The sequence below is a fragment of the [Zimmermannella] faecalis ATCC 13722 genome, from assembly GCF_000381765.1.
Classification (GTDB): domain Bacteria; phylum Actinomycetota; class Actinomycetes; order Actinomycetales; family Microbacteriaceae; genus Gulosibacter; species Gulosibacter faecalis.
Map to the genome: position 1 here is coordinate 1 of NZ_KB907083.1, position 115343 is coordinate 115343.

The 115343-nt window shown below is 68.2% G+C and carries 107 protein-coding genes and 1 pseudogene (1 of these 108 running past the window's edge); 32 read left to right on the forward strand and 76 right to left on the reverse strand.

The window, feature by feature from the left end:
- Window positions 1–239, reverse strand: a 239-nt coding sequence (locus G328_RS16775) for a hypothetical protein (protein ID WP_235619885.1), incomplete at its 3' end; no start/stop codon positions are given.
- Here G328_RS16775 and G328_RS15255 point away from each other — a divergent pair.
- Entirely contained in the window at window positions 129–1037 is a 909-nt protein-coding gene (locus tag G328_RS15255; RefSeq protein ID WP_235619883.1) for an HNH endonuclease signature motif containing protein, read from the forward strand. The genes G328_RS16775 and G328_RS15255 overlap by 111 nt on opposite strands.
- A 193-nt stretch (window positions 1038–1230) precedes the next feature.
- On the opposite strand, the gene G328_RS0111510 is transcribed toward G328_RS15255, so the two are convergent.
- Window positions 1231–1431 (reverse strand): hypothetical protein, encoded by a 201-nt coding sequence (locus G328_RS0111510; RefSeq protein ID WP_154651573.1) that lies wholly within the window; start codon window positions 1429–1431, stop codon window positions 1231–1233.
- A gap of 97 nt (window positions 1432–1528) precedes the next feature.
- Between G328_RS0111510 and G328_RS16395 the strand changes: the two genes are divergently transcribed.
- Both G328_RS16395 and G328_RS0111520 read left to right on the forward strand, forming a co-directional pair.
- Window positions 1529–2092: a hypothetical protein gene (locus G328_RS16395; RefSeq protein ID WP_019619507.1), complete on the forward strand. Its 564-nt coding sequence runs from the start codon at window positions 1529–1531 to the stop codon at window positions 2090–2092.
- Complete coding sequence (locus G328_RS0111520) at window positions 2085–2468, forward strand: transcriptional regulator (RefSeq protein WP_019619508.1); 384 nt, start codon at window positions 2085–2087, stop codon at window positions 2466–2468. Before G328_RS16395 ends, G328_RS0111520 begins: the two co-directional genes overlap by 8 nt.
- 7 nt (window positions 2469–2475) lie before the next feature.
- Here G328_RS0111520 and G328_RS0111525 read toward each other — a convergent pair whose 3' ends face one another.
- Together G328_RS0111525 and map are read right to left on the reverse strand one after the other, a co-directional pair.
- A complete protein-coding gene (locus tag G328_RS0111525) occupies window positions 2476–2931 on the reverse strand; it encodes a DUF4232 domain-containing protein (protein ID WP_019619509.1) in 456 nt (151 codons plus the stop codon).
- A gap of 222 nt (window positions 2932–3153) precedes the next feature.
- Window positions 3154–3996 carry a type I methionyl aminopeptidase gene (gene map / locus G328_RS0111530; protein WP_019619510.1) on the reverse strand — a complete coding sequence of 281 codons (843 nt, stop codon included), beginning with the start codon at window positions 3994–3996 and terminating at the stop codon, window positions 3154–3156.
- A 100-nt stretch (window positions 3997–4096) separates the two neighbouring features.
- Between map and G328_RS0111535 the strand changes: the two genes are divergently transcribed.
- A complete protein-coding gene (locus tag G328_RS0111535) occupies window positions 4097–5551 on the forward strand; it encodes an APC family permease (protein WP_083919641.1) in 1455 nt (484 codons plus the stop codon).
- Here the strand turns inward: G328_RS0111535 and G328_RS0111540 are convergent.
- From G328_RS0111540 to G328_RS0111560, 5 genes are read right to left on the reverse strand one after another with little or no spacing between them, the layout of a single operon-like run.
- Window positions 5548–6276 (reverse strand): gamma-glutamyl-gamma-aminobutyrate hydrolase family protein, encoded by a 729-nt coding sequence (locus G328_RS0111540; protein ID WP_019619512.1) that lies wholly within the window; start codon window positions 6274–6276, stop codon window positions 5548–5550. The two genes, G328_RS0111535 and G328_RS0111540, sit on opposite strands and share 4 nt — an antisense overlap.
- On the reverse strand, window positions 6273–6992 hold the full coding sequence (locus G328_RS0111545; RefSeq protein WP_019619513.1) for a gamma-glutamyl-gamma-aminobutyrate hydrolase family protein: 720 nt from the start codon (window positions 6990–6992) through the stop codon (window positions 6273–6275). Before G328_RS0111545 ends, G328_RS0111540 begins: the two co-directional genes overlap by 4 nt.
- Complete coding sequence (locus G328_RS0111550; RefSeq protein WP_019619514.1) at window positions 6989–7708, reverse strand: ABC transporter substrate-binding protein; 720 nt, start codon at window positions 7706–7708, stop codon at window positions 6989–6991. Before G328_RS0111550 ends, G328_RS0111545 begins: the two co-directional genes overlap by 4 nt.
- Window positions 7708–9183 (reverse strand): glutamine synthetase family protein, encoded by a 1476-nt coding sequence (locus G328_RS0111555; protein WP_019619515.1) that lies wholly within the window; start codon window positions 9181–9183, stop codon window positions 7708–7710. Before G328_RS0111555 ends, G328_RS0111550 begins: the two co-directional genes overlap by 1 nt.
- Window positions 9184–9214: 31 nt before the next feature.
- A complete protein-coding gene (locus tag G328_RS0111560; protein WP_019619516.1) occupies window positions 9215–10423 on the reverse strand; it encodes a cytochrome P450 in 1209 nt (402 codons plus the stop codon).
- A 221-nt stretch (window positions 10424–10644) separates the two neighbouring features.
- Between G328_RS0111560 and G328_RS0111565 the strand changes: the two genes are divergently transcribed.
- From G328_RS0111565 to G328_RS15995, 4 genes are read left to right on the forward strand one after another with little or no spacing between them, the layout of a single operon-like run.
- The gene (locus G328_RS0111565) at window positions 10645–11934 is read left to right on the forward strand and encodes an FAD-dependent oxidoreductase (protein ID WP_019619517.1); all 1290 of its coding nucleotides are present in this window, start codon (window positions 10645–10647) and stop codon (window positions 11932–11934) included.
- An 8-nt stretch (window positions 11935–11942) separates the two neighbouring features.
- Window positions 11943–12398, forward strand: a complete 456-nt coding sequence (locus G328_RS0111570) for a flavodoxin domain-containing protein (RefSeq protein ID WP_019619518.1) — start codon at window positions 11943–11945, stop codon at window positions 12396–12398.
- Between the two features lie 20 nt (window positions 12399–12418).
- On the forward strand, window positions 12419–13180 hold the full coding sequence (locus tag G328_RS0111575; RefSeq protein WP_019619519.1) for a FadR/GntR family transcriptional regulator: 762 nt from the start codon (window positions 12419–12421) through the stop codon (window positions 13178–13180).
- Complete coding sequence (locus G328_RS15995) at window positions 13177–13884, forward strand: cache domain-containing protein (RefSeq protein ID WP_019619520.1); 708 nt, start codon at window positions 13177–13179, stop codon at window positions 13882–13884. The genes G328_RS0111575 and G328_RS15995 overlap by 4 nt, the downstream gene beginning before the upstream one ends.
- Before the next feature lie 23 nt (window positions 13885–13907).
- Here G328_RS15995 and G328_RS0111585 read toward each other — a convergent pair whose 3' ends face one another.
- Window positions 13908–15491 carry an APC family permease gene (locus G328_RS0111585; protein WP_019619521.1) on the reverse strand — a complete coding sequence of 528 codons (1584 nt, stop codon included), beginning with the start codon at window positions 15489–15491 and terminating at the stop codon, window positions 13908–13910.
- 372 nt (window positions 15492–15863) lie between these two features.
- Here G328_RS0111585 and G328_RS15265 point away from each other — a divergent pair, with 372 nt between their 5' ends.
- Complete coding sequence (locus G328_RS15265) at window positions 15864–17027, forward strand: CaiB/BaiF CoA transferase family protein (RefSeq protein WP_051082911.1); 1164 nt, start codon at window positions 15864–15866, stop codon at window positions 17025–17027.
- Between the two features lie 25 nt (window positions 17028–17052).
- Window positions 17053–18216 (forward strand): acyl-CoA dehydrogenase family protein, encoded by a 1164-nt coding sequence (locus G328_RS0111595; protein WP_019619523.1) that lies wholly within the window; start codon window positions 17053–17055, stop codon window positions 18214–18216.
- On the opposite strand, the gene G328_RS0111600 is transcribed toward G328_RS0111595, so the two are convergent.
- The 38 genes and pseudogenes from G328_RS0111600 to rpoB all read right to left on the reverse strand — a co-directional run bounded on the left by G328_RS0111600 (window position 18213) and on the right by rpoB (window position 53467).
- Window positions 18213–19421 carry a type III PLP-dependent enzyme domain-containing protein gene (locus tag G328_RS0111600; RefSeq protein WP_222828709.1) on the reverse strand — a complete coding sequence of 403 codons (1209 nt, stop codon included), beginning with the start codon at window positions 19419–19421 and terminating at the stop codon, window positions 18213–18215. The genes G328_RS0111595 and G328_RS0111600 overlap by 4 nt on opposite strands.
- Entirely contained in the window at window positions 19418–20053 is a 636-nt protein-coding gene (locus G328_RS0111605) for a sugar transferase (RefSeq protein ID WP_019619525.1), read from the reverse strand. The genes G328_RS0111600 and G328_RS0111605 overlap by 4 nt, the downstream gene beginning before the upstream one ends.
- Window positions 20031–21122, reverse strand: a complete 1092-nt coding sequence (locus G328_RS0111610; protein WP_019619526.1) for an ATP-grasp domain-containing protein — start codon at window positions 21120–21122, stop codon at window positions 20031–20033. The genes G328_RS0111605 and G328_RS0111610 overlap by 23 nt, the downstream gene beginning before the upstream one ends.
- A complete protein-coding gene (locus G328_RS0111615; RefSeq protein ID WP_019619527.1) occupies window positions 21115–22161 on the reverse strand; it encodes a GNAT family N-acetyltransferase in 1047 nt (348 codons plus the stop codon). Before G328_RS0111615 ends, G328_RS0111610 begins: the two co-directional genes overlap by 8 nt.
- A 77-nt stretch (window positions 22162–22238) precedes the next feature.
- Window positions 22239–23342 (reverse strand): GNAT family N-acetyltransferase, encoded by a 1104-nt coding sequence (locus G328_RS0111620; protein WP_019619528.1) that lies wholly within the window; start codon window positions 23340–23342, stop codon window positions 22239–22241.
- 156 nt (window positions 23343–23498) lie between these two features.
- A complete protein-coding gene (locus G328_RS0111630) occupies window positions 23499–24524 on the reverse strand; it encodes a GNAT family N-acetyltransferase (protein ID WP_019619529.1) in 1026 nt (341 codons plus the stop codon).
- A gap of 12 nt (window positions 24525–24536) precedes the next feature.
- Entirely contained in the window at window positions 24537–25130 is a 594-nt protein-coding gene (locus G328_RS0111635) for an adenylate kinase (protein ID WP_019619530.1), read from the reverse strand.
- Window positions 25127–26491 carry a preprotein translocase subunit SecY gene (secY, locus tag G328_RS0111640; protein ID WP_026339852.1) on the reverse strand — a complete coding sequence of 455 codons (1365 nt, stop codon included), beginning with the start codon at window positions 26489–26491 and terminating at the stop codon, window positions 25127–25129. Before secY ends, G328_RS0111635 begins: the two co-directional genes overlap by 4 nt.
- Before the next feature lie 73 nt (window positions 26492–26564).
- The gene (gene rplO, locus G328_RS0111645) at window positions 26565–27035 is read right to left on the reverse strand and encodes a 50S ribosomal protein L15 (RefSeq protein WP_019619532.1); all 471 of its coding nucleotides are present in this window, start codon (window positions 27033–27035) and stop codon (window positions 26565–26567) included.
- A complete protein-coding gene (rpmD, locus tag G328_RS0111650; RefSeq protein ID WP_019619533.1) occupies window positions 27035–27223 on the reverse strand; it encodes a 50S ribosomal protein L30 in 189 nt (62 codons plus the stop codon). Before rpmD ends, rplO begins: the two co-directional genes overlap by 1 nt.
- Window positions 27223–27951 (reverse strand): 30S ribosomal protein S5, encoded by a 729-nt coding sequence (gene rpsE / locus G328_RS0111655; RefSeq protein WP_019619534.1) that lies wholly within the window; start codon window positions 27949–27951, stop codon window positions 27223–27225. The genes rpmD and rpsE overlap by 1 nt, the downstream gene beginning before the upstream one ends.
- Window positions 27948–28307, reverse strand: coding sequence for a 50S ribosomal protein L18 (gene rplR / locus G328_RS0111660; protein WP_019619535.1), 360 nt, complete (start codon window positions 28305–28307; stop codon window positions 27948–27950). The genes rpsE and rplR overlap by 4 nt, the downstream gene beginning before the upstream one ends.
- A 2-nt stretch (window positions 28308–28309) precedes the next feature.
- The gene (gene rplF / locus G328_RS0111665) at window positions 28310–28846 is read right to left on the reverse strand and encodes a 50S ribosomal protein L6 (RefSeq protein ID WP_019619536.1); all 537 of its coding nucleotides are present in this window, start codon (window positions 28844–28846) and stop codon (window positions 28310–28312) included.
- Between the two features lie 6 nt (window positions 28847–28852).
- Window positions 28853–29251 (reverse strand): 30S ribosomal protein S8, encoded by a 399-nt coding sequence (gene rpsH, locus G328_RS0111670; RefSeq protein WP_026339854.1) that lies wholly within the window; start codon window positions 29249–29251, stop codon window positions 28853–28855.
- 106 nt (window positions 29252–29357) lie between these two features.
- The gene (gene rplE, locus G328_RS0111675; RefSeq protein WP_019619538.1) at window positions 29358–29939 is read right to left on the reverse strand and encodes a 50S ribosomal protein L5; all 582 of its coding nucleotides are present in this window, start codon (window positions 29937–29939) and stop codon (window positions 29358–29360) included.
- 66 nt (window positions 29940–30005) lie between these two features.
- Window positions 30006–30344: pseudogene (rplX, locus tag G328_RS0111680) on the reverse strand (50S ribosomal protein L24); the annotation flags it as partial.
- A gap of 3 nt (window positions 30345–30347) precedes the next feature.
- Window positions 30348–30716, reverse strand: a complete 369-nt coding sequence (gene rplN, locus G328_RS0111685; RefSeq protein ID WP_019619540.1) for a 50S ribosomal protein L14 — start codon at window positions 30714–30716, stop codon at window positions 30348–30350.
- A 42-nt stretch (window positions 30717–30758) separates the two neighbouring features.
- A complete protein-coding gene (gene rpsQ / locus G328_RS0111690; RefSeq protein WP_019619541.1) occupies window positions 30759–31067 on the reverse strand; it encodes a 30S ribosomal protein S17 in 309 nt (102 codons plus the stop codon).
- Complete coding sequence (rpmC, locus tag G328_RS16830) at window positions 31067–31366, reverse strand: 50S ribosomal protein L29 (protein WP_019619542.1); 300 nt, start codon at window positions 31364–31366, stop codon at window positions 31067–31069. Before rpmC ends, rpsQ begins: the two co-directional genes overlap by 1 nt.
- 2 nt (window positions 31367–31368) lie before the next feature.
- Window positions 31369–31785, reverse strand: a complete 417-nt coding sequence (rplP, locus tag G328_RS0111700) for a 50S ribosomal protein L16 (protein WP_019619543.1) — start codon at window positions 31783–31785, stop codon at window positions 31369–31371.
- A 3-nt stretch (window positions 31786–31788) separates the two neighbouring features.
- Complete coding sequence (gene rpsC, locus G328_RS0111705) at window positions 31789–32541, reverse strand: 30S ribosomal protein S3 (RefSeq protein ID WP_019619544.1); 753 nt, start codon at window positions 32539–32541, stop codon at window positions 31789–31791.
- A complete protein-coding gene (rplV, locus tag G328_RS0111710; protein WP_019619545.1) occupies window positions 32541–32918 on the reverse strand; it encodes a 50S ribosomal protein L22 in 378 nt (125 codons plus the stop codon). The genes rpsC and rplV overlap by 1 nt, the downstream gene beginning before the upstream one ends.
- A 23-nt stretch (window positions 32919–32941) precedes the next feature.
- A complete protein-coding gene (gene rpsS, locus G328_RS0111715; protein ID WP_019619546.1) occupies window positions 32942–33223 on the reverse strand; it encodes a 30S ribosomal protein S19 in 282 nt (93 codons plus the stop codon).
- A gap of 15 nt (window positions 33224–33238) precedes the next feature.
- On the reverse strand, window positions 33239–34078 hold the full coding sequence (rplB, locus tag G328_RS0111720; RefSeq protein ID WP_019619547.1) for a 50S ribosomal protein L2: 840 nt from the start codon (window positions 34076–34078) through the stop codon (window positions 33239–33241).
- A gap of 18 nt (window positions 34079–34096) precedes the next feature.
- Window positions 34097–34396, reverse strand: a complete 300-nt coding sequence (gene rplW, locus G328_RS0111725) for a 50S ribosomal protein L23 (protein WP_019619548.1) — start codon at window positions 34394–34396, stop codon at window positions 34097–34099.
- A 2-nt stretch (window positions 34397–34398) separates the two neighbouring features.
- Window positions 34399–35058 carry a 50S ribosomal protein L4 gene (rplD, locus tag G328_RS0111730; RefSeq protein ID WP_019619549.1) on the reverse strand — a complete coding sequence of 220 codons (660 nt, stop codon included), beginning with the start codon at window positions 35056–35058 and terminating at the stop codon, window positions 34399–34401.
- Between the two features lie 4 nt (window positions 35059–35062).
- Complete coding sequence (rplC, locus tag G328_RS0111735; protein ID WP_026339856.1) at window positions 35063–35716, reverse strand: 50S ribosomal protein L3; 654 nt, start codon at window positions 35714–35716, stop codon at window positions 35063–35065.
- Window positions 35717–35724: 8 nt separating this feature from the next.
- Window positions 35725–36033 (reverse strand): 30S ribosomal protein S10, encoded by a 309-nt coding sequence (rpsJ, locus tag G328_RS0111740; RefSeq protein WP_019619551.1) that lies wholly within the window; start codon window positions 36031–36033, stop codon window positions 35725–35727.
- Between the two features lie 470 nt (window positions 36034–36503).
- The gene (locus G328_RS0111745; protein ID WP_019619552.1) at window positions 36504–37544 is read right to left on the reverse strand and encodes a hypothetical protein; all 1041 of its coding nucleotides are present in this window, start codon (window positions 37542–37544) and stop codon (window positions 36504–36506) included.
- A gap of 277 nt (window positions 37545–37821) precedes the next feature.
- Complete coding sequence (locus G328_RS0111750) at window positions 37822–39477, reverse strand: hypothetical protein (protein ID WP_019619553.1); 1656 nt, start codon at window positions 39475–39477, stop codon at window positions 37822–37824.
- 180 nt (window positions 39478–39657) lie between these two features.
- Window positions 39658–40848, reverse strand: a complete 1191-nt coding sequence (gene tuf, locus G328_RS0111755) for an elongation factor Tu (RefSeq protein WP_019619554.1) — start codon at window positions 40846–40848, stop codon at window positions 39658–39660.
- A 134-nt stretch (window positions 40849–40982) separates the two neighbouring features.
- Complete coding sequence (gene fusA, locus G328_RS0111760) at window positions 40983–43097, reverse strand: elongation factor G (RefSeq protein ID WP_019619555.1); 2115 nt, start codon at window positions 43095–43097, stop codon at window positions 40983–40985.
- Window positions 43098–43206: 109 nt separating this feature from the next.
- Window positions 43207–43677 carry a 30S ribosomal protein S7 gene (gene rpsG, locus G328_RS0111765; protein WP_019619556.1) on the reverse strand — a complete coding sequence of 157 codons (471 nt, stop codon included), beginning with the start codon at window positions 43675–43677 and terminating at the stop codon, window positions 43207–43209.
- Window positions 43677–44048 (reverse strand): 30S ribosomal protein S12, encoded by a 372-nt coding sequence (gene rpsL / locus G328_RS0111770; RefSeq protein WP_019619557.1) that lies wholly within the window; start codon window positions 44046–44048, stop codon window positions 43677–43679. The genes rpsG and rpsL overlap by 1 nt, the downstream gene beginning before the upstream one ends.
- 234 nt (window positions 44049–44282) lie before the next feature.
- Window positions 44283–44738, reverse strand: a complete 456-nt coding sequence (locus tag G328_RS0111775) for a hypothetical protein (RefSeq protein ID WP_019619558.1) — start codon at window positions 44736–44738, stop codon at window positions 44283–44285.
- 4 nt (window positions 44739–44742) lie between these two features.
- The gene (locus tag G328_RS0111780) at window positions 44743–45924 is read right to left on the reverse strand and encodes a hypothetical protein (RefSeq protein ID WP_026339857.1); all 1182 of its coding nucleotides are present in this window, start codon (window positions 45922–45924) and stop codon (window positions 44743–44745) included.
- A 117-nt stretch (window positions 45925–46041) separates the two neighbouring features.
- Entirely contained in the window at window positions 46042–49923 is a 3882-nt protein-coding gene (rpoC, locus tag G328_RS0111785) for a DNA-directed RNA polymerase subunit beta' (protein WP_019619559.1), read from the reverse strand.
- 46 nt (window positions 49924–49969) lie between these two features.
- Window positions 49970–53467, reverse strand: a complete 3498-nt coding sequence (gene rpoB / locus G328_RS0111790) for a DNA-directed RNA polymerase subunit beta (protein WP_019619560.1) — start codon at window positions 53465–53467, stop codon at window positions 49970–49972.
- A 320-nt stretch (window positions 53468–53787) separates the two neighbouring features.
- Between rpoB and G328_RS15270 the strand changes: the two genes are divergently transcribed.
- Window positions 53788–54501: an MBL fold metallo-hydrolase gene (locus G328_RS15270; RefSeq protein ID WP_019619561.1), complete on the forward strand. Its 714-nt coding sequence runs from the start codon at window positions 53788–53790 to the stop codon at window positions 54499–54501.
- A 114-nt stretch (window positions 54502–54615) separates the two neighbouring features.
- Here the strand turns inward: G328_RS15270 and G328_RS0111800 are convergent, their stop codons facing one another.
- Complete coding sequence (locus G328_RS0111800) at window positions 54616–56115, reverse strand: catalase (protein ID WP_110463864.1); 1500 nt, start codon at window positions 56113–56115, stop codon at window positions 54616–54618.
- 67 nt (window positions 56116–56182) lie between these two features.
- Window positions 56183–56659: a Fur family transcriptional regulator gene (locus tag G328_RS0111805; protein WP_019619563.1), complete on the reverse strand. Its 477-nt coding sequence runs from the start codon at window positions 56657–56659 to the stop codon at window positions 56183–56185.
- Window positions 56660–56776: 117 nt separating this feature from the next.
- Here G328_RS0111805 and G328_RS0111810 point away from each other — a divergent pair, with 117 nt between their 5' ends.
- The 6 genes from G328_RS0111810 to G328_RS15275 all read left to right on the forward strand — a co-directional run bounded on the left by G328_RS0111810 (window position 56777) and on the right by G328_RS15275 (window position 61611).
- Window positions 56777–57631 (forward strand): spermidine synthase, encoded by an 855-nt coding sequence (locus G328_RS0111810; RefSeq protein ID WP_019619564.1) that lies wholly within the window; start codon window positions 56777–56779, stop codon window positions 57629–57631.
- 96 nt (window positions 57632–57727) lie between these two features.
- Window positions 57728–58297, forward strand: coding sequence for a tetratricopeptide repeat protein (locus G328_RS0111815; RefSeq protein ID WP_019619565.1), 570 nt, complete (start codon window positions 57728–57730; stop codon window positions 58295–58297).
- A 121-nt stretch (window positions 58298–58418) separates the two neighbouring features.
- Window positions 58419–58892: a SprT-like domain-containing protein gene (locus G328_RS0111820; RefSeq protein ID WP_019619566.1), complete on the forward strand. Its 474-nt coding sequence runs from the start codon at window positions 58419–58421 to the stop codon at window positions 58890–58892.
- Window positions 58893–58942: 50 nt separating this feature from the next.
- Window positions 58943–59983 carry a beta-eliminating lyase-related protein gene (locus tag G328_RS0111825; protein WP_019619567.1) on the forward strand — a complete coding sequence of 347 codons (1041 nt, stop codon included), beginning with the start codon at window positions 58943–58945 and terminating at the stop codon, window positions 59981–59983.
- A gap of 124 nt (window positions 59984–60107) precedes the next feature.
- Window positions 60108–61061, forward strand: coding sequence for an ornithine cyclodeaminase family protein (locus G328_RS0111830; protein ID WP_019619568.1), 954 nt, complete (start codon window positions 60108–60110; stop codon window positions 61059–61061).
- A gap of 7 nt (window positions 61062–61068) precedes the next feature.
- Complete coding sequence (locus G328_RS15275; RefSeq protein ID WP_019619569.1) at window positions 61069–61611, forward strand: EVE domain-containing protein; 543 nt, start codon at window positions 61069–61071, stop codon at window positions 61609–61611.
- An 11-nt stretch (window positions 61612–61622) separates the two neighbouring features.
- Here the strand turns inward: G328_RS15275 and G328_RS16000 are convergent, their stop codons facing one another.
- Window positions 61623–61979: a hypothetical protein gene (locus tag G328_RS16000; RefSeq protein WP_019619570.1), complete on the reverse strand. Its 357-nt coding sequence runs from the start codon at window positions 61977–61979 to the stop codon at window positions 61623–61625.
- Between the two features lie 127 nt (window positions 61980–62106).
- Window positions 62107–62643: a DUF4916 domain-containing protein gene (locus G328_RS0111845; protein WP_019619571.1), complete on the reverse strand. Its 537-nt coding sequence runs from the start codon at window positions 62641–62643 to the stop codon at window positions 62107–62109.
- 80 nt (window positions 62644–62723) lie between these two features.
- On the opposite strand from G328_RS0111845, the gene G328_RS0111850 reads away from it, so the two are divergent.
- The 3 genes from G328_RS0111850 to G328_RS0111860 all read left to right on the forward strand — a co-directional run bounded on the left by G328_RS0111850 (window position 62724) and on the right by G328_RS0111860 (window position 69095).
- Window positions 62724–67574: an ATP-dependent helicase gene (locus tag G328_RS0111850; RefSeq protein ID WP_019619572.1), complete on the forward strand. Its 4851-nt coding sequence runs from the start codon at window positions 62724–62726 to the stop codon at window positions 67572–67574.
- Window positions 67558–68448, forward strand: coding sequence for a DNA-formamidopyrimidine glycosylase family protein (locus G328_RS0111855; protein ID WP_019619573.1), 891 nt, complete (start codon window positions 67558–67560; stop codon window positions 68446–68448). The genes G328_RS0111850 and G328_RS0111855 overlap by 17 nt, the downstream gene beginning before the upstream one ends.
- 89 nt (window positions 68449–68537) lie before the next feature.
- Window positions 68538–69095 (forward strand): Uma2 family endonuclease, encoded by a 558-nt coding sequence (locus G328_RS0111860; RefSeq protein ID WP_019619574.1) that lies wholly within the window; start codon window positions 68538–68540, stop codon window positions 69093–69095.
- A gap of 14 nt (window positions 69096–69109) precedes the next feature.
- Here the strand turns inward: G328_RS0111860 and G328_RS0111865 are convergent, their stop codons facing one another.
- Entirely contained in the window at window positions 69110–70540 is a 1431-nt protein-coding gene (locus G328_RS0111865; protein ID WP_019619575.1) for a phosphomannomutase/phosphoglucomutase, read from the reverse strand.
- A gap of 123 nt (window positions 70541–70663) precedes the next feature.
- Here G328_RS0111865 and G328_RS0111870 point away from each other — a divergent pair, with 123 nt between their 5' ends.
- Window positions 70664–71350, forward strand: a complete 687-nt coding sequence (locus tag G328_RS0111870) for an NAD(P)H-binding protein (RefSeq protein ID WP_019619576.1) — start codon at window positions 70664–70666, stop codon at window positions 71348–71350.
- Window positions 71351–71629: 279 nt separating this feature from the next.
- Here G328_RS0111870 and G328_RS0111875 read toward each other — a convergent pair whose 3' ends face one another.
- Window positions 71630–71839: a DUF3499 family protein gene (locus G328_RS0111875; protein WP_026339861.1), complete on the reverse strand. Its 210-nt coding sequence runs from the start codon at window positions 71837–71839 to the stop codon at window positions 71630–71632.
- A gap of 49 nt (window positions 71840–71888) precedes the next feature.
- On the opposite strand from G328_RS0111875, the gene G328_RS15285 reads away from it, so the two are divergent.
- Window positions 71889–72347 carry a hypothetical protein gene (locus tag G328_RS15285; RefSeq protein WP_019619578.1) on the forward strand — a complete coding sequence of 153 codons (459 nt, stop codon included), beginning with the start codon at window positions 71889–71891 and terminating at the stop codon, window positions 72345–72347.
- Between the two features lie 51 nt (window positions 72348–72398).
- On the opposite strand, the gene G328_RS0111885 is transcribed toward G328_RS15285, so the two are convergent.
- The 4 genes from G328_RS0111885 to manA all read right to left on the reverse strand — a co-directional run bounded on the left by G328_RS0111885 (window position 72399) and on the right by manA (window position 79305).
- Window positions 72399–74306: a DUF5719 family protein gene (locus G328_RS0111885; RefSeq protein ID WP_019619579.1), complete on the reverse strand. Its 1908-nt coding sequence runs from the start codon at window positions 74304–74306 to the stop codon at window positions 72399–72401.
- Complete coding sequence (locus tag G328_RS15290; protein ID WP_083919644.1) at window positions 74299–77292, reverse strand: glycosyltransferase; 2994 nt, start codon at window positions 77290–77292, stop codon at window positions 74299–74301. The genes G328_RS0111885 and G328_RS15290 overlap by 8 nt, the downstream gene beginning before the upstream one ends.
- 137 nt (window positions 77293–77429) lie before the next feature.
- Window positions 77430–77741, reverse strand: coding sequence for a WhiB family transcriptional regulator (locus tag G328_RS0111895; RefSeq protein ID WP_019619581.1), 312 nt, complete (start codon window positions 77739–77741; stop codon window positions 77430–77432).
- Between the two features lie 208 nt (window positions 77742–77949).
- On the reverse strand, window positions 77950–79305 hold the full coding sequence (manA, locus tag G328_RS15295; RefSeq protein ID WP_019619582.1) for a mannose-6-phosphate isomerase, class I: 1356 nt from the start codon (window positions 79303–79305) through the stop codon (window positions 77950–77952).
- A gap of 103 nt (window positions 79306–79408) precedes the next feature.
- Here manA and G328_RS15300 point away from each other — a divergent pair, with 103 nt between their 5' ends.
- Window positions 79409–80890, forward strand: coding sequence for an O-antigen ligase family protein (locus G328_RS15300; RefSeq protein ID WP_019619583.1), 1482 nt, complete (start codon window positions 79409–79411; stop codon window positions 80888–80890).
- 182 nt (window positions 80891–81072) lie between these two features.
- Here G328_RS15300 and G328_RS16400 read toward each other — a convergent pair whose 3' ends face one another.
- The 5 genes from G328_RS16400 to G328_RS0111930 all read right to left on the reverse strand — a co-directional run bounded on the left by G328_RS16400 (window position 81073) and on the right by G328_RS0111930 (window position 87260).
- On the reverse strand, window positions 81073–83406 hold the full coding sequence (locus G328_RS16400; protein ID WP_019619584.1) for a hypothetical protein: 2334 nt from the start codon (window positions 83404–83406) through the stop codon (window positions 81073–81075).
- Entirely contained in the window at window positions 83406–83942 is a 537-nt protein-coding gene (locus G328_RS0111915) for a hypothetical protein (RefSeq protein ID WP_154651574.1), read from the reverse strand. Before G328_RS0111915 ends, G328_RS16400 begins: the two co-directional genes overlap by 1 nt.
- 207 nt (window positions 83943–84149) lie before the next feature.
- Window positions 84150–86186 carry a glycoside hydrolase family 99-like domain-containing protein gene (locus G328_RS0111920; protein ID WP_019619586.1) on the reverse strand — a complete coding sequence of 679 codons (2037 nt, stop codon included), beginning with the start codon at window positions 86184–86186 and terminating at the stop codon, window positions 84150–84152.
- 34 nt (window positions 86187–86220) lie between these two features.
- Window positions 86221–87030, reverse strand: a complete 810-nt coding sequence (locus tag G328_RS15315; RefSeq protein WP_019619587.1) for a rhamnan synthesis F family protein — start codon at window positions 87028–87030, stop codon at window positions 86221–86223.
- A 5-nt stretch (window positions 87031–87035) separates the two neighbouring features.
- Window positions 87036–87260: a hypothetical protein gene (locus tag G328_RS0111930; protein WP_019619588.1), complete on the reverse strand. Its 225-nt coding sequence runs from the start codon at window positions 87258–87260 to the stop codon at window positions 87036–87038.
- A gap of 114 nt (window positions 87261–87374) precedes the next feature.
- Here G328_RS0111930 and G328_RS0111935 point away from each other — a divergent pair, with 114 nt between their 5' ends.
- The 4 genes from G328_RS0111935 (at window position 87375) to G328_RS15325 (ending at window position 93140) form a co-directional block, all read left to right on the forward strand.
- Window positions 87375–88337 carry an ABC transporter permease gene (locus G328_RS0111935; RefSeq protein WP_019619589.1) on the forward strand — a complete coding sequence of 321 codons (963 nt, stop codon included), beginning with the start codon at window positions 87375–87377 and terminating at the stop codon, window positions 88335–88337.
- Complete coding sequence (locus tag G328_RS0111940) at window positions 88337–89566, forward strand: ABC transporter ATP-binding protein (protein ID WP_019619590.1); 1230 nt, start codon at window positions 88337–88339, stop codon at window positions 89564–89566. Before G328_RS0111935 ends, G328_RS0111940 begins: the two co-directional genes overlap by 1 nt.
- 10 nt (window positions 89567–89576) lie before the next feature.
- Window positions 89577–90881 (forward strand): glycosyltransferase family 2 protein, encoded by a 1305-nt coding sequence (locus G328_RS16005; RefSeq protein WP_019619591.1) that lies wholly within the window; start codon window positions 89577–89579, stop codon window positions 90879–90881.
- A 159-nt stretch (window positions 90882–91040) separates the two neighbouring features.
- On the forward strand, window positions 91041–93140 hold the full coding sequence (locus G328_RS15325) for an acyltransferase family protein (protein WP_019619592.1): 2100 nt from the start codon (window positions 91041–91043) through the stop codon (window positions 93138–93140).
- Window positions 93141–93227: 87 nt separating this feature from the next.
- On the opposite strand, the gene rfbA is transcribed toward G328_RS15325, so the two are convergent.
- The 9 genes from rfbA to G328_RS0111995 all read right to left on the reverse strand — a co-directional run bounded on the left by rfbA (window position 93228) and on the right by G328_RS0111995 (window position 103753).
- A complete protein-coding gene (rfbA, locus tag G328_RS0111955; RefSeq protein WP_019619593.1) occupies window positions 93228–94103 on the reverse strand; it encodes a glucose-1-phosphate thymidylyltransferase RfbA in 876 nt (291 codons plus the stop codon).
- Window positions 94103–94723 (reverse strand): dTDP-4-dehydrorhamnose 3,5-epimerase family protein, encoded by a 621-nt coding sequence (locus tag G328_RS0111960; RefSeq protein WP_019619594.1) that lies wholly within the window; start codon window positions 94721–94723, stop codon window positions 94103–94105. Before G328_RS0111960 ends, rfbA begins: the two co-directional genes overlap by 1 nt.
- Before the next feature lie 41 nt (window positions 94724–94764).
- Window positions 94765–96321: a DUF2142 domain-containing protein gene (locus tag G328_RS0111965; protein WP_019619595.1), complete on the reverse strand. Its 1557-nt coding sequence runs from the start codon at window positions 96319–96321 to the stop codon at window positions 94765–94767.
- Between the two features lie 4 nt (window positions 96322–96325).
- Complete coding sequence (locus tag G328_RS0111970) at window positions 96326–97786, reverse strand: hypothetical protein (protein ID WP_154651575.1); 1461 nt, start codon at window positions 97784–97786, stop codon at window positions 96326–96328.
- Window positions 97787–97790: 4 nt separating this feature from the next.
- Complete coding sequence (locus G328_RS0111975) at window positions 97791–99023, reverse strand: polysaccharide pyruvyl transferase family protein (RefSeq protein ID WP_019619597.1); 1233 nt, start codon at window positions 99021–99023, stop codon at window positions 97791–97793.
- Window positions 99020–99952 (reverse strand): lysylphosphatidylglycerol synthase domain-containing protein, encoded by a 933-nt coding sequence (locus G328_RS0111980; protein WP_019619598.1) that lies wholly within the window; start codon window positions 99950–99952, stop codon window positions 99020–99022. The genes G328_RS0111975 and G328_RS0111980 overlap by 4 nt, the downstream gene beginning before the upstream one ends.
- A gap of 3 nt (window positions 99953–99955) precedes the next feature.
- Window positions 99956–101089 carry a nitroreductase family protein gene (locus G328_RS0111985; protein WP_019619599.1) on the reverse strand — a complete coding sequence of 378 codons (1134 nt, stop codon included), beginning with the start codon at window positions 101087–101089 and terminating at the stop codon, window positions 99956–99958.
- Window positions 101090–101179: 90 nt separating this feature from the next.
- Window positions 101180–102529, reverse strand: a complete 1350-nt coding sequence (locus tag G328_RS0111990; RefSeq protein WP_040905721.1) for a UDP-glucose dehydrogenase family protein — start codon at window positions 102527–102529, stop codon at window positions 101180–101182.
- A 108-nt stretch (window positions 102530–102637) separates the two neighbouring features.
- A complete protein-coding gene (locus G328_RS0111995; protein WP_019619601.1) occupies window positions 102638–103753 on the reverse strand; it encodes a glycosyltransferase family 2 protein in 1116 nt (371 codons plus the stop codon).
- A gap of 182 nt (window positions 103754–103935) precedes the next feature.
- On the opposite strand from G328_RS0111995, the gene G328_RS0112000 reads away from it, so the two are divergent.
- Together G328_RS0112000 and G328_RS0112005 are read left to right on the forward strand one after the other, a co-directional pair.
- On the forward strand, window positions 103936–104889 hold the full coding sequence (locus G328_RS0112000) for a glycosyltransferase (protein WP_019619602.1): 954 nt from the start codon (window positions 103936–103938) through the stop codon (window positions 104887–104889).
- A gap of 56 nt (window positions 104890–104945) precedes the next feature.
- Entirely contained in the window at window positions 104946–106898 is a 1953-nt protein-coding gene (locus G328_RS0112005) for an acyltransferase family protein (protein ID WP_026339864.1), read from the forward strand.
- Window positions 106899–106927: 29 nt separating this feature from the next.
- Here the strand turns inward: G328_RS0112005 and G328_RS0112010 are convergent, their stop codons facing one another.
- From G328_RS0112010 to G328_RS16240, 3 genes are all read right to left on the reverse strand, one after another.
- Window positions 106928–107458: a cysteine hydrolase family protein gene (locus G328_RS0112010; RefSeq protein ID WP_019619603.1), complete on the reverse strand. Its 531-nt coding sequence runs from the start codon at window positions 107456–107458 to the stop codon at window positions 106928–106930.
- Complete coding sequence (locus tag G328_RS0112015; protein WP_019619604.1) at window positions 107455–108912, reverse strand: purine-cytosine permease family protein; 1458 nt, start codon at window positions 108910–108912, stop codon at window positions 107455–107457. The genes G328_RS0112010 and G328_RS0112015 overlap by 4 nt, the downstream gene beginning before the upstream one ends.
- Window positions 108913–108993: 81 nt before the next feature.
- Entirely contained in the window at window positions 108994–111051 is a 2058-nt protein-coding gene (locus tag G328_RS16240; RefSeq protein WP_019619605.1) for a glycosyltransferase, read from the reverse strand.
- A gap of 121 nt (window positions 111052–111172) precedes the next feature.
- Between G328_RS16240 and rfbB the strand changes: the two genes are divergently transcribed.
- The 3 genes from rfbB to G328_RS0112035 are packed head-to-tail and all read left to right on the forward strand — an operon-like array spanning window position 111173 to window position 114155.
- Window positions 111173–112168 (forward strand): dTDP-glucose 4,6-dehydratase, encoded by a 996-nt coding sequence (gene rfbB / locus G328_RS0112025; protein ID WP_019619606.1) that lies wholly within the window; start codon window positions 111173–111175, stop codon window positions 112166–112168.
- Window positions 112165–113022: a dTDP-4-dehydrorhamnose reductase gene (gene rfbD / locus G328_RS0112030; RefSeq protein ID WP_019619607.1), complete on the forward strand. Its 858-nt coding sequence runs from the start codon at window positions 112165–112167 to the stop codon at window positions 113020–113022. Before rfbB ends, rfbD begins: the two co-directional genes overlap by 4 nt.
- Window positions 113016–114155, forward strand: a complete 1140-nt coding sequence (locus tag G328_RS0112035) for a glycosyltransferase family 4 protein (RefSeq protein WP_019619608.1) — start codon at window positions 113016–113018, stop codon at window positions 114153–114155. The genes rfbD and G328_RS0112035 overlap by 7 nt, the downstream gene beginning before the upstream one ends.
- Before the next feature lie 128 nt (window positions 114156–114283).
- Here the strand turns inward: G328_RS0112035 and G328_RS0112040 are convergent, their stop codons facing one another.
- Window positions 114284–115343, reverse strand: partial view of an acetyl/propionyl/methylcrotonyl-CoA carboxylase subunit alpha gene (locus tag G328_RS0112040; RefSeq protein ID WP_019619609.1) — the 3' portion only. It continues 671 nt past the right edge of the window; the window shows 1060 of its 1731 coding nt (coding positions 672–1731); its start codon lies off the right edge, out of view; it ends in the stop codon at window positions 114284–114286.

Consider the following 115343-nt stretch of genomic DNA (forward strand, 5'->3'; position numbering starts at 1 on the left):
ACGCGCTCTCCGAAGCTGCGGTGCAGGTCGGGCACGTCAACGCGATACTCCGCCAACACGCACCCGTCGCGGAGCGCAACTACGACCGGTACGGCAAGGAAGTCCTCCGGTACGCGAAGACCCACACCGTGCCGCAAACCGAGTCGTTCGCGAAACAACTCGCCGCGAAACTCGCGCGCGAAGACTTCGAACGCGCCCACAAAGCCGCGTTCGCACAACGACGCGTCCTCGTCGACCAAGACGACTACGGCATGACCTACCTCACCGCGTACCTCCCCGCGGCGACCGCAGCAGCGATCCACGAACGACTGTCACGTGACGCGCAGGCGATGGCCGAGGTCGCGAAAGCCGAAGCAGTTGAGCGCCGCGGGGAGGACGGGCTCGAAGCCGACGCCCGCACCCTCGACCAACACCGCGCCGACATCTTTGCGGACACCCTGCTGACCGCGACCGCGCAAACCATCCTCGACAGCCCCGCCGCCGGCGCCGCGCGGGTGAAGGCGGTCATCAGTATCGTCACGCCGGTCATGGCGTTGCGCGATCAGGAGTTCAGTGACGCGTTCCGCCGCGCGGGCGGATCCGACACCTGCGCCGGGGTCGCGATGTTGAACGGACTGCAGCCGATGAGCGCGGCCGAAGCACGCGAATGGGCCGCCGACGGCGAACTCGAACGGATCCTCACGCACCCGATCAGCGGCCACGTCATCACCGCCGACACGTACGTGCCACCCGCGTCGCTGCGCCGCTATCTGCGGGCGCGGGACGTGACCTGCCGGTTCCCTGGCTGCCGCAGGCCCGCACACCGCTGCGACCTCGACCACACGACGGCATGGCAGCACGGCGGGAAGACCCATCCCGAAAACTGCGGCCACCTCTGCGTCGCGCACCACACACAGAAACACGAACAACCCTGGCAAGTCCGCCACCTCGGCGGCGGCGTACTCGAGTGGATCACACCCCTCGGACGGGTCGTCGTGACCGTTCCAGAACCGCCAGGGCCGAGGTTTGTCGAGGTCCACAACCCACCACCCTTCTAAGGGCACCACCCGCCAACCTAACGGACGTGCCCCAACACCCCAGCGCATCCCGAACCCGCGCCCGCACACGCGGGCGACACCGCACCGGCAGATCCGCCGAAGCGGTAGTCAGGGTGCGCTGGGGCGCTGGCTGTTCAGCGAGCAAGGTCCGGTCGCGAGCTGGCGTACGCAAGCTCGCGACCACGGCGGCTAACTACCTGGGCGACTTCGCGGCGCGAACGCTGTTCGCAATGAGTCCACCGATTACGGTGACGAGCAGCGTCGCGCCGACGAAGAAGACCAGGGCCCACATGCCGACCGTTTCGGTCTCGACGCCGGCCCAGAGTGCGGCGCCCATCCAGATCGTCGCCGCGATAACCCCCGCGAGCAGTCCGCTCGTGAACATTTTGCCCATCGGTTCATCCCCAATCCCCGGCCTGCGGCCAGATGCTCCGTTGCACAGAGTAAAACACTCTGTGATGCAGAGTAACACCCACGGATACAGTGGTTCCATGGCAGCGAAGCCCGAAACCGCCGAGCAGGTATTGCACGACCTCGACACGCTCGTGCGACGAACACGTGCGGCCGGGCGGTCGCGCGCCACCGGCTTCCCGCTCATCGGCTGGGGTTTCGCCTGGATGCTCGGGTACGGCGCCCTCGACCTCGCCACCGGGTGGGCACTCTGGGCAGCACTCACCGCCGCCTGGCTCGCGGGCGTGCTGCTGAGCTGGCTACCACTGCGCCACGAGGTACGCACCGGCACGGAGCGTCGCGTGCAACTCGCGTGGTTCGCGGTGCTGTTCGCGTCACCATTTCTCGTGACCGCGGCGCAGCCGCCATCGTTCACGAACATCGCACTCGTCCTCGGCGCGCTCTGGAGCCTGGCAATGTGCCTCGGCGCAATCGCGACGCGCGATGTCCCCTACGCGATCGTTGCGTTCATCGGCGTCATCGTCGCTGGCGTCGCGGCGGCCACCGAACCCGCACATCCGCTCCTCATTTTCGGCCTCGCAGCCGGGGCCCCGCTCTTGGCAGTCGGCGTCGTTCGTGTCATCGTGGGGAATCGACATGGCTGAGCACTCCCCCACCCCCACGACGTCGCGCACCGACCCGCAGCTGCCGGCCGACGTGACCGACCGGCTCCGCACCCCCTTCGATGCGGTGCTGAGCGATCCGACGCGCCTGCGCATCCAGGCCGCGCTGCACGGACTCAACCCGGGCGGGTCGATTCGGTTCACCGCGCTCGCGAAGGCGCTCGGACTCAGCGACGGCAACCTCTCTGCGCATCTCGCCGCGCTCAGCGAGGTCGGCTACGTCGAGGCCGAAGAAACCTACACCGGCAAGCGTCGCACCCGGTGGTACTCCGCGACCGCAGTCGGCCGCGCCGCGTTCGACGAACACGTCGCCGCACTGCAGCTCATTGTCGACACGGCGCGGCTCGGCGGCTCGTAGCGGGCTCCTAACCCGCAGGCGCGAACCCCGAGACGTCGGTGTTCTGCACCGTGCCCATGCACACCTCGACGTTGACCGAGACCTGCGGCAGCTCGTTCGCATCACCGGGCAGCAGGACGCTCGCGGCGGTCGCCGTCACCGGCTGACACTCGGCCTCGTCATAGGCACCAGCGCTACTCACGTGGAGCGTCGCCTGCGCGGCACTCCCCGACTCGAGCTCGACCGCCTCTGCGGCGTCACCCTCTGCAGCGGTCGCGACCTTCGAGCCCGACTCGTCAAGGAACGACACCTGCGGCGGCCCATCGAGTACGCAGGCGGCGTCACCGACGTTCGTGGCCGTCACAACGAGGTACGACTGCCCCACGCCAGACCCTTCCGGATCTGCCTCGATCGTGACCTCGGTATCGACACTCGTGCACGCGGCGGACTCGACCGGCGCCGTCTCCTCCGGCGTCGTCTCCACCGGCGCAGGCTCCCGTCGCCACTGCGGTTTCCGTGACCGTCACGGTCTCGGTTGGCGTCGGCTCGGCGTCGTTGCCGCCGGCGGCGCATCCCGTGAGGAGCAGCAACGCCGACCCGAAGGTGAATCCGGCTGCGAGTTTCGAATGATTCGTGTGCGAATACATGTTCATCACCTACCCCATTACTTTGCCCGGCAGAGCATCACCACGGGGTGGGCGCGTACTTAGGGAACGGGAACGGGCGTGACGCCGAGTGGGGCGAGCCCCGCGGCGCCGCCATCGGCGGCCGTCGACACCCAGATGCCGTCACGGTGCCGCAGCACGGTGTGCTCCCAGTGCGCGCTCGGGGTTCCGTCGACGGCCCGAACCGACCACTGATCGGGGTCAGTACGCACGTCCGGGTTCCCCGCCGTGAGCATCGGCTCGATGCAGATCGCGAGCCCCGCCTTCACGACCGGGCCGCGACGACGCACCCGATAGTTGAACACCGTCGGCTCCTCGTGCATGTCGCGGCCGATCCCGTGCCCCGTATAGCCCTCGAGGTTGCCAAGCGGGCCAGCGTCGAGGTGCCGCTCAATCTCATCCTCGACGGCACCACCGACGTCGTTCAGATGGCGTGCAGTTGCGACCGCCGCGATGCCCGCCCACATGGCGGCCTGCGCCGCCTCGCTCGTACGGTGCGCATCCGCGAGCCACCGTTCGGGGTCTTCGCGCTGCGGTTCGCCCGGCACGATGAACGTGCGCGCCGAGTCGCCGTTCCAACCGTTCAGCTGGGCGCCGCAGTCGATCGAGACAATGTCGCCGGGCCGAAGCGGCGTCTCGTCCGGAATCCCGTGCACGACGACGTCGTTCACCGAGGCGCAGACCGTGTGCCGGTAATCCTCAACGAGCTGGAAGTTTGGCTCGCCGCCGCCGTCGCGAATCACGCGCTCGGCAATCGCGTCGAGCTCGAGCGTCGAGATACCGGGGCGAATCGCTTCGGCGACCGCGTCGAGTGCCTGGCAGGTGAGGAGCCCGGCCGGCACCATGAGGCGAAGCTCATCGGGAGACTTGTAGATCGACCGCATGCTCCGAGCCTAGTTGCCGCGCACCTGCGCCACCGTGCTAATTTCACCAAATACCCAAGACGGCATCCGCGCACTGCGCCCCAACACCGAGGACACACGAATGACCGCCGACACACAGCAGCAGCCTGCCCCGCCCGCACTGAAGCGCACACTAGGCGTATGGAGCACCCTCACCCTCGGAGTCGGAGCCATGGTCGGCTTCGGCTGGGTCACCCTGGTGGGCGGGTGGATCGAAAGCGCCGGCTCCCTCGGCGCCACCTTCGCCTTCACCGTGGGCGGGTTCATGATGGCGATCGTCTCGCTCGTGTACGCCGAACTCGTCGCGGCAATGCCGAAGGCGGGTGGCGAGCACAACTACATCATCCGAGCGATGGGGCCCCGCTGGTCGTTCATCGGTTCGTGGGCGATCACGGGCGGATACGCGACGGTCGTCGCGTTCGAAGCGGTCGCGCTCCCGCGCGCGGTCGACTACGTCGTCGACCTGGAGCAGTTCCACCTGTGGACGGTGAGCGGCTCGGAGGTCTACCTCGTGTGGGCACTCGTGGGTTCGGTCGTCGCGGTGCTCATCACCATCATCAACATCCTCGGCGTAAAGGTCGCGGGTGGTGTGCAGATGTTTGTCGTCATCTTCCTCTTCGCGATCGGCGCGCTGCAGATCTTCGGCGCCGCCACCGGTGGCGAGGGCGCGAACTTCGAGCCGTTCTTCACGGAGGGCAGCGCAGGGTTCTTCGCGGTGCTCATCGTCGTGCCGTTCCTCTTTGTCGGCTTCGACGTGATCCCCCAGGCGGCCGAGGAAGTGAACATTCCCCCGCGCAAGGTGGGCAACATTTCGTTCATCTCGGTGCTCATCGCGGCGGCCTGGTACATCATGATCGTGCTCACGGTCTCGTCGGCGCTGACGCACGAGGAGATGGCCGGCTCGACGCTGCCCGCCGCCGACGCCATGGGCGCGCTGTTCGGCGGAAACCAGTTCTTCGCGAACCTCATGGTCGCCGCCGGCGTCGCCGGCATCATCACGTCGTGGAACTCGCTGCAGCTCGGCGCCTCCCGCCTCATGTTCTCGCTCTCGCGCGGCGGCATGCTGCCCGCGTGGTTCGGCAAGCTGCACCCGAAGTACGGCACGCCCGCGAACGCCCTCATCGTGCTCGGTGCGATCGCGACGATCGCGCCGTTCTTCGGTGCCTCGGCGCTCGGTTGGATCGTCGACGCCGGCTCGCCCATGATCGTCATCGCGTACCTGCTCGTCTCGATCTCGTTCGTGATTCTCCGCGTGCGCGAGCCGAAGATGGAACGCCCGCTACGCATCGGCGGTGCCGGCAAGTTCGGCGTCGTGATCGGCGGCTTCTCGATCGCGATCACCGCGTTCCTCGTCTCCCTCTACCTGCCGGGCATGCCGGCGGGCATCGGGATCGAGTCGTGGGTGATCTTCCTCGTCTGGTGGGTCGTCGGCGCGGTGTTCTTCGTGTCGATCCCCGGCGGCGTCAAGGCGGGGCCGAACGCCGAAGAGGAGCTCTACGAGAAGGTGCTCGAGCGCTTCCCGAAGCGCCGCGGTTAAGGCCGCCGACGGGCCTGGTCGAGGAACTCGCCGAAGAGGATGCGCCGGTCGCGAGCATCCGCGTCGGCCTCTTCCGGGTGCCACTGCACGCCGATGATCCACGTGTTCTCGACGCGCTCGGTCGCCTCAACGATGCCGTCGTGCGCCCGCGCGGCGACGCGCAGACCCTCTCCGACGCGGTCGACCGCCTGGTGGTGCCCGTTTCGCACGACGAGCCGGTCGACGCCGTAGAGCGCGTGAACGCGGCTGCCCTCAACCAGCTCGACCTCCTCATCGAGAAACAGCGGGCCGCCGGGCGGGCCCTTGTGGAGGTCGAACGGCTGCAGGTCGGGCACGAGCGTGCCGCCGCACGCGACGTTGAGCAGCTGCGAGCCGCGGCAGAGGTGCAGCATGATCGCGTCGTCGTCGATGCCCCGCCGGATGATGTCGAGCTCGCGGTCATCCGCACGACGATCCTTGCCGTACTCGTTCGGTACGGGGTCGGTGTGCCCGTAGATCGTCGCGTCGACGTCGCCACCGCCGAGCACGAGGATGCCGTCGGCCGCGGCAATGTCGTCGGGGTTCGGGGGCTCGTCGGCCGCGACGTCGTAGATCCGGGCCCGCGCGCCCTGGGCCTCGAGCTCCTCGACCGCGACGCGGATGAGCTCACGGTTGAGCGTGCGCGCGGCCTCGGTCTCGTCGGGCGTCGACACCTGCACGACCACGGCGATCTCGACGGCGGTCATGCGGCACGCCCCGCGGCGTTCACGACCCACTGGAACAGCGCGAGGTCGCTCGCGACCCGGTCGGCCCGGTCTTCGGGGTGCCACTGCACCGCGACGATCTCGAGCGACTCGTCTTCGATCGCCTCGACGGCGCCGTCGTCGGCGCGCGCGACGACGCGGAGCCCTCGGCCGAGGCGGCCGATCGCCTGGTGGTGATAGCTCGACACCGAGACGGCGTCGAGGTCGGCCGTGTCGCCGAGCGCGCCCGCGAGCCGGCTGTCGCGAACAACCACGACGTCGTGCACGGTGTCGACGTGGTTGCGCGGTTCCTGCGGCCAGTGCTGCACGAGGTCGCCTCCGCGCTCGACGTTCCAGAGCTGCATCGCCCGGCAGATGAGCAGGGCGGGGAGCCGCAGCTGACTCGCGAGCTCGATGGCGCGCGCGTCGGCCTCGTCCTGGCCGGCGAAGTCGCAACCGGCGTAGCGGTCTTCGGCGCGCTGCCCGTAGCGCTTCGGGTCAACGTCGGGGCCGCCGGGCAGCACGATCCCGTCGACGTGCCGCATGATGCGGCTCGCCGGGTCGCTCCAGTCGAGCAGGGGCGGCAGCAGCACGGGGTCGCCGCCCGCGCGGCGAACCGCCTCGATGACACCGTTCGCCACGACCGACGCCGAAAACCGCAGCCCCTTCACCTTCGCCGAGCTGAGCGCGGGAATCGCGATGACGGGGCGGCCGGTCACGCCGGCGCCCCCTCCGCAAGCGCGGCCTCGGGGAACGGGAGCTGCGGCATCCACTTCTCCCACACGGCCCGCAGCCGGCCGTCGGCGATCACCCGCGCGAGCGCGCCGTCGAGCTCGGCGAGGAGCTCTGGCCGATCCTTCGCGACGCCGACGCCCCACGGATTGCGGGTCTCGGCGGTGAACGCGAGATCGAACTCGGGGTCGTCGCCGAGCGGCACCACCACGACGTCGTCATCGACCATTGCGTCGACGCTCCCGTCGCGAACCGCCTGAATCATGTCGGCGAACACGTCGTCGGTCGCGCCGAACGGCACGAGCTCGGCGCCGGGGAACGTTTCGGCGAGCCGCATGTTCGCGGAGTTCGCGATGGCTGCGACCCGGTAGCCGCGCAGGTCGTCGGGCGAGCGCGCGGGGTCGCCGGCTCGCACGAGCACCGACTCGTTGAAGACGGCGTACGGGCGCGTGAAGTCGACCTGTTCCTGGCGCGAGGGGATGATCCCCTGCCCGCACCAGACGCCGTCGGCGTCGCCGCGCTGCACGGCAGGAATCATGTCGTCCCAGGGCAGGATGACCCACTCGAGTTCGCGGCCAAGCTCGGCGGCGACGAGCGCGGCCGCCTCGGGCTCGAACCCGGGGCGCGTGACGCCCCCGTCGGGCGAGAGATCAAACAGCGGCGCCGCGGCCGAGTCGATGCAGGCAAGTCTGAGTTTCGTCATTACGGGATCGCCTGCCAGTACTGGTTGAACTCCCACTCGGTGACGGCACCGCAGTAGCGAGCCCACTCATCCGATTTCATGTCGACGTAGATGCGGCGAAGGTCGTCGGGCAGGTTGTTCTGCACCCACTCGTCTTCGCGGAACGCCTCGATGGCCTCGCCGAGGCTCATCGGCAGTGCGACGCCGCCGCTGCCCGGCGCATCCGGCTCGATCTCGTGCCCGATGCCGTCGGCCATCGCCGACACGAGCAACGAGTGCGAGAGATACGGGTTCACCGCGGCGTCGGGCACGCGCACCTCGGCGCGGCCGTTCGCCGAGATACGCACCATCGAGGCCCGGTCGTCGAGGCCCCAGTCGGCACGGGCCGGCGCGAACTGGCCCGGATCCCAGAACCGCTTGTACGAGTTCACGGTGCTCGCCATCACGAGCATCATCGCGGGTGCGTGCTTCAGCACGCCACCGATCGCCCACCGACCAAGCTGCGACATGTGCAGCTCGGTGACGCCGGGCGTAATGAACGTGTTCTCGCCGTCGTCGTCCCAGAGCGAGAGGTTGTGGTGGCAGCCATTGCCCATCGAGCCGAGGTACGGCTTCGGCATGAATGAGGCCTCAACCCCGAACTCGCGCGCAACCTGCGAGCAGATCTGGCGGTAGGTGACGAGCCGGTCGGCCGTGCGCTCGATGTCGTCGAACATCCAGTTGAGCTCGATCTGCCCCTGGTCTTCGTAGTCGCCCTCGATCATGTCGAAGCCGAGCGCCGTCGCGTACTCCTCGAGCCGCTTGTAGATCGGACGCATGACCTCGAGGTTCTCGACCTGATACGCGGGGCTGTGACCGGGAATGAGCGTCGGTGCGATCGACTCGCCCTTCCACGTCATCTCGGGCTCGGTGCCCGACTTCATCGTGAGACCGAAGACGTCCTTGAGCAGCTGGTGCGTGCGGCGCATGTGCGCGCGCGAGTCGACGGCGAGCGGCCGGCCGCCGACGCCGGGAAGGTGCTCGGGCTCGTAGGCAGTGCAGAAGATGCGCCCCACCTCTCCGTCCCACGGCAGCTGCTGGAACGACTCGGGCTCGGGCAGCCCGACGAACTCCTTCGCCTCGACGCCGCCGCCGATGAGGTTACCGAAGATGTCCGACTGCAGGTCGCTCAGGGCCGTGCGGTGAAACGCGATGCCCTTCTCGAGGTTACGCACGACGTGCTTCGCCGGCACCATCTTCGCGACGGTGCGCGAGCCGAGCGTCGGCAGCATGTAATAGAGGTACTGCGCGCCGGACCGTTCGATGCGCTCGGTGAGTTCGGCGACCGTGTCGTCGTCGAGGTTCGCCTCCTGGTGCGCGGCGAACGCGCCGTTGTCGCCGAGGGCCGCCTCGACACTCTCGCGGTAGTAGTCGCCAAGATTGCGGCCGAGCGTGGTCGCGGCGGTCTGCAGCTTTTCAACGTGCGGCTCCGCCGCCGTCATCGTTTCGTTCGTCATAACCAATTCACTTTCTTGGGTTTCCGGGCGCCTATGCCCGGGCGTCAAAGACAATGGGGAACCGCACGGGGCCGGTGTTGCCCGAGTCGGGCAACCACTCGTCGCCACCCGCGGCGGTGATATTCGTGAGTCGTGCCGCAAGCACGGGGAGCGCGCAGCTCATGTCGGCGCGGGCGATGTAGTGCCCGAGGCAGTGGTGCATGCCGCCGCCGAACGTGAAGTGCGGCTTGCGCCCCTCGGCGGTGATGTCGACCTCGGGGTCGGGATACGCGACCGGGTCGGTGCCCGAGGCGGCGGTAAACAGGTGCACGGTCGTTCCCGCCGTGAACGTCACGCCCTCGTACTCGAAGTCCTCGATCGCCTCGCGAGTCACCCACCGGGTCGTCGGGTTGACGCGCAGCACCTCTTCGAGCGCGGCGGATGCGAGGCTCGGGTCGGCCGCGAGCAGCTCCCACTGCTCAGGGTTGCGAATGAACGTCTGCAGCGCGAGGCCGAGCTGGTTGCGCGTCGTGTCCATCCCGCCGAAGAGCATGAGCACGAGCGCGTTGCGCAGCTCTTCGCCCGAGAGCTTGTCGCCGTCGTCGCTGAACTGCACGAGCCGCGACACCACGTCCTGCCCGGGGTTCGCCTTGCGGTCTTCGATGAGTTCTTCGACGAACTCGTAGAGCTCGTGCACCGCCTCGTCGATCGCCTCGATGTCCTCCTTGATGCTCACGCTGAGGGCATAGCCGACGGTGTTCGCGCGGCTCGCGATGAACTGCCAATGCTTGTGGTCGAGCCCCATCATGATGCAGAGCGCGCGCGTCGCGAACGGCTCGGCGAAGTCCGCGACGAACTCGCACTCGCCCCTGTCGGCGATCGCGGCGACGAGTTCTTCGGCGAGCGCCGTGAACTCCGGCTCAAGGCGCCGCGCCATCGAGGGAGAGAACGCGGGGTTGAGGAGGCGGCGGATGCGGTGATGCTCGTCGCCCTCGAGCACGAGGAGGTTCTTGCTCCACCACTCGTAGAAGATGCCGCTGTGCACTCCGTTGTGTTCGGGCCAGCGTGCCGAGCCCTGGGAGAGCTTCGGATGCTTCAGCAGGTCGGCCACCTGCTGGTGGCGCAGCACGGCGTAGCCGTAGTTGGTCTTGGCCAGCCACGACCGCTCGCGGGCGTCGCGAACCTCTTCCGACTGCATGGCGAAGCCGGGGTCGGAAATGTCGAAATATGGCAGGTCGGCGAGGGTGTCGATACCGCTCATCGTGTCCCTTCTTTCCAATCATCGTTGATCTCGAGGGCACCAAGGGATTAAACCTTCATTGGTGCATGAATAGAATCACACGTCAGCGCCGGGCGCAAGCGGGGACAGCTTCGAGTCGCACCGCAGAAACTCACCGCAGTCTCGAACTCGGCTTGCCGCCGCGCCGATCGTGCGTAATGATTGACAAACAGATTTTTACGAAGCGACAAAGGAGACGCAGCGTGAACGGATCTGCCCCCGAACACATCGCCATCGTCGGCAGCGGCCCGAGCGGCTGCTTCACGGCGCAGGCGCTCCACCGTGCCTGGCCCGACGCCGAGATCACGGTGTTCGACCGGCTCGCCACGCCGTTCGGCCTGATCCGTTACGGGGTCGCCGCCGATCACCAGCACACGAAGGTGATCACGCGCCAGTTCGAGCGGCTGTTTGCCGACGACGCCGTGCGCTTCGCCGGCAACGTCGAGGTCGGCACCGACATCGGGCTCGACCAGCTGCGCCGCAACTACGACGTCGTCGTGCTCGCCTCCGGCCGCTGGCGCGATCGCCCGCTCACGATCCCCGGCGCGAAACTTGCGGGGGTCATCCCCTCGGGCGACGTCGTCAACGCCCTCAACGCGGTGCCCCGCCCGGCGCTCCCGATGCCCGAGATCGGTCGCCGCGTCGTCGTGATTGGAGCGGGCAACGTCGCGCTCGACATGGTGCGGTTCCTCATCAAGACGGCCGATGACTACGCCGGCAGCGACGTCTCGAGCGACGCCCTCGCGCAGTACCTTGCCGCGCCCGCGACCAGCGTCACGGTGCTGAGCCGCTCCCCCATCGCCGCCGCGAAGTCCGATGTCGCGATGGTGAAGGAGCTCGGCAAGATTCCCGGCGTCGCGTTCTCGTACGCGAACACGAGCCCCGCGAGCGACGACAACACGCTCGGGCGGAAGCGCGAGGCCGCCTTCGCCGAACTCGCCGCGCTCGACGTACCCGACCCGCGCATCCGCGTGCACTTCGTCTTCGGAGCCGAGCCGGGGAGCATCCGCGGTGACGAGCGCGTCGAATCGGTGCGGCTGCAGGCCGCGCCCGCCGGTGAGGCGAGCACGATCGAGGCCGACACCGTCATCAGCGCGATCGGCTTCGACGTGAACGCGCCCGGCCACTGGCACTACGCGCAGCACCTCGACTTCACGCCGAGCGAGGCCACCGGCCGCATCGAGCCAGGCCTCTACCGCGTCGGCTGGTTGAAGCGAGGCCCGCACGGCGCGATTCCCGCGAATCGCGCCGACGCGAACGAGGTCGCGAAGGAGCTTCTCGAGCACGCCCGCACCGGCGAGCTCGAGGTCACCGGCGACAAGCCCGGCTACGAGGGGCTGCCCGAGGCCGCCCGTGCCGCCGCGGTGAGCTTCGCCGACTGGCAACACATCGACCGCGCCGAAGTCGCCGCGGCAGCCCCCGAGCGCATCCGCGCGAAGATCACCGACCACGAAACGATGCTCGCGACCGCACGCGGCGCGGCAGCAAAGTGAGGAAACGAATGAACATCACCGTGCTCTACGGCACTGAATCCGGCAACTCCGAGCTCATTGCGCAGGACCTCACCGACAAGCTCACGAGCGACGGCGAGACCGCGACGGTGAGCGACCTCCAGGACTTCGACCCGGCCGATATCGCGGCCGACAACTTCTACATCATCGTCTGCTCGACCCACGGCGAGGGCGACCTGCCGAACACCGCGCAGCCGTTCTTCGAGAAGTTCGCTGAGTTCGAGGGCGACCTTACGGGCGTGCACTACGCGATGTTCGGACTCGGCGACACGTTCTACGAAGAGACGTACAGCCAGGGTAGCGAGCACATCGACCGCCGCTTCGCCGAACTCGGTGCGACCCGGGTCGGCGAGTACGGCCGCCACGACGCCTCATCGTGGGACCTCCCGAGCGACGTCGCCCTCGAGTGGCTCCCCGGCGTGCTCGAAGCCGCGGGAGGCAAGTGAGTTCCTAGACTGAACTCACTATGAGCACCGCGTCTTCGTTCAGCCCGATCCGGCCAAAGCTGCCGGCCTCGTTGACGAGCGGCGACGACCTCGCCGACAACATCACCGCCGCGATCTCGCTCGGCTCGATCGCCGTCGGCGAGCGCCTCCCCTCCGAGATCGAGCTCGCCGCCGAGTTCGGCGTCGCGGTCGCGACGCTCCGCAAGAGCCTCGCGATCCTGCGTGAGCAGGAGATCGTCGAGACCCGGCGCGGCCGCGACGGCGGCACGTTCGTCACGCGCATCCCCTTCCCGACGGTCGCCCAGGTGCGAGAGTTCCTCGGCTCGACGAGCATCATCGAGCTGCGCGACTACAGCGACGAGCACTGCGCCGTCGCTGGCGGCATCGCGCAGCTCGTGTGCCAGCGCGCCCTCGAACAAGACCTCGTCGACCTCACCGAACAGGCGAGCCGCTACCCCGACAGCGACGACCTCACGGCGCAGGTCAGCTGGGACAACCGCTTCTACGTGCAGCTCGGTGCGGAGTCGCAATCGCAGCGCCTCATGCGCAGCCAGATGCGGCTGCAGAGCGAAATCAGCACGCTGAAGTGGTCGCCCGCCGCCGCCGCAACCTCGGCCGAGCAGGCGCGCTACGACCGCATCGAAATCGTCGACGCGATCCGCTCGCGCAACCCCGAGCGCGCCGAGGCGACCATCAGCAACCACATCCGCCAGACGACGTACCGCATCATCGACGTCAAGCTCACCCTCGACCGCATTCCCGAAAGGAGCGTCGACGCATGACCGGCGACACCCTCACCGCGGCGATCTCCGAGATCTCCGGCTGGTTCGAGCACTACTTCCGCGACATCGAGCAGCTCCGCGACGACCTCGGCGAGGCCGTCGCGAGCGCCTTCGGCAGGGACGGCCTCGTCACGATTCAGCCCGACGAGAGCGAGCGGGTGCGCGAGATCGCGGTCGACTTCCTCCGCGCGCATCCGCGCAGCGACGGCGCCGGCATCATTTTTGAGCTCGCACAGCTCGACCCCGAGCGCGCACGCCTCGAGTGGTGGCTGCGCGACGGCGACGACTTTCAGCGCAACGAGTTCATTCTCAACCCCGCCTCCGAGCGCTTCTATGACTACGAGAAGCTCGATTGGTTTCGCGGCGGGTTTCACAGCCAAACCCGCACGATCGCGGGCCCGTACATCGACCACCTCGGCGTCGACTACTACATCAGCACACTGACGGTCCCGGCGTATGTCGGCGACCGGCTCGTCGGGGTCGTCGGCACCGACGTGCGCATGGACGATCTCGAGCGCGTACTGATGCCGATGCTCACGCCGCTCCCCCGCGGCGCCGCGGTGCTGAGCCGCCACGACCAGGTGCTCGTCGGCAGCTCGGGCGAGTTCAGCACGGGCGTGCGCGTCGCGGCGGTGCCGCCCGGATACGCGCGCGTGCCGATCCCGACGCCGGGGCTCGACCTGCGGCTGCTCTACCGCGAGTAGCGGCAGGGCAGCCGCAGCGTCGGCTATCGCTCGTCGCTGTCGGGCCCGCGGTCGGGGTACACGTGCGGCTTCTTGCCGCTGAGGCGCATCGCGAGGTCGACCGTCTCCTCCGACTGCGAGATCGGGTCGGCGTAGCGAAGGTCGACGACCCCGGTACCAGCGAGTTCCGCCGGCGCATTGAGGTGCGGCCGCGCAGTGAAGAGGTAGATCACGCCGACCACGACGACGATCGTGCCGATGATCAGCACCATCCACGACTGGAACCAGTTCACGTCGGGCACCGGCTGAATGAGGGTGTAGACCGCGAACGCCTGGTACACGAGCGCGACGATCGACACGACCCAACCGAAGTTGCCCATCGAGAAGTCGCCCTTCGGCTTCCAGCCGCGAGCGCGGGCGCGGATCGACGCGATCACGACGCTGCCGAAGGCGAGGTAGATGCCGAACGCGGCGAACGAGATGATCGCGATGAGCGCATCCGCACTGAGCAGCGAGATCACGACGACGATCGCGGGGAGGATGCCCGCACCGAGCAGCGCGAACGGTGGCACGGCGCGCTTGCGGTTGAACTTGCGCAGCTGCTTCGACAGGGGCAGCTGGTGGTCGCGGCCCATCGAGTACATGAGGCGCGATGCGGCGGCCTGCAGCGAGATCGTGCACGAGAGGAACGAGACGAGCACGATCACCATGACGACGCGGAAGCCCACGGGGCCGAAGGTGCTGAGGAAGATGTCGCTCACGGGGTCGGTCGCCGTGCCGTTGATGACGGCGGCGAAGTCGGGCACCGAGAGGATCAGACCGAGCGCGATAAACATCGAGGCGACGCCACCGACGTAGATCGTCATGCGCATGGCCTTCGGGATCACGCGGCCAGGGTTGCGCACCTCTTCGGCGACGTCACCGTTCGCCTCGAAGCCGTAGTAGAGGTAAATACCGAAGATCGCCGAGCCGATGAACGCGACGAAGAACGGCGTGCCCTGCTGGAGGTCTTCGGGGCGGAAGTCGGTGAAGAGCACGCTGAGGTCGTGCTGGCGCGACGCGATGAGCAGCCACGCACCGATGAACACGGTCGCGACGATCTCGACCACGAAGCCAGCGAACGCGACGTTCGAGAGCAGCTTCGTGCCGCCGAAGTTCACGAGCGTCGCGAGCAAGATCAGCAGCAGCGCGAGCAGTACGTTCACCGTCGGATTCACCTCGATGCCGAGGAGCGCCCCGAGGAACGGACCCGCACCGTACGCGACCGAGGCGATCGTCGCGTTGATCGCGATCATGTAGATCCAGCCGGAGATCCATCCCCACTTCGCGCCCCACAGGCGCCGGTTCCAGGGGTAGATGCCGCCCGCGATCGGGTACTGCGAGACGACCTCACCGAACACGCACGCGACGAGCAGCTGCCCGAAGCCCGCGACGACGAGCATCCAGAAGGCCGGCGGGCCGGCAATCGCGAGGGATGCGGCGAAGGTCGTGTAGACGCCGACGACCGGCGAGAGGTAGGTGAAGCCGAGCGCGAGGTTCCCCCAGAACCCCATGTCGCGCTTGAACTCGCTATCGATTTCCAGCCCGCCCGATTCCTCGGCCGAGTGCTGCTGTGTTGAAGTCTCCATGTGTGGGCTCCGAACTTGTCAGGGCGGCCGAATCAGTTTGCGTCTAGATGTTTTCCCTCCGCGATGAGGGATTCGGACTGATTCGAGACCTGCCGTGGGATTCCATGCGACCTCGGTGTCGAATGGCTGCGCTCATACTAGCAATTCCGAAGCTTTCGACAAGTTGGCGCGCGGGTGGCGCGTTCCGCGTGTGGACCCGTAGTTTGCGGCAGTTTCGGCGCTGGCAAGCCGCTTTTGGTTAATCAATACGATATCTTGCACGCTCAACAAACCTATATTTACGCAGTTCTTGAGGTGCGTTCAGCACGAACACCACCAGCCACCTAAGCTGGGTGCGGATGCGCGCGATGCTGCGCGCCGGTTGGAGAGAAATTGACGACGACGAACGCTACGCCCGGGCCACTGAACGGACTCCGGGTGCTCGATCTTTCCCGCATCCTCGCTGGCCCCCTCGCCGCCATGACGCTCGCCGATCTCGGCGCCGACGTCGTGAAGGTTGAGCGCAAGGGCGCCGGCGACGACACCCGCACGTGGGGGCCGCCCTACGCCGAAGACGGCACGGCCACCTACTTTCAGACGGCAAACCGCAACAAGCGCTCGGTCGCCCTCGACTTCACCGACGCCGACGACCTCGAGGTGGTGCGCGGGCTCGTGCGCGACGCCGACATCGTCGTCGACAACTTCCTGCCGGGCGCCCTCGACCGCCTCGGCATCGGCCACGACACGATGCGCGAGCTCAACCCGCGCATCATCACCGCGACGATCACGGGCTTCGGTTCGGCCGGCGGCGCGACGCGCCCCGGCTACGACTTCGTCGTGCAGGCGCTCAGCGGCCTCATGCACGTCACGGGCGAGCGCGACGGCGCCGCTATGAAGGTCGGCGTCGCGCTCGTCGACATCCTCGCCGCGAAAGACCTCACGATCGGCGTGTTCGCGGCCCTGCGCCACCGCGACGCGACCGGCACCGGCATGCACGTCGAGGTGAACCTGCTCTCGAGCATCCAGCAAGCGCTCGCGAACCAGTCGCAGGCGGTCGTCGGGGCCGGCGCCTCGCCAACCCGCCTCGGCAACATGCACCCGTCGATCTCCCCGTACGAATCGCTCCCCTGCCGCGAGGGTGAGCTCGCGGTCGCCGTCGGCAACGACAAGCAGTTCCGCGTGTTCGCCCGCGAGCTCGGGGTGCCCGAGCTCGCCGACGACGACCGCTTCGCGACCAACCCGGCCCGAGTCGAGCATCGAGCCGAGCTGCGGCCCCTGCTCGCCGAGGCGCTCGCGAGCCAGGATGCGGCGACGTGGCAGGAACAGCTCGTCACCGCGGGCCTCGCGGTCGGCAAGGTCAACACGATCGCCGAGGGCATCGAGCTCGCGCAGGAGCTCGGCATCGACCCCGTCGTCGACCTCGACCGCGACGGCACCCCGTCGAAGGGCCTACGCCACCCCATCCGCTACACCCCGGCGTTCGACCTCCCCCGCGTCGGGCCGCCGCCGCTCGACGCCGACGGCGACGAGATCCGCTCCCAATACCGCACGCAGTAACCGCACGACCCCGAAAGGTGCACCGATGACCGAACTGACCGACCTGCTCAACCTCGAAGCCGAGTTCAGCGACGAGGAGCTCGCGCTGCGCGACCGCGTGCGCGAGTTCGTCGACCGTCGAATTCGCCCGAACATCGACGACTGGTACGAGCGGGCCGTGTTCCCGACCGAGATCATCCCCGAGATGGCGGAGCTCGGGCTCCTCGGAATGCACATCAAGGGCTACGGCTGCGCGGGCCGCAGCGCCACCGAGTACGGCATCGCGATGCAGGAGCTCGAAGCGGGCGACTCGGGCCTGCGCACGTTCGTGTCGGTGCAGGGCTCGCTCGCGATGAGCGCGATCGCAAAGCACGGCTCCGAAGAGCAGAAGCAGCGCTGGCTCCCCGAGATGGCGGCGGGCCGCGTCGTCGGCTGTTTCGGTCTCACCGAGCCCGAGGCGGGTAGCGACCCCGCCGGGATGCGCACGACCGCGGTGCGTGACGGCGACGGCTGGGTGCTGAACGGCTCGAAGCGTTGGATCGGCCTCGGCACGATCGCGCAGATCGCGATCGTGTGGGCGAAAACCGACGAGGGTGTGCGCGGCTTCATCGTGCCGACCGACTCCGAGGGCTTCACCGCGAAGGCGCTCGAGCCGAAGCTGTCGATGCGCGCGTCGATCCAGACCGAGCTCACGTTCGACAACGTGCGCCTCACCGAGGCCGACCGCCTGCCGGGCGCCACGAGCCTGCGCGCGCCCTTCGAGTGCCTCAACGAGGCCCGCTACGGCATCGTCTGGGGCGCGATGGGCGCCGCCCGCGACTCATTCGAGCGCGCCGCCACCTATGCGGGTGAGCGCAAGCAGTTCGGGCGGCCGCTGTCGGCGTTCCAGCTCACGCAGAAGAAGCTCACCGACATGGCCCTCGAGATCGCGAAGGGGCAGCTGCTCGCCCTGCGCATCGGCCGGCTCAAGGACGCCGGCAAGCTCGAACGCCACATGATCTCGGTCGGCAAGCTGAACAACTGCCGCGCCGCGATCGAGATCTGCCGCGAGGCCCGCACGATCTTCGGTGGCAACGGCGTGCTGCTCGAGAACGGGGTGCTGCGGCACGCGAACAACCTCGAGTCGGTGCGCACCTACGAGGGCACCGACGAGGTGCACACGCTCATCATCGGCCAGCACCTCACCGGCGAGAACGCATTCTCGAACTAGGCGGGCAGCCAGTCGTTGCCGCGCAGGTAGTCCTCGACACCCGCGCGGCGACGCACCCGCTCGTATCCGCCATCGCCGTGGCGCACGTACACGGCCGGCGGCAGCTCGATGAAGGTCGACTGATACGACATCGTATAGGCGCCGACGTTGCGGAACACGAGCCGGTCGCCCCCCGCGAGTGCTGGCGCGTCGGTGAGGGTGAGCAGCCGGTCGTCCTCCATACACGTGAAGCCGCTGACGATTTGCGTGGGCAGGGTCTGCCGTTCGGTCGCGTCGAGGTCGACCTGAAACGGGCGGCGACGCCGAAACAGCGGGTCGAGGTCGGTGCGGCTCGTGTCGGTCACGACGAACGTCGACTCGCCGACGCGCTTCACGTCGACGACGCTCGCGTGGAACTCGAGCGGTACCGCGACGAGTGAGCCGCCCGGCTCGACGATGAGCGGGGTGCGTTCGGGGTCGACCGCCCCAGCGAGGCACTCGCGAATCGCGCCGACATAGTCGTCGAACGTCGGCTCGCCGTCGACACTGCCGAAGAAGCCGCCGCCGATGTCCACCCAGTCGAGTTCGAGGCCGCGCTCGGCGATGAGCGAGGCGGCGAGCGAGGCGGATGCGCGGTAGACGTCGACGCGCTGCGTGCGCGAGTTGCGGTGCATGTGCAGCCCCGCGACGCGCACCCCGGCGTCGCGCAGCTCGGCGATCGCGGCGTCGAGCTCCCCGTTGTCGGCGTTGAACCCGAAGCGGCTCCCGGCCTCGCCGGTCGTGCTCTCCCCCGGTACGAGCGCCTCGAGATCCCAGTTCACACGCAGGCCGACGGCGACCTCGCGCTCGGGGAACTCGCGGCCGTATTCGACCGCCCAGCGCACCTCGCGCTTCGCGTCGAGGTTGATGACGGAGCCCGCCGCGAGCGCGGCCCGCAGCCGATCGCGGCTCTTGATCGGCCCGTTGTAGATGATGCGCTCCGGCGGGTACCCGAGTGCGAGGGCGAGCTCATACTCGTGGTCCGAGACCACCTCGGCCCACACACCGCGATCGCGCAGGTACGAGATAAGCCACGGCAGCGCGTTCGTCTTGAACGAGTACGAGAGAATCGAGTTCGGCCAGTGCCGTGCGAGGGCACCCTCGAACCGCTCGACGAAGCCGCGCAGGAGCGGCTCGTCTACGACGAACGCGGGGGTCTCGGGCAGCTCACGCATCGGTCGGCTCACGCGTTCGCCGCGGGCGGGTCGAAGTCGACGAACGCCTCGCGCGTCGCGTGCCCCTCGGCGCTGATGCCGTCGCGGCCGAGCACCGTCGCAACGGTACGCCAGAGGATGCGCGCGTCGAGCCCGAAGCTGCGGCCATCGACGTACTCGACGTCGATGGCAAAGATGTCCTCCCACTCGAGCGCGTTGCGGCCACTCACCTGGGCGAGCCCGGTGATGCCCGGCCGCACCTCGTGGCGGCGCGCCTGCTCGGGCGTGTACGCCCCGAGATACTGCACGAGCAGCGGCCTCGGGCCGACGACGCTCATGTCGCCCTTCAGCACATTCCACAGCGAGGGCAGCTCGTCGAGGCTCGTCGACCGCAGCGCGACCCCGAACGGCGTGAGCCGCGCCTCGTCGTCGAGCAGCCGGCCCTGCGCATCCGCCGAGTCGAGCATGCTGCGGAACTTCACGAGCGTGAAGTGCCGGCCGTCACGGCCCGCGCGCTGCTGCCGAAACAGCACCGGCCCGCCGAGCTTCACCCGCACCGCAATCGCGGTCGCCGCGATCACCGGCGAGAGCACGACGATGCCCGCCGCGGCCGCGACGATGTCGAGGCCCCGCTTCACGAAATCAAACGATCGCCGACGCGTCATAGTGCTCCTCGTCATGATGGTCGTGGTCAGGTGCGGGTCGGGCAACGGCGAGCACGTCGACCGCCTTGCCCGCAATCGTGCCGAGCGTCGTGCGCAGCCAGACCGACTCGGGTTCGCGGCCGGCCGCCCAGGCGACATAGGCCGAGGGCACGTCGGCGCCCGCGACGTGCGAGAGCGGATACCCGCCGCCGAAGCGCGGATTGACGTCGATTACCTGGCACTCCCCCGCCTCGGTACGAATGACGTCGAGGTCGATGAGCCCGCGGTGGCCGAGCGCGCGGTTCACGCCGATCGCGAGGTCGACGAACGGCGTCGGGTCGACCGACTCCGCCCGGTCGGTCTCGCCGGCGCGCATCGCGATCTTTCGGCGGGCGAGGGTCGCGGCGTAATCGCCCCGCAGGTCGGCCACGACATCGACGCCGTACTCGGTGCCGACGAGGCGCGGCTGCACGACGATGAGGTCGTCGGCGTCGGCGTCGCCCCCGGCCCGGCCATCTCGCTGCGTCACCTCGCGGCGCGCGTGCGCGACCGCATCCGCGAGCGTGTCGGCCGTCGCGAAACCGAGGCCGCGCGAGCCGCTGCCGAACCGCCCCTTCACGACGAACTCCTCGGCGCCGAGCCGCTGCGCGAGCGAGGCGGTGTCGAGCCGCAGCGCCTCACTCGCGAGCACGGTTGTGGGGCTCGCGACACCGGCCTCATCGAGCAGCCGAGCCGTCGCGAGCTTGTCTTCGATCGTGGCCTGCCGGCGCGCATCCAGTCGCACGAGTGCCGCGAACTCGGGCGTGTGCGGGAGCTGCGCCCACCGCGACAGCTCGAAGTCGTTGATGCTCACCGCGAGCGTGATCTGCTGGTCGCGCAGCGTCGCTTCAAGCCACTCCTGGTAGCCCTCGGCCGTCACGGGCGGCGCCGCGACAAACCGGTCGGCGACCGCCGCGGCCGGCGAATACGGGTCGAGATCGGCGACCACGACGCGGCCCGTGAGGCCGTTCCACCGCAGCGCCTCGCGGAACCACCGCACCAGGTAGGATCGGCGGCCGCCCGCAGCAACGAGCACGTTGAGCTCAGACATGAGCCCGCTGCCGTTCCGGGCGCCGGTAGGGCGGGAAGAACTGGTCGCTCAGCTCGACGCTGCGGCCCGTCTCCCGCTCCCACGCGGCGCAATTGCGGCCGAACGCGACGGGGTCGACAACGATCCGCACCGACGCCGCGATGGGGCGCACCTCGGTGATGCCCGCTTTGAAGTGCCGCAGCGACTCGTGGTCACCGCCATCAATGAAGAAGTCGTGGTGCCCCTGCGAGTGCGCCCACTCGAGCTCTGCATCAAACTGGCCGATCTGCGGTACGTCGGGCTGATGGTTGGGATGCACGCCCGCGTAGAGCGTCTGCACGATGCCCCCGCACTCGCTCACGAGGTGGGCCATCGCGAGCTCGTCGTCGACCACGGTGGTCCAGAGCATGATGTGCTCGCTCGCGCCGTCACGCAGCCGCTCGAAGAACTCGCGGGAGAACCGGTAGTCGTCGCTCGCGCCGACGCGCTCCATCGTGCGCGAATAGAGGTCGTGGAACTCGTCGAGCCGCGACCACGACACGTCCTGCTCGCACACGTACCCGCGGTCGCGAAACTTGCGAATGCCCCGGCGGTGGTTGCGGCGCATGTCGTCGCGAATCTCGTCGAGGCTGCGATCGAGCGGCACGTCGTACGTCTCGCCGTGCGAGACGGCGGCCCCGAAGCGCGCAAACTCGCGGATGCTCGAGTCAAGCAGCGGATGAAAGCGCAGGAACAGCGACGCGACGCCGCGTAGGCGAAGGTGGCCGATCAGCGTGCCGATCGCATCCCGCCGCCACTCGGCGGGTGCGCCCTCACTGAACACGGGCGCCGAGCGCACCTCCGACGAGCTCGCATCGAGCGAGCCGTCGGCGTTCTCGCGCAGGCGAAGCGGCACGGCGAGCACGTGACCGTCGCCCTCGACCACGGCGAGCCGTGACGGGGCGCCCCGAAACTCGTCGTACGCGGCGAGCACTTCGGGAACGTGGTCGATGTCGTGGACCACACGGGTAAGGAGCGCCGACCAGCCGGGGTTGGCAAGGTCGAACAACTGAACGTTCAAGCTTGAGTCATCCTTCTGCAGGCGGGTTGGCGGGCGCGAGTGCGCTCCGTCCAAACCCCGAGCCTGCCAGAGGGCTCCTAGGCGTGGCCGTGGGCCCCGGCCATTTCACCCCGGCCACTCACCCCGAGCTCATGGGCCCGCACGTGGTGACTCGACACGCGACGGCGGTACGGCGGGAAGAACTCGTGCACCCCGCCGACGGGAACGCCCGCGGCGTCCTCCCAGTCGGCGCAGCGGCGCCCGTACGCGACCGGGTCAATCACGATGCGCGCACTCGACGCGACGGGCCGGTGCGTCGTCATACCCTGCTTGTACTGCCGCAGCGACTCGTAGGCGGCGCCGTCGATGAAGAAGTCCCGGGCACCACGCTGCAGCGCCCAGTCGATCTCGCGGTCGTAGGCGCCGATCTGTGGAATGACCCCGCGGAAGTCCGGGTGCACCGCGCCGTAGAGGGCCTGCGCGATGCCATCACACTCGGTGACGATGCCGCCCATCGCGAGCCGCCCCTCGTGCACGAGCGTCCACAGCCACACGTGGTCGTGCAGGTCGTCGCGAAACCGTTCGAGCACGCGCAGCGGCAACCGATAGTCATCGGTCGCGCCCACGCGCTCCATCGTCTGCGTATAGATGTCGTGGAACTCGCGCAGGTACCGCCACTCGGGGTCGGGGCGGTAGTCGAATCCCGCCACGGCGAACTTGCGGATGCCCCTGCGGTGGTCCTTGCGCATCCCTGCGCGCACCTCGTCGAGCGAGCGGTCGAGCCGCACGTTGAAGGTCTCGCCGTGCGGCACGATCGCCCCGAACCACGCGAATTCGTGCTGCGCCGAGTCGAGCAGGGGGTGAAACCGCAGGAACAGGGAGGTGACGCGCTGTCGCTGCAGGAGCCGCAAAAACACGGCGATGGCACGGATGCGCCACGGACGGGTCGTGCCCTCGCTAAAGACGGGCGCGGCACGCACCTCCGGCGACGCCGCGTCGACGCCACCGTCGGGCGCAATCGTGAGCCGCAGCGGCACCAGCAGGAGCCCATCCTCGTCTTCGATGACGGCGAGCTTCAAGTCGCCACCGCGAAACTCGTCGTGTGCGGCCAGGTACTCGGGCAGGTGGTCAATATCGTGCCGCACCCGGGTGAGCAGGGCGGGCCATCGTTCGTCGTCGATTTCGTGCAGCTGTGCGTCCATGAGCGCGGGTCCCCTCGTGCTGCGCGGCGCGCCCATGCTCCGGCGGCCGCTGCTCTTTCGAGGCTCCCAGGTTTCTCGGGGAGGGGATGCCCGAGCGCGTTCTTTCACCCCCATGAATGCCCAGGTCAGGGGCACTGCCTGGAGCGATCACCTGGGTCAGGCGACCCGGTACGGGGGAAAAAACTCGTCGACGGGGCCGATCCGTGCGTCGTGGGCGTGCTCCCAAGCCGCACAGCGACGCCCGTACTCCCCTTCGTCGACGATGATTCGTGCGCTGTTCTCTCGGGGCCGGTACTGCGTGATCCCGGCCTTGAACTGGTGCAATGACTCGGTGCCGGCGCCGCCGACGAAATACTCGCTCGCGCCCACCGACTTCGCCCATTCGAGTTCCCGGTCGTAGAGGCCAACCTGCGAAAACCGGCCGTGGTAGTCGGGGTGCACGCCGGCGTAGAGGCCCTGCACGATGCCGCAGCACTCGGTGAGCAGGTGCGCCGCGGCGATGCGACCGTCGATGCGAAGCACCCAGAGGGCGACCTCATCGCCGAGCGATGCGACGAGCTCGGTGAAGTAGTCGAGCGAGAACCGATAGGCCTCGCGCGCGTGCACTCGCTCCATCGTGAGTGCGTAGAGCGTCTGGAACGCCTCGAGGTCGGCGCAGTCGGCCTCACGCTCGTAGACGTAACCACTCGCGCCGAACTTCCGGATCCCCTGACGGTGGCTGCGCCGCATGTCCGCGCGGATCTCGTCGAGCGGGCGCTCGAGCCGAATCGCGTAGTTCGGGCCGTGATCGACGACCGCGCCAAACGCCGCGAAGTCCTCGCGGTAGGCCTCAAGGAGCGGGTGAAACCGCAGGAACAGCGACACCGTGCCCGCGTCGCGCAGAAACGCGAGGAGCGCGCCGATCGCCTCTTGCCGCCACTCCGATGTGGCCGGCACAACGAACAGCGGCGCCGCCCGAAGTTCGGGCGACGCCGCGTCGTGGAGCTCGGAATCAAGCTCGGTAAACCTGAGCGGGACAAGGAGCATACCCTCGTCGTCGGAGACCACCGCGAGACGCGATTCACTCCCCCGGAGATGATCCGTAGCCCCGAGGTATGCGGGTTCGTGATCGATGTCGTGCCGCACGTCGGCGAGCAGCGCAGGCCAGCGCTGGTCGTTCCGATCAAGCAGCTCCACCCGCATTTGAGGCTCCGTCTAGCGGGGCAGGCGCTCCGAAAGCGCGTCAAGGATGCCCGCGGCAACCTCGTCGGGGGTGCCCATACCGTCGACCTGTACGACGGCGCCACGCTCGGCGTAGACGTCGAGCACGGGAGCGGTCTCGCTCGCGTAGACGTCCTGGCGGTGACGAATCACCTCTTCGGTGTCGTCAACGCGGCCCTGCTCCTGCGCGCGGTTGAGCAGACGCGCAACCACCGCATCCGTGTCGACCACGAGCTGTACGACGGCGGCGATCTCGGCGCCTTGCTCGTCGAGCAGCGAGGTGAGGAAGTCGACCTGGCCGAGCGTGCGCGGGTAGCCGTCGAGCAGGAAGCCGTTTGCGGCGTCGGGCTGCGCGAGGCGGTCCTGAATCAGCTCGTTCGTGAGCGAGTCGGGCACCAGCTGACCCTGCGCCGTGATCTCCTGCACGCGCTTGCCGAGCTCGGTGCCGTTCTTGATGTTCTCGCGGAAGATGTCGCCGGTCGAGATGGCGGGAACACCGTACGCGGCGGCCAGGCCGGTGGCCTGCGTGCCCTTGCCGGCACCGGGAGGGCCGACAATCAGCAGTCGAGCGGGAGTGGTCTCGGTCATCGCAAAAGTCCTTCGTAGTTGCGTTGCTGGAGCTGCGCGTCGATTTGCTTGACGGTCTCAAGACCGACACCCACGAGGATGAGGATCGACGCACCGCCGAACGGGAAGTTCTGGTTCGCTCCGACGGTGGCGAGTGCGATCAACGGCAGCAGGGCGATAATACCGAGATAGATCGAGCCGGGGAACGTGATGCGGTTGAGCACGTGGCTCAGGTAGTCGGCCGTCGGCTGGCCCGCGCGGATGCCCGGCACGAAGCCGCCCTGGCGGCGCATGTTCTCGGCCACCTCGTCGGGGTTGAAGGCGATGTAGACGTAGAAGTACGCGAAACCGATCGTGAGCAGGAAGTACGCGAGCATGTACGGCCACGAGTCGCCCGACACGAAGTTGTTCTGCAGCCACACGACCCACTCGGGCGGCGTCGTACCGTCGGAGGGCGTATTGAACTGCGCGATGAGCATCGGCAGCATGAGCAGCGACGAGGCGAAGATCACGGGGATCACGCCGGCCTGGTTAACCTTGATCGGAATGTAGGTCGACTGCCCGCCGTAGGTGCGGCGGCCAACCATGCGGCGCGCGTACTGCACGGGGATGCGGCGCTGCGACTGCTCAACGAACACGACGGCCACGAGCACGAGGAACGCGAGCAGCAGCACGACGACGAAGGTGATGCCGCCGCCGGTGCCGCTGATGAGCGACCACATGGCCTGCGGGAACGAGGCGCAGATCGAGGTGAAGATGAGCAGCGACATACCGTTGCCGATGCCGCGCTCGGTGATGAGCTCACCGAACCACATGATGGCGGCCGTACCGGCCGTCATGGCCGTGACCATGATGATCATGCGAAGGATGTTCGTCGTGACGTCGAAGCCGGTTGTCTCGGTCACGAGGTCGAGTACGTTCGAACAGGCAGCGTTCGAGTTCGCGCCGAAGAGTCCACCCGTACGCGCCACCGTGAGCAGCGTCGTCGCCTGCAGCACTGCGAGGGCGACCGTCAGGTAGCGGGTGTACTGCGTGAGCTTCGTCTGCCCCGACTGCCCCTCCTTGTGGAGGGCTTCAAAGTGGGGGACGACAACGCGCAGGAGCTGCACGATGATCGACGCGGTGATGTACGGCATGATGCCGAGCGCGAAGATCGACAGCTGCATGAGGGCACCGCCGGAGAACAGGTTGAGCATCGAGAAGAGGCTCGCCTGCCCGTCGGCAGCGTTGACGCCGTCCACACACATCTGCACGTTGACGTAGTTGACGTGCGGAGCGGGAATGGTGGTACCCAGACGGTAAAGGGCGACCATGCCGAGTGTGAACAGGATCTTGCGTCGAAGATCCGGTGTCCGGAACACCCGTGAGATGGCACTGAACACGCGGGATGCCTGCTTTCCTAAATGTGGACAGACGAGAAACGGGGCCGGTAAAACCGGCCCCGTTCTCGGGAACTTACTTGATGGAGCCGCCTGCGTCGACGATCTTCTGCTCTGCTGAGCTCGAGACCTTGTCGACAGCAACATTCAGCTTAACGGTAACTTCGCCCGTGCCGAGTACCTTGACGAGCTCGTTCTTGCGAACGAGGCCCTTCTTGACGAGGTCCTCGACGGTGACGTCGCCGCCCTGAGGGTAGGCCTGCTCGAGCTGGAACAGGTTCACAACCTGGTACTCCTTGCGGAACGGGTTCTTGAACCCGCGCAGCTTCGGGGTACGCATGTGCTGCGGCATCTGGCCACCCTCGAACCCGAGACGCACGGTCGTGCGCGCCTTCGAGCCCTTGGTACCGCGACCAGCGGTCTTGCCCTTCGAAGCCTCACCGCGACCCTTGCGGATGCGCGACTTCTTGGCACCGGGAGCCGGACGGAGGTCGTGCAGCTTGAGCTTGCCTTCCTCGGGCCCGGTGGAGTTCTCGTTGTTCGTCATTATTCGTTGATCTCCTCAACCTTGACCAGGTGAGCGACCGCACGCACATAGCCACGCAGCTGCTGGCTGTCCTCGCGAACAACCGAGTCGCCGATGCGCTTCAGGCCGAGCGAGCGCAGGGTGTCGCGCTGGTTCTGCTTTTCGCTGATGACCGACTTGATCTGAGTCACCTTGACGGAAGTAGCCATTAGGCACCAACCTTTGCAGCCTTGGCGGCCTCGTCGGCGGCGCGTGCCTGGTCGCGCAGGATGCGCTCCGGCACGACGTGCTCGATGTCGAGGCCACGACGGGCGGCGACAGCGCGCGGCTCTTCGAGCAACTTGAGCGCCTCGACCGTCGCGTGGACGATGTTGATCGTGTTCGACGAACCGAGCGACTTGCTCAGCACGTCGTGGATGCCTGCACACTCGAGCACGGCGCGAACCGGGCCACCGGCGATAACACCGGTACCCTGCGCGGCCGGGCGGAGCAGCACGACGCCGGCGCCGGCCTCACCCTGCACGGGGTGCGGGATCGTCTTGAGCACGCGGGGAACGCGGAAGAAGTTCTTCTTCGCTTCCTCGACGCCCTTCGAGATCGCGAGGGGAACCTCGCGAGCCTTGCCGTAGCCGACGCCAACCAGGCCGTTACCGTCGCCAACGACGACGAGCGCGGTGAAGCTGAAGCGGCGGCCACCCTTGACGACCTTCGACACGCGGTTGATGGTCACGACGCGCTCGAGGAACTCGTTGGTCTTCTCGTCGTCGCGGCCACGGCCACGGCCACCACGGCCGCCTTCGCGCTGCTGGCGGTCGCGGTTGTTGCCGCGACGGCCCTCACGACCGGCCTCGCGAGTGTTCGTCTCGCTCGATGCGGCGGTCTCGACGGGGGTGTCGTTGATGTTCTCGGGAACGTTGGTCTCGTTGATTTCGCTCACAGGTTCAGCCCTGCCTCTCGTGCTCCATCGGCAATCGCGGCAACACGGCCGGCGTACTTGTTTCCACCGCGGTCGAACACAGCAGTGTCAACACCGGCTTCCTTGGCGCGCTCGGCGAGGAGTTCGCCAACGCGACGAGCCTTTGCGGTCTTGTCGCCCTCGAAGCTGCGAAGTTCGGCTTCCATGGTCGACGCCGACGCGAGCGTGTGGCCCTTGGTGTCGTCGATGAGCTGCACGAACACGTGGCGAGCGGAACGGGTGACGTTCAGGCGCGGGCGTGCGCCCGTACCCTCGATCTTCTTGCGCAGCCGGGCGTGGCGACGGCCACGGGCTGCCTGCTTGCTCTGCTGAGCCATGCTTACTTACCAGCCTTTCCGGCCTTGCGGCGTACCTGCTCGCCCGCGTAGCGGATGCCCTTGCCCTTGTAAGGCTCCGGCGGACGAATCTTGCGGATGTTCGCAGCGGTCTCACCGACGAGCTGCTTGTCGATGCCCTGGATCGAGATCTTGTTCTGACCCTCGACCTTGAAGGTGATGCCTTCGGGGGCGGGAACGTTGACGGGGTGCGAGAAGCCGAGTGCGAACTCCAGGTCGGAGCCCTTCGCCATCACGCGGTAACCGGTACCGACGACCTCGAGGTCCTTCGTGTAGCCGGTGGTCACGCCAATGATGTTGTTCGAGATGAGCGTGCGGGTGAGGCCGTGCAGGGCACGCGACTCGCGCTCGTCGTCGGGGCGGGTGACGAGCACCTGGCCCTCTTCGACCTTCACCTCGATGGGGCTCGCGACGGTGAGGCTGAGCTCACCCTTCGGGCCCTTGACGGTCACGTCGGCACCGTTGAGGTTTACCTCGACGCCGGCGGGAATTTCAATGGGAAGACGTCCAATACGCGACATTCTGGATCACCACACGTAGGCGAGGACTTCCCCACCCACGCCCTTCTGCTCGGCCTCACGGTCAGTCAGCATGCCGGAGGAAGTGGACAGGATCGCGATGCCGAGGCCGCCAAGAACGGTGGGCAGCTCGGTCGACTTCGCGTAGACGCGGAGGCCCGGCTTCGAGACGCGCTTGATGCCCGAGAGAGCGGGGCGGCGGTCCTGGCCGAACTTGAGCGAGACGCTGAGCGTCTCGCCGACGCGGGCGCTCTCGACGCTCCAGTCGGCGATGTAGCCTTCGCGCTTGAGGATGTCAGCGATGTTCTTCTTGAGCTTCGAGCCCGGCATCGACACGGTGTCGTGGTGGGCGTTGCTCGCGTTGCGCAGACGCGTGAGCATATCTGCGACGGGGTCGGTCATAGTCATGACGCGATATTTCCTTTCGCCTGGTTTCGACGCGCCGTACACGGCACGCCGACCTTTGGTGATGCCCGCCGGGGGTTCCCGGCGGGCAATGGGCCAAACGTAGAGTCTACTTCAGGCCCGCGGTGAAGGGGAAGCCGAGTGCGCGAAGCAGTGCGCGACCGCTCTCGTCATCCTTCGCCGTGGTGACCACGGTGATGTCCATACCGCGGGTGCGGTCGATCTTGTCCGGGTCGATCTCGTGGAACATGACCTGCTCCGTGAGACCAAAGGTGTAGTTGCCGTTTCCGTCGAACTGCTTGTCCGAGAGGCCGCGGAAGTCGCGGATACGGGGCAGTGCGAGCGAGAGCAGGCGGTCGAGGAACTCCCACATGCGGTCGCCGCGAAGCGTGACGTGGGTTCCGATGGGCTGGCCCTCGCGAAGCTTGAACTGCGCGATCGACTTGCGTGCGCGGGTCACCTTCGGCTTCTGACCGGTGATCAGGGTGAGGTCGGCAATCGCGCCCTCGATGACCTTGCCATCGCGGGCGGCTTCACCGACACCCATGTTCACGACGATCTTCTCGAGACCGGGGATCTGGTGGACGTTCTCGACGCCGAGCTCCTCCTGGAGCTTGGCCTTGAGTTCGCCTCGGTACTTGACCTTGAGTCGGGGCTGGATTTTGCCAGCCACCGTGGCAGTGTCAGTCATCTGCTACTCGCTGTCCTTCTTTGCTGCGGCCTTCTTCGTGGTCTTCTTCTCGGTCGCGGCAGCAGCGCTGTCGCGACGCGAGGGCTTGAACTCACGGGTCTTGACCGTCGTGGTAACGCCACCCTCGGTGACCTCTTCGACCTTGAAGCCCACGCGAGCGGGCTTGCCGGTGTCGGGGTTGACGAGTGCAACGTTCGAAACGTGGATGGGGGCCTCGATGGTCTCGATGCCGCCGGTCTTCGTGCCGCGCTGGGTCTGGCCCACGCGGGTGTGCTTCGTGGCGTAGTTCACGCCCTCAACAATCACGCGACCTTCTGCGACGAGCACCTCGAGCACCTTGCCCTGCTTGCCCTTGTCGCCACCGCTGATGACCTCGACGAGGTCGCCCTTGCGAATCTTCGCCATGAGTTAGAGCACCTCCGGAGCGAGCGAAATGATCTTCATGAACCGCTTGTCGCGCAGCTCGCGGCCGATGGGGCCGAAGATGCGCGTACCGCGCGGCTCACCGTCGTTCTTGAGAATCACGGCAGCGTTCTCGTCGAACTTGATGTACGAACCGTCAACGCGACGGGTGGGCTTCTTCGTGCGAACGACGACCGCCTTGACGACGTCGCCCTTCTTCACGTTTCCACCGGGGATCGCGTCCTTGACGGTCGCGACGATGACGTCACCGAGGCCGGCGTAGCGGCGGCCCGAGCCACCCAGTACGCGGATGGTGAGGAGCTCCTTGGCGCCGGTGTTATCGGCGACGCGGAGGCGGGATTCCTGCTGAATCATGTGTCAGTCTCCTTGGCTGTGTCCAGGCGCAGTAGGCGAGGCCTACTTCGCCTTCTCGAGGATCTCGACCAGCCGCCAGCGCTTCGAGGCGCTGAGGGGACGGGTCTCGGCGATGAGCACGAGGTCGCCGATACCGGCGGCGTTCTGCTCGTCGTGCGCCTTGATCTTGGTGGAGCGGCGGAGCACCTTGCCGTAGAGGGGGTGCTTCACGCGGTCCTCGACCAGCACGGTGATGGTCTTTTCCATCTTGTCGCTGGTGACGTAGCCGCGGCGCGTCTTGCGGTAGTTGCGGTGCTGCGCGGCAGCCTCGTTGACCTCTGCCGCCGACTCATTCGTGGTGGTCTCAGCCATTAGTTGGTCTCCTCGTTCTCGGCCTTGTCAGCCTTCTTCGCGCGAGTCTTCTTCGCGGGCTTCTCAGCCGGAGCGGGAGTCGCACGAATTCCGAGCTCGCGCTCACGGATCACCGTGTAGATACGAGCGATGTCGCGCTTGACGGCGCGGATGCGGCCGCGCTCTTCGCCCTGGCCAGTCGCGGCCTGGAAGCGCAGGTTGAACAGCTCTTCCTTGGCCTTCTTCAGCTCGTCAGCAAGACGGCCGTTCTCCATGGTGTCGAGCTCGGTGATGGCGAGCTCCTTCGATCCAATCGCCATGTCTACTCGCCTTCCTCACGGGTAACGATGCGTGCCTTGAGCGGCAGCTTGTGGATAGCGCGCATGAGTGCTTCGCGGGCAAGGGCCTCGTCGACGCCGCCGACCTCAAAGAGGACTCGGCCGGGCTTGACGTTGGCGACCCACCACTCGGGCGAACCCTTACCGGAACCCATGCGGACTTCGGCGGGCTTCTTCGTGAGCGGACGGTCGGGGTAGATGTTGATCCACACCTTGCCGCCACGCTTGATGTGGCGGGTCATCGCGATACGGGCGGCCTCGATCTGGCGGTTCGTGACGTATGCAGGCGTGAGTGCCTGGATGCCGTACTCACCGAAGGTGACCTTGGTGCCACCGGTTGCCTGGCCCGAACGGCCGGGGTGGTGCTGCTTACGGTACTTAACTCGTCGTGGGATCAGCATGGGTTACGCCTCCGCTCCTGCGGCAACCTGCTCGTTGTTCCGGCGGTTGCGACGCGGACGGTCGCCACGGTTGTCACGCGACGACTTCTGGTTGGCCTGCTCGCGGGCAAGCTCCTTGTTGGTCAGGTCACCCTTGTAGATCCACACCTTGACACCGATGCGACCGTAGGTGGTCTTGGCCTCGTAGAAGCCGTAGTCGATGTTGGCGCGGAGGGTGTGCAGGGGCACGCGGCCCTCGCGGTAGAACTCCGAGCGGCTCATCTCGGCGCCGCCGAGACGGCCCGACACCTGGATACGAATACCCTTGGCGCCGGCGCGCTGGGCGCTCTGCAGGCCCTTGCGCATCGCGCGGCGGAACGCCACGCGCGCAGCGAGCTGCTCGGCGATGCCCTGAGCGACGAGCTGTGCTTCCTGGTCGGGGTTCTTCACCTCGAGGATGTTCAGCTGGATCTGCTTTCCGGTGAGCTTCTCGAGCTCGCCACGGATGCGCTCCGCTTCGGCGCCACGGCGACCGATCACGATGCCCGGGCGGGCGGTGTGAATGTCGACGCGAACGCGGTCGCGGGTGCGCTCGATCGCGATGTACGCGATGCCGGCGCGGTCGAGCGACTCGGTGAGGTGCGTCCGGATGCGGATGTCCTCGTTCACGTAGTCGGCGTACCGCTGGCCGGGCTTGGTCGAATCGGCGTACCAGCGCGAACGGTGGTCAGTGGTGACCCCGAGGCGGAAGCCGTACGGATTGATCTTCTGGCCCATTACTTCGCCGCCTTCTGCTCTTCGGTCTCGGGTGTCGAGACAATGACCGTGATGTGGCTGGTGCGCTTGTTGATGCGACCGGCGCGGCCCTGGGCGCGCGGACGGAAGCGCTTGAGGGTGACACCCTCATCGACGAACGCGGTGCTGACGTACAGGTCACGCTCGTCAAGGAACTCGTTCGAGTTGTCGGCCTTGACGCGGGCGTTGGCGATGGCCGAGGCCACAACCTTGTACACCGGCTCCGATGCACCCTGCGGTGCGAACTTCAGAATGGCAAGCGCCTCGAGCGCCTGCTTACCGCGGATCAGGTTGACGACGCGGCGAGCCTTCTGAGGGGTAACGCGGATGTGTCGCGCGCGGGCGATCGACTCCACCATAATTTCCTCCTTCACGCCCCCGCTTAGCGGCGGCGACCCTTCTTGTCGTCCTTCACGTGACCGCGGAAGGTACGGGTCGGTGCGAACTCACCGAGCTTGTGGCCAACCATCGTCTCGGTCACGAAGACCGGGATGTGCTTGCGACCGTCGTGCACCGCGATGGTGTGACCGAGCATGTCGGGCACAATCATCGACCGGCGCGACCAGGTCTTGATGACATTCTTCGAACCGGCTTCGTTCTGCTTCAGCACCTTCTGCAGCAGGTGCTCGTCGACGAAGGGGCCCTTCTTAAGACTGCGAGGCATCTTCTTGAACTCCTACTACTTGCGCTTCTTGCCGGACGGACGGCGACGGACGATGAGCTTGTCCGATTCCTTGTTGGGCTTGCGGGTGCGGCCCTCGGGCTGACCCCACGGGCTCACCGGGTGGCGACCACCCGAGGTGCGACCCTCACCACCACCGTGCGGGTGGTCGACCGGGTTCATCACGACACCACGCACGGTCGGGCGGACGCCCTTCCAGCGCTTACGGCCGGCCTTACCAAGGTCGATGTTCGACTGCTCGGCGTTGCCGACCTCGCCGATCGTGGCGCGGCAGCGCGCATCCACGTTGCGAACCTCACCCGAGGGGAGGCGCAGCTGGGCGTAGGGGCCGTCCTTCGCGACGAGGCGGATCGAGGCGCCGGCCGAACGGCCGAGCTTCGCGCCGCCACCGGGGCGCAGCTCAACGGCGTGCACGACGGTACCGGTCGGGATGTTGCGCAGCGGCAGGTTGTTGCCGGGCTTGATGTCGGCGCCAGCGCCCGACTCGACGATGTCGCCCTGCTTGAGACGGTTCGGCGCGATGATGTAGCGCTTGGTGCCGTCGACGTAGTGCAGGAGCGCAATGCGTGCGGTGCGGTTGGGGTCGTACTCGATGTGTGCGACCTTGGCGTTGACGCCGTCCTTGTCGTTGCGACGGAAGTCGATCACGCGGTACTGGCGCTTGTGGCCACCACCGATGTGACGGGTCGTGATGCGACCCTGGTTGTTGCGGCCACCGGTCTTGGGCAGCGGGCGCAGCAGCGACTTCTCGGGGGTCGAGCGGGTGATCTCGGTGAACTCCGAGACCGATCCGCCGCGACGACCCGGAGTCGTGGGCTTAAAGTTACGAATCGCCATTTTTACTCAGTCCTCCGGTTAGCCGACGTTCGAGAAGATGTCGATAGTGCCGGACTTCAGGGTCACGATGGCGCGCTTGGTGTCCTTGCGCTTGCCGGTGCCGAAGCGAGTCCGGCGAGTCTTGCCCTGACGGTTAAGGGTGTTGATGCGGTCGACCTTGACGTCGAAGATGCGCTCGATCGCGATCTTGATCTCGGTCTTGGTCGCCTCGGGGGCCACCTCGAAGGTGTACTTGCCCTGGTCGATCAGGCCGTAGCTCTTCTCGGACACAACCGGGCGGATGATGACATCGCGCGGGTCCTTGTAGATGTCGCTCATGCCTAGTTCTCCTTGCTCGTCTTCACGGCGCCCTGCTTGGCATCCACGAAGGCGTCGAACGCGTTCTTGAGGAACACCACGTCGTCGGCGTTGAGCACGTCGTAGGCGTTCAGCTGGTCGGCCGAAAGCACGTGTGCGTCGGCGATGTTGCGCACCGAGCGGCGGGTGAGCTGGTCGTCGGTGTCGATCACGACGAGGACCTTGCGGCCTTCAACAGCGGTGCGGTACGCGGCAATCGCGGCCTTGGTCGAGGGAGCCTCGCCGGTCACGAGTTCGGTGAACACGTGAATGTGGCCGCCGCGGGCGCGGTCCGAAAGCGACTGCAGCAGGGCTGCGGCCACCATCTTCTTGGGGGTGCGCTGCGAGTAGTCGCGGGGCGTCGGGCCGTGGACGATGCCACCGCCGCGGTGCTGCGGCATGCGGATCGAACCCTGACGGGCGTTACCCGTGCCCTTCTGCTTGAACGGCTTGCGGCCGGCGCCGGAGCGCTCGCCGCGGTTCTTGGTCTTGTGCGTGCCCTGGCGCGCCGCGGCCTGCTGGGCCACGACAACCTGGTGCACGAGCGGGACGTTGAGCTCGACGTTGAAGAGCTCCGCGGGGAGCTCGACCGTGCCCGACTTCTTGCCGGTTGCGTCGAGGACGTCAATCGTGTTGGCAGCCATGTGGCTAGGCCCCCTTCACTGCGTTGCGGACAAAAACGAGTCGGCCCTTGGCGCCGGGAACGGCACCCTTGACCAGCAGCAGACCGCGCTCCACGTCGATGCCGTGGAGGGTGAGGTTCTGCACGGTCACGCGGTCGTGACCCATGCGGCCAGCCATGCGCGTGCCCTTGAAGACACGGCTCGGGGTGGCCGAAGCACCGATCGAACCGGGCTTGCGGTGGTTCTTGTGCGCACCGTGCGAGGCGCCGACACCCTTGAAGTTGTGGCGCTTCATGGTGCCCGCGAAGCCCTTACCCTTCGAGGTGCCGACGACGTCGACGAGCTGGCCAGCTTCGAACAGCTCGACGTTCAGCTCCTGGCCGACCTCGTACTCGGCGGCGTCAGCGGTGCGGATTTCAGTCACGTGGCGACGCGGCGTCACGCCAGCGGCCTTGAAGTGACCGGCGAGCGGCTGCGAAACCTTGCGGAGCTCGATGGCGCCGGCGGCGATCTGGATCGCGTCGTAGCCGTTCTTCTCCTGCGTCATGATCTGCGTCACGACGTTCGGGCTCACCTGGATGACGGTGAGGGGGACGAGACGGTTCTCGGCGTCCCACTGCTGGGTCATGCCCAGCTTGGTGCCGAGCAGCCCCTTGTAGGTCTTAGTAGCGGTAGACATGAATCCCTCTAGAGCTTGATCTCGATGTTGACATCGGCCGGAAGGTCGAGACGCATGAGCGAGTCGACCGCCTTCGGCGTGGGGTCGACAATGTCGATCAGGCGCTTGTGGGTGCGCTTCTCGAACTGCTCGCGGCTGTCCTTGTACTTGTGGGGCGAACGGATAACCGTCACCACGCTCTTCTCCGTCGGAAGCGGGACGGGCCCAATGACGGAGGCGCCAGCGCGGGTAACCGTGTCGACGATCTTGCGCGCGGAGCTGTCGATGACCTCGTGGTCATACGACTTCAGTCGGATGCGGATCTTCTGTCCCGCCATTTCCTACTCCTTGTTCGTTCGGGCCGGTTTGGCCTCACATGCAATCTCGGCTGTCGCCAGCTGAAAAGTGCACCACTGTTTATCTGTCAAGTTCACCTGCCCGGAGCGGGGTCGCTCAGGCTGATGTACGGCACGCGGGGATACGGTCGAGGGCAGGCCTCGAATGTTCCGGTACGCACCGGAGCCGTGCTCTCCTGCCGCCGGGCCCGCCTGCCTCCGAAGATTCGGGCGACGAGTCACGTGTTCGGCAGTGATCCTGTTGCTGGCCGGGCACACAGGCGCCCTAGCACAACGGGAATGTTGAACTGCATTAGTTTAGCCCGCAGTTAGAAGTTCATGCAACCCGGGCGTGTCGCGATTTTTTCATCACCATCACCAGTGATGCACTTTTCCGGTTCCGATGCGCTTGCTCCCGCATCATTACCGGAAAACTGCATCAAATGCGTCTGGCGGTGGCCCGTCGCAGCCCGTCACGCGGCGTGATCGCCCGTTCCTTCACTGTCCGGATGCTCCACCGCGTTGTTGGCGTAGTGGAAGCGGGAGGGGACTTCGAATAGTTCGCCCCAATCGGGCAGTTCCATCGGCGGAAGCGGGAGCAGGTGCACCGAGCCTCGCGGTTGCGGCAGCTTGGCCGCTTGGTCGAGCGATTGTTGGATGCGCGTAACGACATCGCTCTTGCCCGCCACGTCGGTCCATTGCGAGCTGGTCACGAGCCAGCCAAGCGCCTCGAGATCTGCCCCGCGCCGCTGTGCCCGACGGATTCGCGATTTTGCGGCACTCCCGTCATTCCGCAGCCACTTGCCGGTGCCGTCAAACTCGTGAATCGCGCCAGCCGACCACAGTAGATCGGGCCGTCCAACGAACGTGCCGTCCTCGTCGAACACACTCGGTTGCCGCAGCGGCGGCTCGATGCCCGCAACCAGCAGTCGGTAGTCGAGGAGCGACTCCCCCACGCTGTCTGACCTCCCGTGCGCGTTGTCGAGCAGCCATTTCATCCGTTTTGCTGCCTGGCCCTTGTAGTACCGCATTGGGCTCACGTCATGTCCATACCGCAGTGCCGCATTCATCGCGGCATACGCCTCCTCGACCGGCAGCCCAATAGTGAGATCGCGAAGTGTGCGAGCGATCGAGGTGACCCGGACACCCGCGATCTCGACGACCTCATGATCCGCCAACTCCGCTCGCCGGAACTCGACGCCCGTAGTTGCGCGACCTGAGGATGCGCGGGTCACCGTGACGGCATCGGTGAGACGCCGAGTCTCGAGCGGAAGGTGCCACAGAACGGCGGCCGCGGTGCCCGAGATCACGCCCACGTTTCGGTTGCCGATCGCGATCGCCCTCGCCGCGAAGCGTTCGACCGGCGTGATGGATTCCGCCACTTCGGCGTCGATCTCGAGATACGTGCCGCGGTGAATCCTGAAGAGGTCCCCGCCTCCAGTCGCGCGGGCATGGTGAAAGTACGCGCCGTGTCCGTCGAGGTCGCGCCGGGTGAGCAGGATGCGGTGTGCCATGCCCGCATGCTGCCGGGTAGGGGCGTCGCTCGAGTCGCTTCACGATGGACCTGTGGAATGTCATGCCTCCACAGGCCGCACGGTTGGACGGGCTCGATTGCCGGCAAGGAGCCGTTGCTGGGAGTTGCACACAGGTCCCGGTGCCGCGGACTTGGCGGTAGCGGACGCTCTCGGAGACAAAGTGATGCGGTTTTCTGGGGGAGCTGCAGCTGTAGCTGCAGCTCCCCCAGAAAACCGCATCAGTAAGGGTGGGCAGGCGCGGGTGGATGCGCGCGGGTTAGACCTGGAGCTCGTCGAGACGGCCCTCGTCGCGAAGCTCGAGGTAGTTCTCGACCGCCGTATCCAGCCAGACCTCGGCCGTCTTGTAGAGGCTCACGACCCACTTGCCGTCTTCTTCGATGACGGCGATACCGAGCTTGTCGAGGCCAAGCGCTTTGAGCGGTGCGACGTCCTCGAGGCACGACTGGTAGCCCGAGGCCTCGTTCACGCACGTGCCGTCGAACGTGACCTGGCTGTACCCGTCATCGATCACGAGGTTGTCGGGCAGGATCATCGTCGTGCCGTTCACGTCGAAGCTCTCAAAGTCGCCGCTCACCTCAACCTGGTCGGAACTCGGGTACGTCGTGCCCTGGCCGAAGTCCTGGTAGAGCATCGACATCACGAGGCGCTCAGGGCGCGAGAGCATCTCGATGACCGACTTGGAGTCGCCGCCGCTCATCACCTCGGCAAAGCCGTTCGCGAACTGCATCCCCGCCTCCTCGGGCGAGTCGGCACCGTTCGCCGGGATCTCGTCGATGCTCGTGGCACCCTCGCCGCTCATGCCCGAGAGCGCGTAGTCGGCCCCAGTGAGCGCGAAGCTCACGTACCACTTGCCGTCTTCTTCGACCGCGATGATCGAGTTGGCTTCGTCTTCTTCGGCGAAGTCCATCGTCTGCGGGTAGTCCTCGGCGGCGGTGAAGTCCTCGGCAGCGTCGGCGGCGACCTCTTCGGCCTCCGCGGCTGCCTCGTCCGAGTCCATGCCCTCGAGCAGGAAGCCCTCGTAGGCGAGCGAACGCACGACGCTTTCGAGCGCGGCCTCGATCTCGTCGACGTCGCCGTCGACCGTGATCTCGCCCTCGGTCACCGTGACCCGCTCGACACCGTCGGCCAGTTCTTCGGTCTCGTACTTGAGGCCCGACGTCGTTGTCTCGGTCGCGTCACCGAGGCGGTCTAGACCGTCGCTCAGGCTCACGCCGTCGCCGATGTCACCGAAGTCGCTGTCGAGCAGACGCTGCGCTGCGGTCCCGAACACGTCGGCCTCGCTCGGGGCGACGTTGCTCATCGCGGCCAGGTAGTCGACCTCCGCCGCCGAGTTCAAGAGCTTGTCGACCGCCTCGTCGGGCGACGCGGCGCCGCGGCCCATGTTGCCGAACAGCGAGATGCCTCCCCAGATACCGCCGCCGACGAGCAGCACCGCCGCGACGATCGCGACCGGGATGAGCCACGGCCGGCGGCGCTTGGCGCCACTCCCCTGGGCTGCTTGGCCGCCCTGCCAGGGGTTGCCCGCGTTTGCGTCTTGACCCGCGTATCCCTGCGCCGGCTGGTAGCCGTATTGCTGGTCGCCGTAGGACTGTTGCGCGTACTGCTGCTGGTCGCCGTAGCCCTGCTGCTGGCCGTACTGGTACTGCTGGCCGTACTGATTCTGGTCGTACTGCGGCTGCTGGCCGTACTGGTTCTGGTCGAACTGCGGCTGCTGGCCGTACTGCTGCTCGCCGTACTGCTGCTGTTCGTTGTACTGGCCCTGTTGCCCGTAGTTCTGTTGCCCGTACTGCTGCTGGCCGTAGTCCTGCTGGCCATATTGGTGCTGGCCGTATTGCCCTTGCCCGTACTGTCCAGGGCCCGAACCGTTCCACGGCTCATTGCCCCAGTTGCTCGGCGGCTGCTGATTCGACACGGTTCGGTTCCTTCCGTCGGAGTCGGCGGTCGCCCGGCACGGCGGGCACGCACTTCAGGTGTTGGAGTCTGCGGCGACGGGAAAAGTTCCCGACCTTTCAAGATTGTCAGAAATCAGCAGGAAACGGCCAAGGGCCGAGCGCATTGCTGCGCTCGGCCCTTGATCGGATATGCGTCGGAACTACGCCTGGATCGAGGTGACGGTACCGGCACCAACGGTGCGGCCACCCTCACGGATCGCGAAGCCGAGGCCCTCTTCCATAGCGATCGGCTGGATGAGCTCGACCGACATGTCGACGGTGTCGCCAGGCATAACCATCTCCTTGCCCTCGGGCAGGGTGATGACGCCGGTGACGTCGGTGGTACGGAAGTAGAACTGCGGACGGTAGTTCGAGTAGAACGGGTTGTGACGGCCACCCTCGTCCTTCGAGAGGATGTAGGCGGTGCCCTCGAAGTTGGTGTGCGGGGTCACGCTGCCGGGCTTCACGACAACCTGGCCACGCTCGACGTCCTCACGCTTGAGGCCGCGGAGCAGGAGGCCACAGTTCTCGCCGGCCCATGCCTCGTCGAGCTGCTTGTGGAACATCTCGATACCGGTGACGGTGGTCTTCTGCGTCGCACGGATGCCGACGATCTCGACCTCCGAGTTGATCGCGAGGGTACCGCGCTCGGCGCGGCCCGTCACCACGGTGCCACGACCGGTGATGGTGAAGACGTCCTCGATCGGCATGAGGAAGGGCTTCTCGCGGTCACGCTCCGGGTCGGGAACGTTCTCGTCGACGGCCTCCATGAGGTCGAGCACCGACTGGACCCACTTCTCGTCGCCCTCGAGCGCCTTGAGCGCCGAGACGCGAATGACGGGGGCGTCCTCGTCGAAGCCCTGCGAAGCGAGGAGCTCGCGGACCTCGAGCTCGACGAGCTCCAGGATCTCTTCGTCGTCAACCATGTCGGACTTGTTCAGCGCCGCGACGAGGTAGGGAACGCCGACCTGCTTCGCGAGCAGCACGTGCTCACGGGTCTGTGCCATCGGGCCGTCGGTGGCGGCGACAACGAGGATCGCGCCGTCCATCTGGGCAGCACCGGTGATCATGTTCTTCACGTAGTCGGCGTGACCCGGGGCGTCAACGTGTGCGTAGTGACGCTTCGGGGTCTCGTACTCGATGTGCGAGATGTTGATCGTGATGCCGCGCTGGCGCTCTTCGGGAGCCGAGTCGATCGTGGCGAAGTCGCGCTGCACGTTGGTCTCCGACGGGTACTTGTCAGCAAGCACCTTCGAGATTGCAGCGGAGAGCGTCGTCTTGCCGTGGTCGACGTGACCGATCGTTCCGATGTTTACGTGCGGCTTGGTCCGCTCAAACTTGGCCTTGGCCACTATGGTCCTCCTCAGGACTGTTACTGGAATCGCTCCACGATACAGCGCGGACCGAATCTGGGAAAGTTGGACAGATGAAATTTATGCTACCTGGCCCGGCGGCGGGCGTCTGACCAGGAGCTGAGCGGGAGAGGCTACTCGCCCTTGCTCTTCTGGATGATCTCGTCGGCAACTGCCTTCGGGACCTCCGCGTAGGAGTCGAACTCCATCGAGTACACAGCGCGACCCGAAGTCTTGCTGCGCAGGTCGCCGATGTAGCCGAACATCTCGGAAAGCGGCACGAGTGCACGCACCACCTTGACGCCCGAGGCGTCTTCCATCGACTGGATCTGGCCACGACGCGAGTTCAGGTCGCCGATAACGTCACCCATGTACTCCTCGGGCGTACGCACCTCGACCTTCATGAGCGGCTCGAGCAGCGCGGGGCTCGCCTTGGGAGCGGCCTCCTTGAACGCCATCGAACCGGCGATCTTGAACGCCATTTCCGACGAGTCAACGTCGTGGTAGGCACCGTCGACGAGGGTCGCCTTGACGCCAACCATCGGGTAGCCGGCGAGGATACCCACGCGCATGGCGTCCTGGATACCAGCGTCGACCGAGGGGATGTACTCGCGCGGCACGCGACCACCGGTCACGGCGTTCTCGAACTCGTACACTTTGTCACCCTCGACCTGCATGGGCTCGAGGCTGATCTGCACCTTCGCGAACTGACCGGAACCACCGGTCTGCTTCTTGTGGGTGTAGTCGTACTTCTCGACCGAGCGGCGGAGAGTCTCACGGTAGGCCACCTGCGGCTTACCGATGTTCGCCTCAACCTTGAACTCGCGCTTCATGCGGTCGACGAGGATGTCGAGGTGGAGCTCGCCCATGCCCGAGATCGTGGTCTGGCCGGTCTCGTGGTTGAGCTCGACGCGGAACGTCGGGTCCTCTTCGGCGAGCTTCTGGATCGCGGTACCGAGCTTCTCCTGGTCGGCCTTCGAGTTCGGCTCGATGGCCACCGAGATCACGGGCTCCGGGAAGGTCATCGACTCGAGGATGACGGGCGCGTCGATTGCCGACAGCGTGTCACCGGTCGTCGTGTCCTTCAGGCCGATGGCCGCGTAGATGTGCCCGGCGGTCACCGACTCGACCGGGTTCTCCTTGTTCGCGTGCATCTGGAACAGCTTGCCGATGCGCTCCTTCTTGCCCTTCGTCGAGTTGAGCACCTGGGTGCCGGCGTCGACGTGGCCCGAGTACACGCGCAGGTAGGTGAGGCGACCGTAGAAGGGGTGCGCCACGACCTTGAACGCGAGCGCCGCGAACGGCTCGTCGGTCGAAGGCTTGCGGATGACCTCGAGCTCCGGGTCCTTGACGTCGTGGCCGATCATCGGCGGCACGTCGAGGGGCGACGGGAGGTACGAAACGACGGCGTCGAGCATCGGCTGGATGCCGCGGTTCTTGAACGCGGTACCGCAGAGCACGGGGAACGCCTCGCCGGCGATCGTGAGCTCGCGGATGCCCGCGGTGATCTCGTCGATCGTGAGCTCTTCGCCACCGAGGTACTTGTCGAGCAGCTCCTCGTTCGCCTCGGCGATCGACTCGAGCAGTTCGGCGCGGTACTCCTCAGCACGCTCCTGGAGGTCGGCGGGGATCTCTTCGATCTCGGCCTCGGCACCCTGCGCCACGACACCCTTGGCGTCGCCACGCCACGTGAGCGCGCGCATGTTGATGAGGTCGACAACACCGACGAAGTCGTTCTCGACGCCGATCGGGAGCTGCAGCACGAGCGGCTTCACGCCGAGGCGCGACTTGATCGTGTCGATCGAGTAGTAGAAGTCGGCGCCGAGCTTGTCCATCTTGTTGACGAAGCAGATGCGGGGCACGTTGTACTTATCGGCCTGACGCCACACGGTCTCCGACTGGGGCTCAACACCCTCCTTGCCGTCGAACACTGCGACGGCGCCGTCGAGCACGCGCAGCGAACGCTCGACCTCGACGGTGAAGTCGACGTGGCCGGGGGTGTCGATAATGTTGATCTGGGTGTCGCCCCACGAGCAGGTGGTCGCCGCGGAGGTAATGGTGATACCGCGCTCCTGCTCCTGCGCCATCCAGTCCATGGTGGCGGCACCGTCGTGGGTCTCACCGATCTTGTGGTTCACACCCGTGTAGAAGAGGATGCGCTCGGTGGTCGTGGTCTTACCAGCATCGATGTGAGCCATGATGCCGATGTTGCGAACCTTCTTGAGGTTCGTCTGCACTGCCTGTGCCACGGATGTCTCCCGTTTGTATTGACTGAATTCGTTGGTGCCGGTCGAAGGGCGCCTGAGATGCGACCGGCCAACATGAGTGCTTAGCACGTCATGTTGACCGGTCAAAGAACTACCAGCGGTAGTGAGCGAAGGCCTTGTTCGACTCGGCCATCTTGTGGGTGTCTTCGCGACGCTTGACCGCGGCACCGAGACCGTTCGACGCGTCAAGGATCTCGTTGGTGAGACGCTCGGTCATCGACTTCTCGCGGCGGGCCTTGGCGTAGCCGGTGAGCCAGCGCAGCGCGAGGGTGTTCGCGCGCAGTGGCTTGACCTCGACGGGCACCTGGTACGTCGAACCACCGACGCGGCGCGAACGCACCTCGAGCGTGGGGCGCACGTTGTCGAGCGCCTTCTTCAGGGTGGCAACCGCATCCTGGCCGCTCTTCTGGGCAACGTTCTCGAGGGCACCGTAGACGATGCGCTCGGCCTGCGACTTCTTGCCGTCGAGCAGGATCTTGTTGATGAGCTGCGAGACGACGGGCGACTCGTAGACGGGGTCGATGACGACGGGGCGCTTAGGCGCGGGACCCTTCCGAGGCATTACTTCTCCTTCTTCGCGCCGTAGCGGCTGCGGGCCTGCTTGCGGTCCTTGACCGACTGGGTGTCGAGCGCACCGCGCACGATGCGGTAGCGAACGCCGGGGAGGTCCTTCACACGACCGCCACGAACGAGCACCATCGAGTGCTCCTGGAGGTTGTGGCCCTCACCGGGGATGTACGCGGTGACTTCGGTTCCGTTCGAGAGCTTCACACGAGCGACCTTGCGCAGCGCCGAGTTCGGCTTCTTCGGGGTGGTGGTGTACACGCGGGTGCACACGCCACGCTGCTGGGGGTTGCCCTTCAGCGCCGGCGACTTCGACGAGGTCACCTTGGGCTTGCGGCCCTTGCGGACCAACTGCTGAATGGTTGGCACTGGTTAATCTCCTTGGATTTGGTTGCTGATTCGCCTTGCTGCACGCAGCAGCAGCTCTGAGAATGTGCCTCACCCCGTCGCGGCCGAGAATTCACGGCGCAGGACTGATTCAGTGCTCGCGGAATCGCACCGGCGAGCATCCCTACCGACCGCTGTGACCGCGGCGACGGCATGAATTTGAGGCACGCCAGAGGGCGGCGTACCGATCTAGTCTAACCAGACAGAAACAGGCGGTCAAGCGCCGGGCGTGGCAGGCACTTCGAGTTCGACCCCCGTGAGGAGGAGTTCGACGTCGTCGGCGACCTCATCGGACTGCTCCTGCATGACGGAGGCGATCGCCGTGAGCACGAGCGTATCCTCCCCCGCTTCGAGCGGATACAGGCGGTAGCGCACCTCGACGTGGTACTCCCCGTCGGCCTGCAACGTGACCGCGTCGACGTGTGGACGGGGCGCGTCGGCCACCGGCTCGACCGAGTTCACCTCGATGCCTGGGGCCTGTGCGAGCTGCTCCGCAAGGATTTCCGCCGCGCGCGACACCTCGACGCGACCCGGCCACTTGTCGAGGGTCGCGACGACGTTCGGCGCGAAGCCCTGGGTCGGCACCTCGTAGCTCACTCCCCCGAGGCTGCCGGCGAGCTCGAACTCGTGCCAGCCGCGCGCTTTCGGGAACCTCGCGCGAACGTCGACCACGCGTCTACCGTGTCTCGTCGAGGCCGATGGTGGTGCGCTGGGCCTCGTACTCGCGCTCTTCGGCGACCTTGCGCTCGTATTCGGCCCGCTCCTCGGCGTTCTTGCGCTTCACGCGGCGACCGCGCAGGGCGGCGATTCCGCCGATCCACAGGGCGCTCTGGTTGGCGGCGATGAACGCGATGAGCGCGCCAGGCAGGTGCTCGGGGGTGCGCAGCGCGGCAGTGAGCGCTTCGTTCGACCAGGGCTGGCCGTTTACGACGTCCTGGAACGCGACGCCGACGTAGTACGCGGCACCGGCGACGCCGGCCGCGATGAGGCTCGCGAGAATGTACGACCACCAGCCGGCACGGTTCGCGATGAGCGACCACACGACGATGAGCACGAGGAACAGGGCGACCGGCACGTAGAACGGCGCCGTGCCGATGAACTCGGTCATGCCGCCGACGAGGTCGGCCTCGGGATTGAACACGAGGCGGATGCCCGCGAACAGCACCGTGTAGAGCGCGGCGAACACGATGGTCGCGAGGAGCGCCGTGAAGAACGCGAAGCCGCGGTTGCCGCGCTTGTCGGGCTCCATGAGGAGCCCCTCGGTCGGCGACGACTCAGCGGCCGGGGTGACGGGGTCAGGCTCCTGCGTGGCCGCGGGCGCCGGTTCGGTCTCGGGCGTGACGTCGGCGTAGATGTCGGGCTCGGCCGTCGTGTCGTTCACCGCCGCGTTCGGCATCGCGAGCGGCTGCGAATTGAGGTCGTCGTTCGCGTTCGGGGTCGCGGCCGTGTCGTCGGTCACCGGCTCGGTCTCGACGAGCTCCTCCGCGAGGGTCTTCGGTTGCTCGGGCTCGTCATCGACCGGAATCGAGCGCGAGCGCGCGACCGCTTCACTCAGCCGGCTGTCGCCGGGGGCGCCGGTCGCCGGCGCGTCGAAGCCGTGCTCGGCCGGCGCATCCGCCTCGACGGGCGTCTCTGCTGCCACTGGATCAGCTGCTTCAACGGGGGCGTCGGACGGCGACGTCTCGCCGTCGGCGCCGACCGCGAACCCACCACGGGGCGCGTCGGCGTCGGCAGGGGCACTGTCGGCAGGGGCGCTGTCGCCCTCCTGCGGCTGCGCGGGGCGCGACGGGAGCAGGTGCGGGTCGACGGTCATGCGGGGCCCATCGTCGTACGGCTGCGGTCGGTACTGGTCGCTCATGCCGCCAGGGTAGCGGCCGGGCGGCCGAATCCCCGTGCGGCGCGCGGAAACGGGCGATGCCCCGGGCACGTGGCCCGGGGCATCGCCCGTTGGTGCGACTCGCGTCGACCGCCTCGACTAGTTGAAGTCGATGCCGCCGAAGTCGTCGCTACCCGAGAACGAGTCGAAGTCGGCGAACGAGAGGTCGTTGCTGAAGTCGAGCGCGTCGGCCTCGGCGTACGGGTACCGCTCGTTGCGCGCCTCTTCGGTCGGTTCAACGACCTGCTCGGCGTACTCCGGCATACCGGTACCGGCCGTGATGAGACGACCGATGATGACGTTCTCCTTGAGGCCGAGCAGCGGGTCGGTCTTCTGCTCCATGGCGGCCTGCGTGAGCACACGCGTGGTCTCCTGGAACGACGCGGCCGACAGCCACGACTCGGTCGCGAGCGACGCCTTCGTGATACCCATCACCTCGGGGCGACCCGACGCGGGGCGACGGCCCTCGGCCACCGCCTGGCGGTTGGTTGCCTGGAAGCGCTGACGGTCGACGAGCTCACCGGGGAGCATGTCGGTCTCACCCGAGTCGTTGATCGTGACCTTCCGCAGCATCTGGCGCACGATGACCTCGATGTGCTTGTCGTGGATCGGCACACCCTGCGAGTTGTACACGTCCTGCACGCCACCGACGAGGTACTTCTGCACCGCCGTCGTGCCGAGCACCTCGAGCACGTCCTTCGGGTCGAGCGGACCCTCAACGAGCTGCTGGCCGGGCTCGACGTGGTCGCCGTCGTTCACGAGGAACTCCGAGAAGCGCGACACCGGGTAGGTGAGCGTCTCGTCGTCCTTGTTGTCGGGCTCGAGCACGATCTTGCGCTGGCGCTCCGTGTCCTGGAACGTCACGGTACCGGCGACCTTCGCGAGCGGCGCGGCACCCTTCGGGGTACGGGCCTCGAAGAGCTCCTGCACACGGGGAAGACCCTGCGTGATGTCGGCCGCACCGGCAATACCACCGGTGTGGAAGGTACGCATCGTCAGCTGCGTGCCGGGCTCACCGATCGACTGCGCCGCGATGATGCCGACGGCCTCGCCGAGGTCGGCGAGCTCGCTCGACGCCATCGAGCGGCCGTAGCACTTCGCGCAGACACCGACCTGCGATTCGCACGAAAGCACGGAGCGAATCGTCACCTCGGTGATGCCCTCGCCGAGCAGGCGCTCGATCAGCACGTCACCGACCGACTCGCCAGCCTTCGCGAGCACGTTGCCCTTCGCGTCGACGACGTCGGTCGCGAGCGTACGGGCGTACACCGAGTTCTCGACGTTCTCGGCGAGCGAGACGTTGCCAGCGGCGTCGGTCTGCGCGATCGGGAGCACGATGCCCTTGTGGGTACCGCAGTCGTCCTCGCGGATGATGACGTCCTGCGACACGTCGACGAGACGACGGGTCAGGTAACCCGAGTCGGCCGTCTTGAGCGCGGTGTCGGCAAGACCCTTACGGGCACCGTGGGTCGACGAGAAGTACTCGAGCACCGTCAGGCCCTCGCGGTACGAGTGGATGATCGGGCGGGCGATCTTCTCACCCTTCGGGTTTGCCACGATGCCGCGCATACCGGCAATCTGTCGCACCTGCAGCCAGTTACCGTTCGCACCCGCCGTCACCATGCGGTGAATCGAGTTCGTCTCGGGGAACTGCTCACGGGTGTCGGCCGCGACCCGCTCGGTCGCGTCCTCCCACAGCGCGATCGTCTGCTCGCGGTACTCCTGCTGGGTCGAAAGACCCATCTGGTAGTCCTCACGCAGCGCGGCGACCTTCTTCTCAGTCTCCTCCACGATCGACGCCTTCGTGTCGGGGATCACGACGTCGGAGACCGACAGCGAGATGCCCGAACGGGTCGCCCAGTAGAAGCCCGCGTCCTTGATGCGGTCGAGCGTGTGCGCAACCACGTCCTTGTCGTACCGCTCGGCGAGGAAGTTCACCACGCCCGAGAGGCGACCCTTGGTCATGACGTCCTCGAGGTACGGGTACGTGTCGGGCAGCAGCTCGTTGAAGAGCGCGCGGCCCAGCGTCGTCTCCTTGACGTAGGCGCGACCCTCGGTGAAGCCCTCGGGTGCGTCGCCCGGCAGGAAACTCAGGCCCTCGAGCCGGATCTTCACGGGCGCGTTGAGGTGCAGCGTGCCCTCGTCCGACGCCATGATCGCCTCGGCAACCGAGCCGAACACGCGGCCGGCACCGAGCGCATCCTCGCGGAGGAAAGTGAGGTGGTAGAGGCCAGCGACCATGTCCTGCGAGGGTAGGGTCACGGGGCGACCGTCCGACGGCTTGAGGATGTTGTTCGAGGCGAGCATGAGCACGCGAGCCTCGGCCTGCGCCTCAACCGAGAGCGGCAGGTGCACGGCCATCTGGTCACCGTCGAAGTCAGCGTTGAACGCCGAGCACGCGAGCGGGTGCAGCTGAATCGCCTTACCCTCAACGAGCTGCGGCTCGAACGCCTGAATACCGAGACGGTGCAGGGTGGGCGCACGGTTGAGCAGCACGGGGCGCTCGCGAATGACCTCTTCGAGCACGTCCCACACCTCGGGCTTCGCGCGCTCAACCGAGCGCTTCGCAGCCTTGATGTTGCTGGCGTGGCCGAGGTCGATGAGCCGCTTGATGACGTACGGCTTGAACAGCTCGAGCGCCATCTGCTTCGGCAGACCACACTGGTGCATCTGAAGCTGCGGACCAACGATGATGACCGAACGGCCCGAGTAGTCGACGCGCTTACCGAGCAGGTTCTGGCGGAAACGCCCCTGCTTGCCCTTGAGCATGTCGCTGAGCGACTTCAGCGCACGGTTGCCGGTGCCCGTGACGGGGCGACCGCGGCGGCCGTTGTCGAACAGTGCGTCGACGGCCTCCTGCAGCATGCGCTTCTCGTTGTTCACGATGATCTCGGGCGCACCGAGCTCAAGCAGGCGCATGAGTCGGTTGTTGCGGTTGATCACGCGGCGGTAGAGGTCGTTCAGGTCGCTCGTCGCGAAGCGGCCACCGTCGAGCTGCACCATCGGGCGCAGCTCCGGCGGGATGACCGGAATAACGTCGAGCACCATCGCAGCCGGCTTGTTTTCGGTCTGCAGGAACGCGTTGACGACCTTGAGGCGCTTGATGGCGCGGATCTTCTTCTGACCCTTGCCGTTCTGGATCTGCTCGCGCAGCAGGTCGGCCTCGGTCGCGAGGTCGAAGTCCTGCAGGCGGCGCTTGATCGCCTCGGCGCCCATGTGCGCCTCGAAGTAGTCACCGTAGCGGTCGATGAGCTCCGCGAAGTCGGCGTCATCGGGCTTCAGCTCGCCCACCTTGAGGTTCTTGAACCCCTCGTAGACGCGCTCGATCTGCGCGATGTCGTTGTCGACCTCCTTGCGGATCCGAGCCATTTCCTTCTCGGCCGCATCCTTGGTCTTCTTCTTCTGGTCGGAGGTAGCGCCCTCCTCCTCGAGTGCCTCGAGGTCCTTCTCAAGCTGCGCCATGCGCTCGTTAATCTGCGAGTCGCGCTGCTTGCCGCGGGTGTCGACCTCGAGGTTCTTCTCCTTCTCGAGATCGGTCACGTCGTCGCGACGACCCTCCTCGTCGATCTCGACGACCATGTAGGCCGCGAAGTAGATGACCTTCTCGAGGTCCTTCGGCGCCATGTCGAGCAGGTAGCCGAGGCGCGAGGGAACACCCTTGAAGTACCAGATGTGCGTGACGGGGGCAGCGAGCTTGATGTGGCCCATGCGCTCACGGCGCACGGCCGACTTCGTCACCTCAACGCCGCAGCGCTCACAGATGATGCCCTTGAAGCGCACGCGCTTGTACTTCCCGCAGGCACACTCCCAGTCGCGCGACGGGCCGAAGATCTGCTCGCCGAACAGGCCGTCCTTCTCAGGCTTGAGCGTGCGGTAGTTGATGGTCTCGGGCTTCTTGACTTCACCGCGGGACCAGCCCAGGATGTCCTCGCTCGTGGCCAGCCCGATGCTGATGCTGTCGAACTTAGTTGCGTCGATCAATTCGTGATTCTCCCTAGAAACAAAGCTTCGTCATCGAGTGGCGGATTTAGATCTCTTCGACCGAAGACGATTCGAAGCGGCTGGAGATGTTGATGCCGAGCTCTTCGGCAGCACGGTAGGCGTCGTCGTCGTTCTCTTCGAGGCTGACGATCGAGCCATCGGCGGCAAGCACCTCGACGTTCAGGCACAGCGAGCGCATTTCACGCACGAGCACTCGGAACGACTCGGGAATACCGGCCTTCTGGATGTTCTCGCCCTTGACGATCGACTCGTAGGCCTTGACGCGGCCGACGATGTCGTCGGACTTGATCGTGAGCAGCTCCTGCAGGGTGTAGGCGGCGCCGTAGGCCTCGAGGGCCCACACCTCCATCTCACCGAAGCGCTGGCCACCGAACTGCGCCTTACCACCGAGCGGCTGCTGGGTGATCATCGAGTAGGGGCCGGTCGAGCGGGCGTGGATCTTGTCGTCGACAAGGTGGTGGAGCTTGAGCATGTACATGTAGCCCACCGAGATCGGGTCGGGGAACGGCTCGCCGGAGCGACCATCGAACAGGCGCGCCTTGCCGTCGCCCTTCACCATGCGCTCGCCGTCGTCGTTCGGGCGGGTCGAGGTGAGCAGGCCCTGCAGCTCCTCCTGCGTCGCACCGTCGAACACGGGGGTCGCAACCTTCGTGCCGGGAGCGACGTGGAGCGCGTCGGCGGGAAGGTCGGCGGCCCACTCGGGCGTACCCTCGATGTCCCAACCCTGCGTGGCGGCCCAGCCGAGGTGCGATTCGAGCACCTGACCGAGGTTCATACGCTTCGGAATACCGAGCGGGTTGAGGATGATGTCGACGGGCGTGCCGTCTTCGAGGAACGGCATGTCTTCCTCGGGCAGGATCTTCGCGATGACGCCCTTGTTACCGTGGCGGCCCGCGAGCTTGTCGCCCTCGGTGATCTTGCGCTTCTGCGCGATGTAGACGACGACGCGCTGGTTGACGCCCGAGCCGAGCTCGTCGTCACCGTTCTCAACGTCGAACACCTTGACACCGATGATCGTGCCGGCCTGGCCGTGGGGAACCTTGAGCGAGGTGTCGCGCACCTCGCGGCTCTTCTCGTTGAAGATCGCGCGGAGCAGGCGCTCCTCGGCGCTGAGCTCGGTCTCGCCCTTCGGCGTGACCTTACCGACGAGGATGTCGCCCGGCTGCACCTCGGCACCGACGCGAATGATGCCGCGCTCGTCGAGGTCCTTGAGCATGTCCTGACCCACGTTCGGCAGGTCGGCCGTGATCTCTTCCTTACCGAGCTTCGTGTCGCGCGCATCCACCTCGTATTCCTCGATGTGGATCGACGAGAGCACGTCGTTCTTCACGAGGTTCTGGCTGATGATGATCGCGTCTTCGAAGTTGTGGCCCTCCCACGGCATGAACGCCACGAGGAGGTTCTTGCCGAGCGCGAGCTCGCCGTTCTCGGTCGCGGGGCCGTCGGCGATGACCTCGCCGACCTCGACGCGGTCGCCGGCCTTCACGATGACGCGGTGGTTGTAGCAGGTGCCCGCGTTCGAGCGCTCGAACTTGCGGAGCCAGTACGACTCGCTGCCGCCCTCATCGGTCTGCACGACCACCTGGTCGGCCGACACCGAGGTGACGACACCGGCGTTGACGGCCGTGACGACGTCACCGGCGTCGATCGCGGTGTAGCCCTCCATACCGGTGCCGACGATCGGCGAGCTCGAACGCAGCAGCGGCACAGCCTGGCGCTGCATGTTCGCGCCCATGAGCGCGCGGTTCGTGTCGTCGTGCTCGAGGAACGGGATGAGCGAGGTACCCACCGACACCATCTGGCGCGGCGAGACGTCCATGTAGTCGACCTGGTCGGCGGGCACGAGCTCAACCTCGCCACCCTTCGTACGCACGAGGACGTCGTCTTCGAGGTAGCGGCCGTTCTCGTCGATCGGCGCGTTCGCCTGCGCGACGACGTACTCGTCTTCGTCGGCGGCCGTGAGGTAGTCGATCTGCGACGACACGACGCCGTTGTTCACGCGGCGGTACGGGGTCTCGATGAAGCCGAACGCGTTGATGCGCGCGAACGTCGCGAGCGAACCGATGAGGCCGATGTTCGGGCCTTCCGGCGTCTCGATTGGGCACATGCGGCCGTAGTGCGAGGCGTGGACGTCGCGCACCTCGACGCCGGCGCGCTCACGGCTGAGGCCACCGGGGCCGAGCGCGTTGAGGCGACGCTTGTGCGTGATGCCCGCGAGCGGGTTGTTCTGGTCCATGAACTGCGACAGCTGCGAAGTTCCGAAGAACTCCTTGATCGCCGCGACCACGGGACGCACGTTGATGAGCGACTGCGGGGTGATCGAGTCGATCTCCTGCGTCGTCATGCGCTCGCGCACGACGCGCTCCATGCGGCTGAGGCCGGTGCGCACCTGGTTCTGGATCAGCTCGCCGACCGCACGGATGCGGCGGTTACCGAAGTGGTCGATGTCGTCGACGTCGAGGGGGATGTCGACGATCTCGCCGCCACCGCGCGTGCCCTCGATCGTGGCCTCGCCCTTCTGCAGGGCAACGAGGTACTTGATCGTCGCAACGATGTCCTCAACCGAGAGCACCGAGTCGCTGATGGGCGCCTCGAGGCCGAGCTTGCGGTTGATCTTGTAGCGACCAACCTTCGCGAGGTCGTAGCGCTTATCGTTGAAGTAGTAGTTCTCGAGGAGGGCCTTCGCGGCCTCCGAGGCAACCTGCTCGCCCGGGCGCAGCTTCTTGTAGATGTCGCGAAGCGCGTCTTCCTGGGTCTGGATCTTCGGGTCGTCCTTCGACAGCGTGTCGAGGAGCGTCTCGTAGCCGGCGAACTCGGCGCGGATCTCTTCCTCGCTCATGCCGATGGCGCGGAGGAACACCGTGACCGACTGCTTGCGCTTGCGGTCGATGCGAACGGCGACGAGGCCCTTCTTGTCGACCTCGAACTCGAGCCACGCACCGCGCGAGGGGATCACGCGCGACGAGTAGACGTCGATGTCGGAGTTCTTCTCGGGGGTGCGCTCGAAGTAGACACCCGGCGAGCGCACGAGCTGCGACACGACGACGCGCTCGGTGCCGTTGATGATGAACGTGCCCTTGTCGGTCATGAGCGGGAAGTCGCCCATGAAGACCGTCTGGGTCTTGATCTCGCCGGTCTCGTACCGCATGAATTCCGCGGTTACGTAAAGCGGCGCGGAGTAGGTCTTGCCCCGCTCCTTGCACTCGTCGATCGAGTACTTCGCGGGCTCGAGCGTGGGCTCACGGAACGTGAGCTGCATCTGCTCGGCGTTGTCCTCGATGGGCGAGATCTCGTCGAAGATCTCGTCGAGGCCCGAGGTGCGCGGCACGTCGTTGCCGCCGTTGTCGATCTCGTAGTCACGACGGGCAATCCAGCCCTCGTTCCCCACGAGCCAGTCGAAGGATTCGGTCTGCAACGAAAGCAGATCCGGAACCTCGAGTGTGTCCTTGATGGTCGCGAATGACAGGCGGTGCGCATTGCGTCCGGACTTCGGCGTTGTAGTTGCGTTGTTCGCAGCAGCCAAAAGAATTACCTCCACAGGTCCCGCTGGCCGGCGGGACGCGATTGCATTGGGCGTGAGGGTGGCATCGCCGTCCGTTGCGGCAGCCATCGCGCACCTGTGATTCGGAGGAGTTCTTCAGGTTCGACCCCTGGAACTCGACCCCTGACACGAGGCTCGAAACGCGCGTTTCGGGCCGAGGAACGAGAGAATTGCAGCAACCGAGCCGACCGCAATATGAAGGCAAGGAGCGACGAAGCGCAAGGATCTACCTTAACCCGAGCTCGTCGGCGTGTCTAGAGCGACTTTTCGCGGTGTGCCGGTAGCCCGGATACGCTCGGGACATGTCGCATCCGTTTCGCCCCAACCTCGACGCGTTCGGCGCCTTCGAACTGCACTACGCCGAGGTCAACGACTTCGAGAATAACTGCTACGTCATCGTCGACGTCGCAACCGGCAACGCCCTCATCGTCGACGCCGCCGACAACGCCCCAGCGATCATCGAGCTCGTGCACATCGCGACCCGTCGGGCCGCCGATGCGGGCGCGGCGCCGGTTCGCGTCGTGGGCGTGCTGACGACCCACCGACACCGCGACCACTGGCAGGCGCTCGAGGAGATCAAGGCGCACTTCGACGTGCCGAGCTACGCCGGGGCCAACGACGCCGCTGAGCTGCCCGGCACGACCGAGCATCGGCTCAGCGACGGCGACACGATCGCCCTCGGGGAGCAGCGCCTCGACGTCATCGGCCTGCGCGGCCACACGCCGGGCTCGGTCGCGCTCGCGCTCACGACGCCCGAGCATCCGGCCCGCCTCATCACCGGCGACTCGCTGTTCCCCGGCGGCATCGGCAACACGTTCGGCGACTCGGATGCGTACGCGCAGCTGCTCGGCGACGTGGTCGAGCGCATCTTCCGCCGGTTCCCGAACGAGACGATCTTCTACCCGGGCCACGGCCTCCCCTCGACGCTCGACCGCGAACGCGGGTTCCTCAACACGTGGCGGCTCCAGGGCGGGCTGCCGCCCGAGAATCCCTCCGGCGACGCGTATCGCCGCTAGCGCGCATCCCACAAACTAAGCGCAAACGAGCCGGGGCCCGAACCACACTGCGGTAAGCAGAGTGTGGTTCGAGCCCCGGCTCGTTTAGTTCGAAGACTCGTTCAGCTCGTCGAACTAGGCGTTCGCGGGGTCGCCGCCCGGGATCTCGCCGGCCTCGGCGAGGCCCTCGCGAACCTTCGCCTCGATGCGCTCACCGGTGGCCTGGTCAACGTTCTTCCAGTACTGGAAGGCGTTCGAGAGCACGGGCTCCTGCACGGTCGCGAGCGCGCCCGCAACGGTGTTCACGAACTCGTCGCGCTCGGCGTCGGTGAAGACGTTGCGCACGAGGTCGCCGGCCTGGCTGAAGTCGTCGTCGCCCTCACGCAGTTCGTACGTGCTGCGCACGAGCTCGCCGTCGGACTCCCAACTGTTCTCGACCTGGCCGACCTCGTCGGCGTAGGGGCGGCCGAACGAGTTCGGCGCGTACACCGGGGCGTCGCCCGAGTGGTCGAAGCGCATGTTGCCGTCGAACGTGTAGCTGTTGACGGGGTGCACGGGCTGGTTCACCGGCAGCTGGTTGTAGTTCGTGCCGATGCGCGCGCGCTGCGCGTCGGGGTACGAGAAGGTACGCGCGACGAGCATCTTGTCGGGCGAGATGCCGGTGCCGGGCACGAAGTTGCCGGGCGAGAACGCGGCCTGCTCGATCTCGGCGAAGAAGTTCTTCGGGTTCTCGTTCAGCGTGAACTTGCCGACCGGAATCAGCGGGTAGTCGGCGTGCGGCCACACCTTCGTGAGGTCGAACGGGTTGATGCGGTAGGTCTTCGCGTCTTCGTACGGCATGACCTGCACGTTGATCGTCCAGCTCGGGAAGTTGCCCTCGGCAATGTTGTCGAAGAGGTCGCGGCGGTGGTACTCGGCGTCCTGACCGGCGAGGCGCTCGGCCTCTTCGTTGGTCATGTTGTGCACGCCCTGCTCCGACTGGAAGTGGTACTTCACCCAGAAGCGCTCGCCGTCAGCGTTGATCCACTGGTAGGTGTGCGAGCTGTAGCCGTTCATCTCGCGCCAGCTGCGCGGAAGGCCGCGGGGGCCCATGACGTACGTGACCTGGTGGGCCGACTCGGGGTTGAGGGTCCAGAAGTCGAACTGCATCGTGTTGTCACGCAGGCCCGAGGCGGGCAGGCGCTTCTGCGAGCGGATGAAGTTCGGGAACTTGATGGGGTCGCGCAGGAAGAACACGGGGGTGTTGTTGCCGACGATGTCGAGGTTGCCGTCTTCGGTGTAGAAGCGCAGCGAGAAGCCGCGCACGTCGCGCCAGGTGTCGGGCGAGCCCTGCTCACCGGCAACGGTCGAGAAGCGCAGGAGCACGCGGCCCTTCGCGCCGAGCTGGAAGCCCTTCGCGTGGGTGTACTTCGAGACGTCCTCGGTGATCTCCCACTCGCCGAACGCACCCGAGCCCTTGGCGTGGGGGTTGCGCTCCGGCACACGCTCACGGTTGAACGCGGCGAGCGTCTCGATGAGGTGCACGTCGTTCAGCGTGATGGGGCCGTTCGGGCCGACGGTAAGGGAGTTGCGGTTGCTCTCGGCCGGTGCGCCGTTCTGGCGCGTGGCGGGGGCAGTGGGGTCGATCTTGGACACGATCACTCCTCTTCGTTTTCTACGGGAATTCTGGGGCTTGAGAACTGGGGTCTTGAGAACTGGGCGCTTACGAGGTTGGGCTCGCGGATGCGCTGGCTTCGGGCTTCGCCGCCTGGCAGTCGGCGCAGATGCCGCGGTAGGTCACCTCGGCGGCGAACACCTGAAAACCGGCGTCGTCGGCGGGATGGAGGCACGGCGCCGCGCCCACGGCACAGTCGACGTCGACGATTGCGCCGCACACCTCGCACACGAGGTGGTGGTGGTTGTCGTCGGTGCGCGTCTCGTAGCGGGCGGCCGACCCGGGCGGGTCGATGCGGCGCACAAGCCCGTGGTGTTCGAAGTCGCCGAGGCTCACGTACACGGCCTGCTTCGTGAGGTGCGGCACAGCCGCTGCCGTGCGGGCGTGCACCTCGTCGACGGTCGCGTGCGGGTGCTCCGAGAGGGCCTCGAGCAGCGCAACCCGGCGCGGGGTCACGCGCAGGCCGACACCGCGGATGCGGTCGGCCCACGACGCGGTCGCGTGCGCAGGAGTCGTCGAGGTCATGCCCCCATTCTATTGCTCTTTTGAATGAATCAAAATAAGGCGAACCTAACCTCGAGCCGAGTGTCCCCGCGCTTCGGCGCCATGGCAGGGGTCGCCGCGGGGCACGATAATCGAGGTATGGCTCGCCAGCACTCCCCCGCCCTCACCCGCACGCTCGCGTCGGGCCGACGCGCCCAGTTCACCGTCGACGGCGACGTCACGACTCTCATCGTCGACGGCACGCCGCAGTCGCAGGTGAACCTCGCCGACGCGACCGAGCTCGGCTTTGGATACATCCGGCACATGGGGCACGTGCTCGACCTCGCCTTCGACCAGCGGCAGCGACTGACCGCGCTGCACCTCGGCGCCGGCGCGATGTCGATCCCCCGCTACCTCGACGCGACACGACCCGGCTCGCGCCAGCAGATCATCGAGCTCGAGCGTGACCTGGTCGAGTTCGTGCGCGAGGTCGCCCCGCTCCCGACCGGCGCATCCATTCGCGTGCGGTACGGGGATGCGCGCGAGCAGCTCGGCCGGCTGCCGCAGGGGATGCGCGGCTCGGCCGACGTCATCGTCGTCGATATTTTTGCGGGGCCGTCGACGCCGGCGCACGTCACGAGCGTCGAGTTCTTTGCCGAGGTGGCGGGCCTGCTCGCGCCCGACGGCATTGTGCTCGTGAACGTTGCCGACGGGCACGAGCTGCGCTTCGCGCGCGGGGAGATTGCGAGCATCCGCGCCGCGATTGGCCCGACGATGCTCGTGAGCGACCCGGCCGTGCTGAAGGGTCGGCGGTTCGGCAACATTGTCGCGATCGCGTCGCGCCGCGAACTTGAGCTGCCGGGCCTCGCGCGGCTCGCGGCGTCGGGGTTCCCGCCGGCGACGGTGCACTCGGCCGCGCAGACCACCGAGTGGCTGCGGGGCGCTGCGCCCGTGCACGATGCCGACGCGACCGACTCCCCCGTGCCTGGCCGGGGCATTTTTAGTACGCGATAGCCCTTTTCGTACTCGATAGCTGGCATGACGCGCGAGTTCGCGGTTGCCGGGGTGGCACACGCGGCATTCTGCGGCCGGGTGGCTACCCTGTGAGGCGTGTCTGACTCACCGATCATTCTTGGCTATGACCCCGAGACGCTGCGCGAGCGCATCGATGCGGATGCGGCGACGGCACGACTCGAGGAGATTTCGAAGTTCCGCTCGCTCGCGGCGCTGAACGAGCAGGTTGCGCTGCTGCGCATGCTCGGGCGGCTCGACGAAGCCTTCGAGCGCGCCCAGACGGCGGCGCGGCAGTCGCGCTTCACGGGCTCGCGTGAGGACTCGCTCGCGGCCCGCGTGCGCCGCGCGCAGGTGACGCAGTACCAGGGCAAGCTCGAGGCAGCGCTCGGCGAGCTCACGAACTGCGTTGAGGAGGCCGTCGCCCACGACTGGGCCGAGCTCGCGGGGTTCGCGCTGCAGCACCGCGGCAAGGTGCTGTTCGAGCTCGAGCGGTACGACGAGGCGCTCGCCGACTTCGAGCGGGCGCTGAAGTTCCGCGAGTCCGACGGAATCCCCGCCGATCAGACGAACTCGACGAAGTTCGCGATTCGCGTTGTGCGCGCGAAGCTCGAGGGCGCGGGAACGCCCGACGAGTTCGACGAGCCGGTCACCTCGATCAACGCGTAGGCGCAGCTGCTCGCGGTGCGCGGGCCGGATGTCGGAGGGTCGCGCGAGACTCGGTCGTGCCGCGCAAAATCATCGGTGTTCGCGCGCCCCGTGCCGGGGCCGCGGGCAGAGAGGACACATCATGGCTGAGCTCGACTGGGTACGCGCGCACGCGACCCGCCTCATCGCGACCCACCTGCCCGAGGGCTGGTCGTTCCGTTTCGACAACGCGAAGACCCGCGCGGGCCTGTGCAATTTCACGGCGAAGCGCATCTCGGTGTCGAAGTATCTCGCGGCCCGGTATTCGACCGACGAGGTGGAGCAGACGCTGCTGCACGAGATCGCGCACGCCCTCGCGGGGCCGCAGGCGGGCCACGGCGACGTGTGGCTCGTGCTCGCGCGCAGCATCGGGTACCGCGGCTCGCGCACCCACCACGGCGAGATCGCGCAGGAGTTCGCGCGCTGGTCGGGGGTCTGCCCAAACGGGCACCCGACGGTGCGGTTCCGCCGCCCGAAGCGCGACATGTCGTGCGGGCGCTGCTCGCGGCGGTTCGATCGCCGGTACCTCATCGCGTGGCGCGAGCGCTCGCCAGAAGAAATGGCCGCGAGCGCGTAGCCGCCGCGCGGGGGCCGAGCTCAGGAGGCTGAGGGTGCAGAATTGTCGCTGTGATTTCCCAGCTCCATGACGCGACGGCGTTCCACTTCGGTTCCGACAACTACGCGGGCGTGCACCCCGAGGTGCTCGAGGCCCTCGCGACCGCGAACGGCGGGCACGTGCTCGCCTACGGTGACGACCCGTACACGGAGCGGTTCCGTGAGGTCGTGCGCGAGCAGTTCGGGGAGCGCGCCGAAGCGTATCCGGTGTTCAACGGCACCGGCGCGAACGTCGTCGCGCTGCAGGCGATGCTGCCGCGCTGGGGCACCGTTCAGTGCACCTCGGCGGCGCACATCAACACCGACGAGCAGGGTGCGCCCGAACGCATCGGCGGCATCAAGCTGCTCCCGGTCGCCTCGGCGAGCGGCAAGCTCACGCCCGAGCTGCTCATCGCGCCCGACCCCGACGACGTGCACCGCGCATCCCCGCAGGTCGTGTCGGCGAGCAACTCGACCGAGCTCGGCACCGTCTACTCCCCCGAGGAGTTCTCGCGGCTCGCCGACGCGGCCCATGCGGCGGGCATGTTCGTGCACCTTGATGGGTCGCGTATCGCGAACGCGGCGGCGGCGCAGGGCGGCTCGCTCGCCGAGCTCGCCGCGGGCGCCGACGTAATCTCGCTCGGAGCGACGAAGAACGGGGCGCTCGCGGCCGAGGCGGTCATCGTCGTGAACCCCGACGCGGTGCGCGGTACCGACTACCTGCGCAAGATCACGACGCAGCTCGCGTCGAAGCAGCGCTTCGTGTCCGCGCAGCTGCTCGCGCTCTACGAGGGCGACCTGTGGCGCCGCAACGCGGAACACGCGAACGCGAAGGCCCGCGAGCTCGGGGCCCGGCTCGCCGAGCTGCCGGGGGTCGAGGTGCCGCTCGAGGTCGAGGCGAACGCGGTGTTCCCCGTGCTGCCCGAGGGCGTCGCCGACCGCGCCCGCGAGCGCAGCGGCCTGCGGTTCTACGACTGGCCGCCGATGCCCGGCGCGGTGCGGCTCATGGCGTCGTGGGACACCCCCGACGAGTCGGTCGACGCGCTCGTCGACGCGATCCGCGCCGCGCTGTGACTCCGCGCCGGGTGCATCCCCGGCGCCGCCAGGTAGCATTCTGCGAGGCGCGGTCGCCCACCGGTGACGGCGCCTCGCCGACACCGCAGCCTGCGATCACCTCGCTGAAGGAGCACCCGCGCACGTGGACATTCCGCACATCACCAACCAGCACATCCGCAAGCACATTCGTCTGAGCGACGTCGTTGGCGCGCTCGAGACGGCGCTGCAGACCGAGGTCGACCCCTCGCAGGACTTCCCGCGCAGCTTCTATCAACTCGACGACGAGCGGCGGATGCTCTTCATGGCCTCGCAGACGCACGGCTGGGTCGGCGCGAAGATCATGTCGGTGAACGACCGCAACCCGGCGCGCAACGTCGACCGCGCGCAGGGGCTCTACGTGCTCATGGACGCCGAGACGACGACGCCCCGGGCGATCATCGACGGCGACGACCTCACCGACCTCCGCACGGCGGCAATGACGAGCCTCGTCACGTCGCGCTTCGTGAACCGCGACTCGCGCAACGTGGTCATGTACGGCTACGGCGCGCAGGCCCGCAAGCACGCCGAGGTGCTGCGGCAGCTGCATCCGCAGCTCAAGCAACTCGTCATCGCGGGCCGCAACGCGAGCAAGGTCGAGATGTTCGCCGCAACCGCGGCCGAGCTCGGCTGGAACGCGCGAATCGGCCAGGCGATGCCGCCGACGACGGCGATTCCGCAGGCCGACCTCATCATTACCGCGACCGGGTCGGGCGAGCCGCTGTTTGACGGCTCGCTCGTGCGCCCCGGTGCCCTCGTCATCGCGCTCGGTTCGCACACCGACACCCGCAGCGAGCTCGACACGGCGCTCATCGCCCGCTCGAACGTCATCGTCGAAGACATCGACACGGCGATCAACGAGTCGGGCGAGATCGCGATCGCGCTCGCCGAGGGCGCGATCACCCGCGACGACCTCATTCCCGTGCGCGATGTCGTGCGCGGCGACGTGCGCATCGACCGCAGCCGCCCCACCGTGTACAAGACGGTCGGGATGCCGTGGCAGGACCTCGCGGTCGCGAGCGAGATCTTCCAGCGCCTGCCGAGCACCGCGCTGCGCTAGGCCGACCGTGGCGATCCGCTACTGGCTGCTCGTGCATCCCCTCGACCGGGCCCGCGAGCTCGTCGAAAGCGGCACCGCGCGCGTCGCCTGGGGCGGGGCCGAGCCGATCGCCGACTTCCGCGAAGCCGACGGCGTCGTGATTTATGCACCCCGCGAGCACAATCCCGACGGCGAACCGCTGCGCGCCGCGGTCGCCGCGGGCCGCGTGACCGCCGACGGCTACCAGCTGGGCGGCCACGGCGCGCCGCGATGGGTCGCGCCGGTCGACTGGCTGCGGGGCGCACGTATCGCGCCGATACGGCCGCTGCGCGACATGTTGGAGCTCACGCGCGACTCGAAGTTCTGGGGCGAGCGCCTGCGCCCGGGCTGGCTCGAACTCACGCACCGCGACTTCATCATCTTTGAGGATGCGGTGCGGCCCGCGGCGCCCGAGCCGAGCGGCTTTGCGCTCGACGCGCTGCGCGAGGCAGCCTCGCCACCGCCGTCGCCCGCCCCGGGCGCGGATGCGCGGGAGCGGGCCGAGCGCGCGTGGCGCGAGTGGGGCGGTTAGGCCCGCTCCCGCTAGTTGACGCGGACCGTCGAGGACGAGTTCTCGAATTCGTTCCAGAACGAGAGCGCGATGGTGCCGCCGACGGCCCAGATGACGACGAAGGCGATGATCGACAGGGCGACGCCGATGAGCATCCAGATGAGGGTCGCGCGCGCGAAGTTGCGCTTCGCGACGGAGCGGCCGTCGCCCACCGCGAGCACGATGACGTAGATGAGCCCGACGAGCGGAATGCCGAGCAGGAAGATCGTAAGCACCCAGCTGCCAACCGAGTCGGCGCCGTCGTCGGGCCGCGCCGGCTGGTACGGCTGCTGCGCGTAGGGCTGGTAGCCCTGCTGGGGCTGCTGGTAGGGCTGCTGACCGTAGGTCATGGTGGTGGTGTGCTCCTGCGAGGTTGGGGGAGACAGACGTTGGGCTGTCGGCCGCGGGTGGGGTCCCTGCGGCACAGGGATGGGATGCGGCCCGGGGCCGGGAAAGTTCCCGGCTCGGCGGCCGAGGCTACCAGGCGCCGAGGTAGCCGATCGCCTGGCGGAGGATCGCGCCGCGCCCGCCCTCGAGTTCGTCGAGCAGGTCGGGGTCTTTCGCCTCGTCGGGGGTCACCCACGTGACCTCGAGCGCATCCTGTCGGGGAATGCAGTCGCCCGTGACCGGCACGATGTACTCGAGTGCGACGGCGTGCTGCCGCTCGTCGTAGAGGTCGGAGATGGGCAGCGGCGAGAACTCGGCGACCGTGAACGGCTGCACCGTCACGGGCAGCTGCGGGAACGCCATCGTGCCGAGGTCTTTTTCGAGGTGACGCAGCAGGGCGCTGCGGATCGACTCCCCGTAGTGCACGCGGCCCGACACGAACGTGCGGGTGATGACGCCCTCGGGGTTCGCGCGCAGCAGCAGGCCGAGCGCCTCGACGCGGCCCGTGCCGTCGAGCACGACCGGGATCGCTTCGACGTAGAGGATCGGGGTGCGGCGGCGGATCAGCTCGAGATCGTCCTCGCTGAGCCAGCCGGAGGATTCGGGATCGGGGGTGCTGACGTCCATGTGCTCATTGTGCCGCATTCGGGTGCCCTGGCAACGGGGTGCTCGGCGGCCGTGTCGTTGGGTGGTGGTTGGATCGAACCGTGACGAAAAAGGATGCGCTGGCCGGGTTCGGCGAGGCGACCGCGGCCTGGTTCCGCGGCGCGTTCGCCGAGCCGACGCGCGCGCAGGCCGAGGCGTGGGCGGCGATTCGTGGCGGGCAGCACACGCTCGTCGTGGCGCCGACGGGATCGGGCAAGACGCTCGCGGCGTTCCTCTCGGCGATCGATCAGCTCATCCACGAGCGCGCCGCGAGCGCGCGCGACCCGCAGGCGAAGCGGGGCACGCGCATCCTCTACATCTCGCCGCTCAAGGCGCTCGGGGTCGATGTTGAGCGCAACCTCGCGGCCCCGCTCGTTGGTATTCGGCAGACCGCGGTGCGGCTCGGCCTCGACGTGCCCGAGATCACGGTGGGGGTCAGGTCGGGCGACACGAGCCCCGCCGAGCGCCGCCGCCAGGTGTCGAAGCCGCCCGACATTCTCATTACGACGCCCGAGTCGCTCTACCTCATGCTCACCTCGAGCGCGCGAACGGCGCTGCGCGGCGTGCGCACGGTGATCGTCGACGAGGTGCACGCGGTCGCGGCGACGAAGCGCGGCTCGCACCTCGCGGTGTCACTCGAGCGGCTCGACGCGCAACTCGCGCAGCCCGCGCAACGCATCGGGCTGTCGGCGACCGTGCGCCCGCTCGAGACGGTCGCGCGGTTCCTCGGCGGCCAGGCGCCCGTGACGCTCGTCGCGCCGCCTAACGAGAAGGCGTTCGACCTGCGCGTGGTCGTGCCGGTGCCCGACCTCAGCGACATTCCGGTCGGTGGGCCCGGCGACGGGCCGACTGGGCCCGATGCATCTGGGCCCGATGCGTCGCCGCCCGACGACTCACTGTTCGGCGACGCGACGCGGGCGATCGGCGACCCCGACCCGCGGCGCACCGGCACGATCTGGCCGCACATCGAGTCGGCGATCGTCGATCGCGTGCTCGAGCACCGCTCGACGATCGTGTTCGTGAACTCGCGCGGGCTCGCCGAGCGGCTCACGGCGCGGCTCAACGAGGAGCACGAGCGGCGGCTCGCGCAGGCGTCCGGGGCCGAGGGGCGCGAGGGGCCTGCGACGCCGCCGCCCGCGCCCGGCACGCCCCCGAACCCGCGCACACTCGGCGCGCAGCTCGTCGCGGGGTCGGGCACGTTCGACGGCGCGGTCACCGACCTCGCGCGCGCCCACCACGGCTCGGTGTCGAAGGAGCAGCGGGCCGAGGTCGAAGACGCCCTGAAGTCGGGCGCGCTGCGCTGCGTCGTCGCGACGTCGAGCCTCGAGCTCGGCATCGACATGGGCGACGTCGATCTCGTGATTCAGGTCGAATCGCCGCCGAGCGTTGCGAGCGGCCTGCAGCGCGTCGGCCGCGCAGGGCACCAGGTCGGTGAGGTGTCACGCGCCGTGCTGTTCCCGAAGCATCGGGCCGACGTGCTGCACACGGCGGTCGCGACCTCGCGGATGCTCGACGGCACGATCGAGCGGCTCACGACGATCGAGCAGCCGCTCGACGTGCTCGCGCAGCACACCGTGTCGGCGGCGGCGCTCGACCGCTGGCAGGTCGCCGACTGGCTCGCGCTCGTCCGGCGCAGCGCCCCATTCGCCGGGCTCAGCGCGGCGCTGCTCGAATCGGTGCTCGATCTGCTCGCCGGCAAGTACCCCTCCGACGAGTTCGCGTCGCTGCGGCCGCGCATCGTGTGGGATCGCGACGCCGACTGGTTCGAGGGTCGGCCCGGCGCGGGCCGGCTCGCGGTCGTCTCCGGCGGCACGATTCCCGACCGCGGCATGTTCGGGGTGTTCATGCTCGACGGCACCGAGCCCGGCACGCCCGAGGCCCCCGACGCGACGTCGGCGCCCGGGGCCCGGCGCGGCGGCAAGCGCGTCGGCGAGCTCGACGAAGAGATGGTCTACGAGTCGCGGGTCGGCGACGTCATCGCGCTCGGGGCGACCTCGTGGCGCATCCGCGAGATCGGCCCCGACCGGGTGCTCGTCACGCCGGCATTCGGCGAGCCCGGGCGGCTGCCGTTCTGGAAGGGCGACGGCATCGGCCGGCCCGCGGAGCTCGGCGCCGCGATCGGCGCGACGGTGCGCGAGATCGCGGCAAACGGCGGGGAACTCCCCGGCCACCTCGCGCGAGTGGCCGACCCCTACGCCGCCGACAACCTCACGGCCTACGTGCGGGAACAGTTCGAGGTGACCGGCCACGTGCCCACCGACCGCCAGCTGCTCGTCGAGCGCGTGCGCGACGAGCTCGGCGACTGGCGCATTGTGCTCCACTCCCCCTACGGTCGGCCCGTGCACGCCCCGTGGGCGCTCATGGTGACCGCGCGCGTGCGCGAGCGCTTCGGCATGGAGGCGAGCGCGATCGCCCTCGACGACGGCATCGTCGTGCGCATCCCCGACGTCGACGACGAGCCGCCGGGCGCCGACCTGTTCGCGTTCGAGCGCGACGAGGTCGAACCCACCATCACGCGCGAGGTCGGCGCATCCGCCCTGTTTGCCGCGCGATTCCGCGAGAACGCGGCCCGCGCGCTCCTGCTCCCCCGCCTGCATCCCGGCAAACGGGCGCCCCTGTGGCAGCAGCGGCTGCGGGCGGCCCAGCTGCTTGAGGTAGCGCGCAAGTACCCCGAGTTCCCGATGATTCTCGAGACGGTGCGCGAGGTACTCCACGACGTCTACGACCTCGACTCGCTCACCGAGCTGTTCGCGAAGCTCGCGGCGCGCGAGGTGCGGCTCGCGACGGTGACGACCGAGCAGCCCTCCCCGTTCGCGCAGACGCTGCTGTTCGGCTACGTCGGCGAGTTCATGTACGAGGGCGACCAGCCCCTCGCCGAGCGACGTGCCGCAGCCCTCCAGCTCGACTCGAACCTGCTCGCCGACCTGCTCGGCGCATCCTCGCTGCGCGAGCTGCTCGACCTCGACGCGATCACCGACGTCGAGGCCGAGCTGCAGTGGCGCGAGCCCTCGCGTCGGGCCCGTGACGCCGAGGGGGTTGCCGACCTGTTGCGGGTCGTCGGCCCGCTTACCGTCGAGCAGCTCCGCGCCCGCGTGCGACACCCCGATGCCGACCCCCACGACGACACGGCGGCGACGGATGCGCCAGCCGAGTACGTGCGCGGGCTCGGCGACTCGCTCGTCGCGGCGAAGCGCGCCCTGTGGCTGCGCGTGCGGGGCGAAGAGTCGCTCGTCGCGGTCGAGGACGCCGCCCGGCTTCGCGACGCGCTCGGGGTGCCACTGCCGATCGGTGTGCCGACCGCGATGCTCGAGCCGGTCGCCGACCCGCTCGGTGACCTCGTGCGCCGGTACGCGCGCACGCACGCACCGTTCGCGGCCGCCGACCTCGCCAGCGAGCTCGGGCTCGGGCAGGCGGTCGTCGCCGACGTGGTGCGGCGGCTCGAGCTCGCCGGCACGGTGCAGCGCGGCGAGTTCACGCCCGGCCGCAGCGGCCTCGAATGGGTCGACGCGAAGGTGCTGCGACGCATCCGGTCGCGCACGCTCGCGAAGCTCCGCAGCGAGATCGAGCCCGTCGCGCAGCGGGCGCTCGCCGCGTTCCTGCCCGAGTGGCAGCACGTCGCGGGCTCGCTCGGCGAGTCCGGGCTCAGCGGGGTCGACGGCGTCGTCACGGTCATCGACCAGCTGCAGGGGGTGCCGATTCCCGCATCCGCGTGGGAGTCGCTCGTGCTGCCCGCCCGCGTGCGCGACTATTCGCCGGCCCTGCTTGACGAGCTGCTCGGCTCGGGTGAGGTGCTCTGGCTCGGGCACGGCGCGATCGGCTCGGCCGACGGCTGGGTGAGCCTCCACCTGCGCGACACCGCCGAGTTCACGCTCGCAGAGGCGCGCGACGACGAACCATTGTCGCCGCTCGCGGCCCGCTGCGCAGAGGTGCTCGGCGCAGCGGGCGCGATGTTCGCGAGCGAGGTCGCCCGCCGGCTGGAGGCCGACGGCGAGCCGGTCGCGATTGCCGCGGTGGTGGAGGCGCTCTGGGAGCTCGTGTGGTCGGGCCGGGCCGCGAACGACGCGTTCACGCCGCTGCGCGCGCTCATGTCGGGCTCGGCCGGGGCGAAGTCGACGTCGGCGCACCGCGCGGCCGCGCGCCCGGCTCGTGGCAGGCTCTGGCGCGGGCACTCCGCCGCCGCGCAGCAGGGGCCAACGACGCCGCCGCGCGGGGCCGGCCGCTGGTCGCTCGCGCCGGTCGCCGCGGTCGGCCCGACCGAGCGCGCGCAGGCGCTCGGCGACCTGCTGCTCGACCGCTACGGCGTCGTCACCCGCGGCTCGGTCGTCGCGAGCGACATCACGGGCGGGTTCGCACTCGTCTACCGCGTGCTCGCGCGCTTCGAAGAGGCCGGGCATGCGCGCCGCGGCTACTTCGTCGAACAGCTCGGCGCATCGCAGTTCGGCGCGGCGGGCGCAATCGACCGGATCCGGGCGATCCAGCAGCGCCTCGACACGGTCGAGTCCGGCGGAGCCGAGGCCGCGCGTGATCGGCACGTGCTCACGCTCGCCGCGACCGACCCCGCGAACGCGTACGGCGCCGCGCTCGCCTGGCCCGAGCATCCGGCCACACACCGTCCCGGCCGCAAGGCCGGCGGGCTCGTGACCCTCATCGACGGCGCCCTCGCCTGCTACGTCGAGCGCGGCGGCAAGACGATGCTCACGTTCACGCGCGACGAGGGCGACCTGCGCGCCGCCGCGACGAGCCTCGCCGACACGGTGCGGCGTGCGCGGATTCCGAACCTCGTGATCGAGCGCGTCGACGGCGAGCACGTGTTCGAGCACGACATCGCGACCTGGCTGCAGGAGGCCGGCTTCGTCGCCACCACCCGCGGCCTGCGGCTGAAACCGGAGTCGGGATATGCCCGAGGGCGATAGCGCCTACCGCGGCGCCCACCACCTCGCGCGTGCGCTCGCGGGCCGCGAGGTCACCGAGTTCTCGCTGCGCGTGCCGCGGCACGCCCTTGCCGATCTGCGCGGCGAGCGCGTGCGCGGCGCCGAGTCGCGCGGCAAGCACATGCTGCTGCGCATCGGCGAGTACACGGTGCAGTCGCACTTCGGCATGGATGGGTCGTGGCGGCTCGTGCCGCCCGGCGGGCAGGGTGCGGGGCGGGTGCGTCGCCCCGGGAAGGCTGCTGGTCGCGGGCGTGCACAGGGGCTCGGGCGGGCGCAGGGCCGGGCTGCGTGGCCGGCCGATCATCGCGTGCGGGCCGTGATCGGCACCGACGCGGTCGTCGCGCTCGGCATCGATCTCGCGAAGCTCGACCTGTGGCGCACGGCCGACGAGGCGCGCAACCTCGGCTGGCTCGGGCCCGACCTGCTCGCGGAGGCGCCAGACCTCGCCGAGGCGACCCGGCGCATCCTTGCCGAGCCCGACCGGCCGCTCACGGCCGCCCTGCTCGATCAGCGCAACGTCGCCGGGCTCGGCAACGAGTACGTCACCGAGATGCTCTTTCTTGTCGGGCTGCGGCCCGATCGGCGCGTGCGCGACGCCGACGTGCCGGCGCTCGTCGACCTCGGACGCGAGCTGCTGCTCGCGAATCGCGACCGGGTCGAGCGCTCGTTTACCGGCAGCATCCGTTCGGGTGAGCGCGACTTCGTGTTCGGCCGCGTTGGCCGCGCGTGCCGACGCTGCGGAACGCCGATCGAGGGCGGGCAGCATGCGAGCGGTGTGCGCGACCGGTCGGGTGCCGACGGGCTCGCCGCGGGCGGCACCCGCGATGCGGCCTGGTGCCCCACCTGCCAGCGCTGAGAGCACAAGTTATCCACAGCCATCCCAATTGCCCTTCGCGAGTGGTGGGATTGGGGCCATGCGCAAGCGAGGAGATTACGATGACAACCATGACGAGCGCGGCACCGAGCTTTCTGCCCCACGGGCGAGAGCTGACGCGTGCCGACCTCCACACGCTGCCCGATGATGGGCATCGCTACGAGCTCCTCGACGGCGCACTCATCGTGACCCCTGCCCCGCGCATCCGGCATCAGGACGTCGTGCTCAACCTTGCCGTTGCGCTGCGATCGGCGGTGACGCCCGACCTGAAGGTGGTCGTCGCGCCGGTCGACGTCGTGCTCGCGGACGACACGCTGCTGCAGCCCGACGTGCTGATCGCGCCGCGGGAGGCGTTCACAGACATCGATTTGCCCGGGCAGCCGCTGCTGGCGATCGAGGTGCTGTCGCCATCGACGCGCAGCATCGACCTCCTGCTCAAGAAGGAGCGGCTGCAGCGCGCGGGCTGCCAGCACTACTGGGTCATCGACCCCGAGCAGCCCGCCGCCACCGCGTGGTCGCTCGTCGACGGTGTCTACCGCGAAGTGACGAGCGCCGTCGACAACGAACCGTTCGCCGTGACGTCGCCGGTCTCGGTGCGGTTCACTCCGCGCGAGCTCGCCCGGGCATAGCCGGGAGCCACGCCCTACGCGCGGATAATCGCGAGGAACGCGTCACGAACGTGCTCGAGGAGTTCCTCGCTCGACGCCTCGACGTTGAGCCGCAGCAGCGGCTCCGTGTTCGAGGGGCGCACGTTCGCCCACCACCAGTCGGTGCCGGTCTCGCTGAAGGTGAGGCCGTCGAGCTCGTCGAGCTCGACCGTCTCAAACTCCTCGCGCAGCCGCACGTTCACGGCCGGCACGTCGTCGACGGTCGAGTTGAGCTCGCCCGACGCGAAGTAGGGCGTGTGCCGTGCCGCGAGCGCCGACACGGCGTCGCCGGTCGCGCCGACCTCGGCGAGCACGTGCATCGCGGCGAGCATGCCGTTGTCGGCGCCCCAGAAATCGCGGAAGTAGTAGTGCGCCGAGTGCTCGCCGCCGAACACGGCGCCGGTGCGGGCCATCTCGGCCTTGATGAGCGAGTGGCCGACGCGCGTGCGCACGGGCGTGCCGCCGAGTGCCGTGACGGTCTCGGGCACGTGCCTCGACGTGAGCAGATTGTGGATGACGGTGGGTTCCGCCTCGCCCGCGGCATTCACTCGGGCGATCTCGCGCGCCGCGACGATCGCGCACACGGCCGAGGGCGACACGGGAGCGCCGGTCTCGTCGACGACGAAGCAGCGATCGGCGTCGCCGTCAAAGGCGAGGCCGAGGTCGGCGCCCTCCGCGACGACACGCTCCTGCAGGTCGACCAGGTTCTTCGGGTCGAGCGGGTTCGCCTCGTGGTTCGGAAAGTTCCCGTCGAGCTTGAAGTACATCGGCACGACCTCGAACGGCAGTTTCGCGAGCCCCGCCGCGCCCTCGAGCACTGCCGGCACCGTGTATCCGCCCATGCCGTTGCCCGCGTCGATGACGATCTTGAGCGGACGAATTCCCGACAGGTCGACGAGTGAACGCAGATGGGCGGCGTAGTCGGCGAGCACGTCGACCCGCTGCGGCTCGTGGGTGACCGCGACCTCGGGGATTCCCGACTCGAGGTACACGGCCGCGCGGTCACGGATCGCGCCGAGGCCCGTGTCGAGCGAGATGCCGCGAGCGCCCGCGGCCGAGATCTTGATGCCGTTGTAGCTGGCCGGGTTGTGGGATGCGGTGAACATCGCCGCGGCGGCGGCGCGGCTGCCCGAGGCGAAGTAGTTCATGTCGGTCGAGCAGAGGCCGAGGTGCACGACGCGCGCGCCGCGCGCCCGGGCGCCGGCGGCGAACGCCTCGACGAACTCGGGGCTCGAGTCGCGCATGTCGTGGCCCAGCACAAGTTCTTGGTCGGCGAGTTCGAGCTCGTCGACGGTCGCGGCACCGAGGGCAGTGACGAGTGGCGCGGTGAGGGTTTCACCGACGAGGCCGCGAATGTCGTAGTTCTTGACGACTTGGCCCAGGTCACCGCGAAGCTCAGGTTCAATCGCCGAAATCGCAGTATGCATAGGGAGCAATGTAGTCGCTCGCACCGCGCCAACCTGACTCGCGCGCCCGCTGGCCATGGAATATCCGCCCCTGGATGCAGCGTTCTCCTTGGCACGAACCACTCGATTCCTGAGGAGGATTCCATGACTTCGAACGATCGCATCGTCATTCTCGGTGGCCACGGAAAGGTAGCGCTGCTCGCGGCGCCGCGGCTCGTGGCGGCCGGATTCGCCGTCGATTCGGTGATCCGCAACCCCGACCACGCGGCCGATGTCGAGGCGGCGGGCGCGACCCCGCGCGTGCTCGACATTGAGTCGGCCTCGGTCGACGAGTTCGCCGAGTTGTTTGCTGGCGCGAAGGCGGTCGTGTTCTCGGCCGGCGCTGGCGGCGGCAGCCCCGAGCGCACGCACGCCGTCGACTTCGTCGCGGCGACCCGGTCGATGGATGCGGCCGCGAAGGCCGGTGTCTCGCGGTACGTCATGGTGTCGTACACGCGCGCCGACGCCGACCTCGACACCGTGGCCGAGAGCGACAGCTTCTTCCCGTACGTGCGCGCGAAGCACGACGCCGACGAGTACCTGCGCGCATCCGACCTCGACTTCACGATTCTCGGACCGGGAACGCTGACCCTCGATGCCGCCACCGAGCGGGTGCGGCTCGCCGACGCGTCGGGCGAGGCGCTCGAGGGCACGCTCGCCGACGACGAGAAGGTCACGTCGCGCGACAACGTCGCGGCCGTGATCGCGCACGTCGTCGCGACGGGTGCGGCCTCGCGCGAAAAGGTGAACTTCTACGACGGCGACACCCCCATCGCCACCGCCATCCGCTAGCGCTGCTGCGCAACCTTTCCGCGTATCCGCTAACTGACGGCAATTTGCGACGAATCGAGCGAAATCGTTGCGAATTGCCGTCAGGCGGCGAGAGGTGGGTTCGGATGGGCTGGCACAACAGGGGGTCGCGGATACGCAGGGTCACCGGCCACTCACCGCTCCCTATCCGCTGACTGACGGGAATATGCGACGAATCGAGCGAAATCGTTGCGAATTGCCGTCAGTTCGCGGGAAGGGCGTCAGCCGCAGGCGGCAGTCGGCAGGCGGCAGGCGGCAGCGTCAGCCGCGGACGATGGGGGCGGGCTTCACGAGCATCCAGCCCTCGGGGACGGATGTGCGGGAAGCGTGGAGCTCGCACAGGTCGTAGGCGTGGGGCTCGGCGCGAAACGCGAGGGGCCCGATCGCTGCCATGCGGTCGCGGTAGTCAAACGTGAGGGTCGACGTCGCGCGACGCGAGCACCCCACTCGGCTACAGGGACGGGAACGCATATCGCCATGCTAGCCCTCCCCCACCCGCCTCAGGGGTAGGCTGGCGGCTATGCCCAGGTCGTCGAAGCGCAATCAGGCGGCAGCCCGGCGCAGCCGAGGTTCGCGCAGCCGCCACGGCCGTCAGCTCCGTTCGAGCGCGACTGGCCCCTGGCTGCCGCAGCTCACGGGCCGCGTGCCACGGTTTCACCTGATCGTCGCCGAAACGCTCGGGTTCTTGCGGGCGATGGCGCCCGAGCAGCTCGCGCCGGTGCGCATCTACACGGCGCCGATGCCCGCCGACGACCAGCACCGCGACGGCATGGATCGCTGGCAGGTGCGCCCACCGCACGAGGTGATCCTCTTTCGGGTGCCGCTCGAGCGCCTCGCGAAGCTGTCGCTCTCAGACCCGCGCGACCAGATCCGCTACCGCGAGTACATCGAGCGCGCGGTCATCTCGGCCGTGAATGAGCTGCTCGACGGCGGCCTCACCGGCCTCGTGAGCGACGACCTGCTCGAGCCGCCGCAGTAGCGCGGCGCCCGACCAGCCAAGCTCCCGACCAGCCCACAGCCCCCGAGGCCCCTACCGCACGACCTCAACGGGCTCGGCGTCGGCGTTCCCCGGCTGCACGGGGAAGCTCGCGATCTGCCCGCCGGTCGAGTAGTTCACGGCGGCGTAGAGCCCCTCGGCGCCGAGAATCTCGATCTCGCCGGACGATTCGAGGGCGTGGCTCGCGTGCGCGGCGATCTCGACCTCGTCGCCGTCGATCGTGACGGTGCGCGCGTCGTCGCCGGTGTTCGTGAGCGTGAGCGTCGCGTTCGGCCCGTCGGGCACGGCGGCGATCACCTCGTCGCTCAGCTGCGGCGACGAGGGCTGCCAGCCGAACTCGTCGGGCTGCATCGGCGCGACGCGGCCCGACATCGCGACGGGCAGGTCCGACGACAGGCGCAGCGAGTACGTGCCGTTCGGGAGCGTCGTGATCGGATAGTCGATGACGGTGTTCGGGCGCAGCGGCAGGTCGATCTGCTCGACGGTCTCGCCCGACAGGTCGGAGATCTCGAGCACCGCCTGCGCCTCGGTGTCGTTCGGGTTGACGATGCGCACCATCGAGCCGAGGTTCGTTGGCGACGCCTCGTCGGCCTCGGCGCGTTCGTGCACGAACATGCCGGGCAGCACCTGCTCGGTTGACGGGAGGGCGGATGGTCCGACGATGTCGCTGCCCGCGGGCTCGAGCGTCTGGGTGATCGTCTCGTGCAGGTAGGCCGAGACTTCGGCGCCGGTCGAGGTCACCTGAATCGCGAGCGATGACGACTCCGGGGCGATTCCGGCGAGCGAGATCTCCTTGCGCTCCCCCGCCGCGATGACGGTCTCGGGGATCGACGGCGAGACGGTGCCGTCTTGGTTGAACACGTCGAAGTTCACGCGGGCTTCGACGTTGCCGGGGTTGACGACGTCGAGCACGAGCGTGTGGCCGACCGTGGTGTCGCCGGCGAGCAGCCACTGCGACGGGGTCGGCTGCATGCACGCGGTGGCCGCGAAGCCGCTCGCGTCGCCGCCGGTCGCCTGCAGGGTCTGCGCGGCCATTAGTTGCGTGATGCGGCCGTCGGCCGAGCCGGGCAGCGCGAGCACGCTCGGGCCCGTGCTGTCGTCGCCGTCGCCCGAGAGCGCGGTGGTTTCGGGGTCGCCGCCGATCGCGGCCGAGGTGATCTCGGGCGAGCCGACCGAGGTGATCTCGTCGGCGTTCGAGGTGACGCCGAGCTGCTGGAGCGGGCCGGGGCACACGCGCAGCTGGTCGCCGGGCGATGGCGTGACCGAGACCGGCTGGGCCGTCGCTTCGTAGCCCGGCAGGGGCATCCAGCCGAGGGCCCACGCGGATGCGCCGACGATCGCGATCGCCGCGACGGTGCCGACGGTGCGCGCCGCGACCGAGGCGGCGGTGCGGCGCCGGTGTTCCTGCGCGCGCGAGCGGGCGGCGCGGCGACGCTTCGGGCGGGTGCTGCTGGTGCGGCGCCGGCCCCGGCCGCCGCGCGCGAACGATTCGGGCGTCTGTTCGCTCGAGGCGGCCTCGCTTGCATTCGCCGCAGAGGCGGTCGCTGAGGGCGCGTCGGGGTCGAGCGGCACGTCGGTCTCGTCGGCGTCGGGCTCTGCCTCGGCCTCGGCGTCGGCAGCGTCCTCCCCTGCCTCCGCGGCATCGTCATCGTCGACGCCAGCCGCATCCTCCCCGTCGGCGGGATGCGCGTACAGCTCGAGCTCGCTCGCGGCGGGCTCGTCGCGGTCGGCATCGCCGAACGCCTCGGCATCGGCAGCATCCGCCACCTCCGCCGCAATCACGTCACGCGCGCCCCCGAGATACGCCGGGGTGTCGTTGAGTGTGTCGAGGCGCAGCGGCTCGTCGTCGGCCTCGAGCGCGGGCGCGCCGACGAGCTCGGGGTCGATGCCGAACGCCCGGTAGTCGAAGGCGTCCCGGTCGCGATTACGGGCGTCAGGCACGGGTGTCCTCCCCAGCGTCGATGTGGTCTCCCGTGGGTTGGTCGTTGTAGACCCGCACGGTTTCCTCTGAGATCGCGCCGAACTCGGTGAAGCGCTCGCGCCCGCGGTCGAGGTCGCCCCAGTGCGGGCGCCCCATCGAGCGGCTCGCGCGCACGCGCGACTCAAGGCCGCCAGTGGGCAGCGCGAGCAGGATGACAAACACGAGCACCGCGAGTTGCACGAGCAGCAGCGTGCGGCCGATCTGGTGCTGCCAGTTCGTCGTCTCGAGGGCGCCGGCGAGGTCGGGGTCGGTCGGCGTCTCGGCGGCGTTCACGACCTGGAAGAGGGTGCCGTATTCGCTCGTCGTGCCGGCCGACGAGAGGGCCTCGTTCGTCGACATCGCGGTGACGAGGCGCTGCTCGAGCACGCCGCCGCTCGACGGCGCGGGCTCGACGAGCACGAAGCCGATGCCGATCTCGTGGAGCTGCGCCGTCGGGTTCGAGGCGCCCTGCGAGAGGAACCCGACCGCGATGTTCGCGAGCCGTTCGTCGGCGCTCGTCGGCGCGAGGTTCGTGGTTTCGAGGGTCGAGAATTGGTTGAGCTTCTGGCCCGAGCCGCGAATGAGCTCGACCTTGATGGTGTCGCCATCGACCGGCGTGATCACGAGCGTGCCGAGCTGTTCGGCGGCGCGACCCTGCGCATCCACGAGCGCGGGCAGCGTGCGCCCGTTCGACGGCGCGATCTGCGAGACGCCGTTGAACTGGTTCGGCGCGACCGGCACGATGAGCGCAACGACCGCGAGCAGTGCGACGGCGGTGGCAGGGATGCGCGCGCCGCGCAGCGCGACCGCGCCGGCGAGCGACGCCATGAGCACGCCGAGGAACCCGAACGACTGCGCCGGGCCGATCCAGAGCGGCACCGTGATGCCGCCCGTCGTCGCGAACGCGAAGCCGCCAGCGACGCCCGCCGTGACGTAGCCGAGGCCCGCGACGCCGGCGCCAACGAGGGCGACGCGCCAGCCCCGCGTAAAGATGCCGATGACGGCGAGTAGCGCGAGGGGCGCCTGGAGCAGCGCGAGGACGACCCAGGGGTCCCACGTGATGCCGAGGCTCGTGAGCAGGTCGGCCCAGCCGTGGGGCGCGCTGTGCGAGAACAGCGTGGCGGCGTGCCAGCCGCGGGCGGGTTCGACGACGAGCGGCAGGCCCGGGTCGGCGAACACCGCGAACGGTCGGCCGCGGTTGAGCTGCGTGATGAGCAGCGGGAGGAACATCACGGCGGCGGGGATCGGCGTGAACACGAGCCGCACCCAGCCGCGCCCCGAGATGAGCATCGCGAGCACCCACACGATCACCATGGCGGGCAGCAGCACGGGCGAGCTCGCCGCGACGATGAGGGCGAGCAGCGAGCAGACCGCGGTGGCGGCCCACGAGCGGGCGCCGGCGATGCAGGTGAAGAACAGCCACGGCAGCGCGAGGTGCACGAGCACGCCGGTGAGGCGGCCCTCGGCGAGCGCGATGTGGAGCGGCGGCGCCGCGAGCCAAACGAGGCCCGCGAACGCGCGCAGCCAGGGGCTCCGGGTGAAGCGGGCCGCGAGGTACCAGCCGCCGACCGCCGCGAGCGGCAGGGCGAGCAGCCAGAGCACGACGACGATTTGGCTCGGGTTCCAGAAGGTCAGGGTGCCGAGCACCGCGAGCACGAGGTTGAACGGGTCGGCCACGCCGACGCCGCCGCCCGTGTCGCGCAGGCCGTAGCCGGTCGTGCCCCAGAGCTCGCCGATCGAGCCCGAGAGCGGCAGCAGCGCGCCGCCCGAGAGCGCGCTCGCGCTGAGGAGTGGGAAGTAGAGGGCAACCGCCGCGATGATCGCGACGATGAGCAGCCAGCCGCCGCCACCGGTGATGAAGTTGTAGCGATCGCGTCCCTGTTGGGCGACGGCGCGGTATTCGTCACGCCGGTTCGCGCGGAGCTTGCGCCATTCGGTCGGCGAGATGAGCAGTTGGTCGACCGACCGGAACGGTTGCTGCGTCGTCTTATGGAACTGTCGCCGCGACGACGGCACGCCGGTCTGCAGGAAGAACACGGTGAGCGCGGCGCGAATGTCGGGCAGGATGCGCCCGGGGTTCTTGCGCACGAGGTGCAGCAGGGCGCGGAGCACGACGGCGGGCAGCAGGAGCAGCCACGAGAAGAAGAATTCGACGCGGCCGGCCCACACGAGCTGCCGGTGGAGCTGCGCGGTGCGGCGGATGCGGTAGCGCTGCAGCCCGCGGGTGCGGCTGCCGTACTTCGACGTGCCGGAGGCCTCCTCGGCGAGCGATTCCACGCGCGCCCGGGGCGTGAGCAGCACGCGCCCGCCCGAGAGCCACGTGCGCACCGAGTAGTCGAGGCCGTCGTCGACGGCCGGGAGGCCGCGGTCGAAGCCGTCGAGTCGATCCCACGTGTCGCGCTTCGTGAGCATGCCGCCGGCACCGACGCCGAGCACGTCGCTGAGGTGCTCGAACTGCCCCTGGTCGAGCGAGTCTTGGTGCAGACGCACCGAGACCCCCGAGTGGGTGACCGACTCGCCGTATTCGACGAGCACGGCCGGGTCGTCGGCCCGCACGATCTTCGGGCCCGTCACCTCGAGTGAGGGGTTGCGCTCGGTCGTGTCGAGCAGTTCTTCGAGCGCGTCGAGGTCGGGGGTGTTGTCGGCCGAGAGCAGCCAGAGCCAGTCGTTCGGGGTCTCCCCCTCGGTGCCGAACTCTTCGATGCGGGCGGCGTCGCCCTCGTCGATTTCGGCGAGCTTGTCGACCGCGGCGCGCACCGCCTCGCCGAACGAGGTGGTTTCGGGCACCGTGACGAGCAGGTCTGGGGCGGTCGCCCGCATCACCTGCTCAGTGTCGTCGCGCGACTCGATACAGACGAGCACGCGTCGCTCGGGCGCTCGGGTTTGCTCCTCGATCGCGGGGAGGGTTCGAGCGAGCGCCTCGGCGGCGTTCTGCGCCACGACGATGGCCGTTACTCTTGGTCGCATTTGTCGAATGCTAGGTGCCTGTCACCCGGCCCTGGGGATTCCCCTCGGCAAGCCAAGAAATGGCGTGCACCCGGCCGGAAAGATGAGGGGTCTCCGGCAGAGCGTGGGTGGCTGCCGGAGACCTCCGATTCAATGGGTTAGGCCTGTTTGCGGAGCTTGCGGCGCTCGCGCTCGGAGAGCCCGCCCCAGATGCCGAATCGTTCGTCGCGCTCCAGCGCGTACTCGAGGCACTGTGCGCGCACCTCGCACGACTGGCAGATCATCTTCGCGTCGCGGGTAGAGCCGCCCTTCTCGGGGAAGAACGCCTCGGGGTCGGTCTGCGCGCAGAGCGCGTCAGCCTGCCACGCGAGCGGATTGTCGTCGCCGAGCTGATTGCCAGTACCGGGTACCCCCAGTTCCAGCGGATCGACGTACCAGTTCTCAGGAACCGGCCTGATCATCTTTGCCATAACACGTCTCCCACGCTTTTCCTCGAGCGACTTGCCCGAGCCACCGACTTAATTACACCGTTGTCATTCACCCTGAGTCAAGTGGGAGCGACCCGAAAGCCTAAGCCATCACTTGAGACATCGGCGGCACTGCATTGCGGCGTGTCGCGCACGGCGGCGCTGATCTCGAGGGGCAGCCCCGGCGTCGCGCGATACCGCGCGGGACACGCTATGCCTGGGAATCCTCTGCACGCCCCGCGCCCGCGTGTTCGCGCGGCGCCGCAGATGCAGCGGGCTCAGCAGACTCGGCCGGCGCAGCGGGCTCAGCCGCCACGGCGTACGGATTGATCGTCGCGAGCAGCACGTCGCCGCGGCCGCGCAGGCGCACGCTCCCCTCGTCGGGGGTGACGTAGACGGCGTCGCCGCGGCCGAGCAGCTTGCTCTCGCCCGAGCCGGCGCCCTCGAGCCGCACCGAGCCCGCGACGCACAGGGCGATGCCGGGGCCGGCGCACACGAGTTCGTCGTCGAGCCCCTCGGCGTGTGCGCGCTGCAGCATAAAGTCGGGCTCGCTCGGTACGAACGCCGCGATGTTGCCGCGCACGCCCGGCGCGAGCACGGGCGGCGGCGTCGGCGCGACGTCGAGGATGCGCAGCAGCTCGGGCACGTCGACGTGCTTCACCGTAAGCCCGCCGCGCAGCACGTTGTCGCTCGCGGCCATGACCTCGATGCCGAGGCCCTCGAGGTAGGCGTGCAGCACGCCCGCGCGAACGTAGAGCGCCTCGCCGCGGTGCAGCACGACGTGGTTCATGAGCAGGGCCGTGAGCGCGCTCGCATCGCCGGGGAACTCGGCCCGGATGCGCGCGAGGTTCCGCTGCTCGCGGGCATACTCCTCTGTTTCCTGCGCGCTCCACGCGTCGAGGGCGTCGGCGGCTCGTGCCGCGGGCTCGCCTGACGTGAGGATCCACTCGAGCAGGTCGCGCATCCCCGCCTCGGAGTCGGCGGCGGCGACGCGCGTGACGAACGGTTCGAGCGCGGCGCGACCGCGCGCATCCGCCGCCTCGACGATCGAGTCGACGAGGTCGCGCACCTCGGTCGGTTCGCGGAAGCCCGCGAGCGCGGACATCGTCTCGCTCAGCGCGACGAGCAGCTCGGGCTTGTGCAGGGCGTCGCGGTAGTTGCGGTGCGGTGCGTCAATCGGCACGCCGGCCGCGTTCTCGGCCGCGAAGCCCGCGCGGGCTTCGGCGAGGTTCGGATGCACCTGGAGCGACAGCGGCTTCGCGGCGGCGAGAACCTTGAGCAGGTAGGGCAGCCGCGGCGGGCCCGCGTGCACGCCAAGCGCGCGTTCCCCCAGGGCGAGGTCGGGCTCGGCCGCGACCCAGTCGCGCAGGGTCGCAACCCCGCCGGTGAGCTCGGGGCTCGCGACGCGCGTCGGCGAGCCGTCGTGCGTGCCGAACCACAGCTCAGCCTGGCGCGGCGCGCCGCGTTCGGGTTCGGTGAGTGCGCCGCCGGTGCCCAGCAGGTCGCTGATCGCACCTTCGGCGCCCCAGGCATACCGCATCGGGGTGTTCTCGAGAGGAACAAACATCACCCCGAGGGTACCCCGTTCGGGTGCGCTGAGCCTCGACCCGCGGGCTGATCTCGCGGCGGTCGCACGGGGCCGAAACCAACTGCGTGCGAGAATTGCCCGCATGCATGCGTCCCCTTCGTCCGTCGATGCGTCAGGCATCGGTTCGAAGTTGCTGGCGCGACTGCGGCTGCCAGATGGCCAGCCGTACTCGAAGGCGATGCTGCTCACCGTCGCGGCGCTCGTCGTCGCGTTCGCGGGCGACATGTTCCGCTACACGATCGGTTGGACCGGCTACGGCATCATCGTCGGCGCGATCGTCGTGCTCTCGATCGTCGTGCTCGTGCGCCGCAAGCCGCTGCTGCGGCTGCGCCACCTGCCGACGATGTTCCTCTTCTTTACCGGCTGGTGCCTCGCGACGCTCGTGTGGTCGGAATACCGCCTCGAGACCGCCGTCGGCTCGGCCGTGCAGCTCCTCACGGCGCTCGTCGGCCTCACGATGGCGGTGTCGCTCACCCGCATGCAGCTGCTACGCACGCTCGGGTCGGCGATGCGGTGGCTCGTCTACCTCTCGCTCGCGTTTGAGCTGTTCGCGGCGATCTTCATGCCGTGGGGCGTGCTCCCGCCGACGTACACCCGCCCCGGCGTGCTCGAGAGCCTGCTCGGCACCCCCGACCTGCCGCATCCCCTCCCCGGCGGCTTCTACTGGACCCACTCGGAGCTGTTCGTCGGCGGGCCACTCCAGGGCGTCATGGGCAACCGCAACCTGCTCGCGATGGTCGCGCTCATCGCGCTCATCGTCACGATCATCGAGCTGCTCGACCGCATGGTGCGGCTCTGGTACGCGCTCGTCGCGGGTGCCGCGGCCGTGCTGACGATTCTCCTCACCGACTCGGCGACGATCTACGTCGCGGCCGCGTTCGTTGCGCTCGGCGCGGCGCTCGTGCTCGTGGGCCGGCGCATCCATCGGCGAATGCGCTGGGTGCTCTACTGCGTCGTGGGCGCGTGCCTCATCGCGGGCGGAACGCTCGTGGTCATCTACAACGACCAGGTCTTCGCGCTCATGAACCGCTCGTCGGACATGTCAGGTCGCGGGTCGATCTGGCGCGCGGTCATCGCGCTCGGCAGCGAGTCGCCGGTGCTCGGGCACGGCTGGGTCAGCTATTGGGCGCCGTGGCTGCCGCAGTTCCACAGCCTCGCGGTGGTCGAGGGCATGCCGTACCACCAGGCCCACAACGCCTTCCTCGACACCTGGATGCAGACCGGCTTCATCGGCCTCGCGCTGTTCGCGGGCCTCGTGTTCTCGACCCTCGTGCGCACCTGGTGGATCGCGATCGACATTCCCGACGCCCCGCGCATCGAGTCGCGCCGGGTCGGCGGCCGGGCGCACGTCGCGGCGGCGACCGCGGCCCCGTTCCTCGTAATGGTCGCGCTCGTCGTGCAGGCAATGACCGAGTCGCGGCTGCTCGTCGAGGGCGGCTGGCTGCTGCTGTGCTACTTCGCGATCTACGCGAAGCTGCGCATCCAAGACCCGGCGATCCTCCCCCGCCGCAGCCTCACGACGAAGACCGGCCCGGTTCGCGTCGTGCTGGATACGCGCCTGTAGTTCTCGGGGCTGCTTCCCTGGTGCGCGAGGAGCCGCCGGGCTCTCCGCGTGCGGACGTAACGCGCCCCGTGCCCACGCGGTCATCGTTCGGCGCGCCGACGCGGTCAAGCGCACCGTGGAAACGGCGTTGCCCCGCCCGAACGAGTCGGGCGGGGCAACGCGCGGAGTGAGGATGCGGTGGACTACACGTCGCGCATCCGGTCGCGGCGGGCGACGAGGATTAGCCCGAGGCCGACGGCCACACCGAGTGCCACGATCAGGACGATCGGGGTCGCGCTCGCGGGGCCGGTCACGGCGAGCGCCGAGCCGTCGGCGGCCTCGTCATTGTCGGCGGGCGGGATCACCGTGAGGGGCGCCTGCCCGGCGTCGTCGGCCGCATCGGCCGTCGTCGCAGTCTCACTCGGCGTCGGCGACGGGGTCGCCGCCGGTGCCGCGCTGTCGTCAGACGCCACGGGGTCGTCGCCCTGGTCTGCGTCGTCGGCCGGCTGGGCCGCCGGGTCGGTCGCGATCGCGGCCGTGACCGAGATCGAGGTCCAGCCCACAACCTCACCGTTCACGTCGTAGAACGCGAGGTGGTGGTCGCCGGCCGCGAGGTCGGCGGGCAGCTGCACCGCGACGGTGCCGTCGTCGGCAACCGTGACCTTGCCGATCGTCTGCGGCGTCGAGAACACCATGGCGGTGACCTCGGTGCCCGCGTGCTCGGTACCGACCGTTGCGGTGACGGTGTCACCGGCCGCGTACTGCGAGTCGAGCGTCCACACACCGTTGGCGTTCGCCTCGGTGAGGTCGTCCGCGCTCGGTGCTTGCGTCTGCGTAGGCGCCGCCGTCTCGGTCTGCTTCGGCGTCTCGGTCGGCGTCGGCGTTGCGGTCGGCTTGACCGTCTCGCGCGGCGGAATCACCGTGAGCGGCGCCTTCGGCGTCGAGGTCGGCTTCGGCGTGGCCGTCGCCGTGGGCTTCGGGGTTGCCGTGGGCTTCGGGGTCGCGGTCGCGGTCGGCTTCGGGGTCGCCGTCGGCTTCTGCGTTGCCGTCGCGGTCGGCTTGGGCGTCGCCGTGGCCGTCGGCTTCGGCGTCGCCGTTGCTGTCGGTTTCGGCGTCGCAGTTGCCGTGGGCTTTGGCGTTGCCGTCGCGGTCGGCTTCGGCGTTGCCGTCGCGGTCGGCTTCGGCGTTGCCGTCGCGGTCGGCTTCGGCGTTGCCGTCGCAGTGGGCTTCGGCGTCGCCGTTGCCGTGGGCTTCGGCGTCGCGGTCGCAGTCGGCTTCGGAGTCGCAGTCGCCGTCGGCTTCGGCGTCGCCGTGGCCGTCGGCTTGGGCGTCGCAGTTGCGGTGGGCGTCGGCGTGGCGGTCGGGGTCGGCGTCGCCGCCGCCTTGACCGTCACGGTCTTCGTGAGGGCCTTGTGGCTCCCGCTCCCAACGTTGATGGCGTAGATCGTCACTTGATGCGTGCCCGGCGTGAGCTTGCCCGTCGTGTACGAGAAGCCGACGTTGTCGGTTTCAAGCTCCGGGTAGGCCTTGTTCACGTCGGGGCGCGCGAGGTCGGCAGCGATCGACTTGTAGGGCTTGCCGTCGATGTAGACGTGCACGCGAATCGACGACTCGGGGCTGTCAGCGTCGAACGCCCATCCCTTCACCGTCACCTTCTGGGTGTCGCTCACGGTGGCCGACTCGAAGTTCGCCTTCGGGTTGTTCACCGGCTCCGTGGCGGGCTTGTCATCGCTGACGGGTGCGGTTGGCGAACCGAACCAGTCGGTCCACAGGCGCCAGAAATTGCGGTTGCCGTACGCCGAGCAGCTGTCACCGGTGCCGTAGAGGTTGTTCAGCGCAGCCTGGTTCGGGGTGTAGGGCGTGTAGATGTAGAGGGCCGCGGTGGCCTGGTTCTTGATGTACACGCTCTTCGTGCCGCACGAGGCGCTCGGGTTGTAGAGGATGTTGTTCGTTCGGCCCGCGACGTAGTTCCACGAGTTCGGCGACTGGGCGTACCGCTGGTACTGCGCGGCCGAGTTGTAGACCTGGTTGAAGAACCCACCGTATTCGGGCGCGCACCAGCCGGGTCGCGAGGGGTCGTCTGGGCAGTAGTAGCCCATCGCACGGTCATAGCGCCACGCGGCGGGGTTCGAGATGGTGACGAGCGAGGTCTCCTTCTCGAGCAGCACGAGCAGCGTCTTCTGCGAGATGTTGCAGGCCTTAGCGACCTTGTAGATGACCTCGGCAGCGGTCTCGTTCGCCTTGCCGGTGTAGGCGTCACAGCGTGAGGTTGCCTCCATCGAGGGCGTCGTCACCCGGTACGACTTGAGGCAGTTCGTGGTGCAGTTCGCGCCCTTCGCGGTGAGGAAGTCCTGCACCTCGCTCGCCGTCATCGCGTTGTCGTTGTAGAACTGCGCGTCCGACACGATGTAGCCCGGGTCGAAGTCGGCAGCGTTCGCGGCCTCGGCCTGCTGCGCGGCGCCGACCCCGAGCACGATGCCCGAGACGGCGAGCGCAGTAGCTGCGGCCGCTGCGAGGAATTTCGTGAGGCGCTTCACTAGCCGGCCTCCGCCACGGTCTCAGCCGACTGGCCCCAGACGCCGTCGCCCTCGAAGGTGAGGGTGACCGTCCAGTCGCTGCCCGAAACGCCCGAGATCGTGAGGGGCGGGCAGATGGTCGACTGCGCGTCGGGTACGGCGGCGATCTCACCGGTGAGCTCGGTGCCGTCGGCGCTCACGGCGGTCGCCGTGCAGGTGCCCTCGCCGATGTAGCCGGTGATGGTGCCGCGCACCTCGATGGTGCCGGCCGACTCGTCGAGGTAGGCGCTGTTCACGGTCAGCGGGAACTCGTCACCCTCGGGCGTCGCCTCGGGCTCCTCGGTCGCAGTGGCGGTGGGCTCGGTCGTCTCCTCGACCGGCTCGGTCGCGACCGGGGCCTCGGTGGGCGCCGCGGTCGATTCCGTGGGCGAGGCGACGGTCGCGCCGGGGGTCGTGGGCGTCGTGCAGCCGACCAGGATGAGCCCGGCGGCCGTGAGCGACATCGCCCCGGTCAAGATCGGCGCGAGGCGCCGGCGTTGAAGCGTGTTGTCCAACATTTTCTCCTCCTCGGCGTGTCGTCACGTGAGTTAACGACTTTCACAGTATTCACACCGGTCACGATTGTCACGCAAAACTGGGAGATTACGCAAAGAATTCGGCGCGTCCTCGGCGTGTCGTCCTCGAATCGGGAGTTTCGGGCGTAAAAGCGGCGGGGCCGGGGAGATCTCCCCGGCCCCGCCGAACATGGCGATCGCGCGATGGCGTTACAGCAGCGCCCCGCGAAGCGCCTTGAGGTAGGTCGAACCCCAGCGCACCGTCGGCTCGAGCACGGCACCCTCGGCCCACTCGTTCCACGCGTTCACAATCACGACGCGATGCTCGGCATCGCGGTCAGCGACCGCCTCGACACAGGCGCGCATCCATCGCCGGAAGGTGTAGGGATTCGCCCCGACCCACGCGTGCGGCTCCCACTGGCGCCGTGCGGTGTTGTCGAACCCGACCATTGCCCCCGGGAAGTCGGTCTCTGGCAGCGATGTGCGCAGTCGTTCGATACCGGCGTCGCACATGCCTCGGTAGCTGAACAGGCCGCCGCGGAAGTGGCTCGAAACCCCGAGCCCGTCGTGCGACACCGCGATGTAGTTGTGGTTGTGCGGCGGGAACGCGAGGGCGCCCTGAATGCCCGCCTCGAGGTACGACCGGTTGAGGCCGTCGAAGTTCGCCCCAACATCGACCGACATGAGGTGCAGCTCCCCCGCGCCCGCCTCGCGGGCACGACGGCGCCACTCCTGCACCACCTTCGGGTAGTCGGGCAGCTGCGCGATTCGGTAGACGGCGACGACGGCCGCACCGTCGACGCGCACGTACCGGTCGTCGAGCAGCAGCGGCATGATGTCGTCGATGAAGTCCTCAGCCGGAACCTTGTCGTACTCCTGCGCGATGAGCACGTTCGCGGTGTCGCCATCCCAGCGGCGGGTCCAGTTCTCGTTCGCCCACATGATGCAGAACGGCTGGTCGAGGTCAGACTCGAGCAAGCGCTGAATCGGCATCTCCATGAGCTTGTGCCCCGAGAACCAGTAGTAGTAGTACATGAACGACTCGACGCCGTGCGCCTTCGCGAGCTCGGTCTGCCGCTCGCGCACCGCATCCCGGTTGAGGTCGTAGTACCCGAGCTCACCCGGCAGCAGTGGCTGCGGCTGTCCGAAGTACACGGGCTTCGCCTTGGTCACGTTGGTCCACTCGGTGAAGCCCTTGCCCCACCACGCATCGTTCTCGGGGAACGCGTGGAACTGCGGCAGGTAGAACGCCATCGCGTGCGCCCGCAGCGCCGGCTCGGCGAGGCGGCGCGCAAGCTCCTCGCCGCCGTAGCGCGCATCCACCGGCAGGTCGGGGCGCTCGACGATCGAGTAGCCCGCCTCAATGCCGAGGATGCCAATGATGCGTTCGATTGCGTGCGCCGTCGTGCCGTCGATCTGACCGGCCTCGGTCTCGAAGTCGGGCTCGTCGAGCATGAGCGAGCGCAGCCCCTGCAGGATGAATCCCCGGATCCAGTAGATCGAGCCCGAGGGGAACTCGAGGTCGTCGGGGTTGAAGTCGTAGCGCAGCCGGCGCAGGAGCTCACGCACGTGGCCGAGGTCGCCGCCCCACTGGTCGGCACGCGCGATCGAGTCCTTCGAGGTCACGACGCCGACCTTCGGGTTCGTGAGCATCGTCGAGAGGATCTCGTTGACGTTCTCGGTCGTGCCGAGCAGGTCGCGGTAGAAGCCTTCCTTCCACTCGTCGCCCGAGCCCGAGAGCGTCGCGTGTTCCTCGCGCCAGGCGCTCTTCTTCGTGTGCACCTTGAGCACGATGTCGTAGCCGTCGAGGTACCCGGCGTTCACGACCTGAATGAGGGGCCAGATGTCGCGGCCGTGGTTGGCCACGGGCAGGATGCGCAGGTTGCGGGCGCCGCTCGCCGCGAGCGCCGCCTCGTCGAGTTCTTCGCCCGACGCGTTCGTGACGATGAGGTCGAACGGCACTTCGATGTTCCGCAGTTGCTCGGCAAGCTCGGAAACGAGGTCGGTGTAGTAGACGTGCAGGTGCACGCCGACGGCTGCGGGCTGCTCGAACGGCGGAAAATCAACGCGCCACTTCGACGGGAACCCGACGAAGTGCGCGCCCTCGTACCGTTCCACCCAGCTCTTGAATTCGACCCCGCCGGGCGCCCCGCCCGAGGCAATGCTCCTCCCAGCGATGACGTCGCCCAGCAGCTGCCGCCCGCGGATGACGCGGCGCTTCACGCCCTCTTTGGTGATTCGTCGCATTCGACTCGTTGTTCCTTACTCTGTCGCGAATCGGCTAGAGCCAATTCTCGATGTCAATGTGGAATTCCTTGCGCAGCCGCTCGGGGATGCGCTCGCCCTCGGCGACGACCGACGGCGAGGTGATGAGCTCGCGCTTGAGGAACGGCACACCGGCTCGAAGCACGTCGCCCCAGGCCGTGATCATGGGGTTGAGCTGCGCGTCGCCGACGAGCTGCGGCTCGAGGTACGCGGCGGCGACGAAGCCCTCGTTGTACATCCGCCGCGAAAGCCCATATTCGTAGCGCCGAATGATGTCGGCCTTCGTGGGCTCGACTCGCACCGATGCCCAGAAGTCCCGGAACGTCCGCGAGCGCAGCACCGACGGCGTGTAGCCGATGAAGTAGCTCTGGAGGTGGCTGCCCATCTGATGGTTGCGCACGAGGCCCCACAGATCGCCCCGATCGGCCTCGAAGTCGTCAAGCACGCCGTCGATCGACCCAAAGGGGCCGAGCAGCGAGTCGTTCACCTGGAGCACACGGTTGGCTTCGAATACCTGCGGCTGGCTGAGGAACGCGGCGGCCCAGCTGCCGAAGTCGTACCCGATATTTGGCTTGCGCAGGATCGCCGCGGGTTGCGGCAGTGGCTCGCGGAAGTCGAGGGGAGCCGGGTCGCTGCAGGCGCTCGAGATGAGCACGAAGTAGCCGCGCTCCATGACCGCGCGCACGAGTGCCTCAAACGAGGGCGAGACGCGCGAGTCGAGTGCCCAGTGCGCGATCACGGCCACGCGGTCGGGATGCTCGGGCACTCGCGTTTCGGTCTCCCACCGCAGTTGCGGACGGAGCGTTTCGTAGAAGACGCTGCGCACGCGGGCTAGCCTCGGCCCCGGCGCATCGCAGCGCGCAGCGGCACGGTGACCTGCCACGAGCGCGAGTTGCGCAGATCCTGCACCTGCTGAGCGAAGTGCGCGGCGCTCGCCTGCTCGGCGGCGACGCGGCGCTCCAGGGTGCTCACTCGACGCTCGAGCTCGGTGATGGTGAGCCGGGCCGCCTGCAGCTCGCCGCGAAGACGCTCGGTTTCTGCTTCTTGGGTAGACACCTGTACTGTCACTCTCTCTCGGGCATGCGTGGCCACAAGTTTACGAGCACACGCCTCGGTAGACTCGCAGTCAGCGTGCGCGACATCATCGCGTCAATCGAAAACGAAACTTCTATGGATCAATTTGATGAGGCGCAGCAGGCCACGATCGAGCGGAATGCTCGCCTGGCCGCGCTGCCACTGAAACCCACCGGTGCGCAAGGCAAGCTGTTCGCCGGATTCGCGCATTCGGTCGGGCAGATCTGGCAGCGCCGCGAAATGCTCGGCCTGCTCGTCGCCCGCGAGATCAAGGCGCGGTATAAGGATTCGGCGCTCGGCTTCCTCTGGGGCCTCGTTCGGCCCCTGACGCAGCTGCTCGTGTACTACCTCGTGCTCGGGCACTTCCTCGGTGCCGCACGGTCGATCCCCGAGTTCGCGGTGTTTATCTTCTCGGGCCTCACGATCTACGGCCTCGCGAGCGAGATGCTCATGCTCATGACCGGCTCGATCGTTGGCAATTCGGGCCTCGTGAAGAAGGTCTACCTGCCACGCGAGATTTTCCCGCTCGCGGGCATCGGCTCGGCATTCTTCAACTTCGCGCTGCAGCTCATCGTGCTGCTCGCGGCCTGCCTGCTCACCGGCACCTTCCTGTTCGGCTGGCAGCTGCTCTACGCCCTCGCCGCCGTCGCCATCGTCGTGATCTACACGCTCGCGATCGGCCTCGCACTGTCGGCGATGAACGTGTACCTGCGCGACGTGCAGTACCTCGTCGAGGTCGTCGTCATGCTCATGATGTGGGCCTCCCCCATCGTCTACTCGTGGACGTTCGTCGGCACCGCGTTCGGCGAGTTTGGCTGGCCGCAGTGGCTCGTCGAGGTGTACGTGAACAACCCCCTCACGCTCGCCGTCATCGGATTCCAGGCGGCATTCTGGGAGCCGGGCCTCCCGCTTCCGGCCGCGGGCCAAGACCCGACGTTCGTGCATCCCGAGAACTTCGAGCTGCGGATGCTCATCGCCGGCGTGATCGGCCTCGTGCTCGTCTTCATCGCGCAGCGCATCTTCGCGCGCCTGCAGGGCAACTTCGCCCAGGAGCTGTAATGACCATCGAGAACACCATGCAAGACAGCCCGACCGTGATCGCCGTCAAGGAAGTGTCGAAGCGCTTCGTCATTCACCAAGACAAGTCGATCAAAGACCGGGTGCTGCACCCGCGCCGCACGCGGGAACACGCCGAAGACTTCTGGGCGCTTCGCAACGTCTCGATCGACATCAAGTCGGGGAACACGATCGGCCTCATTGGCCCGAACGGTTCGGGCAAGTCGACGCTGCTGAAGATCATCGGCGGAATCCTCGCCCCCTCCGACGGCGAAGTGCTCCACCGGGGCCGCATCGCCGCCCTCCTCGAGCTCGGCGCTGGGTTCCACCAGGACCTCACGGGCCGCGAGAACATCTACCTCAACGCGTCGATTCTCGGCCTCTCGAAGGAGCAGACCGACGAGTACTTCGACGAAATCGTCGCGTTCTCGGGCATCGAGCAGTTCATCGATACCCAGGTGAAGTTCTACTCGTCGGGCATGTACGTGCGCCTCGCGTTCGCCGTCGCGGTGCACGTCGACCCCGACATTCTGCTCGTCGACGAGGTGCTCGCAGTGGGTGACGAGGCGTTCCAGCAGAAGTGCCTCGACAAGATCCGCTCGTTCCAAGAGGAGGGGCGCACCATCATCATGGTGACGCACACCCTCTCGCAGATCACCGAGTTCTGCACCCGCGCACTCGTACTCGGCCACGGCAATGTCGTGTTTGATGGCGCCCCCGAGGAGGCCGTCGAGATTCTCCGCTCGGGCTTTGAGAGCCTCGGCGAGGCCGACAAGATCAAGGAGCGGCTCGCCCGCGAACGTCGCCTCGACGAGGCCGATGCGGCCCGACAGCGCCTGGGCCAGATCACCGCGATCCGCGCGGTGCTCCCGGGCGACGAGCTGCGCCCCGGCGATGACCTCCATGTCGAGGTCGACCTCGACGTGGCGGCCGACATTCCGAACTGGAACCTGGGCCTCACGGTGACGAACGCGATCCAGCAGATGGCGCTCATGACGAGCGCTCGGCGCGCGGGCCTTGCGGGGACGACCCTGCCGGCGGGCCAGCACACCCTGAAGTTCGCGCTCCCGAACATGACGCTGCCCCACCAGGAGTACACCCTCACCGCGGCCCTGTACGACGCGAGCGACGCGGAAATCTCGCGTGTCGATAACGCCGCCTCGTTCGTCGCGGCGAGTGACGATCGCAGCACCGGCCTCATGTACACCCCGGCAACCGCATCCATTGACTAGGAGGCCGCCCATGCGTCCCGACCCCATCATCATGACCCTCATGGTGCGTGACGAGGCCGACATCATCGCGGCCATGCTCGAGCACCACCTCGCGCAGGGGATCGACCGCATCATCGTCACCGACAACGCGTCGGTCGATGGCACGCGCGAGATCCTCGCCGAGTACGAGGCGGCGGGCGCGATCGAGCTGCACGACGACCCACGGCACGAAAAGCAGCAGTCGGAAGTCGTCACCCACATGGCGCGTCGCGCTTACGAGGAATACGGCGCGGCGTGGGTCATCAACGCCGATGCCGACGAGTTCTGGGTCGCCGACTCGGGCCGCACGGTCGCCGAAGCCCTGCGCGGCCTTGGCGACGACGTCGTGAGCTTCACGGCGCCGGTGCGGAACATGTTCGGCACCCCGCTCGCCGCGGGCTCCGCAGTGAAGGGGCACGTATGGCGCGACGAGCGCGACCTCGCTGAGCTGAACGCCGTGGGGCTCCACGACCACCCGACGGCCGACTGCGTGCACCGCGGCGCGGCCGACGTCGAGGTCGCGCAGGGCAACCACTTCACGAACCTGCCGCTCACCCCGGCCACCGAGATTCCGGCGACGTCTCGCCTCACGGTGCTCCACTACCCGTACCGCACCTGGAACCAGTACCGGCACCGCGTCGAGTTGACCGCCGAGGGCTACCGCAACTCCGACAAGACGCCATCGCCGCGCCACCACGTCATGCGCGACGCGACCTGGCTCGAGGCGGGCGACCTCCTGCCCTTCCACGTCGCCCGACACCCCGATCTCGAGGCCGAGTCGGCCCCGGCGGGCTTCGCCCTCGACACCCGCGTGCGCGACGCCGTTGCGGCACTTGCCGAAGACGGCGCCCTGCTGCCCGACCGCCTCGCCGAGGCGCTCGCGGAGCCCGTCGCCCTCGAGCACGTGGCTGAGGCTCGCGATCGCTTCGCGACGATTGGCTCGTACGTCGTCGAGGCGGCTGCGGCCCGCGCCGACGAGAAGTATCAGCAGCACGAGTTCTTCGTGCAGCTCGGCGCCCGAGAGGCGGCCGACGAAGCGCTCACCGCGACGCGAGCCGAGCTCGAGCGGGTCGCCGCGGAGCGCGACTCCCTCGCCGCCCGCCTGCGCAACGCGAACGCGACCATCGACGACCTCAATGCGTACGTCGCGCGCTTCTCGAGCCACCCCGTCACGAAGGCCGCGATGCTCGCGTTCACGCCGGCTCGGGGCCAGCGCCGGCACACGCTCGGCCGAATTCGCGACCTCGCGCTCGCACCAGTGCGACGGGTCAAGGGGATGCTCCGAAAGGGTCGCTGACAGCGCTCCCGTGGCTCGGCAACGGCGCCGAACCTCACGCCACTGGCCAAGAGACGATAGAATCGTGAGTTTGTGCAGCAATCGACCCCTTCGAGCGAAAGCAGCAACATCACGTCTCGTTCAGCCACCAGCACGCCATCGTCCGGACGATCCGGCTCGATGAGATCGACGCCGAAGACCTCGGGCTACATCCCCGAGGTGCAGGGAGTGCGCACGGTCGCGCTCCTGCTCGTCGCGGTTTTCCACATCTGGTTCGGCCGGGTCTCGGGTGGCGTCGACATCTTCCTGCTCGTGTCGTCGTACCTCATGACGCGATCACTCGTGGCGAAGGCCGAGGCGGGCTCGATCACGCAGCCGGTCGTCTTTCTTATTCGCAAGTTCTCGCGGTTGCTCCCCGCGACGGCGATCGCGATCATGGTCATCCTCATCGGCGTCTTCGTCTTCATGCCGGCCGACACGTGGCGCGGGGCCGCCGGCGATGCCCTCGGCTCGCTCGGTTACTTCGAGAACTTCCGCCTGCAGGCGGCGGCCGTCGACTACTTCAACGCCGACCACTCGACGGCGAGCCCGTTCCAGCACTTCTGGTCGCTCTCGATTCAGGGGCAGGTGTTCGTCATCTGGGCGATCCTCCACTGCCTCGGCGACCTCGCCGCCCGCGCGCTCAAGATTCCGCCTCGCCGACTCTTTTTCATCGCGTTCTCGTTGATCACGGTCGCGTCGTTCGCGTACTCGGTCTACCTCACCTCGACGACGCAGACCATCGCCTACTTCGACACGTGGGCACGCCTGTGGGAGTTTGGTGCAGGGTCGCTGCTCGCCGTCGTGCAGCCGTGGCTGCGCCCCGCGCGGTGGTTCCGCATTGGCGCGAGCTGGTTCGGCTTCGTCGGTATGGTGACCTGCGGCTTCGTGCTTCCCGTCGAGTCGAGCTTCCCCGGTGTCGCCGCCCTCTGGCCGGTACTGAGCGCCGCCCTGATCATCGTGTCGGCAGGTGAGCCGACCCGGTTTGGCGCCGACAGCATCCTCGCCCGCGGGGTGCTCAACAAGCTCGGCGAGTACACCTACGCGCTCTACCTCACCCACTGGCCAGTGCTCGTCATCGCGCTGTGGGTTTCCGGTCGGTCACACGCGGGCTTCTGGCTCGGGCTGCTCATCCTCATCATCTCGGGCGCGCTGGCGGTCGCAATTACCCGCCTCGTCGACCTCCCGAGCCAGAAGTGGGTCAACCGGCCGCCGCGGCGCCAGCTGGAGCCTCGCGCCAGAACTCGCCGCCTCACGTCCCGCGCCGCCGTCACGATCATCCTCAGCGCCGTCATCGCGCTCGTGCCGGCCGTGACACTGCAGCAGATTCAGCGCGCACAGAGCACCACCGACCTCGCCGCCCTCGACGAGCTCGACTACTCGACGATTGGCGCGAATAACCCCGGCCTCGTGACCGAGGGCGACCCGGTTCCCGCCTGGAGCGTCGCGCAGGATGACTGGACCTCCCTCGGCGCGGACTGCGCCGAAGACGATCCGTACAACGCGGGCCTCTGCTACGAGATCCCGCCCGTCAGCGGCGGCGAGGCCGAGCGAAATGTCCTGGTGCTTGGCAGCTCGCACGCCACCCAGTTCAGCGCCTCAGTGCTCGAGAGCGTGAATCGGAACCCGGAGTGGGGGTTCCGGGCGCAGGTTGCTCCCGCGTGTTACTTCCACATTCGCGAGAACATCGGCGAGGCGTGCGCCGACATGTGGGAGCAGGCGACGAGCTACATCGACGAGCAGCAACCCGACCTCGTCGTACTCTTCGGCAGCCTCTCGCAGACCGAGGGCAATGAAACGATGGATGAGCTGGTCGGCTGGATCGCCGAGCGCAAGGCGGCCTCCCCCGACACGACGATCGCGGTGCTGCGCGACAATCCCCGCATCGGGTTCTCAATGTCGGAGTGCGCGCAGCAGCACGGCGTCGACTCGAGCGAGTGCACCTACACCGTGCCCGACCCGCCCAGTGATGGATACATCGCCTCGATCGAGGAGGCAGGCGGCACCTGGGTCGACCTCACGCAGTCGATCTGCCCCGAGGGCGTGTGCCGACCGGTCGTCGGTGGGGTCGTCACCTACCTCGACGACAACCACATGACGCAGACGTTCATTCGCACGCTCGCCGGACCGTTCTCAGAGTCGATCCGCGAGGATGCCGACTGGTGGCCGGCCGACCCGTACGAGGGCGCCTACGAGGACCGTGCGGGCGACGGCGACGTCGTCGAAGACCTCAATAGTTAAGCGCGTGGCCCGGCCGCAGGATGCGGCCGGGCCACGCGCCAGCTCCACTCGCCCCAGCACCGGTGTGCTAGGGCGATTTGCGGTTCACTAGCCGTTCGATTCGACCTCGAGCAGGTGCTGGAGGTAGCGGCCGTAGCCCGACTTCTTCAGGGGTTCGGCGAGCTCCGCGAGCTGCTCCGAGGTAATCCACTCAGCGCGCCAGGCGATCTCCTCAATGCAGCCGAGTTTGAGGCCCTGGCGGTCTTCGATGACCTTGACGTACTCCGACGCCTGCATCATCGACTCGAACGTGCCGGTGTCGAGCCACGCCGTGCCGCGGTCGAGCACGTGCACCTGCAGCTTGCCGCGCTCGAGGTACTCGGCGTTGATCGACGAGATCTCGAGCTCGCCGCGGTCAGAGGGCTCGACGTGCTTCGCGACCTCGACCACGTCGTTGTCGTAGAAGTAGAGGCCGGGCACGGCGTAGTTCGACTTCGGCTGCTTCGGCTTCTCTTCGATCGAGAGCGCCTTCATGTCGTCGTCGAACTCAACGACGCCGTACGCGGTCGGGTCAGCGACCTGATACGCGAAGATGAGGCCGCCATCGACCTCGCCGTGGGCGCGCAACGACGAGCCGAGGCCCGTGCCGTGGAAGATGTTGTCGCCGAGCACGAGGGCAACCGAGTCGTCGCCGATGAACTCTTCACCGATGATGAACGCCTGCGCGAGCCCGTCGGGCGAGGGTTGCTCGGCGTACTCGATGCGAATGCCGAGGTGCGAGCCGTCGCCGAACAGCGCCTGGAACTGGCTGTTGTACTCGGGGGTCGTGATGATCAGGATCTCGTTGATGTCGGCCATCATGAGCGTCGACAGCGGGTAGTAGATCATCGGCTTGTCGTAGATCGGCATCAGCTGCTTCGAGATGCCCTTGGTGATCGGCCACAGGCGCGTGCCCGAGCCACCGGCGAGAATGATGCCCTTCATTAGTTGGCCTCCTTGTGGCCGGCGTTCAGCTGCTCGTAGAACTTCAGGCACTCGTCGTAGTCGGGCAGGATGCCCTGCTCCTTCGCCTCGAGCAGGCCCGGGGCGTCGGTGTCCTTCGGCGACAGGAGCAGCTCCGACTCGGGCAGCCCGAAGTCGAGCCCGACGGTCTTGCACAGCGGGTTGACGCCGTGCTCACGGCCCGGGGCGTACGTCGACGAGCAGAGGTAGCTCACGGTTGTGTCGTCCTCGAGCGCGACGAAGCAGTGCCCGAAGCCCTCGGGAATGTAGATAGCGCGGCGGTCGACGTCGTCGAGGCGCACGCTGTCCCACTTGCCAAACGTGGGCGAGCCCACGCGAATGTCGATGACGAAGTCGATGACGGCGCCGCGCTGGCAGGCGACGTACTTCGCCTGGCTCGGCGGCACATCCGCAAAGTGAATGCCGCGTACGGTGCCGCGCTTCGAGACCGAGGTGTTCGCCTGCTTCAGGTCAAGGGGGTGGCCAACGGCCTCTTCGAGCTTGTCGAACCGGTAGTACTCGAAGAACACGCCGCGCTCGTCGGGAAACTGCTTCGGCGTGATTTCGAACGTACCGGGGATGCTGAGTTCGCGAATCTCCATGGCCGCAAGTCTAGAGTCTCGCCGGGCACGCATTCTGCAGGTTAGTGCCCGAGCACCATGAGCCGGTCGCCTGCCTTTGCCAACCACATGACGAGTTCCTGAATCGGCGAGTCGGGGTGCAGCCACGTCGTTTCGACCGCCGCGAGGTAGGTGATCGGCCCGGCGCCCTGGGTCATCCACACGAGCGCAATGCCGAAGAGCACCACGGCAACAACGCGACCGTTGCGCGGATCGAGCTTGACGAGTGCCGCCGCAAGCCCCGCGACGGCGAGGACGATGAGCGCGGGCAGGTACGGGAAGAAGTAGCGCGACGAATACGCGTAGAGCAGCCCGTACTTCAAGAGGTTCGAGTAGTTGAGGTAGAACAGTGCCGCCGTGTGCACGCCGAGCGAGAGCCAGATCGGCCAGCGGTAGCGCTCGGGCAGCGCTCGGCCGAGCACGAGCGCGAGCGCAACGACGAGCACGGTCGTGATGAACAGCAGATCGCGGGTCAGTGAGCCGCCAAACGTGTCGAGCACCGCACCGTCGGTCGTGCGAACGCCGATCCAGCTGAGCGTGCCGGTGACGCCCGGCAGCCAGCCGTCAAAGAAGGTCGTGAGTGCGCCGCCGATCGACGGTGACAGCGGGTCGCCAGCGTTCGCTTCGAAGCCCTCATTCCGGGAGTAGACCCCGTAGGTCATGCAGTAGTCGTGGCTGGCAACGAGGTCACAGTTGGGGTCAACCGACCCGAACATCACGACGTTGCGCACGTATCGGTCGACGGCCATCACCGTCGCGACCACGAAGATCGCACCGGGAACGATCAACTGACGCCAGCGAACAGGCTCGTCCCCCGAGCGAATGGCCCGGATGAGCGACCCGAGGTACCGCACGAAGGTGTAGACCGCGAGCACCGCGAACACCGGAACGAAGGTGAACTTCGTGATCGACGCGAGCATGCCGAACATCGCGAGCCACACCCAGTCGGTGAGCTTGCGGCCGTCGTTCTTCGCGAGTCGCACCTGCCAGTACAGGTAGCCGGCGACGAGCAGGAAGAGCAGGTTGTCGTAGTTCACCGTGGCGGCGACGAACGACATGAGCGGGATCGCCGCCATGAACCCGATGACGACGTTGACGATGGCCCGCGACGCAATGACCTGGCGCAACGTGTGGCGCCACACGACGAGCCCGCCCGTCACCATCGCGACCCCGACAAGGCGCGTGAGCGCGAGCGTCGTGAAGGTGTCGCCGAACATCGCCTCGAACGCGCGGTACGGATACGACATCAGCCAGTGATACAGGAACGACCCCGTGTACTCGACGTCGCCGAGCGTCAGGGTGGCGTCACCGTTCGGCAGTCGTGGCCCAAACTGGTCGGCGTACGCGCGAATGATGCCAACGTGCCAGTGCTCGTCGTAGATCGACAGGCTCATCGACAGCGCAATGAGTGTGCCCGATGCGGCGAACGCCACGATGACGAGCCAGAAGAACGCGCTCGACCCGACCGCCCTGATCACGACGTCAGCCGCCCGGCGTACGGAGTCACCGACCCGACCCGGCAGGTCGTTTCGCCAGGTCGCGGCTGCGGTCTCGTCGATCGTCGGGGAAGGTGCGGGCAAGAGACTACTCCTGATTGGTTGTGGGAACGTGCGCGGGCACACGAGGCGCGGATTTCAGCCACGGTGTGAGCGCCAGCAGCGCGATGCCGGCAATTGCGGCAACCGCCACCGCAGCCACCACAGGTTCTTGCCCAAGACCGTTGCGCATCGCAATGAGCAGCGGAATGCCCGGCGAGAACTTTGGAATGTCCAGCATATGCATCGCGTAGTACGTGCACGTCAGCGCGTTGAGCGCGCCGAGCATCAACGACGCCGCGACGAGGGCCGCGACGCCCCACCTACCGAGCGCGACGCAGCCGAACGCGAGGAGCAGGGAGACCGCGATCACCGCGGGCATGAAATAACGGAAGTTGAGTGCCCCGTAGCCGCTAGCGTGGCTCAACTGGGTTGCGTAGGTACCGGCCAACTGCAGCGCAAGCATCGCCACGAGCGTGACGTGGTTTGCATCGAGACGAAGGTACCTGCGCAGAAGGAGCACCACGACGACCGCGACGGTCACCGCGGCGAGTGCGACGACGATGATCGTGCCGATGTGCGAGAACCGCTCCGGCAGCCCCCGGCCCACGTACCCTCGGGCGATGAGGAGCCAGAACTCGGGGTCGAGCAACACCTCGACGGTGCTGCGATGCCGGCGGCCAAGTAGCGGTGCCTTCGGGCTCGAGCGATACCAGTCACCGCTTCGCTCGTAGTTGAACGCGTAGAACCACGCGTTCACGACGATTGCGCCGACGAGCATGAGCACCGCGATCGCCCCGTACGCCCACATGGTGCGCCACGCGCGCGTGCGGATGTATCGCAGCCCGGTGATGCCGAGCGCGGCGACGCACACCGCCAGCGGCACGATAAACGACGACTTCGTTCCGAGGCCGAGCGCCGCGACCACGACGATCGCCACGCCGGCCCACCAGCTCGGGCGACGCAGGATGAGGTGCGCGGTGAGCGCGAGCGCGAGGCTCGACAGCAGCGCGAGCAGCATGTCGTTGTAGACCTCAGCGCCGAAGCGAATCATCGTGAACGAGCTCGCGGCGATCGCGGCCATGCCGACGGCGAGCGGCCCCCGGTAGCGGCCGCCGAGGAGGTGGCCGAACCAGGCGACGACGACAATCGTGGCGGCACCGAGCACGATGTTGACGAGTCGCACGACCGCCGTGGCCTCCGCGACGTGCTCGGGGAGCATCCCGCCCACGAGCAGCGCCATGAGTGCGTAGTAGAGCGGCGGATGCGCCGAGGCGAACTGTCGCCCCGACACATCCGGAAACAGCGGGTGCCCCTCTGGCGCGGGGAGCTGCCCGATCGAGACCTGATAGACGTAGTCGAGGTGGTCCTTGGCATCTGCCGTGCCCTCGAATGGGAGCGTGAGCGCGGCATACGTCGCAACCGCCAGGTACACGAGTACGACGAGTGCGGCGCCGACACCGGCAACACGAGGGGCGCCGAGACGCCCCACTACTCCCCCCGACTTCATGGCGCTATTGGCGAGAGGTGACGATCTTGACGATCTCGTCGACCTGCACCCGTGAGCGATCCTTCACCTTCGGCAGCGACTCGCTGAGCTTCGTGCGCACGTCGTCCTCGTTGGCCACGAGGCGGTCGAACTCCGACCGCAGGTGCGACTGCGAGAACTTGTCTTTGCCGAACGCCCACTCGGCGAGGCCGAACATGTCGAGCACCTCTTGGTACTTGTGGCTCCAGCCGATCACGAGGGTCGGCACCGCCATGGCGAGCGACGAGACCATCGCGTGGAAACGCGACGCGACGAAGAGGTCGCAGAGGCCGATGACGTGGCGCAGGCCCTGCGACGACATCTCGGTGTCGATGAACAGCAGGTCATCGCTCGCGCCGACGCGCTGGGCGAGCTCCCCCACCATGGGCAGGTCGTTGTTGTGGGTCTTGTCGGTGCCGGTGCGCACGCTGTGCGGAATCAGCGCGACACGGTAGCCGCGCTCGCCGATGAGGTACTGCATGAACGAGGCGAGCTCGCCGACGTAGTCACCCCCGGCGCCGTCGATCTTCTTCTGCATGACGACGCTCGGCGAGATGCCGACGACCGGCTTGTCGCCGAAGAAGTTCACGTCGAACTGTGTCTCGGCCTCGCGCTTCTCGTCGTCGGTGAGTTCGAGCAGGAACGCGTAGTCGGCGCCCGGCACGGTGTTCTTGAGGCCGAGCCCGTCGAGGTGCTCCTGCGTGATCGCGCCGCGCGAGATGATCTTCGCCATCTTCGGCAAGAACACCTTCGCGGCGGCCTTGTTCGCCGGGTTCTCGAACGGCCCGAGCGCCTGCGCGCACTTGAAGACGGGCACGTTCTCGTTGAGCGCGGGGAGGATGCTCGCGACGTTGTAGATGAGGAACTTCTCGCGGCCGTCAACAAAGGTGATGCCGCCCTGGTCGAGCAGAATGTCGGCCTTCGCGAGGGCGCGCGCGGCCGGCGACGAGGTGCGCAGCTGGCGCCGCAGCGGCGGCAGGAGGCGGTACGCGAGCGCGGCCGAGTTGATCTTCACGCCGAGCGTCATCGGGTCGGCGTCGACGATGTCGAGGTTCGGATACGGGTTGAGGCGGCGGTCTTCTTCGGGGTACATGCTCAGCAAGGTGAACCGCACGTCGCCGAGCGCCTCGGTGAGGGTCTGCACGGCGCTTTCGAGCATTGCGGCCGCGCCCTTGTTGCCCGAGAGGGCAGAGCCAATGATGACGATGTTGTAGGTCACTGCTGCTTGAGCCTTCCCTTATTGAGTACGAGGTAGATGAGCGCGACGAGCGCATCCGACACGGTCGCACACAGGCGTGCGACCAACGTTACGACGATCGCTTGCGCAACCGGGATGTACGCGCTGAGGAGCGCGACAGCGACCGCCTCGCGCACCCCGAGGCCGCCGGGCACGAAGATCGCGAGCATGCCGATGATGCTCGCGAGGATGTAGGTCGCGGCGACGCCGAATACCCACTCGGGCCGCATCCCCACCATCGATTCCATGATGAACACGAAGCCGATGCCGTTGAGGATGCGCGGAATGAGGTACCCGAGCTGGAACCCGGCGAGCGGCAGGGGCCGAATCACGTCGGTCTCGGCGAAGGGCTGACGCTTCACGAGCGCGAGCGCCCTGTTGAGCAGCCAGTAGAACGCCTTCGGGAAGAAGATGATGAGCATCGGCACGACGACGAGCAGCGGCAGGAACAGGCCCGCGTTCGACGACAGCTCGTCGCTGAACATGAACACGACGGGAATCGAGAGCAGCACGCTCGCGATCACCATGAGCACGTTCTCGTAGATGAACGAGTTCGTGACGGTCTTCTTGCTGAGGCCGACCTTGTTGCCCCAGGCGATCTTGTTCAGCACCGAGCCGACCTGGCCGGGAATGTACTTCAGCACCCACGAGGCGGCGTGGATGCGCACGGCGTCGGAGGTCGACACTCGCGTGCCCGACATGTGGGCGAGCAGGCGTCCCCAGAGCAGGCCTGAGACGACGACGGCGAGGGTGAGGAGCACGGTGCCGCCGACGAGCCACCAGTCGAGGTGGAGGTCGACGTCGCGCAGCGCCTCGATGTTGTTCGACAGCGCGCGCCAGAACAGCAGCGCGATCGCGACGATGATGACCCAGGGCAGGATCTTCGACGCGACCTTGAGCGCCTTCTTCAACGGCTACTTCTTCGCGTTGATCGAGCGGATGGAGTCGATCGACTTCTTCTGCGAGAACGGCACGCCGCCGTTCGGGTCGGCGTAGCCGAACGCGATGAGCATGATCACGCGCTCGCTCGCGTCGAGCCCGAGGGCGCGCTGCATCTGAATCTCGAGCGGCTCGAAGTCGGGCCAGTTGATGATCGTGCTGCTGATGCCGAGGGTCTCGAGCCCGTAGATGAACGACATCGCGGCGAGCGACGAGTCGACATAGATCGCGTGGCGGTCGCGCGGGCTGAAGTAGCTCTCGAGCTTGCCGACGACGACCGCAATGGCCGGAACCTGCTCGGAGTAGCCGCCCGTGCCGAACGGGATGCCCGCAACCTCACGCGCGAGCGCCGGGTCGGTGAAGATCTTGAACTCGTACGGCTCCCGGTTGCACGCGGTCGGCGACTGGCGAGCGACCGCGAGGGCCTTGTCGACCAGTTCGACCGGCACCTCGCGCTGCTCGAACCAGCGCACGCTGCGCCGGTGGGTGGCGAGGTTCAGCATCTGGTCGTAGGTGACCTCGGGGCTCGTGCGCTGCCCGGCGAGGAACGGCGAGCGCGACACGACGTCGCTCACCGCGCGGTCGGCCGGGTGCTCGTCGATGCCCTCGACCGGCTCGATCTGGCCGATGACGTTCTCGAACCGTTCTTTCGCCTCGGCGATCACCGGGTTGCTCAGGTCGACCATGTCGAAATACGCGCGCAGCACGTCGGTCGCCCAGGCGACCTCGTTCGGGTCAACGCGTACCGAGCCACTACGGCGGCTCAGCGCGCCCTCGAGGAACTCGATGGTCTCGCCGAGGTAGTCGAGCGCGAACACGTCGCGACGCGGCTGCATGACCATGCCCTTTTCGAGGCGGTGGATGTTGCGGCGCAGGCCGACGTTGTTGCGCTGCGGCCGGTTGATGTCGCGGTAGTAGTGGCTACGGCCCCGCAGCACGGCGTACTGCTCACGATTGAAGGTGGCGAACCCGACGGTCGAGTAGATCGTCGCGGTGAGTCGGTTCGAGGCGGCGACCGCGAGCACGGCCCGGTTGGTGCCGTTGTAGACGGCGCGAACCTGTGGGTTCGCGAGCAGATTCTTGACGGTCGATTTCAGCTTCTTGAGCATGTGTTCGAGGTACTCCTTCTCACCCTGCCGTAATGGCAGACGTTCAAGCCTACGACAGCGCCGCCGCCGGGGCCATGGAAACGCCCCGGGCTACCGCCCCATACCCAGGTACGTGAAGCCCGCCGACTCCCAGTTCGCGCGGTCGAGGCAGTTGCGGCCGTCGACGACGACGCGACCGGTCGCGCGCTCGGCAACCTGCTTCGCGTCGAGCTCGCGGAACTCGCGCCACTCGGTGAGCACCGCGATGGCGTCGGCGCCGTCGACCGCCGCGTCGATCGAGTCGACGAACGGCAGATCGCTCGCGAAGCGGGCGACCGTGGGGCCGGCCTTCGGGTCGGTGACGCGCACGGTTGCGCCCGCCGCGACGAGGCGGCGTGCGACGTCAACCGCGGGCGAGTCACGAATGTCATCGCTGTCGGGCTTGAACGCGGCGCCGAACACCGCGATCGTGCGGCCCTCGACGCTGCCGCCGAGCGCATCCGCGAGCTTCTCGACGACGCGCGAGCGCTGGCGCAGGTTCACCTCGTCGATGTCGGAGAGGAAGTCGAGGGTGTCGTCGAGGCCGAGCTCGTCGACGCGCGCCTGGAAAGCGCGGATGTCCTTCGGCAGGCAGCCGCCGCCGAAGCCGACGCCGGCGCGAAGGAACTTCTTGCCGATGCGGTCGTCGTAGCCGATCGCCTCGGCGAGGGTCGTGACGTTGCCGCCGGTCGCGTCGCAGATCTCGGCCATCGCGTTGATGAACGAGATCTTCGTTGCGAGGAACGCGTTCGCCGACACCTTCACGAGCTCGGCCGTCGCGTAGTCGGTCGTCACCTTCGGGGTCTCGGTCCAGTCGAGCCCCTCGTAGGTCTCGCCTGAGAGGATCTTCGCGTAGGCCTCGTCGAGCTTCGACTCGGCGAACTTCGCCTGCTCGGGATCGGCGGGCAGCCCGTACACGAGGCGGTCGGGGCGGAGCGTGTCGTCGACCGCGAAGCCCTCGCGGAGGAACTCGGGGTTCCAGACGACGATCGCGCCCTTCGGGGCAAACTTCTCGGCGAGCGACGCCGCGGTACCGACCGGCACGGTCGACTTGCCCGCGACGATCGGCGGGGTCGCCCCGCCCTCGGGCAGCACCGCGAGCAGCGCATCCGTCGCCGCGTGCACGTAGGTGAGGTCAGCGCCGTGGCCGTCGCGGCGCTGGGGCGTGCCAACCCCGATGAAGTGAATCTCGGCGTCGGCGGCGTCGGCAAAGTCGGTCGAGAACGTCAGCCGACCCGACTCGACGTTGCGGCGAAGCAGCTCGTCGAAGCCGGGCTCGTAGAAGGGCGCCTTGCCCTGCGAGAGCAGGGCAACCTTGTCGGCGTCGGTGTCGATGCCGACGACCTGGTGCCCGACCTCCGCCATGCTCGCGGCGTGCACCGCACCGAGATAGCCACAACCGATCACAGAGAGTTTGCTCATGATGCCCAAGGATACCGGTGGCCGGTTGCCCCGAGTGCGCGCCCGGCCAGCGGGGTGACGTCGCGGTCGATCACCCTGCCGTGACGCGCAGTTTCCGAGTAGTGGTTCCTAGTAGTGGTCTTCGCGATCCTGCTGCGCGCGCTCACGGTCGAGCCGCTCGCGGTCGAGGTGCGGCTGCACGATCTGCTGAATCGCGTCGGTGCGCGGGAAACGCTGCACCTCGTCGACGCCGGCGATGTCGGCGGGCAGGTCGATCACGGTGTACTGCGTGCCCGCGACGTTCGGCCCGCCGAGCTGCACTCGCTTCACCCGCTCGAGCGTGTCTTCGAGCAGCACGCGGTTCGTGCGTTGCAGGTCGGCGATTACGAGCAAGACAAACGCCATGAACGAGGCGAGCAGCATGACCGAACCGAACAGCAGCGATTGCACGTGGCCGCCGGCAGTGCCAAGCATCATGAGGATGAGGAAGCGCACGAACGGGATGAGCCCGAGCACGAGCATGATCGTGCCGATGGTGCCGAGCACGACGTGCGGCTTAAACATGAGGAACGAGCGGGTGATCGCGGTGCCCGACTTGAACATGTGCTGCCAGATGTTCTTGAACAGGCGCGACTCGCGCGTCTTCGCGTTCGTCTCGACCGGTACCGAGGCGATGCGCAGGCGCTTGTTGCCCGCCTGAATGATCGTCTCCATGCAGTAGCTGAACTGCGTGACGACGTTGAGCCGGAACAGCGAGTTGCGCGAGTAGGCGCGGAACCCCGACGCCGCGTCGGGCAGCTTCGTGCCGGCCGCGCGATTCACGACGTCGGAGCCCACCTTCTGCATCTGCTTCTTGAACGCCGAGAAGTGCGCGATCTTCGCGGTCTGGCGGTCGGCGATCGCGATGTCGGCCTCGCCCGCGATGACGGGGGCGAGGAGGTCGGGGATGCGCTCCTGCGGGTACTGGTTGTCGCCGTCGGTGTTCACAACGATGTCGGCACCGTGCGAGAGGGCGTAGTCGACGCCGTCGGTGAACGAGCGGGCGAGGCCCATGTTGCGGGCGTGCAGCACGAAGTGCTCGACGCCGAGCTCGCGCGCGACCTCAACCGTGCGGTCGGTCGAGCCGTCATCGATAACAAGGATCACGACTTCGTCGACACCCGGAATCTCGCGCGGGATCGAGTTGATCACGAGCGGCAGGGTTGCTTCTTCGTTGAGGCACGGAATTTGGACAAAGACGCGCATAGCTGGGGTTTTCCTGACGGATGCCATCGGATGAGTACCTCTCGATGGTAGCGGCGGGGCGCCGATCCGGTTGACTGGCCCGCCGCTGTGCACAACTCACGATCGCCCAGGACTCCTCCCCTACGATCGTCACGACCCCGATAGCTCCCGCCGCCTCGACGGCTTCCGCCCCGAGAGATCCCATGACGAACCCGACACCGCCGCGCATCCTCGTGCTGCTCACGACCCACAACGGTGCCGACTTTCTCGCCGAGCAGCTCGACTCGGTGCTCGCGCAGCGCGGCGTCGAGGTGCACGTGCTCGCGTCAGACGACGCCTCGACCGACGCGACCACCGACATCCTGCGCCGCTACGCCGCCCGCGACACCGGCCGGGTGCGCATGCTCGAGCCCGGCGTCTTCGGCTCGGCAACCGCGAACTTCTTTCGCATCATGCGCGACGCCGACGTTTCGGGCTTCGACGCGGTCGCCTTCTGCGACCAAGACGACGTGTGGGTCGAGGGCAAGCTCGAGCGCCACTACGGCATCCTTTCGCTCGCCGACGGGCTCGACGGCCGCGGTGCGTACGCCGGCGTCTCGTCGAACGTCACCGCGTTCGATGAAAACGGCCTGCGGCAGCTCATCGCGAAGAATCAGCCGCAGCGCGACGCCGACTACGTGTTCGAGTCGGCCGGCCCGGGCTCGACCTTCCTGCTGCGCCCCGAGGCGTTCCAGCTCGTGCAGGAGCGCCTGCGCGACCCGCGCTCGGCGGCCTCCGATACGGCGGCCCACGACTGGCTCGCCTACGCGCTCATTCGCGCGAGCGGCGGCCGCTGGTTCATCGACGGCGAGCCCTCGGTCGAATATCGACAGCACGACGCGAACGCGCTCGGCGCGAACGAGAGCCTCGCGCAGTACGCGAACCGCCTGCGCACGATCGCGAGCGGCGGCTTCCGTCGCAATGCCGAGTCGATGACCGCGGCGGCGCTCGAGGTCGCCGCGCCGTCGGAGCGCGCGCGGCTCGAGTGGACCCGCGACCGCCTCGCGCGCCTCACCTTCGTGAGCCGCCTGCGCCTCGCCCGACGGGTGCGGCAGTTCCGCCGTCGACGCCGCGATCAACTCGCGCTCGGGGTCACCTTCGTGCTGGGCATCTTCTAGCCCGGCAGGACCCGCCCAACGGCGCCGCGCGCCCGAAATCGGTACCTTAGTCCCCTATGGCCTCGAAGTGGATCCCCGAAGTTCAGGGCGTGCGCACGCTCGCGCTCGCCCTCGTCGCGGCCTATCACATCTGGTTCGGCAAGGTCTCGGGCGGCGTCGACGTCTTCCTCTTCATCTCGGCGTTCCTGCTCACGCGCTCGATGATCGAGTCGGCCGAGCGCGGCGAGCGGGCCCGGCCGTTCTCGACCATCCTCCGCCGCTTCGCGCGCCTGCTCCCACTCACGCTCACGGCCGTGCTCCTCATCGTCGCCGCCTCGCTGCTGTGGCTGCCGACCTCCGAGACTCCGATGATTCTCACGCAGGGCTTCGCGTCGTCGACGTACTGGGAGAACATCTACCTGCAGGGCCAGCAGATCGACTACTTCGCGGCCGACCGCAGCACCGCATCCCCCTTCCAGCACTACTGGTCGCTCGCGGTGCAGGGCCAGGTCTTCGTGCTCTGGCCGCTGCTGTTCGCGCTGCTCTGGCTCGTCGCGAAGGTGACGAAGCTGGATACGCGCAAGGTCGCGCTCGGCGGGTTCGGCCTCGTGCTCGTGCTCGGGTTCGCGTTCTCAGTGCGCTACACCGAGGTGAACCAGCAGGCCGCGTACTTCGACATGTTCGCGCGGCTGTGGGAGTTCGCGGCGGGCTCGGTGCTCGCGCTCGTCATGCCGTGGCTGCGGGTGCCGGTCGCCCTGCGGGTCGTGTTCGGCTGGCTCGGCGTCATCGGCATCGTGCTGTGCGGTTGGGTGCTCCCCGTCGAGGCATCGTTCCCGGGCTGGGCCGCGCTGTGGCCGATCCTGTCGGCCGCCCTTGTCGTTATGTCGGCGGGCGCCGGGCGCTTCGGCGCCGGGGTGCTGCTCAACAACGACTTCATGCAGCAGGCCGCGAAATACAGCTTCGCCCTGTACCTCACGCACTGGCCCGTGCTCGTCGTCTACCTATTCGTTGCCCGCGTCGACGAGGTGTCGTTCATCGTGGGCGCGGGGCTGCTCGGCGTCTCGTTCGCGCTCGCGTGGGTGCTCACCCGCTTCGTCGAGTCGCCGATCAGCGACTACCTCGGCGGGCGCCGCACCCCCGTGATTGGCGGCTGGTTCGCGGGGCTCGGCCGGCTCGGCCGGGCTGCGGTCGTCGTCATCGCGCTGCCGGTCATCACGCTCGGCACGCTCGGCCTCGGCCAGGCGCAGCTCGCGTCGGCGACGACGCAGGCCCGGGCCGAGGCCGACGCGCTCGACCTCGGCTCGTTCGGCGCGAGCACCCCCGACCTCGTCGGCACCGAGTCGGCGCAGGGTGGCACGCTCCAGCCGAGCGAGCTGCTCGTGCGTGACGACCTCGCGATGCTCCCCGACTGCGACGACGCGACCCTCGACGCGATCGACGAAGACCTCCACGAGTACTGCATGGGCACGAACGACGCCGACACCTGGGTCGTCGGCAACTCGCAGGCGCAGCAGTCGCTGCCGCTGCTCGACGGCGACGTGCAGGCGTTCATCTTCTTCGGCTGCCAGTTCGGCGGCGAGGGCGTCGAGCCCGACATCGAAGAGGAGTGCAACGAGTTCTGGGATGCGGCGACCGAGCAGCTGCTCGAGTCGCGCCCCGAGCGCGTGCTCGTCATGGCGACGCGCTCGTACGCGAACGACTCCGAGAACGAGCTGCCCGGCATCGAGGAGTGGATCACCATGATGCGCGACGCGGGCATCGAGGTGATCGCGGTGCGCGACGCACCCCGTGCATCCTTCAACCCGTTCATGTGCACCGAGCAGTGGGGCATCGATGCCGACCGCTGCGCGTTTTCGACGTCGCTCGCGGCGCCGAACGAAAACCTGCAGGCGCGCTGCAGCTCGCGGGAGCGACCTACGTTGACCGCAACGCCCTCATCTGCCCCGACGGCGTGTGCACGCCGGTGCGCGGCGGCGTCTACGTGTTCATGGATTCGAGCCACGTCACGGCGACGTACCTTCGCACCGTGACGGCCGCCCTGCGCGAGCCGTAGACCCGACTACCGCCCCACGAGGGTGAGCTGCGGCGCGAACAGCGACATGACGGCGAGTGCCGCGGCGCCGTTCTCGGGCGTGGATGCGGCGCACGCGTCTCGCACAACCCGCACGTGTTTGCCCGCGTCGGCCGCCGCGAGCGCCGTCGCGATCACGCAACAGTCGGTCGAGACCCCGCAGAGCGTGAGGTGCTGCGCATCCCGCGTCGCGGCGCGCAGCTCGTCACCCCACTTGCCGAACGTCGGCAGGTCGACGGTGGGATGCGGCGAGAGCGCGGCTGCGCCCGGCACGAGGTCGTAGAGCGGGTCGTCGGCCGGTACGTCGGCGAACGGCCACTCGGCGAAGTAGTCGCCCCACGACCCCGAGCGGTCGGCGGTCGGCAGCCAGCGGGTGACGACGACGCGGTCGCCGAACTCGGCCGCGAGCCGCTCGATGTTCGGCCAGGCGTCGGCGAACGCCGGAGTGCCCCACGGCGAGGTCTCTGGGCTCGCGAAGACGGCCTGCGGGTCGATGACGACGAGCCAGCCGTCGGTCACGCGGCCGCCTCCTGCCGGCGAATCTTCGCGCGGCGCGCGATGAGCGCGACGACGAACGAGAGCACGAGCGCGAAGAACACGCCGAGGTTTGCGTACGCCCAGTCGCCGTCACGGCCGCCGACGAGGAACAGCAGGTAGCCCTGCCAGTTGTTCCACGCCGCTTCGGCGGCGAACGAGTTCACGACGAAGCCCCAGCCGATGACCGATGCGACCACCATGGTGCCGATCGAGGTCCAGTCCCACGCGCCGTAGCGGCCGCGCGGGTCGAACAGCGCGGCCTCGTCGTAGTCGCGGCGGCGGGTGAGGATGTCGGCGATGAGGATGCCCGCCCACGACGCGAGCGGCACGCCGAGGGTGATGAGGAAGCTCTGGAACGGGCCGAGGAAGTCGGTTGCGAAGAACACGACCCAGATGGTGCCGGCAGTGAGAATCAGGCCGTCGATCGCGGCGGCCGAGGGACGCGGGATGTTGATGCCGAGGCTGAGCAGCGTGAGGCCCGACGAGTAGATGCCGAGTACCGCGCCCGACACGAGCGCGAGCACGGCGGTGAGCAGGAACGGGATGAGCACCCACACCGGCAGGATCGCGGCGAGCGCACCGATGGGGTCGAGCGCGATCGCGGCGCGCAGGTCGGGGTCGGAGCCGCCGAGGAGGAGGCCGAAGACGACGAGCACGACGGGCGCGACGGCGCCGCCGAACGTGTTCCAGAACACGATCTTGCCGTCGGGGGTGTCGCGGCGCTGGTAGCGCGACCAGTCGGCGGCGATGTTGATCCAGCCGAGCCCGAAGCCGGTCATGACCATGACGAGCGCGCCGATGACCTGGGCCGCGCTGCCGCCCTCGAGCGCGAGCACGGCGCCGAAGTCGATGTGCGGCACCGCGAGCACGGCGTAGAGGATCGTGACAGCGCCGGTGATCCAGGTGAGCACCGACTGCAGCTTCATGATGACGTGGTAGCCGAGCACCGAGGCGGCCACGATGAGCGCCGCGACGACGAGCGTCGCGCCGAGCTGCATGCCGAAGCCGCCGTCACCGCCGAGCTGCGTGATGACGGTGCTCGTCGCGAGCACCGCCATGATCGCGAGGAACGTCTCCCACCCGATCGACGTGAGCCACGACACGATGCCGGGCACCTTCTGCCCGTGCACGCCGAACGCGGCCCGCGAGAGCACCATCGTCGGCGCCGAGCCGCGCTTGCCGGCGATCGCGATGAGGCCGCAGAGGAAGAACGAGACGACGATGCCGATGACCGCCACGAGCGTCGCCTGCCAGAAGGAGATGCCGAAGTCGAGCACGAACGAGCCGTACGACATGCCGAACACCGACACGTTCGCGGCGAACCACGGCCAGAACAGGTCGCGCGGCTTCGCCGTGCGCTCCTCGGGCCGAACGATGTCGATGCCCTGGTGTTCGATGAGGCCGCTTCGCACCGCCGCGTCTTCGTGCTGACTCATATCGACCTCTCCGTTGGGGTGGGGGTGGGAATGGGGTTTGGGGATGGGGTGAAATCTCCGTTACTCGACTCTAGGCCGCGCTTAGCCCCCGAGGTAGGCGTCGCGGTGCTCGCTCGCGCACCGGGCCCAGGTGAACGTCGCGGCGCGCTCGAGGCCGGCGTCGCGAAGCCGAGCCCGCGCATCCGGGTCGTCGAGCAGGCTCGAGATCGCCCGCGCGATCGACGCAGCCTCGGGCTCGCAGTACGCGACGGCGTCGCCGCCGACCTCGGGCAGTGCCGACAGGCGCGTCGTGACGACGGGCCCGCCCGACGCCATCGCCTCGAGCACCGGCAGCCCGAAGCCCTCGGCGATTGACGGATACACGAACACGTCGGCGCCGCCGAGGAGCACGCGCAGCTGCTCGAACGGCAGGTAGCCGAGCTCGCGCACGCGCGAGTCGGGGTCGCGCGCCGCGCGGTCGAGCTCGGCGGCCGCGTCGGCATCCCAGCCACGCTGGCCCGAGACGAGCAGCGGCGGGGCGTCGGGCAGCGAGCGGTGCGCCCGAATCAGCTCGCCGACGCGCTTGCGCGGCTCGATCGTGCCGAGAAACGCGACCCAGCGGTCGACGCCGTGCGCGCGGCGAAACTCGGCGAGCTCGGCTTCGGTGGGGGCGCGGAACGCCGCGTGGTCGACGCCGTGGTGCGCGACGACGATCGGCTGGCGCGGTGTGCCCGCGTGCCGCTCGATCTCGTCGGCGGTCGCCCGGCTCGGGGCGACGAGCCGCACGTTCGCGCGCACGCCGAGGCGGATCCAGGTGCGAAAGAAGGTGCGCTTGAGTCGCGTGTGCGCGGCCGGGTCAGAGAAGAAGGTGGCGTCGTGCACAGTGACGACGCGGCGCAGACCGCGCGCGACGAGCGGGAACGTGTAGTGCGCCGAGTGGAGCACGGTCGCCCCGGCGCGGTGCGCCTCGCGGGGCAGCCCGAACTGCTCCCACGCGAAGCGGAACGCCGTGCGCTCGGTGGCGGCCGGTGCCGTGCGCACCTCGGCGCCCGGCGCGAGCGCCCGAAAGTGTTCGGCGTGCTGCGGCTTCACGAGCAGCACGTGGTCGAGGCCCTCACCCGCGGCGTCGAGCTCGGCGAGGCCGGCAGCCAGCCCCTCAAGGTAGCGGCCCACTCCCCCGAGCTGCGCCGGCAGCGACGTGAAGTCGAGCAGCACGCGGTCGCCGGATGCTCGGGCCCGGCCGCCGCGCAGCCTCGCCTTCGCGGCGGCGCCGGCCGTGCGCACGAGCGCCCGCACCTTCATGTCGAGCGGGCCGTTGCGCAGCGCGCAGCGGAGCCGGTTGCGGCGGTTCCAGCGCACGAAGCGGGGCGACTCGGTACCCGACGACCCCGCGTGGGAGTGCACCGCGACCGCGCCGGGCGCGTAGACGACGCGCCAGCCCGCGCGCCGCAGCCGCCACGAGAGGTCGGTATCTTCGTAGTACATGAAGTAGCCCTCGTCGAAGCCGCCGAGGGGTCGCACGGCCGCGGCCCGCAGCATCGCCGCCCCGCCGTAGATGCCGAACACCGCGGTCGGGAACTCGGTGCCGACCGGCTGCAGCCAGCCGCGGTCGAGGCCGTTTCCCGAGCGGGTCACCTGGTTGCCCGTCGAGTTGAGCAGTTCGTCGCCTTCCTCGCCGGGGCGCGCATCCCGCCACCTCGCACCGTCGTGGCCCACGAGTATCCGCTCGCCGTCGGCCGCCTCGGCGTCGTCGGTGAACCGCACGAACCGGCCGCGCAGGCGCACCTGCGCCGTCGCCGCGCCCGCGCTCGGGTCGGCGTCGAGCGCGTCGGCGAGCTGCGCGATGAAGCCGGGGCGAAACTCGGCGTCCTGATTGCAGATGACGTACGCGTCGGCGTCGAAGGCCGTCATCGCGCGGTTCGCGGCCGTGCCGTAACCGAGGTTGTCGGCGAGCTCGAGCATCTCGGCCTCGGGCGCCGCGGCCCGGATGCGCGCGACCGTATCGTCGTCGGAGTGGTTGTCGACCGCGACCACGCGCAGCTCCCGGCCGGCGCCAGGATCTTGCGCGACGAGCGACCGCACCGCCGCGGCGGCCTCGTCGCCACCGTTCCAGGTGACAACCAGGGCGACGATCTTGCGCACGACTTCGGTGGTATTCACACTGCAACGCTACCGATTCAGCGGGGTTTCCGGGCGCCGGGCCGGTAGGCTATGGGCTGTTTCTGCGGCAACGCAGCGTGGGCCGCCACCGCGCCCCACCCGCTCACAGGGAGGACCCCCAATGAAACTGCTCGTCACCGGCGGTGCCGGCTTCATCGGCTCAAACTTCGTGCGTCGCGCACTGAACGACGAACTGCCCGGCGTCGAGGGCGCCGAGATCATCGTGCTCGACTCGCTCACCTACTCGGGTGTAAAGGAGAACCTCGCGCCGGTCGCCGACTCGCCGCGCTACTCGTTCATCGAGGGCGACATTCGCGACGCCGACCTGCTCGACGAGATCTTCCCGACCATCGACGGCGTCGTGCACTTCGCCGCCGAATCGCACGTCGACCGCTCGGTGCGCGACGCGGCGATCTTCGTCGAGACGAACGTGCTCGGCACGCAGCGCCTGCTCGATGCCGCGCTGAAGCACGGCACGAAGCGCTTCGTGCACGTGTCGACCGACGAGGTGTACGGCTCGATCGAAGAGGGCGAGTGGACCGAGGAGTTCCCCCTCGAGCCGAACTCGCCGTACTCGGCGTCGAAGGCGGGCAGCGACCTACTCGTGCGCTCTTACTTCCGCACCCACGGCCTCAACGCCTCGATCACCCGCTGCTCGAACAACTACGGCCCGTACCACTTCCCCGAGAAGCTGATTCCGCTGTTCGTCACGAACCTCATGGACGACAAGCACGTGCCGCTCTACGGCACCGGCGAGAACGTGCGCGACTGGCTCCACGTCGACGACCACTGCCGCGGCATCGCGCTCGTGTTCGCGAAGGGCCGCGCGGGCGAGGTCTACAACATCGGCGGCGGCACGCAGCTCACGAACGTGCAGATCACCGAGAAGATCCTCGAGCTCATGGGCAAGGACGACTCGTACGTCGACCACGTCGAAGACCGCAAGGGCCACGACCTGCGCTACTGCGTCGACATCTCGAAGATCGAGAACGAGCTCGGCTACACGCCGCAGGTGCCGTTTGAGCAGGGCCTCGCCGACGTCGTGCAGTGGTACCGCGACAACCGCGCCTGGTGGGAGCCGCTGAAGGAGCGCGCCGCCCTGGAGTCGGCGAAGTGACCCGCTACCTCATTACTGGCGCGGCCGGCATGCTCGGCCAAGACCTGCAGCGCGCCCTCACGGGCCGCGACGTGACGGCGCTCACGCGCGCCGACCTCGACATCACCGATGCCGAGGCGGTGCGCGCCGCGATCGCCGGCCACGACGTCGTGCTCAACGCCGCGGCGTACACGGCCGTCGACCAGGCCGAAGAGGATGAGCAGGCCGCGTACGCGATCAACGCGACGGGCGTCGAGGTGCTCGCGAAGGCGGCGGCCGAGGTCGGCGCGAAGCTCGTGCACTACTCGACCGACTACGTGTTCCAGGGCGACGCGACGACGCCGTACGCCGAGGATGAGCCGCGCGACCCGCTCAACGCCTACGGCCGCACGAAGGCCGCCGGCGAGAAGCTCGCCCTCGCGGCGCATCCCACCGGCGCGTACATCGTGCGCACCGCCTGGCTCTACGGCGGCGGTGGCCCGAACTTCGCGAAGACGATGGTGAAGCTCGCGGGCTCGCACCCCGAGATCACGGTCGTGAACGACCAGCTCGGGCAGCCCACCTACACGCGCGACCTCGCCGAGCAGACCGTGCGCCTGCTCGACGCCGACGCGCCCGCCGGCATCTACCACGGCACGAACTCGGGCGAGACGACCTGGTTCGACTTCGCGCGCGAGATCTTCCGGCGCTCGGGCAACGACCCCGAGCGCGTGAAGCCCACCGATTCAACCCAGTTCGTGCGGCCCGCCGCGCGGCCCGCGTACTCGGTGCTCGGCCACGACGCCTGGCGCGCCGCTGGCCTCGAGCCGATGCGCAACTGGCAGGAGGCCCTCGAGGCCGCAGCAGCGGATGGAGTGCTCACCGCCGAATGGTGACCCTGAAGTTTTTCCTCGACCAACTCGTCGCGCCCGTGCCCGGTGGCATCGGGCGGTACGCCGAGAACCTCGCTCGCGAGGTCATTTCACGCGCCCCCGCGGGCTGCGAGGTCGAGGGCATCATCACCCCGCCGAAGGGCGATGACGCGCCCTCAATCGAGCAGATCGACGAGCGCCTGCCCGGCCTCGCCCACCTCGAGGTGACGAAGGCGAGCCGCCGCGTGCTCGCGCAGTCGTGGTCGCGCGGCCTGCTCACCGGCGCGATCGGCGGCGGGCTCATCCACTCGCCAAGCCTGTTCGCGCCGCTCGCGCCCGTCGGCTCGGGCGACGCGGTGCAGACCGTCGTGACGGTGCACGACACCGTGCCGTGGACGCATCCCGAAACCCTCACGCCGAACGGCGTGCGCTGGCACAAGCGGCAGCTCAAGCGCGCCTGGCAGTACGCGGCGGCCGTCGTTACGCCGACGCACGCCGTCGCCGAACAGGTCGCCGAGCTCTACAACTTCGGCGACCGGCTGCGCGTGATTCCGGGCGCCCCGTCGCGCGATCTGCGCCTCCCGACCGACGCCGACGACGTCGCGGAGCGCCTCGAGCTGCCCGACACGTACGTGCTCGCCGTCGGAACCCTCGAGCCCCGCAAGGGCCTCGACCGGCTCGCGCAGGCCCTCGCCAAGGTGCCCGACGCCGTGCTCGTACACGCGGGCCCCGACGGCTGGGGCGACGTGTCGTGGGACACGATCTGCGCCGAGGCCGGCCTGGAGCGCTCGCGCGTGAAGTCGCTCGGATTCGTCTCGAACACCGACCTCGCGGTGGTCTACGACCGCGCGACCGTACTCTGCATGCCGTCGATCGACGAGGGCTTCGGCCTGCCGGTTCTCGAGGCGTTCCGCGCCGGCACGGCGGTCGTGCACACCGACGTTCCCGCGCTCATGGAGGTCGCCGGCGGCGCGGGCATTCACGTGCCGCTCGCCGACGAGTCGACCTTCGTCGAGCGCCTCTCGGTCGCGCTGAAGAACGTGCTCGGCGACGAGGAGCTCCGCGAGACCCTCGTCACCGCGGGCCACGACCGCGTGCCGATCTACTCGTGGAGCTACTCGGCCGACCTCGTGTGGCGGCTCCACGCCGACCTGTAGGCGCCGAGCGCCCGCCCTGCGCTGGGTTCGCCCGCGTATCCGTGTCGCCCCATGGGTTGTCACGAATGCCCCGTCTCGGACGTCCGTGACGGGGCATTCGTGACAACCCACGCACCAGGTTCGCGGCGCTAGCCGAGGCGGGCGATGGGGGCGTCGACGCGAATCGCCTCGCCCTCGGCGACGAGCCACGCCACCGTACCCGCGCGGGGCGCCGTGACCTGCGTCTCCATCTTCATCGCCTCGCACACCGCGACCGCGTCGCCCTCCGCGACCTCGGCTCCCTCGGCCACGAGCTGGCGCACGAGCGTGCCCGACACCGGCGCGAGCACCGCGTCGGTGGCCTCGGGCGCGTCGTCGGGCTGCGCATCCGCGCCGCTGCCTGCGCCAACGCCACTCGCGAGGCCGGCTAGCAGGTCGCCCGGCAGTCCGAGCTGCACGCGGCGGCCGTCGACCTCGATCGCGACGCGGCGCAGCTCGCCGCCGTGCGAGGGCAGGGCTCGGCCCTGCGACTCGAGCTCGGGCAGCAGCTCGGTCTCGATCCACTGCGTGTACACGCCGAGGTGGTCGCCGACGAAGGCCGGATGCTCAAGCACGGCGCGATGGAACGGCACGACGGTCGCGACGCCGTCGATCGCGATCTCGCCCACCGCGCGCCGGGCGCGGGCGAGCGCCTGCTCGCGGTCGTCGCCGTGCACGATGAGCTTTGCGATCATCGAGTCGAACGCGCCCTCGACACGGTCGCCGGCCTCGACGCCGGCATCCCACCGCACGCCCGGCCCGCCGGGCTGGTGGAGCGCCGCGACGTCGCCGGGCGAGGGCAGGAAACCGCGGCCGGGGTCTTCGGCGTTGATGCGGAACTCGATCGCGTGCCCGCGCGGCTGCGGCGTCTCGGTGAGCGAGAGGCCACGCCCCTCGGCGATGCGGAACTGCTCGAGCACGAGGTCGACGCCGCTCGTCGCCTCGGTGACGGGATGCTCGACCTGCAGACGCGTGTTCACCTCGAGGAACGAGACGGTGCCGTCGTCGGCGAGCAGGAATTCGACGGTGCCAGCACCGCGGTACCGCACGGCCGCGCAGATGTCGCGGGCCGCGGTGTGAATCTTGCGGCGCGCCTCGTCGGGCACGTCAGGGGCCGGGGCCTCCTCGACGAGCTTCTGGTTGCGGCGCTGCAGCGAGCAGTCGCGGTCG

Coding starts and splice junctions, on each gene's coding strand:
- rplO (WP_019619532.1), bottom strand. CDS start 27,035: ATGACGAACAACGAGAACTCCACCGGGCCCGAGGAAGGCAAGCTCAAG.
- rpsG (WP_019619556.1), bottom strand. CDS start 43,677: ATGCCTCGGAAGGGTCCCGCGCCTAAGCGCCCCGTCGTCATCGACCCC.
- G328_RS0111635 (WP_019619530.1), bottom strand. CDS start 25,130: ATGACCGAGACCACTCCCGCTCGACTGCTGATTGTCGGCCCTCCCGGT.
- G328_RS0111745 (WP_019619552.1), bottom strand. CDS start 37,544: ATGGCACACCGCATCCTGCTCACCCGGCGCGACCTCGACGGACACGGC.
- G328_RS16005 (WP_019619591.1), top strand. CDS start 89,577: ATGCGTCCCGACCCCATCATCATGACCCTCATGGTGCGTGACGAGGCC.
- rplV (WP_019619545.1), bottom strand. CDS start 32,918: ATGGTGGAGTCGATCGCCCGCGCGCGACACATCCGCGTTACCCCTCAG.
- G328_RS0111520 (WP_019619508.1), top strand. CDS start 2,085: ATGGCTGAGCACTCCCCCACCCCCACGACGTCGCGCACCGACCCGCAG.
- G328_RS0111610 (WP_019619526.1), bottom strand. CDS start 21,122: ATGTCTGAGCTCAACGTGCTCGTTGCTGCGGGCGGCCGCCGATCCTAC.
- G328_RS0111995 (WP_019619601.1), bottom strand. CDS start 103,753: ATGCGCGTCTTTGTCCAAATTCCGTGCCTCAACGAAGAAGCAACCCTG.
- G328_RS15995 (WP_019619520.1), top strand. CDS start 13,177: ATGACCGGCGACACCCTCACCGCGGCGATCTCCGAGATCTCCGGCTGG.
- rplE (WP_019619538.1), bottom strand. CDS start 29,939: ATGACTGACACTGCCACGGTGGCTGGCAAAATCCAGCCCCGACTCAAG.
- G328_RS0111920 (WP_019619586.1), bottom strand. CDS start 86,186: ATGCGACGAATCACCAAAGAGGGCGTGAAGCGCCGCGTCATCCGCGGG.
- G328_RS15270 (WP_019619561.1), top strand. CDS start 53,788: ATGTCGCATCCGTTTCGCCCCAACCTCGACGCGTTCGGCGCCTTCGAA.
- rplN (WP_019619540.1), bottom strand. CDS start 30,716: ATGATTCAGCAGGAATCCCGCCTCCGCGTCGCCGATAACACCGGCGCC.
- rplB (WP_019619547.1), bottom strand. CDS start 34,078: ATGGCGATTCGTAACTTTAAGCCCACGACTCCGGGTCGTCGCGGCGGA.
- rplC (WP_026339856.1), bottom strand. CDS start 35,716: ATGTCTACCGCTACTAAGACCTACAAGGGGCTGCTCGGCACCAAGCTG.
- G328_RS0112000 (WP_019619602.1), top strand. CDS start 103,936: ATGACGAACCCGACACCGCCGCGCATCCTCGTGCTGCTCACGACCCAC.
- G328_RS0111940 (WP_019619590.1), top strand. CDS start 88,337: ATGACCATCGAGAACACCATGCAAGACAGCCCGACCGTGATCGCCGTC.
- G328_RS15290 (WP_083919644.1), bottom strand. CDS start 77,292: ATGCGACCAAGAGTAACGGCCATCGTCGTGGCGCAGAACGCCGCCGAG.
- G328_RS0111870 (WP_019619576.1), top strand. CDS start 70,664: ATGACTTCGAACGATCGCATCGTCATTCTCGGTGGCCACGGAAAGGTA.
- rpsH (WP_026339854.1), bottom strand. CDS start 29,251: ATGACTATGACCGACCCCGTCGCAGATATGCTCACGCGTCTGCGCAAC.
- rplP (WP_019619543.1), bottom strand. CDS start 31,785: ATGCTGATCCCACGACGAGTTAAGTACCGTAAGCAGCACCACCCCGGC.
- G328_RS0111585 (WP_019619521.1), bottom strand. CDS start 15,491: ATGGAGACTTCAACACAGCAGCACTCGGCCGAGGAATCGGGCGGGCTG.
- manA (WP_019619582.1), bottom strand. CDS start 79,305: ATGTTTGTTCCTCTCGAGAACACCCCGATGCGGTATGCCTGGGGCGCC.
- G328_RS16000 (WP_019619570.1), bottom strand. CDS start 61,979: ATGACCTACGGTCAGCAGCCCTACCAGCAGCCCCAGCAGGGCTACCAG.
- G328_RS0111805 (WP_019619563.1), bottom strand. CDS start 56,659: ATGACCTCGACGACTCCTGCGCACGCGACCGCGTCGTGGGCCGACCGC.
- G328_RS0111550 (WP_019619514.1), bottom strand. CDS start 7,708: ATGACGAAACTCAGACTTGCCTGCATCGACTCGGCCGCGGCGCCGCTG.
- G328_RS0111780 (WP_026339857.1), bottom strand. CDS start 45,924: ATGAGCGACCAGTACCGACCGCAGCCGTACGACGATGGGCCCCGCATG.
- G328_RS0111895 (WP_019619581.1), bottom strand. CDS start 77,741: ATGGCAAAGATGATCAGGCCGGTTCCTGAGAACTGGTACGTCGATCCG.
- G328_RS0111595 (WP_019619523.1), top strand. CDS start 17,053: ATGACCGAACTGACCGACCTGCTCAACCTCGAAGCCGAGTTCAGCGAC.
- rpmD (WP_019619533.1), bottom strand. CDS start 27,223: ATGGCTACTTCCGTCAAGGTGACTCAGATCAAGTCGGTCATCAGCGAA.
- G328_RS16395 (WP_019619507.1), top strand. CDS start 1,529: ATGGCAGCGAAGCCCGAAACCGCCGAGCAGGTATTGCACGACCTCGAC.
- map (WP_019619510.1), bottom strand. CDS start 3,996: ATGCGGTCGATCTACAAGTCTCCCGATGAGCTTCGCCTCATGGTGCCG.
- rplR (WP_019619535.1), bottom strand. CDS start 28,307: ATGGCTCAGCAGAGCAAGCAGGCAGCCCGTGGCCGTCGCCACGCCCGG.
- G328_RS15300 (WP_019619583.1), top strand. CDS start 79,409: ATGCATGCGTCCCCTTCGTCCGTCGATGCGTCAGGCATCGGTTCGAAG.
- rpsQ (WP_019619541.1), bottom strand. CDS start 31,067: ATGGCTGAGACCACCACGAATGAGTCGGCGGCAGAGGTCAACGAGGCT.
- G328_RS0111875 (WP_026339861.1), bottom strand. CDS start 71,839: ATGCGTTCCCGTCCCTGTAGCCGAGTGGGGTGCTCGCGTCGCGCGACG.
- G328_RS0111855 (WP_019619573.1), top strand. CDS start 67,558: ATGCCCGAGGGCGATAGCGCCTACCGCGGCGCCCACCACCTCGCGCGT.
- G328_RS0111865 (WP_019619575.1), bottom strand. CDS start 70,540: ATGCATACTGCGATTTCGGCGATTGAACCTGAGCTTCGCGGTGACCTG.
- G328_RS15285 (WP_019619578.1), top strand. CDS start 71,889: ATGCCCAGGTCGTCGAAGCGCAATCAGGCGGCAGCCCGGCGCAGCCGA.
- rplF (WP_019619536.1), bottom strand. CDS start 28,846: ATGTCGCGTATTGGACGTCTTCCCATTGAAATTCCCGCCGGCGTCGAG.
- G328_RS0111555 (WP_019619515.1), bottom strand. CDS start 9,183: ATGACGAACGAAACGATGACGGCGGCGGAGCCGCACGTTGAAAAGCTG.
- G328_RS0111985 (WP_019619599.1), bottom strand. CDS start 101,089: ATGCTCAAGAAGCTGAAATCGACCGTCAAGAATCTGCTCGCGAACCCA.
- rplW (WP_019619548.1), bottom strand. CDS start 34,396: ATGAGCGACATCTACAAGGACCCGCGCGATGTCATCATCCGCCCGGTT.
- rplD (WP_019619549.1), bottom strand. CDS start 35,058: ATGGCTGCCAACACGATTGACGTCCTCGACGCAACCGGCAAGAAGTCG.
- G328_RS0111845 (WP_019619571.1), bottom strand. CDS start 62,643: ATGGACGTCAGCACCCCCGATCCCGAATCCTCCGGCTGGCTCAGCGAG.
- rpsJ (WP_019619551.1), bottom strand. CDS start 36,033: ATGGCGGGACAGAAGATCCGCATCCGACTGAAGTCGTATGACCACGAG.
- G328_RS0111990 (WP_040905721.1), bottom strand. CDS start 102,529: ATGAGCAAACTCTCTGTGATCGGTTGTGGCTATCTCGGTGCGGTGCAC.
- rfbA (WP_019619593.1), bottom strand. CDS start 94,103: ATGAAGGGCATCATTCTCGCCGGTGGCTCGGGCACGCGCCTGTGGCCG.
- G328_RS0111810 (WP_019619564.1), top strand. CDS start 56,777: ATGGCTCGCCAGCACTCCCCCGCCCTCACCCGCACGCTCGCGTCGGGC.
- G328_RS0111535 (WP_083919641.1), top strand. CDS start 4,097: ATGACCGCCGACACACAGCAGCAGCCTGCCCCGCCCGCACTGAAGCGC.
- rpsC (WP_019619544.1), bottom strand. CDS start 32,541: ATGGGCCAGAAGATCAATCCGTACGGCTTCCGCCTCGGGGTCACCACT.
- rfbB (WP_019619606.1), top strand. CDS start 111,173: ATGAAACTGCTCGTCACCGGCGGTGCCGGCTTCATCGGCTCAAACTTC.
- G328_RS0111540 (WP_019619512.1), bottom strand. CDS start 6,276: ATGACCGCCGTCGAGATCGCCGTGGTCGTGCAGGTGTCGACGCCCGAC.
- G328_RS0112035 (WP_019619608.1), top strand. CDS start 113,016: ATGGTGACCCTGAAGTTTTTCCTCGACCAACTCGTCGCGCCCGTGCCC.
- G328_RS0111915 (WP_154651574.1), bottom strand. CDS start 83,942: ATGTTGGACAACACGCTTCAACGCCGGCGCCTCGCGCCGATCTTGACC.
- G328_RS0111605 (WP_019619525.1), bottom strand. CDS start 20,053: ATGACGCGTCGGCGATCGTTTGATTTCGTGAAGCGGGGCCTCGACATC.
- G328_RS0111570 (WP_019619518.1), top strand. CDS start 11,943: ATGAACATCACCGTGCTCTACGGCACTGAATCCGGCAACTCCGAGCTC.
- G328_RS0111860 (WP_019619574.1), top strand. CDS start 68,538: ATGACGAGCGCGGCACCGAGCTTTCTGCCCCACGGGCGAGAGCTGACG.
- G328_RS0111960 (WP_019619594.1), bottom strand. CDS start 94,723: ATGGAGATTCGCGAACTCAGCATCCCCGGTACGTTCGAAATCACGCCG.
- G328_RS0111935 (WP_019619589.1), top strand. CDS start 87,375: ATGGATCAATTTGATGAGGCGCAGCAGGCCACGATCGAGCGGAATGCT.
- G328_RS0111970 (WP_154651575.1), bottom strand. CDS start 97,786: ATGAAGTCGGGGGGAGTAGTGGGGCGTCTCGGCGCCCCTCGTGTTGCC.
- G328_RS0111575 (WP_019619519.1), top strand. CDS start 12,419: ATGAGCACCGCGTCTTCGTTCAGCCCGATCCGGCCAAAGCTGCCGGCC.
- G328_RS0111560 (WP_019619516.1), bottom strand. CDS start 10,423: ATGAGCGGTATCGACACCCTCGCCGACCTGCCATATTTCGACATTTCC.
- G328_RS0111820 (WP_019619566.1), top strand. CDS start 58,419: ATGGCTGAGCTCGACTGGGTACGCGCGCACGCGACCCGCCTCATCGCG.
- G328_RS0111630 (WP_019619529.1), bottom strand. CDS start 24,524: ATGCGGGTGGAGCTGCTTGATCGGAACGACCAGCGCTGGCCTGCGCTG.
- G328_RS15325 (WP_019619592.1), top strand. CDS start 91,041: ATGAGATCGACGCCGAAGACCTCGGGCTACATCCCCGAGGTGCAGGGA.
- G328_RS0111510 (WP_154651573.1), bottom strand. CDS start 1,431: ATGGGCAAAATGTTCACGAGCGGACTGCTCGCGGGGGTTATCGCGGCG.
- G328_RS0111620 (WP_019619528.1), bottom strand. CDS start 23,342: ATGGACGCACAGCTGCACGAAATCGACGACGAACGATGGCCCGCCCTG.
- G328_RS0112005 (WP_026339864.1), top strand. CDS start 104,946: ATGGCCTCGAAGTGGATCCCCGAAGTTCAGGGCGTGCGCACGCTCGCG.
- G328_RS0112015 (WP_019619604.1), bottom strand. CDS start 108,912: ATGAGTCAGCACGAAGACGCGGCGGTGCGAAGCGGCCTCATCGAACAC.
- rpsS (WP_019619546.1), bottom strand. CDS start 33,223: ATGCCTCGCAGTCTTAAGAAGGGCCCCTTCGTCGACGAGCACCTGCTG.
- rpmC (WP_019619542.1), bottom strand. CDS start 31,366: ATGGCGATTGGATCGAAGGAGCTCGCCATCACCGAGCTCGACACCATG.